This window comes from Thiopseudomonas alkaliphila (assembly GCF_001267175.1).
Taxonomy (GTDB): Bacteria; Pseudomonadota; Gammaproteobacteria; order Pseudomonadales; family Pseudomonadaceae; genus Oblitimonas; species Oblitimonas alkaliphila.
Map to the genome: position 1 here is coordinate 1,448,748 of NZ_CP012358.1, position 115,343 is coordinate 1,564,090.

Annotated in this window: 109 protein-coding genes, 1 tRNA gene and 2 pseudogenes (2 of these 112 cut by a window edge); 72 read left to right on the forward strand and 40 right to left on the reverse strand. The window is 42.9% G+C overall.

The features are described 5' to 3' along the window. A protein-coding gene (gene ppk1, locus AKN87_RS06975) for a polyphosphate kinase 1 (protein WP_053102918.1) crosses the window boundary here: on the forward strand, window positions 1-1,696 show its 3' portion. The gene continues 482 nt to the left of window position 1, outside the view; only the last 1,696 of its 2,178 coding nucleotides appear in the window; the start codon falls outside the window, past its left edge; its stop codon occupies window positions 1,694-1,696. A gap of 460 nt (window positions 1,697-2,156) precedes the next feature. On the opposite strand, the gene AKN87_RS06980 is transcribed toward ppk1, so the two are convergent. The 12 genes from AKN87_RS06980 to AKN87_RS07035 form a co-directional block, all read right to left on the reverse strand. Continuing rightward, window positions 2,157-2,552, reverse strand: a complete 396-nt coding sequence (locus AKN87_RS06980; protein WP_053102919.1) for an HAD family hydrolase — start codon at window positions 2,550-2,552, stop codon at window positions 2,157-2,159. Between the two features lie 15 nt (window positions 2,553-2,567). Continuing rightward, window positions 2,568-4,043: a hypothetical protein gene (locus AKN87_RS06985; RefSeq protein WP_053102920.1), complete on the reverse strand. Its 1,476-nt coding sequence runs from the start codon at window positions 4,041-4,043 to the stop codon at window positions 2,568-2,570. Between the two features lie 44 nt (window positions 4,044-4,087). Further along, window positions 4,088-4,825 (reverse strand): glycosyltransferase family protein, encoded by a 738-nt coding sequence (locus tag AKN87_RS06990; RefSeq protein WP_053102921.1) that lies wholly within the window; start codon window positions 4,823-4,825, stop codon window positions 4,088-4,090. Between the two features lie 4 nt (window positions 4,826-4,829). Continuing rightward, window positions 4,830-6,476, reverse strand: a complete 1,647-nt coding sequence (locus AKN87_RS06995) for a glycosyltransferase family protein (protein ID WP_053102922.1) — start codon at window positions 6,474-6,476, stop codon at window positions 4,830-4,832. Window positions 6,477-6,527: 51 nt separating this feature from the next. Then, a complete protein-coding gene (locus AKN87_RS07000) occupies window positions 6,528-11,240 on the reverse strand; it encodes a Mur ligase family protein (protein WP_053102923.1) in 4,713 nt (1,570 codons plus the stop codon). A 701-nt stretch (window positions 11,241-11,941) separates the two neighbouring features. Then, window positions 11,942-13,162, reverse strand: coding sequence for an HlyD family type I secretion periplasmic adaptor subunit (locus tag AKN87_RS07005; protein ID WP_053102924.1), 1,221 nt, complete (start codon window positions 13,160-13,162; stop codon window positions 11,942-11,944). Window positions 13,163-13,183: 21 nt separating this feature from the next. Beyond that, on the reverse strand, window positions 13,184-15,361 hold the full coding sequence (locus AKN87_RS07010; protein ID WP_231692597.1) for a type I secretion system permease/ATPase: 2,178 nt from the start codon (window positions 15,359-15,361) through the stop codon (window positions 13,184-13,186). Beyond that, window positions 15,358-16,707 (reverse strand): TolC family outer membrane protein, encoded by a 1,350-nt coding sequence (locus AKN87_RS07015; RefSeq protein ID WP_199533060.1) that lies wholly within the window; start codon window positions 16,705-16,707, stop codon window positions 15,358-15,360. The genes AKN87_RS07010 and AKN87_RS07015 overlap by 4 nt, the downstream gene beginning before the upstream one ends. A gap of 129 nt (window positions 16,708-16,836) precedes the next feature. Further along, a complete protein-coding gene (locus AKN87_RS12440; protein WP_231692622.1) occupies window positions 16,837-20,577 on the reverse strand; it encodes an Ig-like domain-containing protein in 3,741 nt (1,246 codons plus the stop codon). Further along, window positions 20,462-21,445 (reverse strand): BapA/Bap/LapF family prefix-like domain-containing protein, encoded by a 984-nt coding sequence (locus tag AKN87_RS12240; RefSeq protein WP_053102926.1) that lies wholly within the window; start codon window positions 21,443-21,445, stop codon window positions 20,462-20,464. Before AKN87_RS12240 ends, AKN87_RS12440 begins: the two co-directional genes overlap by 116 nt. Before the next feature lie 477 nt (window positions 21,446-21,922). Then, the gene (locus tag AKN87_RS07030; protein ID WP_053102927.1) at window positions 21,923-23,425 is read right to left on the reverse strand and encodes a succinate CoA transferase; all 1,503 of its coding nucleotides are present in this window, start codon (window positions 23,423-23,425) and stop codon (window positions 21,923-21,925) included. Window positions 23,426-23,677: 252 nt separating this feature from the next. Continuing rightward, complete coding sequence (locus AKN87_RS07035) at window positions 23,678-24,283, reverse strand: c-type cytochrome (RefSeq protein WP_053100550.1); 606 nt, start codon at window positions 24,281-24,283, stop codon at window positions 23,678-23,680. Window positions 24,284-24,501: 218 nt separating this feature from the next. On the opposite strand from AKN87_RS07035, the gene yihA reads away from it, so the two are divergent. Beyond that, on the forward strand, window positions 24,502-25,137 hold the full coding sequence (yihA, locus tag AKN87_RS07040) for a ribosome biogenesis GTP-binding protein YihA/YsxC (protein WP_053100551.1): 636 nt from the start codon (window positions 24,502-24,504) through the stop codon (window positions 25,135-25,137). A 3-nt stretch (window positions 25,138-25,140) separates the two neighbouring features. Here yihA and AKN87_RS07045 read toward each other — a convergent pair whose 3' ends face one another. After that, on the reverse strand, window positions 25,141-27,318 hold the full coding sequence (locus AKN87_RS07045; RefSeq protein ID WP_053102928.1) for a patatin-like phospholipase family protein: 2,178 nt from the start codon (window positions 27,316-27,318) through the stop codon (window positions 25,141-25,143). Window positions 27,319-27,604: 286 nt separating this feature from the next. On the opposite strand from AKN87_RS07045, the gene AKN87_RS07050 reads away from it, so the two are divergent. From AKN87_RS07050 to AKN87_RS07080, 7 genes are all read left to right on the forward strand, one after another. Then, entirely contained in the window at window positions 27,605-28,501 is an 897-nt protein-coding gene (locus AKN87_RS07050) for a ParA family protein (RefSeq protein WP_053102929.1), read from the forward strand. Further along, a complete protein-coding gene (gene dnaB, locus AKN87_RS07055; RefSeq protein WP_053103647.1) occupies window positions 28,494-29,849 on the forward strand; it encodes a replicative DNA helicase in 1,356 nt (451 codons plus the stop codon). The genes AKN87_RS07050 and dnaB overlap by 8 nt, the downstream gene beginning before the upstream one ends. A gap of 286 nt (window positions 29,850-30,135) precedes the next feature. Further along, window positions 30,136-31,893 (forward strand): ParB family protein, encoded by a 1,758-nt coding sequence (locus AKN87_RS07065; protein ID WP_053102931.1) that lies wholly within the window; start codon window positions 30,136-30,138, stop codon window positions 31,891-31,893. After that, complete coding sequence (locus AKN87_RS07070) at window positions 31,886-32,614, forward strand: DUF2857 domain-containing protein (RefSeq protein ID WP_053102932.1); 729 nt, start codon at window positions 31,886-31,888, stop codon at window positions 32,612-32,614. Before AKN87_RS07065 ends, AKN87_RS07070 begins: the two co-directional genes overlap by 8 nt. Then, a complete protein-coding gene (locus tag AKN87_RS07075) occupies window positions 32,604-33,950 on the forward strand; it encodes an STY4528 family pathogenicity island replication protein (RefSeq protein WP_053102933.1) in 1,347 nt (448 codons plus the stop codon). The genes AKN87_RS07070 and AKN87_RS07075 overlap by 11 nt, the downstream gene beginning before the upstream one ends. 253 nt (window positions 33,951-34,203) lie before the next feature. After that, window positions 34,204-34,335 (forward strand): hypothetical protein, encoded by a 132-nt coding sequence (locus tag AKN87_RS12505; protein ID WP_269413508.1) that lies wholly within the window; start codon window positions 34,204-34,206, stop codon window positions 34,333-34,335. A gap of 11 nt (window positions 34,336-34,346) precedes the next feature. Next, entirely contained in the window at window positions 34,347-34,700 is a 354-nt protein-coding gene (locus tag AKN87_RS07080; RefSeq protein ID WP_053102934.1) for a hypothetical protein, read from the forward strand. Here AKN87_RS07080 and AKN87_RS07085 read toward each other — a convergent pair. After that, on the reverse strand, window positions 34,695-35,408 hold the full coding sequence (locus tag AKN87_RS07085; protein ID WP_053102935.1) for a DUF6710 family protein: 714 nt from the start codon (window positions 35,406-35,408) through the stop codon (window positions 34,695-34,697). The two genes, AKN87_RS07080 and AKN87_RS07085, sit on opposite strands and share 6 nt — an antisense overlap. Before the next feature lie 510 nt (window positions 35,409-35,918). Here AKN87_RS07085 and AKN87_RS07090 point away from each other — a divergent pair. The 36 genes and pseudogenes from AKN87_RS07090 (at window position 35,919) to AKN87_RS07255 (ending at window position 68,055) form a co-directional block, all read left to right on the forward strand. Beyond that, a complete protein-coding gene (locus AKN87_RS07090) occupies window positions 35,919-36,686 on the forward strand; it encodes a PFL_4669 family integrating conjugative element protein (protein WP_053102936.1) in 768 nt (255 codons plus the stop codon). Between the two features lie 14 nt (window positions 36,687-36,700). Next, window positions 36,701-37,210: a DUF3158 family protein gene (locus tag AKN87_RS07095; protein WP_053102937.1), complete on the forward strand. Its 510-nt coding sequence runs from the start codon at window positions 36,701-36,703 to the stop codon at window positions 37,208-37,210. A gap of 307 nt (window positions 37,211-37,517) precedes the next feature. Beyond that, on the forward strand, window positions 37,518-37,760 hold the full coding sequence (locus tag AKN87_RS07100; protein WP_053102938.1) for a type II toxin-antitoxin system RelB/DinJ family antitoxin: 243 nt from the start codon (window positions 37,518-37,520) through the stop codon (window positions 37,758-37,760). A gap of 55 nt (window positions 37,761-37,815) precedes the next feature. Beyond that, a pseudogene (locus AKN87_RS12445) lies at window positions 37,816-37,959 on the forward strand (type II toxin-antitoxin system mRNA interferase toxin, RelE/StbE family); the annotation flags it as partial. A 114-nt stretch (window positions 37,960-38,073) separates the two neighbouring features. Then, window positions 38,074-38,262, forward strand: coding sequence for a NadS family protein (gene nadS / locus AKN87_RS12510; protein WP_269413509.1), 189 nt, complete (start codon window positions 38,074-38,076; stop codon window positions 38,260-38,262). Between the two features lie 357 nt (window positions 38,263-38,619). Further along, the gene (locus tag AKN87_RS07110) at window positions 38,620-38,946 is read left to right on the forward strand and encodes a hypothetical protein (protein WP_053102939.1); all 327 of its coding nucleotides are present in this window, start codon (window positions 38,620-38,622) and stop codon (window positions 38,944-38,946) included. 394 nt (window positions 38,947-39,340) lie between these two features. Then, on the forward strand, window positions 39,341-39,853 hold the full coding sequence (gene ssb / locus AKN87_RS07115; RefSeq protein WP_053102940.1) for a single-stranded DNA-binding protein: 513 nt from the start codon (window positions 39,341-39,343) through the stop codon (window positions 39,851-39,853). Between the two features lie 129 nt (window positions 39,854-39,982). Next, window positions 39,983-41,995 carry a DNA topoisomerase III gene (locus tag AKN87_RS07120; protein ID WP_053102941.1) on the forward strand — a complete coding sequence of 671 codons (2,013 nt, stop codon included), beginning with the start codon at window positions 39,983-39,985 and terminating at the stop codon, window positions 41,993-41,995. A gap of 702 nt (window positions 41,996-42,697) precedes the next feature. Then, the gene (locus AKN87_RS07125) at window positions 42,698-43,201 is read left to right on the forward strand and encodes an RNA polymerase sigma factor (RefSeq protein ID WP_053102942.1); all 504 of its coding nucleotides are present in this window, start codon (window positions 42,698-42,700) and stop codon (window positions 43,199-43,201) included. After that, the gene (locus AKN87_RS07130; RefSeq protein ID WP_053102943.1) at window positions 43,191-44,129 is read left to right on the forward strand and encodes a FecR family protein; all 939 of its coding nucleotides are present in this window, start codon (window positions 43,191-43,193) and stop codon (window positions 44,127-44,129) included. The genes AKN87_RS07125 and AKN87_RS07130 overlap by 11 nt, the downstream gene beginning before the upstream one ends. A 78-nt stretch (window positions 44,130-44,207) precedes the next feature. Next, window positions 44,208-47,066, forward strand: a complete 2,859-nt coding sequence (locus tag AKN87_RS07135) for a TonB-dependent receptor (protein ID WP_053102944.1) — start codon at window positions 44,208-44,210, stop codon at window positions 47,064-47,066. Window positions 47,067-47,086: 20 nt separating this feature from the next. Continuing rightward, window positions 47,087-47,770, forward strand: coding sequence for a hypothetical protein (locus AKN87_RS07140; protein ID WP_053102945.1), 684 nt, complete (start codon window positions 47,087-47,089; stop codon window positions 47,768-47,770). After that, a complete protein-coding gene (locus AKN87_RS07145) occupies window positions 47,767-48,666 on the forward strand; it encodes a sulfurtransferase (protein WP_053102946.1) in 900 nt (299 codons plus the stop codon). Before AKN87_RS07140 ends, AKN87_RS07145 begins: the two co-directional genes overlap by 4 nt. 321 nt (window positions 48,667-48,987) lie before the next feature. Further along, window positions 48,988-49,431: an STY4534 family ICE replication protein gene (locus tag AKN87_RS07150; RefSeq protein WP_053102947.1), complete on the forward strand. Its 444-nt coding sequence runs from the start codon at window positions 48,988-48,990 to the stop codon at window positions 49,429-49,431. A gap of 102 nt (window positions 49,432-49,533) precedes the next feature. Next, window positions 49,534-49,791 carry a hypothetical protein gene (locus AKN87_RS07155; protein ID WP_053102948.1) on the forward strand — a complete coding sequence of 86 codons (258 nt, stop codon included), beginning with the start codon at window positions 49,534-49,536 and terminating at the stop codon, window positions 49,789-49,791. A gap of 270 nt (window positions 49,792-50,061) precedes the next feature. After that, complete coding sequence (gene pilL2, locus AKN87_RS07160) at window positions 50,062-50,619, forward strand: PFGI-1 class ICE element type IV pilus protein PilL2 (protein ID WP_053102949.1); 558 nt, start codon at window positions 50,062-50,064, stop codon at window positions 50,617-50,619. After that, complete coding sequence (locus tag AKN87_RS07165; RefSeq protein WP_053102950.1) at window positions 50,616-51,383, forward strand: TIGR03759 family integrating conjugative element protein; 768 nt, start codon at window positions 50,616-50,618, stop codon at window positions 51,381-51,383. Before pilL2 ends, AKN87_RS07165 begins: the two co-directional genes overlap by 4 nt. Next, complete coding sequence (locus AKN87_RS07170; RefSeq protein WP_053102951.1) at window positions 51,362-51,925, forward strand: transglycosylase SLT domain-containing protein; 564 nt, start codon at window positions 51,362-51,364, stop codon at window positions 51,923-51,925. Before AKN87_RS07165 ends, AKN87_RS07170 begins: the two co-directional genes overlap by 22 nt. Continuing rightward, a complete protein-coding gene (locus AKN87_RS07175; protein WP_053102952.1) occupies window positions 51,922-52,446 on the forward strand; it encodes an integrating conjugative element protein in 525 nt (174 codons plus the stop codon). Before AKN87_RS07170 ends, AKN87_RS07175 begins: the two co-directional genes overlap by 4 nt. A gap of 8 nt (window positions 52,447-52,454) precedes the next feature. Then, window positions 52,455-54,524: pseudogene (traD, locus tag AKN87_RS07180) on the forward strand (type IV conjugative transfer system coupling protein TraD); the annotation flags it as partial. Between the two features lie 149 nt (window positions 54,525-54,673). Continuing rightward, window positions 54,674-55,402 (forward strand): TIGR03747 family integrating conjugative element membrane protein, encoded by a 729-nt coding sequence (locus AKN87_RS07185; RefSeq protein ID WP_053102953.1) that lies wholly within the window; start codon window positions 54,674-54,676, stop codon window positions 55,400-55,402. 139 nt (window positions 55,403-55,541) lie between these two features. After that, window positions 55,542-55,892 carry an integrative conjugative element protein, RAQPRD family gene (locus AKN87_RS07190; RefSeq protein ID WP_053102954.1) on the forward strand — a complete coding sequence of 117 codons (351 nt, stop codon included), beginning with the start codon at window positions 55,542-55,544 and terminating at the stop codon, window positions 55,890-55,892. Then, window positions 55,889-56,134 (forward strand): TIGR03758 family integrating conjugative element protein, encoded by a 246-nt coding sequence (locus tag AKN87_RS07195; protein WP_053102955.1) that lies wholly within the window; start codon window positions 55,889-55,891, stop codon window positions 56,132-56,134. Before AKN87_RS07190 ends, AKN87_RS07195 begins: the two co-directional genes overlap by 4 nt. A gap of 25 nt (window positions 56,135-56,159) precedes the next feature. After that, on the forward strand, window positions 56,160-56,531 hold the full coding sequence (locus AKN87_RS07200; protein WP_053102956.1) for a TIGR03745 family integrating conjugative element membrane protein: 372 nt from the start codon (window positions 56,160-56,162) through the stop codon (window positions 56,529-56,531). Window positions 56,532-56,572: 41 nt separating this feature from the next. Continuing rightward, window positions 56,573-57,004, forward strand: coding sequence for a TIGR03750 family conjugal transfer protein (locus AKN87_RS07205; RefSeq protein ID WP_053102957.1), 432 nt, complete (start codon window positions 56,573-56,575; stop codon window positions 57,002-57,004). Further along, window positions 57,001-57,645, forward strand: a complete 645-nt coding sequence (locus AKN87_RS07210; protein WP_053102958.1) for a PFL_4703 family integrating conjugative element protein — start codon at window positions 57,001-57,003, stop codon at window positions 57,643-57,645. Before AKN87_RS07205 ends, AKN87_RS07210 begins: the two co-directional genes overlap by 4 nt. Next, window positions 57,642-58,487 carry a TIGR03749 family integrating conjugative element protein gene (locus AKN87_RS07215; RefSeq protein ID WP_080995529.1) on the forward strand — a complete coding sequence of 282 codons (846 nt, stop codon included), beginning with the start codon at window positions 57,642-57,644 and terminating at the stop codon, window positions 58,485-58,487. Before AKN87_RS07210 ends, AKN87_RS07215 begins: the two co-directional genes overlap by 4 nt. Beyond that, window positions 58,477-59,904 carry a TIGR03752 family integrating conjugative element protein gene (locus tag AKN87_RS07220; RefSeq protein WP_053102959.1) on the forward strand — a complete coding sequence of 476 codons (1,428 nt, stop codon included), beginning with the start codon at window positions 58,477-58,479 and terminating at the stop codon, window positions 59,902-59,904. Before AKN87_RS07215 ends, AKN87_RS07220 begins: the two co-directional genes overlap by 11 nt. Next, a complete protein-coding gene (locus tag AKN87_RS07225; RefSeq protein ID WP_199533061.1) occupies window positions 59,870-60,283 on the forward strand; it encodes a TIGR03751 family conjugal transfer lipoprotein in 414 nt (137 codons plus the stop codon). The genes AKN87_RS07220 and AKN87_RS07225 overlap by 35 nt, the downstream gene beginning before the upstream one ends. Next, window positions 60,283-63,117: a conjugative transfer ATPase gene (locus AKN87_RS07230; protein ID WP_080995530.1), complete on the forward strand. Its 2,835-nt coding sequence runs from the start codon at window positions 60,283-60,285 to the stop codon at window positions 63,115-63,117. Before AKN87_RS07225 ends, AKN87_RS07230 begins: the two co-directional genes overlap by 1 nt. Continuing rightward, the gene (locus AKN87_RS12305) at window positions 63,101-63,268 is read left to right on the forward strand and encodes a hypothetical protein (protein ID WP_158487777.1); all 168 of its coding nucleotides are present in this window, start codon (window positions 63,101-63,103) and stop codon (window positions 63,266-63,268) included. Before AKN87_RS07230 ends, AKN87_RS12305 begins: the two co-directional genes overlap by 17 nt. A 10-nt stretch (window positions 63,269-63,278) precedes the next feature. Continuing rightward, window positions 63,279-63,704, forward strand: coding sequence for a DUF1525 domain-containing protein (locus AKN87_RS07235; protein WP_053102961.1), 426 nt, complete (start codon window positions 63,279-63,281; stop codon window positions 63,702-63,704). A gap of 41 nt (window positions 63,705-63,745) precedes the next feature. Then, on the forward strand, window positions 63,746-64,642 hold the full coding sequence (locus AKN87_RS07240; RefSeq protein ID WP_331454220.1) for a TIGR03756 family integrating conjugative element protein: 897 nt from the start codon (window positions 63,746-63,748) through the stop codon (window positions 64,640-64,642). Window positions 64,643-64,654: 12 nt separating this feature from the next. Next, a complete protein-coding gene (locus AKN87_RS07245; protein WP_053102963.1) occupies window positions 64,655-66,052 on the forward strand; it encodes an integrating conjugative element protein in 1,398 nt (465 codons plus the stop codon). After that, complete coding sequence (locus AKN87_RS07250; RefSeq protein ID WP_053102964.1) at window positions 66,049-66,378, forward strand: hypothetical protein; 330 nt, start codon at window positions 66,049-66,051, stop codon at window positions 66,376-66,378. Before AKN87_RS07245 ends, AKN87_RS07250 begins: the two co-directional genes overlap by 4 nt. Before the next feature lie 3 nt (window positions 66,379-66,381). Continuing rightward, entirely contained in the window at window positions 66,382-68,055 is a 1,674-nt protein-coding gene (locus AKN87_RS07255; RefSeq protein ID WP_053102965.1) for a conjugal transfer protein TraG N-terminal domain-containing protein, read from the forward strand. A 92-nt stretch (window positions 68,056-68,147) separates the two neighbouring features. On the opposite strand, the gene AKN87_RS07260 is transcribed toward AKN87_RS07255, so the two are convergent. After that, a complete protein-coding gene (locus AKN87_RS07260) occupies window positions 68,148-68,525 on the reverse strand; it encodes a hypothetical protein (RefSeq protein WP_053102966.1) in 378 nt (125 codons plus the stop codon). A 1,152-nt stretch (window positions 68,526-69,677) separates the two neighbouring features. Here AKN87_RS07260 and AKN87_RS07270 point away from each other — a divergent pair. After that, window positions 69,678-71,594 carry an ATP-binding protein gene (locus AKN87_RS07270; RefSeq protein ID WP_053102968.1) on the forward strand — a complete coding sequence of 639 codons (1,917 nt, stop codon included), beginning with the start codon at window positions 69,678-69,680 and terminating at the stop codon, window positions 71,592-71,594. Here AKN87_RS07270 and AKN87_RS07275 read toward each other — a convergent pair. The 3 genes from AKN87_RS07275 to AKN87_RS07285 form a co-directional block, all read right to left on the reverse strand. Next, the gene (locus AKN87_RS07275) at window positions 71,579-72,622 is read right to left on the reverse strand and encodes a DNA cytosine methyltransferase (RefSeq protein WP_053102969.1); all 1,044 of its coding nucleotides are present in this window, start codon (window positions 72,620-72,622) and stop codon (window positions 71,579-71,581) included. The two genes, AKN87_RS07270 and AKN87_RS07275, sit on opposite strands and share 16 nt — an antisense overlap. Window positions 72,623-73,023: 401 nt before the next feature. Further along, window positions 73,024-73,317 carry a hypothetical protein gene (locus AKN87_RS07280; protein WP_053102970.1) on the reverse strand — a complete coding sequence of 98 codons (294 nt, stop codon included), beginning with the start codon at window positions 73,315-73,317 and terminating at the stop codon, window positions 73,024-73,026. A 98-nt stretch (window positions 73,318-73,415) separates the two neighbouring features. Beyond that, entirely contained in the window at window positions 73,416-73,871 is a 456-nt protein-coding gene (locus AKN87_RS07285) for a hypothetical protein (protein WP_053102971.1), read from the reverse strand. Window positions 73,872-74,261: 390 nt separating this feature from the next. Between AKN87_RS07285 and AKN87_RS07290 the strand changes: the two genes are divergently transcribed. Both AKN87_RS07290 and AKN87_RS12310 read left to right on the forward strand, forming a co-directional pair. After that, the gene (locus tag AKN87_RS07290) at window positions 74,262-74,708 is read left to right on the forward strand and encodes a hypothetical protein (protein WP_053102972.1); all 447 of its coding nucleotides are present in this window, start codon (window positions 74,262-74,264) and stop codon (window positions 74,706-74,708) included. Between the two features lie 246 nt (window positions 74,709-74,954). Further along, window positions 74,955-75,131 (forward strand): hypothetical protein, encoded by a 177-nt coding sequence (locus tag AKN87_RS12310; RefSeq protein ID WP_158487778.1) that lies wholly within the window; start codon window positions 74,955-74,957, stop codon window positions 75,129-75,131. Between the two features lie 304 nt (window positions 75,132-75,435). Here the strand turns inward: AKN87_RS12310 and AKN87_RS07295 are convergent, their stop codons facing one another. Beyond that, on the reverse strand, window positions 75,436-76,203 hold the full coding sequence (locus AKN87_RS07295; RefSeq protein ID WP_053102973.1) for an AraC family transcriptional regulator: 768 nt from the start codon (window positions 76,201-76,203) through the stop codon (window positions 75,436-75,438). Window positions 76,204-76,301: 98 nt separating this feature from the next. Between AKN87_RS07295 and AKN87_RS07300 the strand changes: the two genes are divergently transcribed. The 5 genes from AKN87_RS07300 (at window position 76,302) to AKN87_RS07320 (ending at window position 82,626) form a co-directional block, all read left to right on the forward strand. After that, window positions 76,302-77,450, forward strand: coding sequence for a multidrug effflux MFS transporter (locus AKN87_RS07300; RefSeq protein ID WP_053102974.1), 1,149 nt, complete (start codon window positions 76,302-76,304; stop codon window positions 77,448-77,450). Window positions 77,451-77,549: 99 nt separating this feature from the next. Continuing rightward, on the forward strand, window positions 77,550-78,089 hold the full coding sequence (locus tag AKN87_RS07305; RefSeq protein ID WP_053102975.1) for an AAA family ATPase: 540 nt from the start codon (window positions 77,550-77,552) through the stop codon (window positions 78,087-78,089). 878 nt (window positions 78,090-78,967) lie between these two features. Continuing rightward, window positions 78,968-79,699 (forward strand): Fic family protein, encoded by a 732-nt coding sequence (locus tag AKN87_RS07310; RefSeq protein ID WP_053102976.1) that lies wholly within the window; start codon window positions 78,968-78,970, stop codon window positions 79,697-79,699. Between the two features lie 172 nt (window positions 79,700-79,871). Continuing rightward, a complete protein-coding gene (locus tag AKN87_RS07315) occupies window positions 79,872-80,210 on the forward strand; it encodes a tRNA-binding protein (RefSeq protein ID WP_053102977.1) in 339 nt (112 codons plus the stop codon). 844 nt (window positions 80,211-81,054) lie between these two features. Next, window positions 81,055-82,626: a multicopper oxidase family protein gene (locus AKN87_RS07320; RefSeq protein ID WP_080995532.1), complete on the forward strand. Its 1,572-nt coding sequence runs from the start codon at window positions 81,055-81,057 to the stop codon at window positions 82,624-82,626. A gap of 124 nt (window positions 82,627-82,750) precedes the next feature. Here AKN87_RS07320 and AKN87_RS07325 read toward each other — a convergent pair whose 3' ends face one another. Both AKN87_RS07325 and AKN87_RS07330 read right to left on the reverse strand, forming a co-directional pair. Further along, window positions 82,751-83,101, reverse strand: a complete 351-nt coding sequence (locus tag AKN87_RS07325; RefSeq protein WP_053102978.1) for a DUF4377 domain-containing protein — start codon at window positions 83,099-83,101, stop codon at window positions 82,751-82,753. A gap of 39 nt (window positions 83,102-83,140) precedes the next feature. Further along, complete coding sequence (locus tag AKN87_RS07330) at window positions 83,141-83,578, reverse strand: DUF411 domain-containing protein (RefSeq protein WP_053102979.1); 438 nt, start codon at window positions 83,576-83,578, stop codon at window positions 83,141-83,143. A 387-nt stretch (window positions 83,579-83,965) separates the two neighbouring features. On the opposite strand from AKN87_RS07330, the gene AKN87_RS07335 reads away from it, so the two are divergent. The 11 genes from AKN87_RS07335 to AKN87_RS07380 all read left to right on the forward strand — a co-directional run bounded on the left by AKN87_RS07335 (window position 83,966) and on the right by AKN87_RS07380 (window position 92,340). Then, window positions 83,966-84,745, forward strand: coding sequence for a hypothetical protein (locus tag AKN87_RS07335; RefSeq protein WP_053102980.1), 780 nt, complete (start codon window positions 83,966-83,968; stop codon window positions 84,743-84,745). A gap of 23 nt (window positions 84,746-84,768) precedes the next feature. Then, complete coding sequence (locus AKN87_RS07340; protein WP_053102981.1) at window positions 84,769-85,842, forward strand: linear amide C-N hydrolase; 1,074 nt, start codon at window positions 84,769-84,771, stop codon at window positions 85,840-85,842. 115 nt (window positions 85,843-85,957) lie between these two features. Continuing rightward, complete coding sequence (locus tag AKN87_RS07345) at window positions 85,958-86,719, forward strand: class I SAM-dependent methyltransferase (protein ID WP_053102982.1); 762 nt, start codon at window positions 85,958-85,960, stop codon at window positions 86,717-86,719. Window positions 86,720-86,908: 189 nt separating this feature from the next. Then, window positions 86,909-87,793 carry a hypothetical protein gene (locus tag AKN87_RS12385; RefSeq protein WP_053102983.1) on the forward strand — a complete coding sequence of 295 codons (885 nt, stop codon included), beginning with the start codon at window positions 86,909-86,911 and terminating at the stop codon, window positions 87,791-87,793. 366 nt (window positions 87,794-88,159) lie between these two features. Beyond that, window positions 88,160-88,720, forward strand: a complete 561-nt coding sequence (locus tag AKN87_RS07355) for a hypothetical protein (RefSeq protein WP_053102984.1) — start codon at window positions 88,160-88,162, stop codon at window positions 88,718-88,720. A gap of 80 nt (window positions 88,721-88,800) precedes the next feature. Beyond that, window positions 88,801-89,328, forward strand: coding sequence for a hypothetical protein (locus AKN87_RS07360; RefSeq protein ID WP_053102985.1), 528 nt, complete (start codon window positions 88,801-88,803; stop codon window positions 89,326-89,328). Between the two features lie 113 nt (window positions 89,329-89,441). Continuing rightward, a complete protein-coding gene (locus AKN87_RS07365; RefSeq protein ID WP_053102986.1) occupies window positions 89,442-89,666 on the forward strand; it encodes a hypothetical protein in 225 nt (74 codons plus the stop codon). Further along, on the forward strand, window positions 89,659-89,829 hold the full coding sequence (locus AKN87_RS12315) for a hypothetical protein (protein WP_158487779.1): 171 nt from the start codon (window positions 89,659-89,661) through the stop codon (window positions 89,827-89,829). The genes AKN87_RS07365 and AKN87_RS12315 overlap by 8 nt, the downstream gene beginning before the upstream one ends. Before the next feature lie 274 nt (window positions 89,830-90,103). Further along, a complete protein-coding gene (locus AKN87_RS07370) occupies window positions 90,104-90,328 on the forward strand; it encodes a hypothetical protein (protein ID WP_053102987.1) in 225 nt (74 codons plus the stop codon). A 662-nt stretch (window positions 90,329-90,990) separates the two neighbouring features. After that, window positions 90,991-91,497, forward strand: a complete 507-nt coding sequence (locus AKN87_RS07375; protein ID WP_148561493.1) for a hypothetical protein — start codon at window positions 90,991-90,993, stop codon at window positions 91,495-91,497. Between the two features lie 600 nt (window positions 91,498-92,097). Next, the gene (locus tag AKN87_RS07380) at window positions 92,098-92,340 is read left to right on the forward strand and encodes a hypothetical protein (protein WP_053102989.1); all 243 of its coding nucleotides are present in this window, start codon (window positions 92,098-92,100) and stop codon (window positions 92,338-92,340) included. Window positions 92,341-92,555: 215 nt separating this feature from the next. Here the strand turns inward: AKN87_RS07380 and csrA are convergent, their stop codons facing one another. Continuing rightward, the gene (gene csrA / locus AKN87_RS07385; protein ID WP_053102990.1) at window positions 92,556-92,753 is read right to left on the reverse strand and encodes a carbon storage regulator CsrA; all 198 of its coding nucleotides are present in this window, start codon (window positions 92,751-92,753) and stop codon (window positions 92,556-92,558) included. Between the two features lie 94 nt (window positions 92,754-92,847). Beyond that, on the reverse strand, window positions 92,848-94,020 hold the full coding sequence (gene hmpA / locus AKN87_RS07390) for an NO-inducible flavohemoprotein (protein ID WP_053102991.1): 1,173 nt from the start codon (window positions 94,018-94,020) through the stop codon (window positions 92,848-92,850). Window positions 94,021-94,117: 97 nt separating this feature from the next. Between hmpA and AKN87_RS07395 the strand changes: the two genes are divergently transcribed. The 3 genes from AKN87_RS07395 (at window position 94,118) to AKN87_RS07405 (ending at window position 95,507) form a co-directional block, all read left to right on the forward strand. Further along, window positions 94,118-94,579 carry an Rrf2 family transcriptional regulator gene (locus AKN87_RS07395; protein ID WP_053102992.1) on the forward strand — a complete coding sequence of 154 codons (462 nt, stop codon included), beginning with the start codon at window positions 94,118-94,120 and terminating at the stop codon, window positions 94,577-94,579. A gap of 36 nt (window positions 94,580-94,615) precedes the next feature. Beyond that, window positions 94,616-95,014 (forward strand): ACT domain-containing protein, encoded by a 399-nt coding sequence (locus AKN87_RS07400; RefSeq protein ID WP_053102993.1) that lies wholly within the window; start codon window positions 94,616-94,618, stop codon window positions 95,012-95,014. Window positions 95,015-95,180: 166 nt separating this feature from the next. Then, on the forward strand, window positions 95,181-95,507 hold the full coding sequence (locus tag AKN87_RS07405) for a hypothetical protein (protein ID WP_199533062.1): 327 nt from the start codon (window positions 95,181-95,183) through the stop codon (window positions 95,505-95,507). Here the strand turns inward: AKN87_RS07405 and AKN87_RS07410 are convergent, their stop codons facing one another. Continuing rightward, window positions 95,508-96,407, reverse strand: a complete 900-nt coding sequence (locus AKN87_RS07410) for a hypothetical protein (RefSeq protein WP_053102994.1) — start codon at window positions 96,405-96,407, stop codon at window positions 95,508-95,510. Between the two features lie 501 nt (window positions 96,408-96,908). On the opposite strand from AKN87_RS07410, the gene AKN87_RS07415 reads away from it, so the two are divergent. Continuing rightward, on the forward strand, window positions 96,909-97,355 hold the full coding sequence (locus AKN87_RS07415) for a hypothetical protein (protein ID WP_053102995.1): 447 nt from the start codon (window positions 96,909-96,911) through the stop codon (window positions 97,353-97,355). A 99-nt stretch (window positions 97,356-97,454) separates the two neighbouring features. On the opposite strand, the gene AKN87_RS07420 is transcribed toward AKN87_RS07415, so the two are convergent. The 6 genes from AKN87_RS07420 to AKN87_RS07445 form a co-directional block, all read right to left on the reverse strand. After that, window positions 97,455-98,324: a DUF2971 domain-containing protein gene (locus tag AKN87_RS07420; protein ID WP_053102996.1), complete on the reverse strand. Its 870-nt coding sequence runs from the start codon at window positions 98,322-98,324 to the stop codon at window positions 97,455-97,457. A 77-nt stretch (window positions 98,325-98,401) separates the two neighbouring features. After that, window positions 98,402-99,190, reverse strand: a complete 789-nt coding sequence (locus AKN87_RS07425) for an SIR2 family NAD-dependent protein deacylase (RefSeq protein ID WP_053102997.1) — start codon at window positions 99,188-99,190, stop codon at window positions 98,402-98,404. Continuing rightward, entirely contained in the window at window positions 99,190-99,744 is a 555-nt protein-coding gene (locus AKN87_RS07430) for a non-canonical purine NTP pyrophosphatase (RefSeq protein WP_053102998.1), read from the reverse strand. The genes AKN87_RS07425 and AKN87_RS07430 overlap by 1 nt, the downstream gene beginning before the upstream one ends. Beyond that, on the reverse strand, window positions 99,734-100,720 hold the full coding sequence (locus AKN87_RS07435) for an amidohydrolase family protein (protein WP_053102999.1): 987 nt from the start codon (window positions 100,718-100,720) through the stop codon (window positions 99,734-99,736). Before AKN87_RS07435 ends, AKN87_RS07430 begins: the two co-directional genes overlap by 11 nt. A 106-nt stretch (window positions 100,721-100,826) precedes the next feature. Next, entirely contained in the window at window positions 100,827-101,336 is a 510-nt protein-coding gene (locus AKN87_RS07440) for a hypothetical protein (protein WP_053103000.1), read from the reverse strand. Window positions 101,337-101,421: 85 nt separating this feature from the next. Next, window positions 101,422-102,360: a hypothetical protein gene (locus tag AKN87_RS07445; protein ID WP_053103001.1), complete on the reverse strand. Its 939-nt coding sequence runs from the start codon at window positions 102,358-102,360 to the stop codon at window positions 101,422-101,424. 836 nt (window positions 102,361-103,196) lie between these two features. Between AKN87_RS07445 and AKN87_RS07450 the strand changes: the two genes are divergently transcribed. After that, window positions 103,197-103,448, forward strand: coding sequence for a hypothetical protein (locus AKN87_RS07450; RefSeq protein WP_053103002.1), 252 nt, complete (start codon window positions 103,197-103,199; stop codon window positions 103,446-103,448). Here AKN87_RS07450 and AKN87_RS07455 read toward each other — a convergent pair. Next, window positions 103,445-104,341: a hypothetical protein gene (locus AKN87_RS07455; RefSeq protein ID WP_053103003.1), complete on the reverse strand. Its 897-nt coding sequence runs from the start codon at window positions 104,339-104,341 to the stop codon at window positions 103,445-103,447. The two genes, AKN87_RS07450 and AKN87_RS07455, sit on opposite strands and share 4 nt — an antisense overlap. 371 nt (window positions 104,342-104,712) lie before the next feature. On the opposite strand from AKN87_RS07455, the gene AKN87_RS07460 reads away from it, so the two are divergent. After that, window positions 104,713-105,420, forward strand: coding sequence for a TraX family protein (locus tag AKN87_RS07460; protein WP_148561494.1), 708 nt, complete (start codon window positions 104,713-104,715; stop codon window positions 105,418-105,420). A 508-nt stretch (window positions 105,421-105,928) separates the two neighbouring features. On the opposite strand, the gene AKN87_RS07470 is transcribed toward AKN87_RS07460, so the two are convergent. Beyond that, complete coding sequence (locus AKN87_RS07470) at window positions 105,929-106,117, reverse strand: antitoxin VbhA family protein (protein WP_053103006.1); 189 nt, start codon at window positions 106,115-106,117, stop codon at window positions 105,929-105,931. A gap of 249 nt (window positions 106,118-106,366) precedes the next feature. On the opposite strand from AKN87_RS07470, the gene mobH reads away from it, so the two are divergent. Further along, window positions 106,367-108,436: a MobH family relaxase gene (gene mobH / locus AKN87_RS07475; RefSeq protein WP_148561495.1), complete on the forward strand. Its 2,070-nt coding sequence runs from the start codon at window positions 106,367-106,369 to the stop codon at window positions 108,434-108,436. 17 nt (window positions 108,437-108,453) lie between these two features. After that, window positions 108,454-109,422: a tyrosine-type recombinase/integrase gene (locus AKN87_RS07480; RefSeq protein WP_158487780.1), complete on the forward strand. Its 969-nt coding sequence runs from the start codon at window positions 108,454-108,456 to the stop codon at window positions 109,420-109,422. A 242-nt stretch (window positions 109,423-109,664) separates the two neighbouring features. On the opposite strand, the gene AKN87_RS07485 is transcribed toward AKN87_RS07480, so the two are convergent. The 8 genes from AKN87_RS07485 to AKN87_RS07520 form a co-directional block, all read right to left on the reverse strand. Continuing rightward, window positions 109,665-109,740 (reverse strand) — tRNA-Thr (locus AKN87_RS07485). A gap of 51 nt (window positions 109,741-109,791) precedes the next feature. After that, window positions 109,792-111,015 carry a methyltransferase gene (locus AKN87_RS07490; RefSeq protein ID WP_053103009.1) on the reverse strand — a complete coding sequence of 408 codons (1,224 nt, stop codon included), beginning with the start codon at window positions 111,013-111,015 and terminating at the stop codon, window positions 109,792-109,794. A 10-nt stretch (window positions 111,016-111,025) separates the two neighbouring features. Continuing rightward, window positions 111,026-111,715 carry an ABC transporter permease gene (locus tag AKN87_RS07495; RefSeq protein WP_053103010.1) on the reverse strand — a complete coding sequence of 230 codons (690 nt, stop codon included), beginning with the start codon at window positions 111,713-111,715 and terminating at the stop codon, window positions 111,026-111,028. Next, window positions 111,712-112,404 carry an ABC transporter permease gene (locus tag AKN87_RS07500; protein WP_053100555.1) on the reverse strand — a complete coding sequence of 231 codons (693 nt, stop codon included), beginning with the start codon at window positions 112,402-112,404 and terminating at the stop codon, window positions 111,712-111,714. The genes AKN87_RS07495 and AKN87_RS07500 overlap by 4 nt, the downstream gene beginning before the upstream one ends. A gap of 80 nt (window positions 112,405-112,484) precedes the next feature. Further along, complete coding sequence (locus AKN87_RS07505) at window positions 112,485-113,240, reverse strand: ABC transporter substrate-binding protein (protein ID WP_053103011.1); 756 nt, start codon at window positions 113,238-113,240, stop codon at window positions 112,485-112,487. An 11-nt stretch (window positions 113,241-113,251) separates the two neighbouring features. Beyond that, the gene (locus tag AKN87_RS07510; RefSeq protein ID WP_053103649.1) at window positions 113,252-114,028 is read right to left on the reverse strand and encodes an ABC transporter ATP-binding protein; all 777 of its coding nucleotides are present in this window, start codon (window positions 114,026-114,028) and stop codon (window positions 113,252-113,254) included. Between the two features lie 183 nt (window positions 114,029-114,211). Then, a complete protein-coding gene (locus AKN87_RS07515; RefSeq protein ID WP_053103012.1) occupies window positions 114,212-114,880 on the reverse strand; it encodes a fumarylacetoacetate hydrolase family protein in 669 nt (222 codons plus the stop codon). Window positions 114,881-114,907: 27 nt separating this feature from the next. Then, on the reverse strand, window positions 114,908-115,343 hold the 3' portion of the coding sequence (locus tag AKN87_RS07520) for an FAD-binding oxidoreductase (protein WP_053100558.1). The gene runs 968 nt beyond the window's last position; the window shows 436 of its 1,404 coding nt (coding positions 969-1,404); the start codon falls outside the window, past its right edge; its stop codon occupies window positions 114,908-114,910.

Genomic DNA, 115,343 nt, shown 5'->3' on the forward strand with positions numbered 1-115,343 from the left:
GGTCAAGCAGTATTTTCACGAAGAAATTGAGCCAGTTATTACCCCCATAGGCCTTGATCCTACTCACCCTTTTCCGCTGTTAGTTAACAAAAGCCTAAACTTTATCGTTGAGTTAGAAGGTGTTGATGCCTTTGGCCGCGATTCTGGTTTAGCGATTATTCCAGCCCCTAGAATTTTACCTAGAATTATCCGCGTGCCTGAAGAGGTTGGTGGCCCAGGCGTTAATCATGTATTTTTATCATCGATGATCCACGCCCATGCTGATGATTTATTCCATGGCATGAGTGTTCGTGGTTGTTATCAATTTCGTTTAACCCGTAATGCTGACCTCTCCCTTGAAGAAGATGTGGATGATCTGGCTCGCGCCCTACGCGGTGAACTGTACTCACGTCGTTTTGGCGACGCGGTACGTTTAGAAGTGGCCGATAACTGTCCATCGCACCTAACTGAGTTTTTACTTAAGCAATTTAACTTAAATGAAAATGAGTTTTATCAAGTTAATGGCCCTGTTAACTTAACCCGTCTTTTTAGCGTCACTGGGCTAGACTCTCATCCAGAATTACAGTTTCCTTCATTTACTCCTAGCACGCCCAAGCCCTTACAAAATAGCGAAAACTTATTTGCAGCAATTAGTAAACAAGATATGTTGCTGTATCACCCCTTTGAATCCTTTACCCCGGTCGTGGATTTACTGCGCCGCGCAGCTAAAGATCCAAATGTGTTAGCCATTAAGCAAACCCTTTATCGCTCCGGTGCTAACTCAGAAATTGTCGATGCTTTAGTTGAAGCAGCACGTAACGGCAAAGAAGTAACAGTCGTCATTGAGCTGCGGGCCCGCTTTGATGAAGAGTCTAACTTAGCCTTAGCCAGCCGCTTACAGGCTGCAGGTGCGGTGGTGATTTATGGTGTGGTGGGCTTTAAAACACACGCCAAAATGCTGTTTATCTTACGCCGAGAAAATGATGAACTAGTGCGCTACGCGCATTTAGGCACAGGAAACTATCATGCCGGAAATGCTCGGCTCTACACTGACTATAGCTTGCTAACAGCTGATCCTATTTTATGTGAGGACGTAGCCAAACTCTTCAATCAACTGATTGGTATGGGCAAAACACTGCGTATGACTAAACTCATGCACGCGCCCTTTACCCTTAGAAAAACCTTGCTCGATAATATCCAAAACGAGATCAATCAAGCCGAACAAGGTAAGCCCGCACGCATCGTGATTAAGGTTAACGCGCTAACCGATGCCAAGATGATCAAAGCCCTTTACCGTGCCAGCCAAGCTGGCGTTAAAGTCGATTTAATTGTCCGCGGCATGTGTTGCCTGCGCCCAGGAGTTGCAGGGGTATCACACAATATTCAGGTACGCTCTATTATTGGACGCTTCTTAGAGCACAGTAGAGTTTGTTACTTTTTAAACAGTGGCGGTGAAGAAAAACTACTCCTCTCTAGCGCTGACTGGATGGAGCGTAATCTTGATCACCGTGTCGAAACCTGCTTTCCGCTGACTAACAAAAAACTTGTTAATCGTGTTAAAGCAGAACTAGAAACGTACTTAAACGACAATACCCATGCCTGGATTTTACAAAGCGATGGTACTTACCAACTCACTCAGCCCAAACAAGAGCCACCGGTTTGGGCACAGGGGGTGATGCTGGAAAACTTAGCGCTACCGTTATTGGAAAGCTTATAAAACATCTGCAGCTTATTAGCAACCATACTGCACAACTCGCAAATTAGAGCGAGCTTGTAACTACTCCGTAAAATAATACTGATTACTCGTAATAATTTCAGGCAGCTGAAAAGCAGGGCTTTTCAGCTGGGTTTATTACTCTTATTCACATCAATGCCATTTTGGGGTGAAAGCGTTAAAAGGTAAGTGTAACGTCAATAATGTGTCAAAGCTTACCGCCGAGTTGCAGGATGACCGACTCTGCACTTGAACAAAGGCAGGCTCAGACTGAGCCTGCAATAACTCACCACGACGTTTGCTAAAATAGGCAAGATTAAACTGAGCTTTGCCGAGCCTGCTCAAAGACTTCAATAAGCTACAACCACTGCGCTGTGTTGCGATATTTACGACTCATAGAAAACCCTACTTGAGAGCAATGATATCTTTCGGGAGGATTTCCGCAGGAGGCAGCAAATTCAATTTAGACTTTTTTATCTCTTTCGATAATTTGCAATATATTTTCAACTGAATTTTCAACAAACTCCTTTGGACGTATTGCTCTATCATCTACATAGAAACCATTTCTTCCACACCAGGGTTTACCAAAATGTATCTCATCATATGGAATTTCATTGTCCTCTAACCAATCAAATAATAAAGGAGCTACATTTTTAATTAGTACACCTGTATTACCTTCTGAAGATCTCATACCTCGACTAGTAAAGAGGATGATCCAGTAACCTTTACTCTTGAGCTCGATTAATTTATTTTTAACAGGTATCGCCACTGGTAGAGATCTGTAATCAGTAGTTTCAGAACTCTCACTAGTTATAGTGTTATCAATATCACACACTATTACTTTATCTTCTTTTATCATTTCAAAATAAACCTACTATTTAACTCTAATTGAAAATGAAAACATGCAATTGGGTGTAAATGGAATGCCAAAATAACGTGTTTTTTTAGACTCTTTTTTAGGTAAGCTATAAATACTAAAAGGCTTAAGAAGAGGCGACCCAAATGAATTCTCTGTTGCTTGAGCTCTTTTATATTTTCCATCTAGTTCAAACATTCCGAAATTTAAAAACATACTATTAGAGTTAAAATCACTCTTTTTACCATCTTCATTAATCCAGTCAGTAAGCCACAGCTCAGTTGTATTATTTGGGACTGGCAAATAGAGAACAGCATAAAAATTCAATTTAAAATAGTTAGATTCATTCAATGTATTCAGAAGTTCACTCGTTGTTGAAGATATCTGTACTCTATCACGCTCAATATTAATACTTAGCTTAGTTTGAAACCCCTCATCTAAAGCTTCAAAATATATATAAGGTGAAATACCCATAACATCATCATTTAGGCGCAAAATTTTTCTTTTAAAATCAGAGTGTATTTTTTGCTCCCAGGTATAGTTCCCAAGATATAACACTTTAGAAGGTATATCTATATCATCTAAAAATGAGCGTCCTAAACCGATTCGCTCAATAGTGCCAGCATTCTTAACTCGTGGCTCACTATAAAACTTATTAAAAACGCTATTCAAACTATTATCAGAGACAGATGCTGACACTAGATTTTCTTCGTCTCTTTCAAACCATTTATATATACATATATGTTTTTCGAATGAGTCGTCCATCCAAATATCGTATATACCTGCAAATTGCCGACCTTGCTTATATTTTGACCATCGAACAAAGCCAATGTTCGTTGATTCACATTTAGCCTCAGCTAAAGCTGGAAGTGGCAAAACCTCTTCTAGACAAATATGTCTTTTAAGACTATGACTTGAATAATCTAAAGCAATAAATTTTTTTTCAATTGCTTCCCACCCTCCTGACCATGAAGTAAACCCTTCTATCTGTAAATGCCTATATTCTTCTCCAAAAGCTTCTAAAAATGACTTATTAGCCTTAATTGTACTATACTGCCAGCCAGTACACTTCGATATATTCTGCAAGGGCTTTACAGTCATAGTATCTAAAATACTTTTTTTATCATAAGCTCTGAAAAATAGTGAATTGGAAGCAACCGTAATAAAAACAAATGCTTTTGCGTCAGGACCTAATATGTCTTTTGCAAGCCTCCAATTCTGAATGTGGCCTTTAAGTAAAGTCTCACCATGGGCTTTCCTAGCTTGCCCTTTAGTAATAGTAATATTGCTATTACTACTTTCAGTACTCAGCTTAAATTTCTCTATATCAGGGTTAGTGCTATTAACAATTAAAAAGTCTTCTTTATGTGAAAAAAGCCTAAAATTATTAATAAACATCTCCAAGGCTTCAAGAGATTCTGCATGCAATAACGAGAATACAAAAACAGGGGGGGGCATCTTGGGTTCTTCTACATCACTGGCCTTACTTAACATTACTTAATTCCTCAGTGTCGACAATCAAAAAAACAATATGTTAGCTATACTGCCCCAAGCGGTGGTACTGCATGAGAATCAAAAATTTTAACTTCTGAAGGAGTGCCTAATATATGGACATTTATCGAACTAAGTTTTGGCGCTAAGACTTTATTTTCTCTCTCAATCAACAGTTGATACATGGGAGCTATGTACCGCTCACCTTGAACTTCTAAACTTTTATCATCTAAAAAGGCTTGTTTATAAATCTCTCGAAAAAGTAATGCTGTTTCAAATCCGTACATTCCCACTGTAGCCCAACTTGAAATAACTTTTTTTTCTGCAATTTCTAATACTGCGCCGCTATCATCATAGCGTACAAAGCTCATACTAGGATTTTCTGATTTAAAAACATGTAAACAGCCTTGCCCATCTTCAATATCATAAGGAGAAAATCCTTCAGATACGTAAGTATCAATATTAAATATCCAAAGAGACTCTTCCTGATTAGCATATTTTAAACAATCATAAGCTGTCTCAGCTTGACCTTTACTCACCTCCTTTCGAGTGTGAATAATAAAGTCCTGGATTCCTAAAGCTTTAGCTTTTTCAGAAATAAAATTTCTATCATGCTGTTCCAGACAGGCAAAGATAAATCTTTGACAATTAAAAAATTTTTTGAGAGATAGTAAAGACCATTCAAATAGAGTTTTTTTATTTGCCATCACCCTATATTTTGGTACTGTATAACCCTGTTCGGTAAATCGGCTACCTGCTCCCGCCATAGTAATAATAACGCTCACCAGCCTATTCCTCCATCCAAAGTTTGGTAAATTTGCTTAGACCAATAAATAATATTACTTTCTGTCTGTTTGGCTTATCTGCATGCAAAGGCAGCATACTCAAGAATAACAGCGCTTCTATTGCTTCAATAGATTTTTTATCTTCACTGGTACTGCCGTCAAACAATATATTATCCATAACATATTTTACTTGCTTATGATAGTTAGTCAGTGCCAACTCAGCATAAATTCTTTGGTCATTATAAATAGTATATTTAAATCTATCCGATACAATAAAATCATAATGGCCTGAGTAGGAGTGCATCATCTTTGCTTTATCATACCGAGGGTCACCATATATACCGGGCACCCCAAACTCACCCCTAGGATCTATAAGTTTAATTTGCCGTGATCTTACATCGTAAAGAATATTCGTAAAGCATAAATCCCCATGTATTGGTGTAAGTTTTGTAGATTCTAACAATCTGAACTTACTGCAGAAGTCCTCCAAGACTTTTAAAACATCAAACAAACCAAATTTCACTCCTTTTTTTTCAACCCATAGTGATGCTGCCTCCTTATCAGCATTTATATATTGCTCTAGCCGTCTTTGAGTCTTATTAACATATATCTCTCTAGCCATGTATTTAGCTAAACTCGACTTAAACTCATACTTCTCAGCTAAAATCATAAAGTTTTTAACTTTTCTAGCAACATTATTCCAAGCACCTATTTCAAGTCGCTCACTAATAAACAACTCATTAAGTGTTGGTATGGACAAAAACTCCATACTAATATGCGGCACAGCTCCATCATTACTATCATAAATTTTTGGTATAAAATAAGACATTTCATCAGGTATTTGGCTAAACCAACGCACTTGATGCCTATATGCTTCAGTATTCTCAGATCTTTTAGTTACGATGCCACTCTCGCTATCGTACGACAGCTCATTGAAATGCCTTAAATTATTAAAATTAAGTCTTGCTTCATAATAAGAATCCACATGACCAAAATCTTTCCAGCCCCCAGCATTTAACAAAGATATCGGGGTTGTTAAAGAGTACGTTTCGATAGCCCTAAAAAAAGGATCCATTTCTTCATCTTTTAAATTTAAACTGTCCTTCAGACTTGATCTAAATCTATACCCTTGACTAAACAAGAATAAACCGACACAAACGTTCGCTGCTTTTTCTTTAACAAAAGCCTCTCTATCGCTTTTTATTTTTACCATTCCATCTTTATTACTGGATATACTTGTCCAGCGATATAAGTCAGAACGTTTTTGGATATAAATATTATCTGTTTCAAAAGCATAAATTTTATCTATAAGCGTGTCGGCCATGTGAACAATGGCATGCTTATATTCAGGTAAGCCAGATAATCCACTCAGCACTGAGTGACCAATACTATAGCTTTGGCTCAAACGAATAACTCTCACATTGAATCCAGGGACCAAGCTCAAGTCAATGTCGGGCGTATTTTCTCTCAATATGATAACAAAATCAGCTTCATCCCTAATTTCTTTGTATAGATTTAAAATATGTACCCATAGCGGCTGTCCTTTCAAAGAAATGAATACAGGGAACTTTGTTCCGGTCTCTGCCTGCATTTGTGGACTTTGTATCCCCCAACTAGGAATAACAACTCGGAACGCTCTCTCATTATTCATTTTATTCCCCATATGCTTTATTAGTACAGTTATTTTTAGATTACAGCATAACTACTTATTCATGGACTCGATAATTATCCGCTCGGATAGCTCAATACATTCCTTTCTATTGGCTGCACCTAGAACAATACTAATATAATTTTTATTATCTCTCACCCAGTTGCTTACCAAATTTACACCAATACCTTTTAAGCTACTAAAATTCACACCCTCAACATCATCAAATTTATAAACCAAGCTATTAGAATTATTTATCACACTTCCTTTGTAAGTATACTGCTTTTTTTTGCACATACTACTAACTTCAGAGTAGCGCTGTATAAACTCCTCCATTAATTTTAAACTATCATTAAGAGTGGTATATGAGTTTCTAGTTAATCCAGAGCAACTAGCCCAGTAAGTATCCATTAATTCTAACTGACTAGATTTACTGTTCATTTTCTCGATAAAAGATGATTCATCGCCTGAATGCCAGCAAGCGAGTATATAAGCTGCATCATTCGAGCCAGAAATAATCATAACTGAAATAAGGTCAATAAGAGCTATTTTTTCAAGATCGTGAAATATGTGGCTATCGAATTTTTCACTCAGATTATTAGGTGCAGAGATTTGCGTTGTATTAATATCCAGACCTTCATCTCTTATCTTATCCATAACAAGCATAGCAGTAACAACTTTCGCCAGACCAATAGATGGTTTTATTCTATTATCATTTATCGTTTTTAATATTTTTTTATTTATCAGAGAGCCGTTTTTAAATTCATACTCAGCTATTAGTACAGAAGCCTCTATTGAGATATCTTCAAATAGTTTATTTTCAGCTACATTTTGGATCCGATCTTGATTACAACTACTCATTGCATATTCAGACAAAGTAAAGCATGTCTTACGATTTTCACTACATAAGACAACACTTAAGTAATGAGACTTCTCATCAATCCAGTAATTAATCAAACTTGAACCAATACCCACAATATTTCCTGTTTTTAGACCTTTCACTCTTTTATCTTGGTGTATTAGACGATTTGTGTTTATTAGTATCTTTTTACCTTTTTTAAAGGATCTTAGCGAACAGTATTTGCTGACTTCACTATAATCACTAATAAAAGACTCCGCTACCTTAAGAAGATCATTTGCTGTCGAGTAAGCTTTACTACTAAGTCCTGAGCTACTAGCCCAATGGGTTTTTTCTAAGCCTAAATTAATCGACTTTTTATTCATTTCTATAACAAACTTTTTTTCAGTGCCTGAGTGCCAAAGTCCTAGTGCGTAAGCTGATTCATTAGAGCTGATAATCAAGGCTGCCTTGATAAGTTCAATTATTGGAACAGCCTCATTTTTCTCAAAAACCTTATACGCCTCATTACTTCCTGGCAGCAGGTCTATTGGCATTTTTATCACTGTTTTAAAAGGATCAATTTTATCTTTTTTTAACTTATCCCATACCATCATCACAGTTAGTAACTTAGCAAGTGATGCTGGGACTTTAGCCTCGTTCGCTTTAACTGAAACTAACGTTCTTCGCTCAGTAATCTTACTATTTTTTAATATAAATTTTTGTACAACAAATGCTGCTTGCCCTGTAAGCTCATTGATTACATTACTGGGCTTTATTTTATCTTTATTCTCAGAAAGTAATGTGTGTAGACCGACACTATTTGACGCTTTAATTAGTATTGAATCACCATCATTGATGATATTTGACAATTGCGCGGCCAGTAAGCTTTTATTTTCAAAATAATATACAACTTTATCTAATTTCTTGAGCTCTTTCGCTAGCTCTAAGACTAAGCCTCCAACCAATATAATCTTTCTAAAATCAATATTTTTAATGTCTTTAGCTAATTCCAAGTGATATTTTTGACTATTAACGCCAAGCTCTAACATATCCCCCAAAATTACTAGCTTATTTGCAGCAGGCACGTTTACTTCAGAAAATGCTTTAAGCGCTGCTTTCATAGATAGAGGATTAGCATTATATGCCTCGTTATATACTGTAACTTTCTTACCTTTAAAGCTCATTTTAGATACTTCCCCTCGCCCCTCTATGGCGGAGAAAGAGTTTAATTGATTAATCACTTTGGAGATATCTAAAGACTTATGATCGGCAACACCCAATACCGCCATCGCATTAAGCACCATATGCTTACCAATTGAACTCATTTCTAACATATGGATTTTGCCACGAAGACTGATTTTTGCGATGTTTGGTGCATAATCAATCAGGCGGATATCAGACTTCTCATGTTCACCATAACTAATAATGGTTAAACCATGCTCTTTTGCTTTTTCTGAGATTAGTTCGTACTGCTCAATATCACGACAAATAATAGCTAACTCATTAGGATTCATAGCTTCAAAAATGCGAGATTTCTTGATAGCCACCATATCTAGTGTATTATGGTATTCTAAGTGAGCTGCTGCAATATTAGTCACTATAGCTATATTAGGCTGTGCTAATTGTGTATTTAACGCCATATTACCAATAGATAATTCAAGCACCCATGTCTTGGCAGTTTGTGACATCGATGCCATATTCCAAGCTATCCCTATGGGTAAGTTTGCGCTTCCTTTAGTCTGATCTATCTCAACTTGCATCTGTAAGGCATGTGATAGCATTGCGACAGTTGTTGTCTTACCGGCACTACCTGTCACTCCTATCACATCACCACGAAAATACTTCCGACTCCACTTTCCAATATCAATTGTTGCTTTCCTAACATTAGGCACCAGTAACACAGGCACACCGAAATCTACATACTCTTCATAATCATCAGTTACTATCGCTCCTGCTCCTTTAAGAGTAAACGACTTCACTGCAACTTTGGGAAGATAACCCTTTTCCATATTTTTACCACGAGCGACAAGCAGACATCCTTTCTTAAAGCCGCCTGGATGAATACAAAGTCCTGTTGCCGTCCATCCTTTTTTAGGTCTAATCAACCAACGTCCACCAGTAGCCTCTTCTAAAGCTAATGGTGTTAAAACCTGATCACCTTCTATTAATTTACGATTGGTTTGGTTAACCGACTTAGGGTAACTCTGTCCTGATAGTAATGAATGATAAGCAACCCAACCTGATAAATAGTGCTGTACATCGTCTATTCGGACTCTAAATGCATGATGGCGAATAAAACAGCCATTCAGAATAGTGTCAGGTTTCTTATAAAACATAGCCATTTCCGGAAAGAAAAATCCGTTAACTAGGTAATTTGCACGCGCATGTAAAGCCTCATAAAAATCTTTAACATCAAATCCTTCTAATACACTCTTATGTTCAGGATACTCATCAAGCTTAAGTAGCATCTTATGAAAAGCCATGCTCAGCTCTAATAATGTTGGATAAGTGGTTATCCTATTTTTTATAAAGTCAGTGAATCCTTTAACATTATTAACAGCGAACTGAAAATATTTTCTCTCTGGCCTATAAATAACCATCTCGTTAGTACAGTAGGATAACCAGTGGTCATGAGCACCATTATGGCCAGCTTCTGATTCGATAAAGTAATCAAACGCGCGCTCAACACAATCAATCAAGCGTTCGTCCTTATCAATACCATACAATCGCATTAAACCAAATACTGCTTCACCGTCATAATAAATAACGTGATTCTCAGATATAACTTCTAACGTATCTGCGTTTAACACATGAACAAATTGTCCACTAGCTTTTTGCATAGCAAGGATACCATTTGCCAGGTTCCTACTTAGCTTCAAAAATCTTGAATTATGCTCAGATTCTTTAAAAACTTGCATATATTTTACTAGTGCCAATATGCAAACTGCATTAGCACCTAGCTTAATTGTATTATTTATCTCTAACACATAGGATTTATCATCAGAGTAATGTTTAATTACATTCTCTTCTAAATAAGTTAGCGCTAGTTCAATTTGCTGCGCAATAAAACGAAGATTTTGAGTCTCTAATTGATGCTCACGACAAAAACTATATCCTTCTATGAGTGAATATACACTACTGGCATGGCGTAGCGTATTGTAGGTGTTGATGTTTCTACCAAAGCAAGGAAAATGCCCGTATTCAAAACGTCCACTAGGTTTGACTTGATTAGCTAAATAAAGAGTAGTTTTATCAATTAAATCTGATGTGATTTTTGGTGTCAATGAAGAGATTTCACGGCTACCATGACGTCTAGGTAAAGTACATAGAATTTCAACATCATTCATTTGTGCGTCAAAAAACATGCCAGAAGTCTGAAAAACAATCAGCTCCATCTCACTATCAAAGCTTGGAATATTATTACTGCTGTGTCGTGACTTTATGTATTTATTTAAATTTTTGTAGTTAACTTTTGCATAGGGCACTTCACCACCCATATACAAACAAGCATTGGCATTAAGTTCCATTTCAGTTAACAAGCACCATGGTTTTGTATTACCTTTATAGGCAATTCCAGAGCGATAGTAGTTCCGCTTATAACCTCTAAGATCTTTATTAAATTCTTTCCAAGTAAACTTTCTTTCCTTATTAATCCACTCTAAGCGCAACCACTTCAGTGGATTATCAAACTTACTGGCTGCCCACTCCAACTTGTTGAGCAGCAGTTTTAAAACAGCTTTACCACCCTCTTCTAAAATATCATTATGACTGATGATCGGTGTAATAACTTTTGCTCGCTCATAGCCGTCCGAGACAGAAAGAATTAGTTTATTGTCTAACTCACCTTGATGGCTTGTGTTTTTCCAATGTTTAATGAAATATTGAAGATTTTGAGTAAGTAACTCTTCTAGTTTTTTGGATTTCATTGTTTTCCCTAGTACTCTACAGCAGCTAAGTTTAGTAAGATTTAGTATTTTTAAATATGTTACATTCAGTATTTTGAATATCACATATATCACACAATTCTGTCTATCTTTTATATATACTTGACCCTTAGTATTTAACGATTTAGCTGCCCACTGCCACCTCCAGTTTTAGCAAGCATCCCACAACGCAGTTACTCATACTCTTGAGCACCACATAAGAGCCACACTTGCCTTTAATCGCTTCCGCCTGTTCATTACAGACGGAAACACATGTAGGTAAGATCTCTGTTGCTATCCATGCGAACTTGCCTCGGTTAGCCGATCTAAGTAGCAGGTCATTTTTAATGAGAGAGTACTGATATCAATATCAACGCCTAGTGATTTGTAATTATAGTCACTAACTATACTAAAGATTAAATGACGAGTACTGTTAGTACAGTCTCCCCTCATGAAGCCCATTAACTAAATATCTCTAAGGCACTTGACACACTTAGTAGCTGGGAACCACGTACCAGCAATAGGATATTAATCTAGTAATCCTATATCTATAGCACACTCCATTAACAGATATATTAGTCTCTAATTCTTAGTACATCGATACTATTTGTACTTTGGTCATTCTTTCGCTTCTATCAAATTCTTTTATAGGTGTTCTATAAAAAACATATACTTGAGCTATGCTATTTTAGAGATTACTTATATTATCGCTCACGCAAAGCTTCTTTTGCTTTATTAATAGGCTTCATCAAATAATCAAAAACAGTTTTTTCGCCTGTTTTAATATCTACAGTGGCGATCATACCGGGCACGATAGGATATTGATTACCATTTTTCGTACTCAAACTATCTGTTTCTGTTCTTATAAAAACTCGATAATAATAGATTTCAGGCTTTACCTCATCCTGGATAGTATCTGGCGAGATCATCGTAACCACTCCCTCTAGACCACCATATATAGAGTAATCATATGCTGTAATTTTTACTTTGGCCTCTTGTCCTGGATAGATAAAAGCAACATCTCTTGGCGAAATTCTTGCTTCAATTAGTAATTGATCATCTAAAGGGACAATCTCCATCAACTGTCCATTTGGTGCAATTACTCCTCCTTTTGTAGTCACAGCTACATCTTTCACAATGCCTCTTACTGGCGATCGTAAAGTAAGCCTAGAAAGTGAGTCGGTACGCCCCTTAATGACTGATTCTAATGAATCCGCCTCAGCCTTTGCTTTAGCTAGTTCTTCACGCGCTCTGACCATATACTCGGATTTACGCTCGGTTTTTTTAAGCTGAATTTCAGACACTTGCCGTTGTAACTTTAGCACTTCAACATTACTTGCTGCCCCTGCTCGTGCTAAGTTTCGTGTTAAATTAAGCTCTTGCTGAACTAACCCCAGTGACTCGTTTAAGCCTTTGATTGATTCATCAAGCCCCTGCTTACGCGTATGATAAAGCCGTGTTTCGGTCTGTATTAAATGTGGGTATTCCTTAAGTTCCTCTGGAAAACTTAACTTAGTTTGATTCACTTCAGCTTCTAAACGAGCAATACTTGCTAAGGTCGCACGATACCTTGCTGCACTCTCCCCCACATTAGCCTCAGTTTTAGTCAAATCAAGTTGAGCTAGAATTTGCCCAGCTTCAACAATATCCCCTTCCCTTACATACAATTCTGATAATATGCCACCTTCTAGAGACTGGATCACTTGCTCTCGCGAGGTAGGTACAACTTTTCCTGTGCCCGTTGATACTTCAACTAACTCTGCAAAATAAGACCATGTAATCAGCGATGCTAATAACAATACAGTAGCCCAAATAATACGAGTCGATTTTACAATTTCAGCTTCATCAATATGATCATTATATCTTTCTTTATCTTCTTGATAGTCAAGTAATACAACTTGACTCTGCTGTTCTGAGTTACTCATAACGCTTCCTTAAGTTAACACTTATTTTGTCTTTTGCGTCCGACCAGATAATTTATCTAATGCAACAGCTTTTGGCTCATCAAGTACTACTTGCCCATTATCAATGACGATAATTCTATCCACTAAGTGAATCATACTCATTTTATGTGTAGCCACGACTAATGTTCGTCCTTCAAGCCAGGGTTTTAACTGCTGAATAAAGTGTTTTTCAGTTGTATCATCCAATGAAGCTGTAGGCTCATCTAACAATAAAACATGTGGATTACGTAACAATAAGCGTGAGAGCAATAAAGATTGCTGCTGTCCACCCGAAAGGCCAAGCCCTCCCTCAGTAATCACATAATCAAGCCCTGTAGGAATTTTTTGAATAAACTCAATAGCACCTGTCATATGCAGTGCATGCAGTAGATCCTCATCGCTTGCTAAAGGTGCACCGAGCAATAAGTTTTCGCGAATAGTGCCGTGAAACAATCGTGAGTTTTGACTCATTATGCCTACATCTCGCCTGACATCAGCAGGATCAATATGCGCCATGCTCACACCATCTAAAGTGACAACCCCATCACGAGCTTCTAATAAGCCAGACAGTGCTTGAAGTAATGTGGATTTACCCGCGCCGTTGCGCCCCAATACTGCAACTTTTTCACCATGACTAATGTTTAGCTTCTTGACTGACAGCGCAGGTGCTGGGCTATCTAACCCGTAGAAAAAATTAGCATTCTTTAAAGAGTAGTTACCATCAACACAAGCTTTATGAACTTTCTTCTCTTGCTCAGGATTATCAACCGGTAACTCCATTAATTGATTAATACTATTTAAAGCTACCTTAGCTTGCTGCCAGCGACTTAAGACCTGTGTTAATCCAGCCATTGGTCCTATCATTCTCGAGCCTAAAATCGAAGCTGCAATAAGAGAACCTGTAGTCAAATCACCTTCAATAACAAGCGGTGCTCCAAATAATACGATGATTGCAAAGGTTGCCCCCTGAATACTTTGAGTCCAAATACTTAGCGTGCTAACTAACGAGCGTAAACGTAAATTAACATCAGCCGATACAGCATTATAATTATTCCACTGGGACTGAAAGCGTTGCTCTGCCTGAAGAACTTTTATATCTTCATTACCCTGTACAGCCTCCACTAGCATAGCGTTACGTAAAGTACCCTCCCGCATCGCTTCGTTTGCATATTGACGCAACTTTTTTTGTGCTAGCAATCCGGGTAGTAACATTAAAATAACAGCACAAATCGGCACCCAGACTAACTCACCAGCCAAGTACCAAAACACAGCACAAAAAAGCAAGAAAAACGGCATATCAGCAAAAGCAGTAACCGTGGTAGAGGTCAGCAACTCACGTACGTTGTCTAACTCTCTTACTTGAGAAATGAAAGTGCCTGTCGAGCGAGGCCGATACGCATTTTTAATTCTTAATGCATGACCAAATACTCGATCTGAAATTCTTAAATCTGCCCGCTTACCAATAAGATCAGTCACTCTCGATCTCATTTTTCGCATAATGTAGCCAAAAACGATGGCCACCATTACACCACTAAATAAAACATATAAAGTAGGGTATGATTCTGCAGGGATGACTCGGTCATAAACTTGCCGAGTAAATAAAATACCTGACAAGCCAAGAACATTAGCTACCAAAGAAGCAATAAAAATATGGCTATAAGGTCGCCAATCTTTTAAAATTATTTTTTTAAACCAGTTTTGGTCATGCGGTTTAATATAATCGTCAATTCGTGAATCAGGCACCGTATGTGAGGGTCTTAAAACTACAGCTAACTCAATATTAGTTAGCAGCTCATGACTAGAGAGTGAACTTTTAACTCCCCCATCACCACAGTAAGTAATTCCTACATTCCCTTGTTGATCTATTGTATCAATAACTGCAATTTGTCCCTGTTTAAATTGCACGACTAAAGGTAAACGCCAGGAAGTTAATTCATTTTTATTTAATTTAATAACACTTAGTGTTAATCCCGCTTGGCGAGCCATGCTGCGTAACACATCGCTAACTGGTTTATCTTTTAGCCAATGACTGGTAAGTGTTAGGTTCTCCTTAGAAAACTCCAGTCTATAATGCTTAGCAATCATTAACACTGCTTCAATCCAACTAGAGTACTTCTCTTGTTCTAGTTGAGCTATTGAAACAGTGGCCTCCTCTTCTGGCTGCTGGATTAAATCGCTCACTTGTCATTTCCTAGCATACTGTAATTATTGATTGAAAACGCATTACGAAGATTAGCAGTATTATATAAGCAATCAATATTTAAACGCTGTAAATCCTGAATAGTATTCACTCTTTCCATACGTGCTTGGTGAATTTCTTGCTCGGTATTTAATAAATCTAGTAAGGTACGTGTTCCTAGTGAAATATACTGTTGCTTATAAATATTCTGCGTATCAATAATACTACTAATACGGCTTTGTAAAATTGTCAGTCGTTGATTGTAAGTTGCCGCCTGGGTTGTTGCTTCTTGTAAACCACGTGATATATCTAAGAGAGCCTCATCCTTTGCTGCATCTGCGGCACGTAAGGCATACTCTGCACCACGCTTACGTGCAGTAGTAGCTCCACCCTGATACAAATCAACATTAAAATTCAAACTAACCGTATAGTCATTACGGTCTCTTTTATTATTGTTATTTCCACGGTCTCGGTCTCGCAAATAATGCTCTGCACCTGCATCTACGGTAATAGTTGGGTAAAACTCTGCATTACTCGCTTTAATATTTGCCAAAGCTTCAGCACGCTGCGCTTCTGCCACCATTACTGCTGGTACATTACTTAGCGTTGAGATATTAACACTACAAGCCTGCGTCATTGCTGGCACAACACTGGGTATTATCTCTGGCGGAACTGTTGAGCCTACTAAGTTTTGCAAGGTACGTTTCCACATTTCTAGCTGAGAAACCAATTGTAGCTCTGTAGCCAAAGCAGCTTCACGGCGTGACTGGGCTTGCATTTCATCAGAACGCGTACTTGCCCCCATTTCTGAACGCTTTTTACTTAACTCCAGTAAATCGCTCACTCCGGCTACCTGTTCACCTGCAATTTTAACCAGTTCTTGATAACGCTGCACTTCAGTTGCAGCAAATGCTGTTTCTCGTGCTAATTGATCGATTATTCTTAGACTATCAGCTTGGTATTTCTCAACCCCATACTCTGCAGACTCAACTCGGCTAGACACTTTACCAAAGTCGTATAGCAGTTGGCTTCCTGTTACTGTGAGTGCTTCTTCACTGCGTCCTTCAGAGTCGCGATAACTACTTTTAACTCCTGTTTTAATCTGAGGGTAGTAGGCTGATTTAGCGAAACTGATTTCTTCACTTTGCTGATTTAATCGTTCTGTTGCACTCGTAATCATTGGATGCCATTCAATTGCTCTCTGCACAGCTTGAGTTAAATTTAAGCGAGCATAACTTTGCGGCTGTTTTAATGTAGTTGCTGCCGACATATCGGGTAGTAGATCACTAGCTAATACCACACTTGAAACCAAAAACAATGGCATCGTTAAAAAAACTTTTTTCCCCATTACACTTACCTTAAAAGATAGAAAAAACATTTATATATTTATATTATTTCGCAAAATAAATATATAAATACTCTACTCAATTAATATAAAAACACCGGATCTTACGATCCGGTGTTTTCTCATGCTACATTAAATCAATGTAGTATTTTGCTCCAGCAAGTCATCCAAAGGATCCACTACTGGCTGTACATCTAGTGCAGCAGACTCAACTGCAACATTATCTGTGCTTGCCACAGGGAGCACTTGCTCTGACTCTTCTGAATCAAGGAAGAAAGTAATTTCTTCATTTTCTTCAGTGGAGACGACATCTTCTAGCGTTAAGCTGAACACCTCAGGTGTATCAACATCATCCTGTTCAAAGCTTTCAACATTAGAAAGATCAAGGCTTCTGCTTCCTACAATAGCCTGTACCTCCCAGTTGATAGCATCTAATAAGGAGTCTAGATCTTCCGCTTCAACCTCTAACAGCTGCTCAAACTCACCTTTACCATTTCGATCTACAGAAAGTACACCATCCTCGTACTTCAAGTAATCGGTAATATTATCGGCTGTTTGCTTGCCATCGAGAAGCTGAGTTAGGTCAATCTTATCGCCTTCCTCCGCATTAAAGTCAGTCCACTTATTGAGACCATTGCCGCCATTACCACCACGATCATCCGCCAAGTTGGTGAAGATAACAGTGTCTGCACCTGCACCCATGGTAAATGTATCATTCGCAGTAGAGCTTGTAGCAATATCATCATATTGGGAAGCAACGACGTTTTTACCTACGTTGATTTCCAGTACTGCTGTTTCTTTAGTTCCCACTTTTGAAGTGGTCTCATAAATAAACTTATCAATACCGTAAACCCCACCTTTCGGTGTGTAAGTATAGGATCCGTCTTTCTTCACAACTAAAGTCCCGTACTGACCTTCAATTGTGATGGAAGCTGCTCCCTTATTAGGGGCATTAATAAAGACTGACTTATTACTAATTGTTAGCTCAGTAATATTTTTCGTGCCTTTATCATTATCAAGCCCAGACAGCAATGTTCCCGAAATTGGATTAATAGCTGTAGGTGTGTATTCATCAAGATGGAATGACTCTGTGACAAAGCTAGAGCCCCCCGTAACGAGGTGTCCAGCACCAGACACACGTTTAATCTCAATTGTGTAATTACCAGGCTCTAGATTATCAATAGTGACATCTAGTGACCTTGCCGGATTTCCAGCATTAGTAGCTACAACCTCCCCAGTATCTTTATTAGTAATTGAATACTCTAACCTTGTACCAAGTGTAGTCGTATTAACGCTTAAGGTTGCACTGGTTATAGTGTTTTCTGCAATGGTGAAATCTTTAACTACCTCTGTTGTAGCAGCTGAAACACCGTCAATTACTTTCTCTATCGTTTGTAAGTTATGCTCCGAAACAATTACATCATTGAAATCATCAATAGCTGTATGAACACCCACTTTGATGTTTAGCTTTTCAATAATGGTCTTACCGTTAGCATCTTGAGTGACTACTGTAAATGTATCCACCTTACCGTATGGCGGTTTCCAGTCAGCAGGCGCATTTACTGGTTTCTCTACAGTGTAAGTATAAGTACCGTCTGAGTTAATCACTAACTTACCGTACTCACCCTCAACCACTGTGCCTTTACCAGGCTCCACCTCTTGACCATCAACCTTGAGGACGATTGTTGAGTCTTCAGGTGTAATGTCGCCGCTCACTTCTCCAGCGAACTTCGACGGCTGATTGTAATCGTAGACTTTTTCATGATCTACATACAGCCCAGCACCAGTAAGCAACCCTAGCCCACCTTTACTTTGTAGTAAAGCCTTGTACTCACCCTCACCAAACTGTAAGGTCAACTGTTTTGACTTACCACCTAATACAGCCAAGAACCAACTCGGCTCCGCATGAACCTGAACATAGTTACCCGTTTCAGGGTCCAGCTTATAGATAAATAAGTCATAACCAACACCTAAAGCAACACCGCCTGCGCTACCGTGGAATGTCAACTCTTTAACTTGGTTCTCACCAACATTAAAGGACATTGCTCCAGCACCAGCTAAGGCATCTGCGCTTAGAATTGGACCTAAGAGTCCTACTTCTAATAAAGAGAAGCCAACAGCTGGTTTAATATCAGACTTGCCATCATGTGTAATAGTAGGCTCTGTATCCATGAGCACAATATTATCAATCTCGATACGAGACTCAGATGGAGTTAAATCTAATACAAAGGTTAGGTCAGACTCAGAGGTCTTGCCCGATGGTGATGTGACCTGGTAAGTAAAGACATCTTTCTCACCATATCCACGGAAATCCTCGTTCACAGTATAGGTATAGGATCCATCGGCTTTAACTACTAATGTGCCGTATTTACCCTCAACAACAATTTCACCATTTGCTGAAGTGTCTAACCAGTTACCATTGCCATCTTTGATAGCAGTAACTGTACTACCTTCTGGCACTTCATCAGCACCATATTTCGGGTCGTCATCGGTAATCATATTACCTTCTGCCGAACCACTCACATTTTCAGCGTTGGCGTAATCTAGTACCACGTCCTTAGTAAATTTGAGCCCAAACCCTGTTAAGGCTTGAACACCTTCACCAGAGGCCATGGTAAACATCCATTTACCTTGAGTAAGGGTAAAGTCTGTGTCTTTAGATCTGCCACCTAGTAACACTGCAACAAGCCAGTTTTTATTAACTGATTGCTGCTCCCACTCTCCGGTAGACTCATTCAGTTTGTAGGCATATAGATCCATTGTTCCTAAAAGCTGAACACCACCTGAGACGCCATGCAGTGTTACTTCACGTACAGTGCCTTCTTCTACCTCAAATATTACAGACTTTTTCAGAACATCAGCTAATACATCTACACCCAGTACCGGACCTAAGCCAACGCTTGCTACAACAAAGCCACCCTTGTTTAAGTCGCTTGGTTTTGGATTAGTTGTCTTAGTTGGCGTTGCATCTAGAACCACATCAACATAGTTATCTGAAGTCGCAAGAATTTCCTCTACGCCTGCAATAACTTTTGTAGGTTTAGATTCATTACCTGCCGCGTCTGTCGCAGTAACATTGAGGATCTTACCGCGGTCTAATGCCGGCTCAAATGTGTAACTTGCCTCACCATTCTCATCGGCCTGGAACTCGATGGCATTACCATTACTATCTAACAATGGCTTACCTTCTGAGTCATACACTTTTACAGTTGCATTAGGTTCGGTTTTGACGGTGAGTACAGCATTACTCTCATCAATCTCCGCATCAGGCGCATCGGGAGCAGTGGTATCTGGCGCATTGGTAAAGACAGAATCAGACTCATTTCCTGCCTCATCTTTCAAGCTGACCTCTAGCTTTTCACCGTTGGTGAATGGCTCATCAAGCTCGACTTCAAAGGTGCCGTCCTCATCGACTGTGCCTTCGCCCACAACGTTACCCTCGGCATCTTTAACAATCACCGTCGCACCTGGCTCACCTTCACCGGTCACGGTGGTTGTGGTGTTACCTTCACCGTCTTCAGTATTGGTGACCTCAACGTTTTCGGGTGCATCCGGAGCAGTCGTATCGCTGTCGGAGTCAGAGTCGCTGTCGCTATCAGAGTCGCTGTCGGAGTCAGAGTCGCTGTCGGAATCAGAGTCGCTGTCGCTATCCGAGTCGCTGTCGGAATCAGAGTCGCTGTCGCTATCAGAGTCGCTGTCGGTATCAGAGTCGCTGTCGCTATCCGAGTCACTGTCGGGTCCGGAGTCGCTGTCGCAGTCACCAGTCGCTGTCGGAGTCAGAGTCGCTGTCGCTATCCGAGTCGCTGTCGGAGTCAGAGTCGCTGTCGGAGTCCGAGTCGCTGTCGCTATCAGAATCGCTATCGCTATCAGAATCGCTATCGGAGTCAGAGTCACTGTCGCTATCAGAGCCGGTGTCGCTATCAGAATCGCTATCGGAGTCAGAGTCACTGTCGCTATCAGAGCCGGTGTCGTCCGGTGCCTCCACTTTCGCAGACTCAGACTCATTACCTGCTTCATCTTTCAAGCTAACTTCTAGCTCTTCACCGTTGGTGAATGGCTCATCAAGTTCAACTTCAAAGGTGCCATCTTCGTCAACGGTGCCTTCACCAACAATCTTACCGTCGGCATCTTTAACAATTACCGTTGCACCAGGCTCACCTTCACCGGTCACGGTGGTTGTGGTTTTGCCATCAGCATCTTCGGTATTTGTAACTTCAAGGTTTTCAGGGGCATCAGGAGCAGTGCTGTCCGGTGCCTTCACTTTCGCAGACTCAGACTCATTACCTGCTTCATGCTTAGACTTACCGTGACTCTCGTTGGCAATAATCCCACCCACTGCCAACACAGCTAATCCAAACTTAACCCAATCAGGGACTCCACCGGTCGCTGCTCCAGCAGCGCCACCAGCAGCGACATCTAAAGCTGATATTTCTGTAAATGTAAACTCTGAGAGGCCAGCATCAAACTGACCCCACCAAAGAACACCATTATCATCCTCTAATACCAGCTCGTTTTTTTCGTCTTCCTCAAACTCAGTAAAGAAGCCGAGAACAGTGATGCTTGAGCCAGATTTAAGATTAATAATTAAACTTTCGCCATTTATCCCATAAGATGAAACATCTTCTGGTCCAAAAGGCATCTTGATTACACTGGTAGAATTTAAAGTTACGGTATCACTCCAGTCCAACTTAGAAGACTGTCCCGTTTCTTTTTCTACCACTCCAATCGATTTACCGATCATAGTGCATTCGCTCCCTCGCGAAATTATGACAACCGCCACCCTCAAAAAAGAGATGTAGCTCCTTAGCCTCTGCCTTGCTTATACAAAGCAGAAAAAATCGTTATTAAAGTATTCCGGCCAAAGAATATGGCCGTTGAAGTAGAAAGGTTCCATTCTATTTTTATTCCCACAAAGCCTAGAAATTTAAAGGCTACCTGTTTCCTATTATCCCCGTATTTTTGCAGCCTAGCAAAAGGCTATTTTTTATACAAGAAAATCAGGTAGGTATAAAAAAAAGCTTTTACTGAAGTGCTCATGCTTTTTAGTTGGGCTAATAAAACTCATTGCTCAGCGAACTATACATCTCATCAACCAATTACAAATCTGAACAATTATCAATTAAATTTAAAGCTGTTAAAATACAAACGCCCAATGCAATGCATTGGGCGTTTTTGGTTTAAACAAAAATTAACTTATTAGCTATTACTTAGCATACTATTAACTTTCTTTCATACTACCCGTTTCAGCAAAACGAGTGTGCCAAGAGAAGGCTTTTTCTAGCACGTGTGGAGTTTGACCACCACGCTGTTTTGCCTCTTCAAGATAAGCACGGGCCTGGGCACGATAGTCTGGGTGCATGCAATTTTCGATAATCGCTTCAGCAATCTGCACCGGCGCTAGACCACGCAAATCAGCATAGCCTTGCTCAGTCACAATCACATCCACATCGTGGTTGGTGTGATCCACGTGAGACACAAAGGGAACGATCGCTGAGATTTTGCCATCTTTGGCCACCGACTGCGTCACAAAGATCGTGATACGGGCGTTACGGGCAAAGTCACCCGAGCCACCAATACCGTTCATCATGTGCGTACCACCCACGTGAGTCGAGTTCACGTTACCGTAAATATCGGCTTCAAGCGCAGTGTTAAACGAAATCACACCTAAACGACGGATCACTTCAGGGTGGTTAGAGATCTCTTGCGGGCGGAATACTAGCTTATCTTTATATTTAGCTAAGTCTTGACCCAATGTTTCTACGCGTTTCTTAGATAGAGACAGTGCAGTAGCAGCGGCAAACTTAACTACTCCAGCATCAATTAAATCAAAAATACCGTCTTGTAATACTTCAGAGGCAACAACGATATCTTTAAACTCAGAGTCCTTCATGCCATTGAGTACAGCGTTAGCTACCGAACCCACACCTGACTGCAAAGGTGCTAACTTTTCGGTTAAACGACCTGCTTTAACTTCTGCACGTAAGAAATCCAGCAAGTTGTCTGCAATTTGTTGAGTTTCCGCATTGGGCTCAAACAAAGGTGATGGAATATCAGGACGACTAGACAGCACAATACCGCGCACTTTTGCGGGATCAACTGGAATCCCAATGGTTCCAATGCGCTGGCTAATATCGTAAACCGGAATATCTTTACGCTCACCAGCTGCTTCAGGCACATAGATATCATGAATACCCTCATACTCTGCAGGCGCTGAAGTATTGAGCTCAATAATCACATGCTTAGCGGTTTGCACAAAGATAGGCGAGTTACCAACCGAACCGGTTGGGATAATCTGCCCCTCTTCAGTGATCGCTGCCGCCTCAATAATGGCGTAATCTACTGGATTTAACACACCCTGACGAATGGCTTCAGCGGTATGGGATAAGTGCTGATCAATATAAAAAGCTTCGCCCTTGTTAATTTTGCCGCGCAGCACTGGGTTACCCTGATAAGGCAGACGCAAATTAATCATGTCAGCTTCAGCCAATGCTTGGTCAGCCGCTGGCCCCATGGACGCACCAGTGTAAAGGTTAACTTTAATTTTTTCTTTTTTACCGCGCTCGGCTAACGCCGTAGGAAATTCTTTAGGCTCACCAAATAAGGTAAAGCCACTCATCCCTAAGGTCATACCGTCTTCAATCCAGGAAGCCGCTTCTTCAGCAGTGACCACTTTATCTAAAAACGCTTTATTACGAATATATTTACTTAAATCAACACTCATGACATTACCCCTAAATTAGGTGCTCATACTCGGCACTGACTAATCACTGTGCCCAGTTGTGATATTTGAACCACTGGAAGCCACTGCGCAGTTTTCCTACGCTTATTTACGCTTTTATTCTAAGGGAATTGTCGGACCAAAGTTGCTATACCATGGTCGCAGCGCCAGCCAAATGAAATCAAAACACCTATTTTGCTTACAAAAAAACCGCCTATAGTGAGCACTAGAGGCGGTTCCAATACAACGTAAAACTTACTTTAAGCCTTCAATATAGCTAGCTAAAGCTTCAATATCTTTGTTACTTAATTTTGCGGCGATATCACGCATAATTTCCGCATCGCCGTCATTGACGCGATCACCTTCACGGAAATCGGTTAACTGCTTCACCGTATAAGATGCATGCTGACCCGCAAGACGCGGATATTTAGCTTGGTCTAAACCCGAACCATCTGGCGAGTGACAACCAATACAAGCTGGCATGCCATCATCTAGTTTACCACCACGGAATAATGCTTCACCGCGCTCAACTAATTTAGGATCGGTCGCGCCACCCGCAATCGTTTGGCTGGCATACCAAGCGGCAATATCAGCTAAATCTTGATCCGACATAGCATCAAGCATACCAGTCATTTCAACTACAGGGCGTGTGCCTGCTTTGATGTCTTTCATTTGCTTGAGCAAGTACTGTTCACCCTGACCTGCAAGCTTAGGAAAGTTTGGTAACATGCTGTTACCATCCGGGTTGTGGCATGCAGAGCACATGGCAATTTTGCCTTGGCCCGCTGTCGCATCACCAGCTGCATGAGCAACACCAGTCACACCAACGGCCAACAGCAGACTCACGAGTAATTTGTTCATCAGCTAATCCAAATACGGCTAAAAATACTGTTCATTTGAACTCATTTGGTCCAGATAAAGGACTCAAAATGGTTTCACCCTATAATTTTTACCGCTCACTATACCAATTTACAGACAAAGTGAAAGGTTATACACGTTTCTATGGCGGGGCATTATATACTGCTTCCCATAAAACGTGAAAGATGTCATTCACAACACTCTTTAGGCAGAAGATTATCATGTCGTTTAAAAATCCCATTCTTGGCTTAAGTCAACAAGCGAAGTTTCTGATCAGTGCTGCAAAAGTCGATCAATGCCCTGAAGATAATGGCATTGAAGTGGCATTTGCTGGTCGCTCTAATGCCGGCAAATCCAGCGCGATTAACGCCCTAACCCACAACAGTTTAGCCCGCACCTCAAAAACCCCTGGCCGCACCCAACTACTTAACTTTTTTAGTCTAGATGAAGCTCGCCGTTTAGTAGATTTACCCGGCTACGGTTACGCCAAAGTACCGCTGCCGCTCAAACAGCATTGGCAACAACACCTTGAAGCCTACTTAAGCAGCCGTGAAAGTTTAGCTGGGATTGTGCTCACCATGGATGTACGTCATCCGCTTACACCCTTTGATACGTTAATGCTGGACTGGGCTACTAGCTGTCAGATGCCGGTGCATATTCTGCTTAGTAAAGCCGATAAGCTAACCTTTGGCGCGGCCAAAACCACGCTATTGACGATCCAGAAAACCATTCGTGAGCGCTGGAATAATGACCTGATCAGCGTGCAATTATTTTCTGCCACTAAACGCCAGGGTATCGAAGAAGCTCACTTGCTATTAGCCCATTGGTTTGAACTGATCGAGCCAACTGAACCTTAAGCATTAAAAGCTATGGCCTAAATTTAAGTAAAACGCATTCTGATGCTCAGTATTTAAGCCATAGCTAAAGTTAACTGGCCCCAAAGGACTGTCTACAGTTAAGAACAGGCTCAGCGCATTAATGTAACCCGAGTCATAGTGACTGTTTTTAGCACTATCCCACGCACGGCCACGCTCAATGGAAGCGCCCGCATATACGGGAAAACTAAACGGCAAAATATTCTCTCGGGTCAGTCGTCGATAATAAATCAGCCGCCCTAAACTTACATTTTGCCCAGCTAGCGCATTTCTTTGATAACCCGATAAGTTTTGTGCGCCCCCTATTTGATAGCTGGCGTTAATTAACTCATTAGAATCTAACGTACGAGCATAACGCCCACCAATCACCCAAGTATTAGCCCCTAGTGTCAAAGGCTTATTCAAGACAATATCCCATTGTCGGTAACTTTGATCGGAACCCAAACTGGCACTGTGCTGGCGAAAATTCAGCTGTAGCTCTTCTCCTACCCTAGGAAAATCAACGTTATCTAAGGTATCAAAGGCATAGCTGAGCTGATAATAACCTTCTTTAAAACTGTACTCAGGCAGATCAGGACTACCTACGCGCACATCGGCATCACCCCAACCAGAGCCTAGACCCAGGCGAATTTCACCGTTATTACTAATTTGTCGCCCCACATCTATTCCATAACGAAAGCGATCTAAACGATATTCAGCCAAGGTATGCTTACCCTGCATCTGCTTGATATTACGCAAATTCCATTGCAGCCAAGGTGAAACAAAGTAACGCGAACCGGTATCCAGCGGTTGATAAAACTCGCTATATAGCTCTTGCTCGGCTCCTAACTGTAAGCGGGTTAACCATTCTGCACCCAGTCGATTAACACCATTAATCCGAAAGCTTGCCCCCAGATTAAAGGTACTATCACCGCGTAAGTCATCACTTAAGTTAAGCCCCAACCGCAAGTAATCAGTCCCTGTGCGTTTATGTTCCGCATGAATAACCAGTTGTGCTTGTCCTTTTGCTTGATGCTCTAGGCGATACTGCACCTGCTCAAAGTACTCTAGGCCATAGAGTGTATTTAAATCTTTGCTTAACTGTTCAATATCCAGTGGCTCGTTTACTGCTTGGCGGATATAACTGCGAATCACGGCATCACTGACTTTAGAGCTGTTCTCAATAGTAATCCCTGTAATGCGTAGCGGCCGACTAGGCTTATCCGCCAACCAATGCTGCGAACGGTGTGATGCGACGACAGCTAATTGCGGCTGCATCTGCATAGTGGCTTGATAGCCTTGCTCAATCATTTGCGCCGCCTTAGCAAAGTCAGTGATACTAAAAGCGCTCATCTCTGGCTGAATCAAAAAATCATTGGCCTGCAAAGTGGCTAACTGCGCCTCTGAGTTGCGTCGAGTTAACAACGCCACCGACTGATTTAATACATTAACAACCGTTTCTAACTGTTCTTTAGTTTGCAGCGGCGAGCCAATATCAACCACTATCACCCGATCTACATTCATCTGACGGGCAATATCTACGGGAATATTATTAGCAATTCCTCCATCGACCAGTAAGCGTCCTTGCCACTCCACGGGCGACAAAATAGCTGGAATCGACATACTAGCGCGCACTGCTAGAGGTAAATGCCCTTCACTAAAAACCACCGCTTCGCCAGTCGCAATATCTGCAGCCACGGCACGAAATGGAATAGGTAACTGATCAAAATGCTCTACTGCACTGTATTTAGCCAATAGCTTTTCTAACAGTAAGTTCAGATTTTGCCCTTGCAAAACCCCAATAGGTAAACCTAAGCTGCCATCATCTTTAAAGCTAATTTTTTGCTTCACCAGAAAGTCACGATCATCTTGCTTACGTCGATAAGGCTTTAAACGCCGATCGGGAGTATCAGACAAGGCTTCACGCCAGTCCAACTCAGTGGCCAGTTGCTCCAACTGCTCAGTGCTATAACCAGACGCATAGAGACTACCCACTACTGCACCCATACTGGTTCCCGCAATAGCACTGATTTCTACGCCTTGCTCTTCTAAGGCACGAATCACCCCAATATGTGCCAAGCCACGGGCGGCGCCTCCCGACAGCACTAATCCAACACGTTCTTTAGCCACTACCTGCCCCGGACTTAAACTTAAAAGCAAAGTAAGTCCTAGTAGAAAAAACACACTAAAAAAAGAGCGAGATAGCCTATTCACCGTGTAACCCTGTAGTTGCAATGGTGGAAAAAGGATAACAGCTTTCTTCTCCCGACAAAGAAACTCTCGCCATTCACTCAACAAGAAGATTTATTTTTTACAAATAAAAAAATCCACCTAAAAAGGTGGGTTTTAAATATGGTGCCGGTACCAAGAGTCGAACTCGGGACCTACTGATTACAAGTCACCCCCAGCCACCCTGACCTTACTAAGGATTCAGCACCTCACAGACCACCATTTACTCTGTGAGGAACACATGAAAAAAATAGCCGTTATTTCCACCAAAGGTGGCGTAGGTAAAACCACAACAGCGGTCAACTTAGCAGGTATTGCTGCTGATGCAGGAAAACGTGTCCTGCTCATTGACCTAGATATTCAACCAACTTTGTCCAGTTATTTCCACCTAAAAACTGAAGTTGAAGGTGGAGTCTTTCAACTCGTTGGCTTTAATGAGACTCGTCGAAGCGAAATTATATCCGAAACTACCATACCAAACCTACATATCATCAAGTCAAATGATGACCAGGGACAGCTAAACAGCCTACTGCTTAATGCTGCTGATGGGCGTTTACGACTTCTCCGTTTACTGGAAACATTCAATGATGACTACGATTTGGTTGTCATGGATACGCAAGGCGCACGCTCAGTTACGCTCGAAATGGCATTACTGGCCGCTGATACAGCCCTCTCTCCAATTATCCCTGAACTGCTTGCTGCTCGTGAGTTTCGTCGAGGAACACTCACACTCTTTGATGAGTTAGGCAGCTATCAGTACATGGGCATCCAGCTTCCCGAGTTGCTGGTTTTTGTTAACCGAGCCGATGCAGTTACAACGGATGCTCGTTTAATCACGCAAAATCTTCACAGCACATTTGCTAATGACAATGGTATTCGAGTCCTCGATACCTCTATACCGAACCTTGCGTCTTATCGGCGAGCTGCAAGTCTTTCAATGCCTGCTCACCGAATTGAAACTCGTAAGCCTTCAGGAAGAAAAGCACCTTCTGCTTTGGAAAGTATGATTTTGCTTGCAAGTGAGGCTTTCCCTGAGTGGGCGGATGATTTTCGACAACTGACTCCTGAAAAAGTAAGCAGCCTGTTTGACTCTTCAGCATTTACGCTACTCAACATGGGGGAAAGTGATGATGCGTAAATTAGCACTCGCTCAACCCCCTCACTCAATTGAGGCTGAACAAGCTGTACTGGGTGGCCTTGTACTTAACAACTCCACCTGGGATCTCATTGCCGGAACACTGATCCCTTCAGATTTTTATCAGCACAATAATCAACAGTTCTTCAAACTGATCCAAGAGCTTTCTGAAAATAATGAGCCCTTTGATGCAGTTACAATTTCTGAGCTTGCGATTAAGCGCAAACTAGGCGGAAATGAGTTTCTGGCATATGTCGGTGAGCTTTGTAACAACACGCCTTCTACCGCAAATATTGAAGCTTACCGGGACATTGTCCGAGAGCGCTCCCAACTTCGGCACCTCATCAGAATTGGCCATGACTGCACTCGCTTGGCAAGTTCAAAGGAAGCAGTCAGCGAAGATGTACTGGAAACAGTTGAGCGAGAACTGTTTGCTCTTTCCTCAGAAGCTTCCCACGACTTTACTGACCTTCATGCAGTGATGATGGAAGTGCTTGGTGAAGTCGATTTAGCGGCTCAAAATGGCCTAAGCATACTGGGCCTAGACACAGGACTCACTGATCTTAACGATCTAATTGGTGGCTGGTTTACAGGCCTCAATCTACTCGCTGCACGACCCTCAATGGGCAAGACAGGGCTTTGCCTAAAATTCATCCAAGCAGCTCTAGACATTCTACCAAAAGAGCAAACCGTTCAGTTTTACAGCCTGGAAATGCCTTCAAAGCAAATTGCCTACAGACTTGCCGCGTTAGTGGGCAAGCTAGATATGCAAAAACTCCGAGCGGGTAAACTTGACGGTGAAGGCTGGGCTAAGCTCGCCGAAGCTATCTCTACAATTAACAACCTGCGCGGTCGCCTCATCATTGACGACGACAGCTATATGACCCCATCAAAACTGCGTTCCAAAGCACGTCGTGCCGCAAGACAATTCGGAAAGCCTGGATTTATTGTGATCGACTATCTTCAACTCATGCACTCATCTCAGAAGCGTGAGAATCGAAATCTTGAAGTCGCTGAAATTTCAGCCAGTCTGAAGGCTCTCTCCAAAGAAATGGACTGTCCCGTACTTGCGCTCTCACAACTAAATCGCAGTGTTGAAAGCCGCCCAAACAAACGACCCAATAATAGTGACCTTCGTGATTCTGGCTCTCTTGAGCAAGACGCTGATCTCATCATGTTTATTTATCGAGATGAATACTACAACGACGATTCAGAAGACAAAGGGATCGCTGAACTCATTATTGGTAAAAACAGAAACGGTCCAACAGGCACTGTAAGAACTGCATTCATACCAGAGCAAATACGCTTTGAAAACCTTGGACATGTAGCCATGGAGGGACTTCGAGCATGAGCCGTAAAGACATCATCACACTCACTATTGAATGCAGTATGGGTAGTTTTCTTAGCTTTATAGACCTACTAGAAAGCCAGCAAAACACTTTATTTATACGAAAACGTATCAGCACAACAAGTCACGGCGACCTAGCTCGGAGCCATTGTGTTGTTTGCCTATTCGGCGTCACAGACACCTTAGCTGTCATGTGTTCTATCGCCAAACAGCTGAAAACACTCAGTACAGTCCATGGCTCACCCATTTTTTTAAAAGCATTCTCAGTTAACAACCAGGAGTAGTATTCATGAACACCAAAGTCACCAAAGAATTAATTGAAAGACAGATGGCTGTAAAAGCGTTTTCATCGAATGCTGCGCCGATCAAACGTCTCACAGATCCGCTGCAAGACACTCCCATGGTAGTTACTCTGGATCAACTACGCTCTTACGAGCATAACCCGCGTAAAACCCGCAACCCACTGTACGATGAAATCAAAGCATCGATTAAAGCTCGCGGCCTGGATCAGCCACCACTGATTACACGTCGCCCAGATGAAGATCATTACATCATCAGAAATGGAGGTAACACTCGCCTGGAGATCCTAAATGAACTGTGGCGTGAAACTAAAAATGAACAGTTCTTCCGTATCCACTGCCTATTTAAGCCTTGGCAGTCAGAAGTTAACGCTCTGGCAGGACACCTTGCTGAAAATGAGTTACATGGGCAACTAAGCTTTATCGACAAAGCTCAAGGTATTGCTCAAATCAAAGCCATGTATGAAGAACGTCTGGATGGTGAGCAGCTATCTCTACGCAGACTATCTGAGCGACTGAAACAAGATGGGTACCCTGTTGCTATCAGCTTGCTTAGCAATATGCTTGAGTGCGTCAATAGCATTTTACCTGCTCTGCCCAACACATTGATGCAGGGGCTTGGTAGAGCTCAAGTAGCCAAGCTAATTGTGCTTAAAAATAACCTTACTAAAGTCTGGGACAAATACGACGACAGCGGTAGTGATTTCTTTGAGTTCTGGTTAATGGTCTTAGCGGCACACGATACGGGCGTGGAAACCTACAGCTATGAAGTGATTCAAGATGAGTTGATTGGGCAAATGTCAGCCATGCTAGGAGAAAGTTACAATATCTTAGAGCTAGACTTGGCAATTGCCGCTGAAGGCATCGTCAACAAAAACCCACTTTCTGCTGAACAACTGGAGGCGTTTGCAAATAATCCGCCACAACCTATCGAATCCCCTTTAAATACATCTGAAGCTGACACCCTTGTGGCCGACGATGAAAAAGATGTTACTCCTACCTCTGAAGACTCAAAACACTCGTCAATAACTGATGAGCCAAATTTAACATCCACTCCAACAATACAAGGATCCAATACATCTACCCCTCAAACAGAATCAAAAGCACTCTCTGACAAAGACATTGATCCTGAGGCATTTCTTGAAGCTCATATTGTTACACCTTCTCAAGAAAGCGATACGCTGTTAAGAACAAGACAACAGGTCGCCATACTCAATGGCGATCAATTACCTGACTTTAAAGAGTCTGTTTTAACTTCTATACCAGTTATAGCTGGAGGACCTTCATCTAGCGTGACCGACATCTGGTATATCGAGAGCCGCATAAATGACCTACTAAGCCTAAGACACAATATATGGCTTTTAGTTAAAGACATTTGCACCACCACAGGTGTTAAAGGTTTTGGCCCAACAAAAGAAGGCTTAGGGTTCGGTATTTTTGGAAAGTTAGAGACCGATGGTACAGCTCTATCTCAGGGCGTACAGCTAATGTTGCTATCAATTTTACGTACCACTGATAACTTTGCTGATAAAGCCCCCATCCCACTTTCATCTGCTCTCTTCTCACAGATTTTGATTGGCAGTTACGACATTACAGTTGGCCTCAATGGACCTGCAGATGTTGGGCTGGCTCGCTTGGAGGATGCTGAACTCGTAAAGCTTTTTCGAATTGTCCGTTTAGCTCGAGTACTCGTTGACCTAGAAAAAGAGATGATTCAACTCGCTGAGCAGGAGCAAAGTGATGAGTAAGGACTACAAACTCACGCCATTATTAAAGACACCTTCAGTACCCTCAGCGCATAAGCGCGTATGTACTGACGATAAAATCATGCCTATTCCTCCTGTGCCTAGTTATATTTTTAACCAAGCACTTGTTACGCTGGTGTTACAAGAAGCCAGTGAAGGCAAAATGCAGCGATGCCAGTCACTAGGATTTACATCAGACCTTATTTTAAGGCTACAAAGTCTTCCTCCGACCACGCTTCACAAAGTGATTAGTTCCCCTTATTTATGGATCAAACCCTCTGTAGACCCGCGCGCTCTTGAGTTAGTACTGGATAAGATTGATCGTGATGAAGAGCTCGAACGTCTAATTAACCGCTCAATTAAACTTGGGGCCACGACCCCAATGTTAAATAGTTTCTTTGGTTTGTCTCATACGGAAGCGGCTGAACGACGAAGGGCGTTACACATTCCACCTAGAACCGGCCGTCTCCCCACGTTAACTCACGAACAACGGCGTGCTGTCTGGGAACGCTGGGTCACTCTAGTTAAACAGGTTGAGCAAAGTCATGGCTATGAATCCAAAGCTTCTATTCAAAACATCATGACGGGTGCAGATTTAGACGAAATGGACCAGCTCGATCTCATGCTCGTCATTGCTGAGGAGCAAAAAATTCTGGTGGGACAAATTTGGATGGAAATAGCCGAATGCCAGTCCTCTATAGAGGAGGATAACGATGATCTCTAGCCTAAATCAGAACGATCATTGGGAATCTCTACCCCTGAACATCAATGGCACTGTTTCCAAAAAGTGGCCCGATATTCCTGCTATAAACAAACCCTCTCCAGGCGGACGAACTTGTTCACCCGAAGCAGCAGGGTTCGTTTATAGCGGCCTCAAGCAAGAAATAGTACCTCAACGTCTACTACTAGACAGTCGACTCACTCCTTTAGAGAGAAATGGCTGGCTAGTTTTTAAAATGCTGCTGGACAAACAAGGTTATGCAGTGCCTAGGTATCAGGATCTACAACCCTACTTAGCTCAAACACCCTATGGCGAACAAGCTTCGCGAGAGACCGTCTCAAGAATTATTGCAATTTTGCGTATGACACGTTGGATCAGTTTGTTAGCACAAGGGCGAGACAGCAGCACAGGCAGAATAGTCGGCAATATGTACATACTGCATGAAGATCCTGTCACCGCCCAAGAAGCAGCGGTGCTCGATCCTAGCTATGCAGAACTCGTAACAAAGAATCTGCATCACAACATAAAGTCCGTACGCATCGTAGCGGAAAAGATTGCTGAAGAGATGGACGCTGAAATAGGTGCCACTATGCCTACTCGACTCGACGTCCTACAACAACGCATTCAAAGTACAACCACTCATGTCTCTCGTGGTTCGGAATCCGAACGCGGCAAAATCACCCTAGTTCGGAATCCGAACCCGGTAAAAAAGCCTAGTTCGGACCCTAGTTCGGAATCCGAACTCAGTAAAAAAAGCCTAGTTCGGAATAATTCACCCCTCAGTTCGGATTCCGAACTAGGTCGCAAAGCCACTAAAATCAACGCAGTTCGGAATCCGAACTACAGTACTAGTACAGTACTTAGTACATATACTAGTACTGTACTGTACATAGACCCCGAAGGTAAAAAACATCACTCCAGTATCAAATGGCCTGAACACCTCGATGATCACATTCGAGAACATGAACGAAGAAAAGCTCTCAGCATGCTCGAATATCAAGAGCCAGATTTACAACAAGAAATCATTAACGAGCTTGCTGCGCGCTGTCAGCAAGGTGGTATAAAAAAACCATTGGGTTATCTACGAGGGCTTGTGCGCAAAGCAGAACGAGGCGAATTCAAGTTGTGGTCAGGCCAAAACCAAGTAACTACCACACCTACCTCAAAACCTAATCATGCTGCTAAGAGCTTACAAAAAAAATCACCATATGTTGACGATTTTGAACGTATTCCGATTGATGAGCTATCACCTGAAGGCAAAGCAGGTTACTTAGCTGTTCGCGCATATATCGATAGTTTCAAGTCATCTCGTAAGAGCGATGAGGCAAGTGATCGTTAGAAGGATGACTTAAGACCATGTGGAATCTATGACTGTAAGCAGGCCATAATCCAGCGGAAAAACTCAGCGTTTTTGAAACGAAAGACGGCGGCGAGACTTATTATTCCGTCGGAATATTGGATTATATAAGCTTGGAGAATCGCATTCTCCCCAGTAAGAAAGTTTATAAAAGCTACACGCAAGCATTTACAGCGGTCGGACGAGCACTTGATAAACAGTTTGATAAAAGCGACCTAGCGAGAGGAGAACAACAATGAATAGTGCAGGTAGGTTAAAAATGGGTATTTTGTGGCTTTCTGAGGACGAAAACCCATATACAGGAATGGAAGTCGAGTACTGGTCAGATGGCTGGGAAGATGCTCAAGAAGATGCCTTACAGGCTTAAAGGGGTACGATATGGAAGGCTTTAAACTTGAAATATTTTTCACACTAATTTCTATTTTTTTACTAACAGCAAGTGTGCTATGGACTGTTTTTACAATCTGCATATACGCAAAAATCAAGAAACCAGAATTAATTCTCGAAAAAATAACTGAACATTTTAAGCCTGATCGAGACGGAATATACAAAAAAATTCATGAGGTACGCGAAATAAAGGAAGCACTTGAAAAGTTAAATGCTGATTGCTGGACTACAGTGTGGTGTGACGAACAGGAGCGCTGGATGAGTTCACTCGCAACTGAAATGGAAAAACTGGACTCGCAAATAGCTGACTACGGTGTGATGGGGCGACAAAAATACGGCCTATAGTTTATTTTCAAGCTCTGCAATCATCCGGCCAATCTCCCAAGCCCAGCCAAACTCAGGGTACACGGGCGTCCCTGAGTAGCTTGACTGCCCTCTAACCTTCCAGCCAATACCGTCATAGTGAACCAGATCCATTAAATCAACTATTTCCACATAACCATATTCGTAAAATAGTCCCTCACCTCTAATTATTCCCTGAGCAATTGAGTGGTTACCATTATTCACCCAGCCTATCCCCAGGGGGTATACATATATAACTCGGTGATTCATATCTTGAGTAAATATGCCCGCTGGCAAACCTGAGCCAATCATGCCTAAAGTCGAGACAATACTGGTGGGATGCCAGCAAGTAGGAAGAACTATATCAGTTGAAAGGTCCAAAGGTTTTAAATGCTTTTCAGGCGAAGGCGAGCAATACTTCATAGCATGGTACGAAAACCACTCATTTGAAGATGGCACCCTGCACTCAATACCCAGCGCTTCTGGCCACGCCAGCTCTGTCATGGCTGAGTGTGCAGGTTTGATATATGCATCCAGAATGTGAGCAGCCTGAATGGGTTTTAATATGATTTTCTGTAAGTCTTGGAGTCCAACCAGGTTCGCTTGCTTTTTCAAAACGGCTGCGCGACGCATCAGGTTTTCAAACGCCGAATCCTTATTTTGTTTCTTGCCTGAGAAAAAGCTAAAAAATATAGTCAAAATTTTTCGCACTCACACACCTTCAATCCATACCTGACGTGCTGAGCATCATAAGGCTCTTTGGCACTTTGCCACTTCCATCACCCAAGTACTTTCACACTGTGAACACCTAAACACCAGCAAGCACTGTTCACCCCGTGAACACCTAAAATACCAGCAAGCACTGTTCACCCCATGAACACCTAAAATACCAGCAAGCACTGTTCACCCCATGAACACCTAAAATACCAGCAAGCACTGTTCACCCCATGAACACCTAAAATACCAGCGACCACTGTTTACACTGTAAACACCCAAAACATCAGCAGCCACTGTGAACATCTGCAGGACCAGAAACTACTGTAATGGCCCATTACACCTGCAAATTACTGTTTAGGCCCTAAACACCAGCGACCACTGTCTAGGCCCTAGACACTCACTTAATCCGTTTACTCCAATTTCGGGTTATTCCCTAAAAGTACAAAACAGCTCCGTATCATCAGTCACCGATGATGCAAAACACACTACATATAGGAGCTATATATGAGCCAGCAGCAAGCAACCGTGGAACGCTACAAAGTGAACCTCGGTTCACTACGAAGCCAAATAGAACTCAAACTACATACTTATCATGCACTCCGAGTTTGGCAAGGCGGGCAGCCTACCGGCAAACCTGGCTACTCCGTTCCAAGCATGCAGCAGTATTTCGCAATCACAAATATGATTCGATTGACATCTGCTCGGGATAACCCCTACGCAGACTGGTGGATGATCAAGATCGAAGAAAAACTAGATCAAGCACAGCAAGAGATGAAAGAGCTGTCCACAATGCTAGAAAAACTCATTACAGCCGTGCCTGAGCAAGTCAGTATCACTGAAAACCTAAACCAAGAACCATTTATAACGCCTGTGTTCTGTAACAGTCACATGGGATTCAGAGCTGTATTTTTGCTCGAGGCATACGACAGCTTGGCTCGTAAGATCCTATTAGCTAATCATGTTGGTCTGATGTCTCGTCGAGATATGGAAGGTTTTCTAGACCAAGGCGCTCACCAATTACGCAGCCTGTTTGGACTCGCATTAACTTACAAAAACATGGGGGTAAGCCGAGATGATATGGCCGCTAATAATGCAAGAGCAAGAGAAGCTATTGAGCGATTAGGTACTCCGCCAAGCGATATTCTTCAAGGTATAAAGCGAAGTGAATTTGCTCCAAATATTCAACGTGACAATGCAACCTCTAATAGTGAAGCAGATACTGAAGTCGATCTCGAACAACAGTCACAAAATAAAGAACAGCAAACCACGTAACACAAGGAATTAATATGTCAGTCAAACAATCCCCCTACGACTACGTTCAACAAGCCCCCTACCACAGCGTCAAACAAGCCCCCTACCTAAAAGGCCTTTTAAAGCCTTTTAAGGGTAAAGGGGACTATGAGGTTTTAGAGCAGCAAATGATTGAGGCGCGTGAGGGGATTGCCGCAATGATGGAACAGATTTCAGATATCTGGGCTAAGCCACCCTTCTCTCTCTTAGCACTACAAGCTGGTACACAGCCTTCAACTTCTGGAGCTACACATTTACGATGGCGCAGTCGTGGGCGAGGACAAAAAATGGGCGTCGGTGTATGGGTTCAATCTATGAAAGACCGCAGAACGCCGGAAGAACTACTGGATGAACTCTACTGGTTCGAAGTTCTACGCATTCAGACAAACATGCAAATGAGTTGCTTACAGTTCATTATGAAGCAGGCTCGTGAGTGCCAGGAAAAAATGGATGAAGCTGCAGAGATCTTAGCTAAAGCTAAAGAAGCCAAAGCTGAAACTCCGTGATTGCGGAAAATTCGCCGGGCGGAACAAATTCCGTCTGGCCGAAAATCTACTCCGTTCCGCCCAATAGATTAGACTCAGATGATGGCCTCCCCTAAAAACACCAAAGATAGCATTACTGATGCAAAAAAAACGAACTGAAGAAGCTGATTCAGCGGCTGAAAGAGGAATACCAGTAAGCACTTTTATGAGGGGTAACACCTTATTTAACGAACACACCACCGTTCGGCAGTCGCTCTTAGGTGTTCCAGTGTGCAGTGAAAGCACCAAGCGATAACAGTTGTTTGCACAAATAAGAGGAGATATTGTTATGTTAACCGCTATGAATACCGATGTACGTAGTCGTGTGAGCGCTGATCTCAAGCAGGAAGCTGCAGAAGTCTTGCAAGGTTGTGGTTTGAATGTCAGCAGTGCGATCCGCTTATTCTTGGAGCAAGTCGTTCAAGAGCAGAAGCTGCCTTTTGAGGTCAAACGTCATCCATCTGCAAAAATGAAAATAGCGCTGCAAGAAGCAAAGGCAATAGAAGCCATGTTTAGTAACATGGAGACATGATGTCGGAGCTGGATAGTGACCAAAAAATCAAGTTGTAAGTGCTCCAGAGTGGCTCGACCATGCCCTTTTAGGGCCTGACTGGGCGGGAGCCAGAGAGCTACATATTGGCAGTGATTTTTTATTGGTGTACCGATTATCTGATAAAGGCGACAGCGTAATACTTGTAAATATTGGCACCCACAGTGAGCTATTTGGATAACTTCATAATAAGGTAAAAATAAAGGTACAAACTTACTTCATTAAGGCAGTATTACTGACGCAAAAAAAGCCGAACTGAAGAAGCTGATTCAGCGGCTGAAAGAGGGATTATAATATGAGCTTTTTTGACGAGTTAAAGGTCTCTCTAGAAGAGGCCGTAGAAATCAAAAACGGTACCAAGTTCCCAGCTCGTGTAACTCGCTACGAGCTAACAGATGCTCGGCCTATTAGAAAAGGCAACAAGAGCAGTCAGAAACGGGATATTGCTCTAGGCAAGACCATTGCAACGGAATGGAAGGAGTGACCACTGTTCACTCCATGAACACCTAAAACATCAGCAAGCACTGTCTAGGCCCTAGACACCTAAAACACCAACAATCGCTGTTAACACTGTTAGCACCCAAAACATCAGCAAGCACTGTTCACACTGTGAACACCCAAAATACCGGCACAATTGCGCGTAAAAGCACAACGAGTTACCATCAAAGCTCATGTCGCTGGTCGTTGACTGGCAACTGCCCAAAGCTTCTGTGCATCATGAAAATGAGGCGTTACTATGGTAACTTGATGCTATTAACACCATCCGTTGCGGAGATCACTCCGCTACGGCAGTGTTTCTCCATGCGTGATGGATTTTCCAAAACTAGGGAGAAACATAACTATGCAAACTAGCTTTGAGCTGTACCGAGCACTCGTGTCTATCAATGTGACCGAGGATCGTGCTAAAGCTGTTGTCGTGGCCCTGGAGGCTGATATGACAAACCACTTAGCAACTAAAACTGATATCACCGAGTTAAAAGCTAAGTTCAATGAACTTAGAATCGCTACTAAAGCCGATATCAACGAGCTAAAAGCTGAGCTCAATGAGCTTAAAGCCGCTACAAAAGCTGAACTCAATGAGCTAGAGCTCAGACTTACCATTAGAATGGCATTGATGCTCTCAACTGCCGTAGGAATAGGCTTGGCATTAGCCAAACTTTTATTCTAATACGCTATACAAGAAACCTGTCAACGCAGGTTTCTTGTTTTACATTAAAGATTTAAATGGCTCTTAGTGTAAACATCAGCCACTAACACCACGAATAAATCACTGTCTACACTGTAGACACCCAGAACAACAGCAACTACTGTTAAGGCCCTTAACACTCCTGAGAACAAAACTGCTGTTAGTACCTGATCAATTACAATTACCGCCTAAAATCTGCGACGGAAAAACGCACTTATAGCCGAATACACACTCCGTTCCGTCGCTGCAACTCTGCAATGACTACCTTGATATCCGCTCCAATTAATCCGGCTAGCTCAATATCAGGTTACCCCTCATTTAACATCACCTCTTAATGCAAGCTCTAATATCCATACATCACACAGAGGGCTGTAAAATGGCACGGAGTATTAATAAAGTTCAATTGATTGGTCATATCGGTGGCGACCCAACAACCACCGCGGCAGCAAACGGCACATCAATTACAAACTTCTCAGTAGCAACTGGCGAGTCATGGATAGATAAAAATACAGGGCAAAGACAAGAAAGAACTGAGTGGCACCGAGTCACTTGCTTTGGAAAAATCGCTGAAATTATTGCTCAGTACGCAAAAAAAGGGACACGCATCTATATCGAAGGCAAGAACAGAACGCGAGAATGGACAGATGAGCAAGGTATTAAACGTTATACCACAGAGGTGATCGTTGACTTGAGTGGCCAGGCCATTTTACTTGACTCAAAAGCAGACAGTAATGACGCTACTGAAGCGCGTGCACAAAGCCAGTATAAATCGTATATGCAAAACACTCCGAATCAAAACAGCTCAATGAATCCCACCCCAACTGCTCATCCTCATCAACCCAGTCAAGCGCCGAATGAGCCTGCTTTCGATGACGATATTCCGTTCTAGCGCTACGCTTTAATATGTCTGTTGCCACCTACCAAGGTCGGCAGCAGATAGCCCACAAGATCACAGAGGTAAGTTACCAATCCCCAGTGGGATAATCTGTTTTGACACAATATTATTGAAGAGTTAATCATGCGATTGTTTCTATGTGAAAAGCCCAGTCAAGGGCGAGATATTGCGAAAAGCCTGGGTGCAAACAAGCGCGGAAACGGTTATTACGAAGGGGCTGGAAATGTAGTCACTTGGTGTATTGGACACTTAGTGGAGACAGCACCACCTGAAGCCTACGATGAAATGTTTAAAAAATGGTCTCTTGAAACCCTACCTATAGTGCCGCAACAATGGCAAATGGTCGTCAAAAAATCCACAGCTGCCCAGTTTAAAGTAGTCAAAAATCTATTATCTAAAACCACAGAGCTAATCATTGCCACGGATGCCGATCGCGAAGGCGAAATGATTGCAAGAGAACTAGTGGACCTATGCAACTACCGTGGCCCGATTAAACGTCTGTGGCTATCAGCCCTCAACGATGCGTCCATTCAGAAAGCACTAGGGCAGCTCAAGCTAGGCCATGAAACTGAATCCTTATACTATTCAGCGCTTGGCCGGTCACGAGCAGACTGGTTAATCGGAATGAATCTATCACGATTATTTACATTGCTAGGCCAGCGCGCAGGATATCAAGGTGTGTTATCCGTTGGCCGAGTACAAACACCTACATTAAAACTGGTGGCTGACAGGGAAAATCAAGTCAATAATTTTGTGCCTGTGCCCTTCTGGAGCTTAGACGTCGTACTATCGAACACAGAAGGCATACCATTTGTAGCTCGCTGGCAATGCCCTGAAGAGCTGGCCGATGAGGCCGGTCGATGCATTAATCAATCAGTAGCACATACCGCTGAACAACAGATAAGGGCAGCCGCTCTAGCGACTGTGACCCAACTCAACGTAGCCCGTAAAAAAGAGTTCCCCCCCTTACCTTATGAACTCGGTGAATTACAAAAAGTATGCTCCAGTAAATTCGGTTTAGGCGCTCAAGCCACTCTAGATACCGTTCAAGCACTGTATGAAACACATAAACTGGTTACTTACCCACGCGTAGATACCGGCTATTTGCCGGAAAACATGCACAATGAAGCCCCTGCTATTTTACAAGCAATGCTTAAGTCCGATGCACTGCTTGAACAGCTAGTGCAACAGTCAAATACCGGATTGAAATCACCTGCATGGAACGATGCCAAAGTGACTGCACACCATGGGATTATCCCAACCGCCGAAGTTGCAAATTTAAGCCAACTGTCCCAAATAGAGCGTGGGGTATATGACCTCATTAAAATGCGTTACTTAGCCCAGTTTTTTCCTCCTCACGAGTTCGACAAAACCGAAGTTACCTTAACTGCAGCTCAATACACCTTAAAAGCTGTAGGAAAAAAAATTATAACGCCAGGCTGGCGAATAACCCTGCTCAAAAGCAACGATCAAGAGCAGTCCACAGATAAAGACGATGAATCAGGTCAAGAATTACCTCAGCTCATTGAAGGTCAAGCTTGCAACATCATGGACTGTAAAATTGAAGCTAAAAAAACTAAGGCCCCTTCCTTATTCACTGAAGGAACACTCATTGAAGCGATGAAACAAGTCGGGCGCTATGTATCTGACCCTAGATTAAAAGCTAAGTTAAAAGAAACCACAGGCATTGGAACCAATGCAACAAGAGCTGGAATTATTAAAAACTTACTTGATCGAAAACTCATCGTAAAAAAAGGAAAACGCCATCTGATCGCATCCAGTGAAGCACACGACCTGTTAACAGCTGTGCCCGCTGCCATCTCTAACCCTGGTACCACAGCAATTTGGGAGCAAGCCCTGGATATGGTTGAATCAGGAGAGCTTTCGTTAGAGACCTTCGTCGCTAAACAATCAACGTGGATTGCCAATATTGTTGATAAGTATCAGAACCAACCTTTCAACATAAAAGTAACAGTTGAGAAAACACCCGCTTGTACTCTATGTGGTAGTCCAACACGGCGTAGAAAGGGAAAAAATGGCGACTTTTATGGATGCAGTAAATACCCTCAGTGCAAGGGCATTATCAATATCGAACAAAAGAAAAAACCAAGGCGTCAATCAGTTTCACGCAAGTAGCTCCACCACATCTTAAAAATCTACGACAGCTAGCTTTTGCGCTTTCGATAATGGGTTGGAACTTGCCTTTTTACATCGCGCCCTAGCATAATAATAATGTAAATCTGTTTGGCCGCATTGTCAGCTACAAAGCGGTAACACTTGTTAGCTAGTAGCTTGAGTGTTTCTCCAAAAAAGCTGAGTGCCTGGGAAGATCAGCGCGTTGCTAGGGGTAGTAATGCCGGGCTTCTTTTACCATGTTAACACCGTTAATTTTTCACTTTTTAGCATGTCTCCAGCAAATGTTCAGACGTTTTTAAGCTACAGACAGAAACGTGTGAACATTTGCTTGAACATCACAGTCAATGCCTGGCCCAGGTGAAAGGGCAACCGTTTGTGCAGGGATCTGCGCCGACTTGCTGGAAACAGACAAGAACTTGAGACAGGTCACTATAAGTCTCATGCTGGAAAATAGCTTTTGAAGGGGAGCTTAAATCCAACGCGTGGCCAAGAAACATACTCTATCGCCTGATTCAAGCCAGGCTATCTATCGGTCCCAAAAAATAGAATCCTGCTGGATGACTTAGTTGAAGAACTAAGCCGTACAGCAGGATTTTTCACATATACATCCATAGTGCTCAAAAATAAGAAAAGCCCGCCTATTTGATAATGATTATCGTTTAATATAAGGTGTCGCCCAATTATTTTGATGGATCCATAGCGTTGACTAGTGAAATACACCTAAAGCTATTTCTAGAGCATCGTAATAAACTCATTGCTTATGCGACTTCGTTGCTGAATAGCCAAGACTCCGCAGAAGATCTGATACAAGAAGCGTGGATAAGATTTCACAAGCTTCCCACAACAGAAATACAGCACCCTTCCAGCTATTTATTTAAAATTGTGCGTAACCTTGCTTTGGATCAGCTAAGAAAAAAGCGTGTCGAAAGGCTCTGGATTGATCCATTAACAGACCAAACAATAGAAATAGCTTCAAATAAGCACAACCCAACGACCACATTAAGCTTTAACAGTACAGCTAAAAAAATGGAGCAAGCACTTAGCTCTCTTGAGCCGCACATGCGTACTGCTTTTGAAATGCATCGTTTGGGTGGCTACACTATGCAACAAATCAGTGAACATTTAGGCATCTCGGTGAGTTCAGTACACAGAGCAATTCACTCAGCGTTACAAAAATGTTTGGAGTCCTTAAAAGATGAACTCTGACTCCAAAGACTTACAAATCGAATCAGCTGAAAGTCAAGCCTTAGACTGGAAGATTAAGCTGAATGAGAAACCTAATAATTTTTTCATTAAAAGAGCTCATGCAATCTGGCTTCAAAGCAATCCTCTGCATCTAGAAAGCTGGAATAAAATAGAAAAACTATGGCTACTAACAGGTCAAATACAGCCAGAAACTAGCAAGCATTGGCCTAAAACAGATACCAACATCCACAAAAAAACAAATAACAGATTTAAACGGTTTAGCACCGCTGCCATTTTAGTTCTATCAATTTCTATTGGGTGGCACGTCAATACCGGGGAAGAACACCCACAACAACAGCGCCTCACTGACGGCTCAACTATTTGGTCCGCTCCAGGAACAAAAATAGAAGTCAACTTTAATAACACCCAGCGAAAAGTAACCCTATATTTAGGTAAAGCCTATTTTAAAGTTAGTCCAGAAAATGACCGCCCATTTATAGTTCAGAAAGGCAATACAAAGATTAAAGTAACTGGTACCGCCTTTGCCGTAGAAAACACCGGACAGCACCTGACCATCGCGGTAGAAAGTGGCTCAGTACTCGTCAACCATGAACAACACCAGTTCACGTTAACGGCCGGCCAACAAGCCAATATTCAGACAAAATCAAGCTCTCCGCCCTCTATACATCCTGTCCAAGGAAAAATTGCCCATTGGCGAAAACTTGAATTAGAAGTAAAAAATCAATCCATTAAGACATTAGTTAAAGATGTCGAACGCTACACCTCATGGCCAATCATTATTCTCGACCCGACATTGTCCACAAAAACAGTGAGTGGCCTATACGATATGAGCGACCCAGAGCAAGCGTTAAGCGAAATGCTCTACCCTCATGGGGCTTATTTTAAAAAAATATGGCCTGGAATCTTATTGATTGACAAAAAAGACTGATTTTGTGAAAAAAAAGCGGCACTGATACGTCTTACTCCTGCACATACAAATGCATCTCATTCGCATGGAGTCTAAGAAGTGCCATTAAAATCTGCCTTTTGTATAGAAAAATCAATAATTCACTGTATAAGTTACGCCAGCCTTGCTGGTCTAATCACACTCAATGCAACCGCTGTACATGCAGCTGCCCCCCTTCAAACAAGTCGGTTGATTTACTTTAATGTACCGGCTCAATCGCTTGAAAGTGCACTGCACTTAATGGCACAGCAAGCGGATGTACGTCTAACTTACGATAGCAAGGTCCTTCCAAATGTTACTAGTCGCTCATTAAATGGGGAATTGAGCCTAGAACGAGGAATCACCTATCTTCTTGAAGGGCATCCACTGGCTTGGAAGAAACTACCCAACGACACAATCTTTATCAGTGCGAAAAAACCACCTATTGATCATATTGATAAAACTGTAAAACTCGACACCAGCCTAGTATTAGGAAGGCATGAAGAGCCCAATAGCCTTCATTATGATCGTACTCACTTAACGTCTGCCCCCGTCAAACAAGGACAAATAACAGAGGTGTTACGTCAACACCCTGCAGTACAGTTTGATCGAAATTCATTGAGCAGTAAGAGCCCTGCTGATCTTGCACCCTCTAATATCTCAATCAACGGCGCAAAATATTGGGATAACAATTTCTCTGTGGATGGAGTCAGTATAAATAACGATATCAATCCAGGGGGCCGTGAAGTAAAAGCAAACTCTTCATTTACGGATATACCGTCTAATACAAGCCAAGGATTGAATCTCGATGTCAATCTATTAGAAGGCATTACAGTTTATGACAGCAACGTACCTGCAGAGTACGGTGGATTTACAGGAGGTATGATCGATGCGAAAACCAGATCTCCCTCTAAAAAATTATCTGGCCAAGCATCCGTTAGCTTAACTAAAAACAGTTGGACTAAATATCACATTGATAAGCGTTATGACGATGACTTTTTTAACCCCAGTAAGGCTAACGGCTTAGCAGAAACTCAACCTGAATTCCGAACACTTATTTATCGAACGACACTCGAAGGGCCTGTCAGTGACAACTTTGGCCTTATTGGAAGCTTTGTAAGAAAAAAGTCTGATATTTATAACCAAAATGTTTACTCAAAAGACATGGTTAACAATGGAGTAACCGCTCGCTCCAGTACCGATCTTGCCCAAGTAGTTGACAATGTATTTATCAAAGGCACATGGAAAGCGAGTGATCAACTAACAATCGATTCATCACTTAACTACGCCCCACAAACAGCAGAGTATTTCAATATTAATACCCTAAATGGAGGGTTCGAAATGAAGTCAGGCGGCCTTCAAGCATTAGTGAATGCCGCTTGGGTTGGAGATATAGGGCATTTCGAACATAAATTAGGGTGGTCAGATCTACAACAGTCAAGAACAAAAGGCGAAGACTACTTTAAAGCATGGTACTACTCAGAAGATAAAAACTGGAGTGACCCAACCGTAAGATGGAATGCCTCTATGGAAGGAAGCTATGGAAATATTGAACAAAGCCAGAAAAGGTTAAATTACGACTTCAAGCTTGCATTACTACCTATACACATAGGACAAGCAACACACGAAGTAAAGCTCGGCTTAGCTTATGACCATACAAAGGCAAGTTACACGCGTAATAAACTATTTACTCAAGCCAATGGTACAGACTTAGTTCCCACAACAAACTGTACAACAGCCACTGGCAGAATAGACAGTGACTATTGCTCTAGCTCCCCAGTACTAACCAGCCCTTTTACTCCTTGGCAGCAAGACGCAGGGCAGATGTTTAAGCGGCTGTATTACTACATGCCAGGTGATATCGAGTTAAAACAACAACAGTTAGCCATGTTTGTTGATAACAATATTACCTGGAAAAACATTAACCTACGCCCTGGGTTAAGGCTAGAGCGCGACAGCTTCATGCGCCAGTTAAACCTAGCCCCGCGCTTTAGCTTAAACTGGGATGTTTTTGGTGACAAAAGCACTCAGCTTATTGCCGGTGCCAACCGGTATTATGGCCGTAGCATTTTTGATTACCGCTTACGCGAAGGTCGTGAAAAACTACGCTATGTGAGCTTTAGAGATAACGACACCCTAGAGTTCGGAGAGCGTACACAAGCATCTAAAAACACTACCAACCTAAAGAAGCTAAAAACACCCTATGACAATGAAATCACTTTTGGCATAGAGCAAATAGCCTTCAATACCGTGTTTGGTTTACGGTATGTCAACCGTTCAGGTCATGATCAAATACACCGCCGCCCGATAACCAATGACGGCAGTCGCCCTGATCTCTCGACAACTTATTACACATACTCGAACGATGGGCATAGCAAGAGCAGTCACTACTACCTAAGCATTTCCCCACTCCACTCATTAGATTTTTTAGGCAGTCAAACGCAAGGAGAACTCTTGCTGAGTTGGAGCGACGTTAAATCTTCTAACAAAAGTTACGATGATGATTTTGATGACTCGTTAGTGATTTATAAAGGCCGGCCAATAAAAGCATATGACATTCCAGTCGATAACTTTAATCGCCCGTGGTCTGCTCGCTTCATAACGAACACCCACATTCCTCAAGCCAACCTCAATATAAGCAACTTCATTAACTGGCGTGCTAACTACACGCAGGTGATTAGGGATGGCCGCGTTATGCACAATAACAATAGCGTGTACAACTACACTCAAAAAAGAATCGGTTCCGCACTTACATGGGATACCCGCATCGCTTGGGAACTTCCCATCACCAGAAATGAAACGGCCTTCGTCAACCTTGATATTGGCAACTTACTCAATCGCAGAAATATGATCGGCAGTAGTAGCAGTACCAATACGAATGCTGAAACAAACTATGAGTTAGGCCGTAACTACACCCTAGAAGTGGGTTTCCGTTTTTAATTAAATCTTTAAGAGTAAACATGATGAAACACGCATATAAAATCCTTATATCTTTTACATTATTCTGGGTCTTACAGGTTCAAGCCAATACCTTTGAAAGAATTATAATCAGTGACATAAATGAATCAGACAAATTGCTAGATATAAAACAGTCTCTTCCCCAGCTCTCATTAGAGCAGCTAGTTGCTAACAGCAAAAACCCACAACAAACCCCCATCAAAAATGATTCTTCGCTAGTCACTATGCAGGATTTTGAGCGACTTCTTTTGCCTAAGACGCAGCTTTCCTCTGATGATGAAGATAACGCGATGCGATCACTTTCATATTACGTTAGCCAATCTCTACTGAACCAATGCGCTCAATTATGTGGACTACAGATCAAACCTGAAATGGCACAAGGCATGGGTGGACAACTCATGAACTTTTCGTGTGATAACCAGATGGTTAGCTTAAGAGAATACCTATCAAGTAATGGAAGCCATGGATTCTCGTTATCAAAAGAGCAGATAAATTTACTCGTTAATCAACAACCTGCTTGGCTGCAACGAATTAAACATGAGGATGGCTCTAGTGCCAGCTTCTTAGCATGGGAAGGCGTAGACAGGGGCTACTCACTCTACACAGCATCAGCAAGTGATGAGGCAGTCAAATACCTAGTGGATCTTGCTAACTCACTATCTGAAACTTCTGGAGAGTCACTATGAGACAACTCGCATTAATGCTCTTATTAACTCTGAGCTTGCCTGTCTTTAGCTCACCCCTCGTGACGACTGACTGGCTCGAACAACACCTCGCTGATGAAAACGTTAAATTGTTTGAAATCAGCGTGATTTCAAACCAATACGAACTAGGCCATATCCCCAATGCTTCAAATCTAAACTGGCATACCGACTTAGTTGATCCTGTGCAGCGTGATATTGTGAGCCGTGAAACCCTACAGGCCCACTTGCAAAAAGCCGGGGTGAACGAGGGTGATACCATCATACTGTATGGAGATAATCACAACTGGTTCGCTGCTTGGGGAGTTTGGATCCTAGAAACCTATGGTATTGCGAATGTGCATTTATTGGATGGCGGTCGAGTTAAGTGGGAGATGGAGAATCGAAAGCTAACACGTGCATTACCCTCTCCTGCGCTTGGTAACATCACCGTAGGCCCTGCAAATGAGCAGTATCGAGCTCGCCTGGCCGATGTAGTGGCAGCGGCAAAAGGACAAAATAATCACCAGCTAGTCGATATCAGGTCTCCTGATGAGTTTTCAGGAAAAGTTTTAGCACCTCCGGGTTCCACTGAACTTGCGATGCGTGCTGGACATGTGCCAGGAGCTGTCAACATGCCATGGCACAAATTAGTGAATGAAGACGGTACCTTTCGCTCACAAGATGAACTTAAAAAACTCTACGCAGATATAGGTATTACTGGTGAAAATCCCATTATTACGTATTGTCGTATTGGTGAACGTTCAAGTCATAGCTGGTTCGCGCTGCATAAACTACTCGGCTACTCAGTTCGCAACTATGATGGCTCTTGGACTGAGTATGGTAATGCGGTAGGAGTTCCAATCAATAATCCATCAGCTACGGTATGGCGTGGTCGATAAAAATATTGACCTTTTTAAGCAGCCAGTACTTTGTTATACCCACGTGCTGGCTGCTTTTTGTAAAGCCTACCCACAATTATGGCTATCACTGATAGCCTTTATCTACTAAAAATGCAGCTCGTTGCGAACCTTAAAAGCATGTGCTAGATTTAAAGAATGTATCGCTAGTCGTTGATTAGCAACATGCCCTAAGCCGTGTACATGATGAAAAACGGCGCTCACGTAGTGAGTTCATGTTCAACCTACCTAATGATCCTAGGCGGAAAATACTTTTCCGTCAGGAATAGTGTTTCTCCGCCTTTTGCTTTTTGGAGAAACACAATGACTAATCAAGCAAATCAGACTCAATACTTCGATCTTCACACCCGTGGAGTAGGTTATTTAAACCGTATTCGTGAAGTGACTGTGCGTAAAGGACAGCCTTTTATGGCTGTAACGGTTGCCGCACTTCGTGGCTCTTGCGATGAGATTGAGTATTCATACATAGACTGCGTAGTACGCGGTGCAGAAGCTGAAAAACTGGTGCGACGTTGCCAACAAGCCTGTGATGCCGGGAAAAAAATTCTCGTAAGCTTCACCATTGGTGACATCTACCCTGAAACTTTTATGTACCAATCCGGTGCTAAAAAAGGTGAGATGGGCGTCAGCTTAAAAGGCCGTTTATTACGAATTGGCTTCATCAAGATTGATGGAGAAACTGTCTACCAACAGAAAACAACTGAATCAGAGACCGCTTCAACCCCAGTCGATGAATCAGTAGCCTAACCTCTAAAACCCGCTTTGACATTTGTCTAGCGGGTTTTTTTCACCCACCAGGGACAAAATCCTGGGGGATTTCGCTTCCTGGTACTTCACAAAGGAAGTGAAATGAAGAAGAAAATTAAAGACGTTATGCGTCTTGTCTATGGTCTGGTTCTCGATAAAGCCTTTACCATACCCAAGCCAGTTTACATTAGGCTCAGCAGCGCCTTGCAGTCGATAGGCGGCACGCTTATCTCGGCAGGCACTATCGGGTTTGCTGTAATTGGTGATGCCGTTCAGCCCATCGAAGCCATGCAGCTCTCTTTGATCGGCATTGGTATCTTTGCATGTGGTACAATTATTGACATTAAAGCAAGCAAATAAAAGCGAGGCTCTTATGAGTGCTTTAACCTTTTTTGGAGGATTGCTGCTACTGGTCGTTGTAGCGTTCACAGCAGTAGCAGTCGCCGACCTGAACCGCAGGGAAAGGCTTAAAAAAATAGATAGCCTATAAATCACCCTCCCCAAAACCCGCTTCAGCGGGTTTTTTAATGCCTCAAAACTATTAATCCGCTCAGTTGCATATCAGGTTGTTTCTCATTTATTCAAACCTACACGACATCATGCAAACTCCCATTACTCGGAGTATTGAGCATGAAACTGAAAGCCACTCTATTAGCTGGAATCACCCTACTGGTTACCGGCTGTGCTAATAATCAAGTCCAAACAACCGCCTACACCCCCAGTGGGCCCAAAAACCCTGAACAGCTTTCTCCCGATATTTACCCTAAAGGCGCGCTGAGTGAACCTGAACCGGTCATCCGTGAAGGACGATACCGCATCGTCAGTACACGCCCATCAGCAGAGCAACGAGACCTTTTAGCACAAATCATCCAGTTTCACGCCCCGCATTCCCAAAGTACTGTAAAAACAGCACTGAATTATGTCACTGCAGACTCAGGTTATCGCCTATGTACAGCTGCTCCAGGCAGTGCCATTGAAACGCTATATAACCTCCCCTTACCAAAAGCCCATCAGACAATTGGCCCTATCACACTAAGAAATGCGCTACAGGTCTTAGCTGGACCCGCCTATCAGGTAGAAATTAACGAAGCGCAACGCGGCATATGCTTCAAAGTTCGCCCTGACTACATTGAAGCCCAAGTCATTAAAGGGACTGCTGCCAACGTCCACTCTGAGGTGAACAAATGAAACGCTTGGCACTGATCTTGGGGGTGGCCTGCTCCACAAGCCTCTTTGCAGCGCAATCCATCACCGAAGAGGTCAAAAGTAATATTGAAGACACTTCTAGCAGTGGCAGCGTTTCTAATGTGGATCTAAATTTCACTAATGCACAGAAAGCTCGTTTGTGGGGGTTAGAAGAAGCGGAGTGGGAACGTTACGAAGCCATTATGAAGGGGCCCCGTGGCTACTGGAGTCCTGGTCTCGACCCCTTAACAGCACTAGGCGTTGAAGCTAAAACAGAAACAGAACGTATGCGTTACGCAACGCTGCAAGTCGTTGCAGAATTCAATCGTGTAGAAAGTGAACTGGCATACCAACGTGCCTATAACCAAGCATTTAAGCAGCAGTTTCCCAACAGCATTTTAATTAATGATACCGATGAACAACCAAGTTTTTTAAAGCATGTACTCCCTCCAGGGCAGCTGAAAGAAGTACCTATTACCTTATTTGTCACCTTGAACTGTTCCGCCTGCGATTCGGCTGTAAAAAAAATGGTCACCAGTAAAAAACGCCTGGATATTTACGTCATCAATGCTGCAACAGACAACGAAATACGCACATGGGCTAACAAGGTGGGTATTCCGCCTGAACACGTGCAGCGCCGTCAAATAACCCTTAACTACAATAAAGATGAGTTGAAGCTGATAACTGGCCAAGCCACAACTAAGCCAGAACAGCTTCCACTTGCATTTAAACGAGTTGGGCAGGCATGGCAAAAGATCGATCTCTAACGATAGGCTTAGCCTGCATTTTAGTCTGTTCTATAGCAGCTTCAGCCTCAGCTGAACCAATTCCCAGTGCATATCAACTGATCGCAACAGCTCATCAAGTACCTCCCGCTGTGCTATATGCAGTGGCAACACAAGAGTCCAACCGCCGACAAAAGTCAGGACGTTATCGCCCTTGGCCTTGGACGCTAAACATCGCTGGAAAAGGCTATTACTACACTACTCGGCAAGCTGCCTGTACTGCATTACACATAGCCATGAGTGCACATAACTCTAAGCGTATTGACGTAGGTATTGCACAAATAAATGTAGGTTGGAATCCTCAGCTTTTTAAATCGCCCTGCGATGCCTTAGATCCCTACGCAAATCTTAATGCAGCTGCAAAGTTGTTGCGAACCCATTATCTAAACTCTGGCAACTGGGCCAATGCCATTGGCTTATACCACTACCCATCCGGCGGCCCCATTGCTGCACGTTATCAACACTCTGTGCAGCGTCACCTCTCAACCATACTCCCGCATCACTCATATGAGGCTTTAAAATGAAGCGTTTTCTTTTATTGCTGAGTAGCTGTATCGCTACTGTTACAGCATCAGCCAGCACAAACTCAGAGCAATCCAACCCCTTGGTAATACATCAAGGCGGAGTTTCTGCCCTGCGTTACTACGACTCTTTAAGTGTTGAGTCCGGTGAGAAAGCCATACGGCCACTTCCTGATATACATCTACAAAAACCAGGACAGTTTTCAGCATTTCCAGTTGTTAGCAAACTAACTCCAGGAGCAGTTAAAGCTAAAACGCTCAGTGCGAGCGGCTTAGTTCAACCCATTTTCATGATCGGTTATGACAAGCACTCCGCACAATGGCTCTCAGAGCGTTATCACATTCTGAAAGAGCTGAATGCCTTAGGTCTCGTTGTGAATGTGCCTACCGCTGAAGCAATGGCTGAACTGCAGAAAATTGCTCCAGACCTAATGCTTCAGCCAATACCTGGCGATGACTTAGCAAAACATATCGGCGTTAAACACTATCCCGTGCTCATCACTAAAACCAGTATCGAGCAATAGGGCTGACAATGGCAAAACACATCCTTGAATCAAAACTACGCCCTGCCGTTGAGTTTTACACAGCCTGGACCTGCTTCGGTGCAGCTGCTTTATGCCTCCACTCACCATGGGCTGTCGCACTTGCCCCCAGTATGGGATGGGCGGCAGGTGGGTGCTACGGCTTAATCGGAGCCATACGTTTTAAGCAAGGCATGGATGTACTTCGCTATCGCCGCAATTTAAAACGACTACCCGTTTACGAGATGACCAGTAGCCAGATTCCTGTCAGCAATAAGTTTCTTTTCATGGGAAAGGGATTCGAGTGGACACGCATTCATACCCAGCGACTTATGGATGCCCAAGATCCACAGGCTGCACGCTTTGTGGAGCCTTCGAAATTATTCCGTATAGCACGCTCGCTGGAAATGAAGCTGGAAGGCACTTCATCCTTTCTGTCTTTTATCCCAAAATTAACCCAGCGTGATTCCCCATGGAATCCAGTGCGGCCACTCCCACCAGTCGGAGGTTCAGCCTTTATTCATGGCGTAGAGCCAAATGAAAAGGATGCATACACCCCACTCTCAGAGCGCGTTGGACATACATTGGTAGTAGGCACTACACGTGTAGGTAAGACACGCCTGGCTGAATTATATGTGACACAAGATATTCACCGCGGGGATGTGACCATCATGTTTGACCCCAAGGGGGATGCAGATCTTTTAAAACGCATGTACATGGAATCTAAACGCGCAGGCCGAGAAAAAGAGTTTTATGTGTTTCATCTGGGGTATCCAGAAATCTCTGCCCGTTATAACGCTATCGGTCGGTTTGGGCGCATTTCAGAAGTAGCAGGACGTGTATCAGGCCAGCTGTCCGGAGAAGGAAACTCGGCCGCTTTCCGTGAGTTCGCATGGCGGTTTGTCAATATCATTGCCAAAGCGCTAAACGAGCTTGGCCACCGACCTGACTACATTCAAATCGCTCGCCATGTGGTCAATATTGATGAACTATTTATTGAATACGCTCATATCGCATTTGAGCGGGCCGGTCATACGAATGCCTGGGACATCATCGTTGAAATCGAGAATAAATTAAACGACAAAAATATTCCTAGAAACATGCAAGGCCGTGATAAGCGCGTCGTTGCTGTTGAACAGTACATTGCTCAGACCAGCTTTTATGATCCCGTGATGGATGGGCTACGCTCTGCAGTGCGCTATGACCGCACTTATTTTGACAAGATTGTGGCATCCCTATTGCCATTGTTGGAAAAGTTAACCACCGGTAAAACGGCTGAGTTACTGGCACCAAATTATCTAGATATGACCGACCCTCGACCTATCTTTGATTGGATGCAAATTATCCGTAAGCGCGGAGTTGTGTATGTCGGGCTGGATGCTATGTCCGACTCCACCGTGGCCTCTGCCGTCGGAAACTCAATGTTTGCAGACCTTGTTTCAGTCGCTGGCCATATTTACAAACATGGCATTGATGAGGGTGTCCCTGGTGGCTCCGGTCAGGACAAGATTCCCATCAACTTGCACGCAGACGAATTCAACGAATTGATGGGCGATGAGTTTATTCCACTCATTAACAAAGGCGGCGGTGCTGGCATGCAAGTCACTGCATACACTCAAACCATCAGCGATATTGAGGCGCGAATTGGAAATGCAGCAAAGGCTGGCCAGGTGGTTGGTAACTTCAACACTTTGCAAATGCTACGTGTGCGTGAAACCAGAACAGCAGAGCTACTGACCAAACAACTGCAGAAAGTGAACGTATTAACCAACACGTTAGTATCCGGTGCGACTGATACCTCCGATCCAGACAGCGCAACAGACTTTACCTCAAGCTCTCAGGACCGAGTGTCCGCAACCAGCATGCCTCTATTAGAACCAGCCCATATCGTCAAACTACCTAAAGGCCAAATGTTTTCCCTACAAGAAGGGGGCCAGCTTTGGAAAGTTCGGATGCCTCTGCCTAAACCAGATCCAGATGAAAACTTACCCGACAACCTGCAAGAATTAGCCATACAAATGCGTAAAGATTACAACGAAAATGCCGGTGCATGGTGGAGCTCAACCAGCAGTGCAACAACAGCTACCTCCTTAGCCAATCTCAATGAATTTGCTGGCATTGAGTCATTCAATGAGTTCCATGCTTTATCTAGGGATGGTACAGACTTTGAAAGCACTGATGAGCATTACGACGATGCAGACCCTATCGACATGGATGACGGTGACTTCTAATGGCTGAACAAAGACCCCAGCAACAGAAACCCCAAGAGCCCAAAACCTTTATTGGTAAAACATGGGCAATGATGTGGAAAGTTATAGGACTATTATTGATTTCACTGTTGGTTTCATTACTCATTGAATACGTTGGCATTACTTTTTGGTGGCCCGATGAAGGATGGCAACACAGCAGAAACATGCTAGATAAAGAGTTAGGGTGGTTAGATGATGGCTTTAGGCGATCGCTCATCCTGAGTGCCCCTGGCAGCTCCATTAATCAACTCTTGAACATATCCTACGACTGGATATTCGTTAAGACCGGTTTAGCAGGACTGTCTCAAAATGCATCCGCTATGGTGGCCGCCAAAGGAACAACGGGGTGGTTGGCTACTGCCTATTTAATGGCCGAAAACTACATTTTAGCCACTCTCTTTGTGACAATGACATTCATCGTTCGGCTCTCCATCCTTGTACTCTCTATTCCGTTATTTATGCTCAGTATCATGACCGCTGTTGTAGACGGTTTGATGAGACGCGATATTCGAAAGTTTGGTGCAGGCCGGGAGAGCAGCTTTATTTATCACCGCGCAAAAATGATGATCGTGCCACTGATCTTTGCTCCTTGGGTACTTTACCTAGCCGCGCCTATTTCTATACATCCACAGTTAATTCTAATCCCCTGTGCCATCTCATTGGGTGTGGCCATCGTTATTACAATTGCCACTTTCAAGAAATACCTCTAATAGCAACACAAAAATAATCTACTGGTAAAGACTGCAAATTAACCCGCTACAACGAGTATCAGGTTAATTGCAGTCTTTTTTTTCCAACCGCATAAAGTAGGTATCCATAACAGCACCCGCACTTTGGAGCGACTGATATATGGATCCACTCAAAAAAATTGTTTTCACTCTAACCTTAAGTGGTCTGCTTACAACGCCAGTAATCGCTAGTGAGGTTTTTGAGCACGAACAACTTGCACTGGTTTTGCAACAACTAGAAAACGCACAGCGCCTCACGCTCAACGCCCATAAGAATATAACGCCAAAAAATACTGACCGATTCTGGTTCGACTACGAGCGACTCACACGTGATCTCAAAAGAATCCAGATAGGCATTGAGCACTACATGGTTCCCCACCGTGCTCAACCACGAGAGTTGCATGAGGAATTAACAAGTTCCTATACACGCACACGTAGTTTACGTGAGCGCATTCATGAGGCTCAGAAATGACACCTGAGCAGCAAGCCGCATTTAAAACAGCTGCTGGAGGATCAGGGGCCGCTCCGTTCTATGAGCTGTTCTCTTTTTCTTTAATGGCACTCGCACTGCTATGGGTTGCCTGGCTATTACTCAACACATATCACGCCTGGGTAAAGGGGAGGATTACCTTTGGTGGAGCAGGTGGCGTTTACCTAAGAGCCACCCTTTTAATCATTATCTTGATTGCATTTTTTGCAAAATTTGCCAAATAAAACACATCAATTGGAGACTCATTAAATGTTCAAAACAGTAAAGAAAATCAAAGCGCGGGCAAGCAATGCACTACTGGTGATGCTCTGCAGCATGATGACTGCACCTGCTTTTGCTAAAGGTGGGAGCTTTGGGGGAGTTGACTCAACTGGCTTCCTAACAGATGCGAAAGGAACCGCCGGACAGGGCCTTAACTTTGCAGGGCTAGTGGTAGCGGCCTTAGGGTTCCTCGGTGTTGCGTACTACGCCATCGCCGTTTTTTCTGACGTTCAAAAAGGCAAAAAGACCTGGACAGATTTTGGTGCAGTCGCACTGGTCGGGGCAATCATGTTGGTGGTCGTGTTCTGGATGCTCGGAAAAATGGGCGGCATCAGCGCGTTAACCGGTATCGGCGGTTAATCCCTTTCCCCACACACTCAAGCATAAGCGAGGAGCAAGGTATGTCTTCTGAACAAGCACCTGATGACACCGTAAGGTTCTTACCCGATCGGCTGGATCGAGACCCCACGGTCTTTAGAGGTATGACCTCTGATGAATTATTTCTTGTAGGAGGAATAGGCGCTGCGTTAGGCATTCCTTTAGGTCTTTTTCTACTCGTTCTGACGGGAGAGACGACCGCGCTACTCGCTTCAATTTTACTGATTGGCCCTTGCCTCGCAATCGTATTTGGCGGTGGAGCAATTCGCCGACTTAAACGAGGAAAGCCCAATACATGGTTATACCGAGTGGCTCAGTACTGGCTAGCTAAAAAAGGATTCCCTATGGGACAGGGAGCAGAACTCATTGTGCGTTCAGGCGCTTGGTCAACACGTAAAGATGACAAAAATTGCAAAAAGAAATCATCCCACGCTCGTTCGGAGAAATCACTGTGAGCCGATTTAAAAATACCATCGATCAACAAAAAGCTCACATCAATACATTACGAGGTGCCTTAGTGGGCATTGCGATTATTGCCGGTGCTTTCTTCTACGGCTGGAAAACTGCCCCCGACAATTTAGTCGTCCATGTTCCACCAGACCTACGCTCAGGCTCGACCCGTCTATGGTGGGATATTCCACCGGAAAATGCCTATAGCTTTGGCCTGTATGTGTACCAACAACTTAACCGTTGGCCCAACGACGGCAACATTGATTATGAAAACAACATTGAACGAATGAGGCATCTATTAACAGACGCTTGTCGTGTTGAGCTGCAAGAAGACGTGAAAAGACGCCGCGCAGCCGGTGAGCTCAAAAGCCGTGTACGTGGCATTTACGAAATTATGGGACGTGGATTTATTGATGACCCCGAGTTTAGGGTCATTCAAGACTCGAAAAACTCATGGATCGTGAACCTAGACTTGAATGCTGATGAGTACTTCATGAACGAGCCCGTCAAGCGCAGTGCATCACGTTATCCGCTACGAGTACTGCGTCAAGATATTGATCCTCATAAAAACCCCTACGGCCTCGTTCTCAACTGTTTTGCAGGTCCAATTCAACGACTGGAAATTCAAGGAGACAGTGCTCTATGAAGACCAATTTAAAGCGCATTATGGCGGTAGGATTATTATGCTGTTGTAGTGCATCTGCCTTTGCTGTTGAACTGATTAAATGGGAGCGCCTCCCGATTCCCGTGCCATTAGTTAAAGACCAGGAACGGGTTATTTTTCTTGATAAAAATGTCCGTGTCGGAGTCTCTAGCAAACTAGCTGGCCAGTTACGCATACAGTCAGCATCAGGCACCTTATATCTACTTGCCACTGATGAGATTGAACCGTCACGGCTGCAGGTGCAGGATGTTGAGACCGGTGAAGTGATTCTGCTCGATGTCGCCACCGTACCCGCTAAAGATCAGCCGCTTGAAGCCATACAAGTTGTCTATGATGAAAGCGTTGACTATCAGCGCGACACCCACTCAAAAGAAAAAATTACAAAAGCTCAAGATAAAGCATTAAGCATTCCTGCACCTGTCGCTCTTACTCGATATGCAGCACAGATGCTCTATGCTCCTTTACGTACAGTCGAACCTATACCTGGCATCAGGCAAGTACCCGTCAAAGTATCAGGACCTTTACCCGTATTCCCTATGCTGCCTGTTAAAGCTGAAGCAGTCGCGGCATTTAAACTAGGGAGCTATACCCTAACAGCCGTCCGTATACAGCACCAACGCGCAGGTAAAGTCGAACTCGACCCACGGGATGTTCAGGCCAACTTATATTCAGTTGCTTTCCAACATTCATGGCTAGGCTCAAAAGACACGCCAGAAGACACCACCATTGCTTACATGATCACCCGTCATGGGGGGCTAGAAAAATTCTTACCTCTAGCCCTGATGGCCCCTGAAACAACCCAGGAGCTGCCCAATGAAAAGTAATGTCATATTCAAATACATCGTGCCAGCGATGTTGTTAGTCGTTTTAATTATCATCGTTGCTCAGCCTCGTAAGCCTACCGAGCAACAACGCACAGAAAAAGGCCTCATGCTTTCTCAAGAAGAAGCACGTGAGCTAGGAATCGAGGGTGATACGCCAGCGGATACACTGCGCACTCTTGTCGGCGAATTACGTCACATGCGCACCCAAATTAAATCAGCTAACGATAAAAATGATCAGTTATCAGATGCCAACCGTGAACTAGAAGTACGTAGTACTGAATGGGAAAAACGGCTTGAACAAGCTCTAGCTCGTGCGAACAGTGAAACTGATGCCGCAAAAGCAGAAGCGCAACAAGTGACTAGCCAAATGATGCAGATGCTATCTGAACTTGAGCATAAAGTTTCAAATAGCACTATGCCTGATTTTCCAATAGGCCTTGGCTTAGAGGATGAACACATCCAAAGCGAGGAAAAAACTGTCTGGATTAACCCTAGCGATGGAATCGAAACGGATACCCACGGCGCAGTCAAAGATAATGCATTCGCATTCCCCTCCTCTTTTAAAAATCCACTGGATGGCTCTCTCTTAGACCAACAGCAGGATTCAGCAAAAAATGCTCTTGGCTCACCTGATGCAAATCAAGATGCAAAAATGCGAAACGAGAATGTTGATTCCGTATTTACCATTGCTGAAAACTCAACGCTCCTTGGCTCCGTCAGCATGACAGCCCTGATTGGTCGTGTTCCAGTTGATGGCACAGTCAATGACCCTTACCCATTCAAAGTCTTGCTTGGTAAAGACAACTTAGCGGCCAACGGCATTGAACTGCCAGAAATTAGTGGCGCGGTCATGTCAGGCACAGCCCAAGGGGACTGGACGCTGTCCTGTGTTCGTGGCCAAGTCGAAACCATCACCTTTATTTTTGAGGACGGCACCATTCGAACAGTGCCTGAGCCTGAAAAAGTTCAACGTAATCGTAGTACCACAGGTAACCAGAACCGTAACAGCATTACCGGCGGCATTGGCTATATCAGTGACCCCTTCGGTATTCCGTGCATTGCAGGGGACCGCAAGTCCAATGCCAAGGAATACATTACAAATAACAGCCTAATCACAGCTGCAGGTGCTGCCATTGCACGCATTTTCTCTAGTGATGGAAACAATGTTCAGGTCTCTTCCGGCGGTACCACCATCACAGACAATGACCAGGCATTCAACGCCATTTTACAACGAGGTGTCGGTGACATTCAGGACTGGGTTGGAAAGATGTATGGGCAAGCATTTGCTGCCGTTTACGTTCCTCCACACCAAGAAATCGCAGTGCATATTGACCGCGAAATCACACTCGACTACGAAAACTTCGGACGCAAGGTTAAACACAATGAAGAACACGATGAAATCATTTGGCTTGATTAGTTTTGTTGCCACTGCAGTCCTGATGTCTGGATGCAGCACAAATAAAGATAAGACCTTCCCGCACGGTGACACAACAATGCACGATATCTGGCGTAATGCAGGTGGAGGTGGCATGCAACAAGAGTTAATGGATGCACGTAGCGTTTTACGCCGCTCCATTGAGGGTGCACAGATCACCAACCAACACGCTTATACACGAACTGCTGCCAATGAAATTTACAGTCAGTTCAAACGCCTGCCAAACCCAGATCTCATTATGTACGTCTATCCACACTTAGCTGGCTCTGAAGGTGCGCCTATTCCAGGCTACTCAACCGTTTTCCCCTTCTACAACAAAGTGCAATACGCCATGCCTGGCGAACGGTTGGAGGACTATTAATGCTAAGCCTTTTTAAGCGCAGAAAAACTGATGCAGCCCATGAACAGACTAGAGCTACAGTTGCTGATGAGGAGCTGCTCTATAACGATAAGAAACCAGGATTTCCTCAATTCTTGCCGTGGGTTGAGTATTTACCAGAGTCGAAGGCCTTTCTACTTGAGGATGGACGTAGTGTAGGCGCTGTTTTTGAGCTGCGTCCTATTGGAACAGAAGGACGCATGCCCGATTGGCTTCAATCCGTTCGCGACATGATTGAGGACGCACTGCAAGACTCATTTAAAGAGGTTGAGGAAAGCCCCTGGGTGATTCAAATGTTTTGCCAGGATGTTGATTCAACAGCCGAATATATGGGCAACTTGGAGCAGTACATCCAAGCACGGGATAGCCGTAAAAAAGATCATGACAAATCATACGGCACACCGTTTACAGAGCGCTACCTCGAGCTTATGGAGCATCACCTAGTCGCGATTTCAAAACCAGGCGGACTCTTTCTTGATAAGCGCGTAACAAAGCTTCCATGGCGCGGTAAAAGCCGACAAGTTCATCTCTGTCTGTATCGCTGGATTCCTGAACGTGAAAGCAGTTCGTCTCTCATGTTTGAACCCATTGATCAGCTGGAACAGGTATGTGAGCGTTTATCGGGTGCGTTGGCCGGTGCAGGTGTACCCGTTAAACGCTTAGATGGCAAAGACTTTTACAACTGGCTCATGCCATTTTTTAATCCAAAACCGAAAGGGTTTAAGCGACCTTCTGACTTTTATAAAGCCATCCCCTACCAACAAGCAGCGGATGAATCTGCTGATGCCGCGTTGCTTGATCTACCATTTGATCATGACTTCGCAGAGCAACTCTTCAATAGCGAGCCGGTGAATGATCATGAGAAAGGTTACTGGTACTTCGATGGCCTTCCACACCGAGTCATGGTCGTTGACCGCATCCGCAAACCACCCATCATCGGACAGATCGCTGGAGAAATAGCCAACGGCGATGGTTACAACGCTCTGTTTGATCAGCTCCCAGAACACACCATGATGTCCTTAACGCTGCTCATCACGCCACAAGACATACTGGAAGATCGCCTCAATCGCCTTGCAAAAAAAGCCATTGGTGAAAACTTAGAATCTGAACAGGTTCAAGACGATATTAATTCCGCTAAAGACATGATGGGCAGTAAACATCGGCTTTATCAGGGAGCAATGGCTTTTTATATGCGTGCTGACTCTGAAAAAGAGTTAGAAGACCATTCGGTAGTGTTGCTCAACAAGTTATTAGGTGCAGGGTTACAACCCGTAGAACCTGCTGATGAAATTGCCTCCTGTAATTCATATATCCGCTGGCTACCAATGGTTTTCAAACCTCAACTGGATAAAAAACTATGGTACAGCAAACTCATATTTGCCCAACATTTCACCAATTTAGCCCCATTCTGGGGACGCACAACAGGTACGGGCAACCCTGGCATCACTTTCTTTAATCGAGGGGGTGCGCCCGTTACCTTTGATCCGTTAAGTCGAATGGATCGATCGATGAATGCGCACGCACTGATTTTTGGCCCAACAGGCTCTGGAAAGTCTGCATCCCTCGTTTCATTGATGGCTCAATTAATGGCGGTATACCGTCCCCGACTTTTTGTTATTGAAGCAGGTAACTCATTTGGACTGCTTGCTGACTATTTCAAGCTCATGGGGCTCACAGTAAACAAAGTAGCTTTAAAACCTGGTTCATCTATAACACTCGCACCTTTTGCTGATGCTCGACTGCTCTGGGAGCCTGAGCATCAGAAAGCCATTGATGTGAACGATGAATCAGAAGAGACAGATGAAGAGCGCGATATTTTAGGTGAACTAGCAATCACAGCGAAGCTAATGATTACTGGCGGTGAACCACGTGAAATTGAGCGCTTGAACCGGGCCGATGAAAGCACGATTCGAGCCTGTATTTTGGAAGCTGCCCAGCGGTGCACATTCGAGAATAGGCCAGTATTAACTGAGGATGTCATCGAAGCCTTTGAGCGTAAAGCTGACAGTGAGGAGGGTGAGTTACGCACTCGATACAAAGATCATGCCTCTGCAATGCGTCTTTTTACTCAAGGGTTTGATGGGGAAATGTTTAACCGGCCAGGTTCAAGCTGGCCTGAAGCAGATGTAACCATTGTTGACCTCGCCACATTCTCACGTGAAGGCTATGAGGCTCAGATGGCCATCAGCTATATCACGCTAATGAACACCGTCAACAACATTGCCGAACGAGATCAGTACACCGGTCGAGACATTGTGATGATCACGGATGAAGGGCACATGATCACTAAGAACCCGTTAGTGGCACCGTATGCGGTAAAAATCACAAAAATGTGGCGTAAGTTACGGGCATGGTTTTGGTTGGCCACACAAAACTTAGCAGACTTCCCAGGTTCTGCAGAAACCATGCTCAATATGATTGAGTGGTGGATTTGCTTGGTTATGCCCAAGCAAGAAATTAATGACATTGCACGGTTTAAAGAGCTGACGCCTGCCCAAGAAGCTCTGCTTTTATCTGCCAATAAAGAGCCTCAAAAGTATACCGAAGGTGTAGTTCTCTCTCGTAACCAAGACTTCCTTTTTCGTGCTGTTCCACCTTCTCTTTTTCTTGCATTAGCCATGACTGAAGGCGAAGAAAAGCGTGAGCGCATGCTTGTGATGGAAGAGCATAACTGCTCAGAGCTTGAAGCTGCCTTTTACATCGCCGAACAGATTGACCGAGCGCGCGGGATTCAGCCATTGCCGTGGAAGCATTTATTTGCTGAGCACAACGAAGAAGCTAGTGGAGAAGGATTGAAAGATGCCTGCAAAGCTTGAGTTCAACGTGCCACTGACACCCGTTCTAATTGCTTCACAGCAAGAAATACAGCGGTTACAGCAATCTCCTGACCCGCAAGACCGTGAAGCGTTACGGGCACTTTTGGAAGTTATCAGTCCCCTTTTGAAAAAAACTGCTCAGAACAAATAAAGGGCTTGTTATGAATATGAATTTAATACGCAACCTGTGCATGGCCCTGCTTATTGGAGTCAATACAGCGCACGCCACCAATGAACCCGAAGTGCTGCTGTTTACCGATAGGGCTAATGAATTTATAGACAATGGTGGCTATCCAGTTATTTATCTGGATGAAGTACTTCATCTTGAAGAACAACTGACACAAGCAATCAGTCACTTCGATCTATCAGAACACATGGACGCCGCAACAGTCGACGCTGTTCGAAACCAGCTCAGCCAAGTGATGGATAAACAAGCACTCATGGATGCTTATGCAGGCTTATCACTCGCTTGGAGCCTCAACATTACCCATGTTCCCGCCATTGTGACGCGATTTCCAGGCGAACGACCGCTTGTGAGCTACGGTGAATATTCTGTTCCAGAATCGCTTGGGAGAGTCAGAAATTGATCACTTTCAAGAACAGTCTATACACACTCTTATTTTCAAGCATCACACTGACCGCCCTGACCACAGGGCCTGCCTATGCAGTCAATACAGCTCAAATTGTCGCTAATACAGCGAATGCCCAATGCATGGAGTGGAGCGTAGTAGGCACATGCTTTTGGCTCAAGTGCAGCCCTAAATGCAAAGTGCGCACCAGTGTGAAAGTGAAGCACTATATTCCTGAGGTCGTAGTTTCAAGCTATACCAATACCGGCGCTAATCCGTGGACTGAAATGGCCCTGTTGGGCTCGTCAAAACCAGGCGCTGAAGACGGAGGAAACCTAATTACGCCCAATCAAAAACGGGGCAACCTGCCACGTTTTAAAAATACAGATGTTATTGGCCATCCCGCAAGCTACGTTCTGAATCAACTCAGCAGTTACACCTGCAGCAGTGCAACCACTGGTTTCATGCCGTACTACCTATCAACTTTAGATGTGCCTAGTTGGCGGTGGGGAGTAACGGAGATGCTCTATCCACAATCGATCATTCCAGGACAGCGTGAAATTCAGAAAGGCATGAATGGCTGGGGGTCAGTGTACCCACGACAAGGTTTTTTGGTTCAAGGAGATGATGGAAAAGCCGGTGCCGTCCTCGCTCAGCGCGCAGCTGACTTCGTGGTTCGTACGGGTCAGCCCCATGTTTATAAAAGTATTTTTGCCCGTAAACAAGAAAGCCGAGGTTGGTGGCCACCTGGAGCTTATGAGGATCCTCTTATCGAAGGTAATAAAAAAACTCATAAGTGGCAGCAATTACACCCTTCTGTTTCCAGTAGCTGCGAAGTATGGCCTACCAGTGATCAGGTAGAACAAGATGCCCAAGGGGGCTATGCCTATGCGCTTTGGCGGCCTTACCGCTGCTGTGAGCCTAAAGGGACTTTTTTATATTCAATTGGCCAGTAAGGACACCATCAGATGGATAAATTAAACACACCCCTAAAGTTGCTAACAGCCACCGTATTTCTAGCAACCAGCTCCCTAAGTGCAGCAATACAGGCTTTTGATATCAGTGAGCGACCTTATGAAAAAGTGACTGGGACAGCAGTCAATGACAAATTGAGTTATGAGCTGGGAGGAGGTGCCGCTTACGGGGCTGCAAGCACACGTATAGTTCCACCAAGCATCGGATTCGGCATTAAATGGGACGCTGACATGATGTGCGGCAGCATGGACTTGCAGACCACAATTAAAAACCAGCTCAATGGTTCAACTGACGGCTTCAAAAGCATTATGGGCGGTATTGTTGAATCAGCTACAGGTGCTGTTATGAGCCTGCCAGCTATGATGATTCAGCGCTCAAATCCTGGTCTCTATGAAATGCTGAGTAACGGTGTTTTACAGGCCAGAGTCGACTTCGATCGCTCGAAGATTTCTTGTCAAGGAATCTTAGACCAAGCCAGTGCCTACCTTGATGGTGGTCCAAGCCTTACTTCTCTGGCAAAAGCAGAAACCATGAAATTAGCCGTCCAAGCAACAGGCGGCGACAGTGTGGCCGCCGAACAAAAAGCTGAGTCTGAAGGAACCGAAAATGGTGTTGTATGGATGGGCGAAAGACGTGGTGGCTTAGGTCAAAAACCGTTAGCACTAACAGAAGACATTGTACGCCGTGCTTACAACACAAGTGTCGGACGCATAACGAATACCAATGCATTAGTAACCGCTGCTCAATGCAATGGAGCAGCGATTTGTTCGCTATGGGATACACCACAAAAAGCAGCAGAATTTGCAAAGAAAGTAGTAGGAGAAACCGAACTCACCACCTGTCAGGATGGTTGTGATCCAGCAGTGATCAAACCAGGAACTGGCCTTCTCCATCTAGCTGACGAGGTTTACGAAGAAAAAGCCGAGCTAATGATCAAGCTGCTGGATAAAACTCAAACTATGAAGGATGAAGATCTACACAAGCTATCGACACCTATGTTGCCTGTGTCACGCAGTGTGGTCGAAGCACTCCGTAATGATCCTGATGGCCAAGTGCTCTCAGAACGACTGCTATCTGAGATTGCTCTGGCTGACATCATTTGGAAAGGCATGCAGCTCATGCGACTTCTGATGACAGGTGCCCAAAACCCTGATGTTCAGAAAGTGGCTGAAGCGAAGCAACACGTCTCGGATAAGGTTGCCAACCTGCAGGCCGAAATTGACTCCATGAAAATGGAAATGGAGATGCGTCGTGAGCTCGCCAATAACACGGCCACAGCTGTACTAAATCGAGCGGCTGTAGCGCGAGCTCAAACGGGCTCAGTCGTTGAAGCGGATGCTGCACCTGATCGTTTACAGCAATCAGAAAAAGGACAGGAAGCCACGCCATGATTCAGTTCATTAAAAGAAACGTATTAGTTCTCTCGATCTTTCTAACATTTATTGTTGCAGCTCTGCTGTACACCATCCAACTGTTGCTTAACGGTGGCGATCCCATTGCTGTGCTTCAACAAAACGCTGAACTGGCCAATTATTGGTTGGCTTGGCGAATAGCTTTGTATTTAGGCGTCACCGCTCTCTACCTCTACCTTGTTCGCAAGCACACAGCCCAAGAGAATTTTAAGCACGTTGCCTATCTAGGCAGAATTCGTAACTACGGCCTCTTAATTATGCTCGCCAACGAAATCTCAAACTATATTCGTTACTTCGAGGGATAAGTCATGGGAATGACAACATTTAGCTATTTTGAGTATTACCTAACCATGTTGGGCTGGGCCATCAGTAACAGCCTCTGGTCAGCATTGACTGCCAGTGGTGTTGCGCTTATTCCTATCATTATTCTTTTTGCACAATCAATGCTGGATGCTCGGCAGAAAGGTGAAATAAATGTTGAAGCCGTCACAAAAAGTGTTGAAAGCAGAGTATGGCAAGCTTACGTGGTTATCTTATTTGCCTGTATTCCATGGCCTGTTGTGAATTTAGGGGAAATTAAGGTAGATACAACTGCTTCCTGCGGTGTCACGCAGATCGAGCACAATAAAACACAGTGGGGAGGTGAGTTTTCAACCATTGGTAACGTAAAACCTCATGTGCCTGTTTGGTTTAATCTGATACATCTCCTTTCAAAGTCAATTACCGGTGCCGCTATTGCATCTATTCCTTGCGATGGTGATATCCGCTCAACTATGTTTGAAATTGATAACCAACGCATTGCAGATCCTAACCTAATCGAAGAAGTCGCCCAGTTTACCAACGAGTGCTACGCTGAAGCTCGGGTCAAACTCTTTCGTGATAAACATGTGACTGAAAGTTGGACTGACGTTAGTGGACTCGCCACAAAATGGGAAGCTGGATGGATCGGTTCTAAAATATTCCTGGAAACCGGTGGTTACTACGACAGCATGCGTGCACTGAGTCCACAATACCTTTTTCCTTGGAAGGAGAGTCGCGATGAAGGACTCGCTCCCGGGCGAGATGGAGGTGGGTACCCTATCTGTAAAGACTGGTGGCTCAACAAAGATAAAGGACTACGCAAGCGTCTAGCCGAACAAATCAAGCCAGGCTTATTGGAGAGAGTATCGAGTACATTTCGTTGGGGAGAAAGTAGTACCGATAGTATGATTCGCAACCTAGTAAGCCCTAGCTCCATGGAGCGCTCAAAAGAAATGGGATCACCTTTTTATAATATGGGCCCCAGTACTGCTACAGGCGTAGCCGGCGCTCTAGATTGGGGGCGTGAACTGGTTAATAACTTCCAAACAACTAAAAAAACTGGCCCACTCGGGAGTGAACGAGATAAGGCTGAATCAAAAGTGCAAGCTATGCGTGCAGCATTGCCAATGTTTCAGGCTATCGCTTATATGGTGCTTGTGATTTGTATACCTATTGTCCTCGTGCTTAGTGGTTACTCATTTAAAGCTTTGTTTCAATTATCTCTCGGGATGTTTACCATTCATTTTCTGACATTTTTCTGGGAGCTGTCACGCTGGTTGGACTCTAAAATGCTAGCTGGGCTGTATATGAATCAAGGCGTAGGGGCTGTAGCTACTCGTATGATGCCTTGGACAGACCATGGGGCAGCCTACTGGATGTCAGACTTTGTACTTTGGGGATCCCTAGTCGTAATGCCTGCATTGTTCTTGATATTTATGGGCTGGGCTGGAATGGTAGCTACCACATCATTCTTAGCTGCAGCAGCTCTTGGAGGGGAAAGTGCTGGAGGATCATTAGGAAATATCGGAGCACAATCTGGTATTGGTTTAAGCAGCAAAATGAGTAGTACTGCAAATAAGGCTGGGGGGGCTGCAATAAGGGCCGGTGCTCGTGTCGCTAGCAAGCATCCGCAAGTGAAAGCAGCTAAAGCGGCAGCTAATACGGTACGCAATCTCCGCTAAACTATTTAGTCGTAAACAGGTGGCTGTATTAGACCAGTCACCTGTTTTTTATAAGATGCGTTTCAAGTAGCTGCGCACACGAATATTTTTTATTACCACTTATGCAGACTTTCAGCATATTCACGCAGGCTTTGTTCGGACTCAATCTGCTGAGCCATTAAGGCTGCTTCATCATATGCCTCTTGTCGTCCCTGCGCTCGCCCCTCCTCTCGCAACTCATCCGCCAGCTGCTCAGCTTTGCTTTTCTGGTTTGAGTTCGTAAGCATGAAATACACAAATGTGACAAAAGCTATTAACCCGGCCAGCATTAATCCAAGTCCAATCAATACTCCCCAAGTCAACACATTGACCAAAGGTTTAGGCAGTTTCAATGCAGTGAACAAGCTGCTCACCTTAGTTTTGACGGATCGAGCGACACCCAGCGCTATTTGCCCATATCCCGCGTTTTGAGTTCCAAATATACGTTCCATTGTAGTGTCTCCAACCGTCAAACATATGCAGAAAAAAACTTAATATGCCACAAACTTAATATACACCCTTGTCAGGGTCAACCTGTCATATAAACAAATTGATGCAACTTTAAAGAGTTAGTTGCGATATAGTTGCACCTCAAAAGTTATTTCTAATGAAAAACACTTTACTTTAGAAAAACCAAGAGGGATTTTGGATGCCGATAAATTTTGACTACCCTTTCCATGAAATCAACACAAAAGCTGAAATAATCCAACTCAACTGTAGAGGTAACACTCTTTTAGCGTGGTGGTATTGCAGCATCTATAAAAACGCAAGGGATCAGTCTCAACCTCTCGTTCTTGTGGCCTTCCGAATACAAATCAATGACAAGACTTTTTCAGATGAAATTGTATACCGCTACATTTCCATAGCCCTACTCAGCCAGATACGAATAGGCAGTCTTTGCAGGGATAACAGAATGGTTGCTCATGCAACGTATGAAACACGAGAGTTTGACTTGATATATGAGAAAGGAAACTGGTGGTTCACTTCTTTTGACAAAACCACAGAGCTAAATCGTCAACCTCCATTCCCGTTAAGTATTTATCCTCTTATACACAAACGCGATAAAAACTGGCTAGTTGAATTTAAACTCCAATCTGACAACAATCTGGTAGTGCAATGCCTTGAGTACTCTAATCGTTGCTACGGGCAGTCGGCAGAGCTACGTCGCATTCTTATGACTTACCTATGGAACGGTAAAGACGGAAGAGCCTTTCAAAGGACTTGTTTTCACTCTAAATCATCCAGGTGATTTTTATAACTGGCTAAAAACCTTATTATCACAGGTTAGACACATGAAAGGTGTAGTGCACACACAGACCAAATACTGCCCAGGTAAAGCAGATTCATTTAAACACGTGCCCTCATCTAACGATGAAGTACCATGCTGGGCAGCACTCAACAATGCTCTTGGTGAAATGAGCATACAGGTGAATTAAAACGAAAAATTTATTAGGATATACTGCGAAGCTTTATCATAATATCTTTATAGCGGATATTTTTATATATTACTTACCGGTTAAATTATAGATATTATAAATTTATTAAAAACAGACAAGCTGACACTTTAAATAAATCAACATAGAAAATAAGTTTGGTGACTTACAATGACTAAAAGCACAGAAAAAGAATATAAGCTTAATATAGACCCAAGAATACTTGAACTACTGGGGCCAAATCTATATACAAATATATATTATGTACTGGCTGAACTTATTGCCAATGCATACGATGCTAATGCAAGTAACGTATACATTATTACCGACAACAATTCTATAACTGTGGAAGACGATGGAGTCGGAATGTCATACTCTTCAGGTGACGTTGATAGGTTTTTAGATGTAGCAAAAGAAACACGAACTAGTATTGATAACTCGTTTGTTCCGGGAAGTAACAGAAAAAGAGTGAAAATGGGCAGAAAAGGAGTCGGTAAATTAGCAGCTCTTTCTGTATCAGAAAATGTAATAGTTAAGACGGTAAAAAATGGAGAAAAGTCAGGATTTATACTTTCTAGAAAAGTGAGAGACGATAAAACTCTTGATCCTATAGATGATTCAGATATCACCTTTTCGCACATTTCGGACAACGGTACAGCTATAGTAATGACGGAGCCACAATACGATCTCAATAAAACATTGAAATCAGCCAAGAACAACATTCTAAGAATTTTTCCTTTAGTTGATAAAAACTTCAGAATTCATCTTAAAATGAAAAATAAACCTATAGTTACTATCGATAGTTTTGAAAAAGACATCATTTCAGGGCTAGCCTGTATGATTACTTTAGGCGATGATTTTCACTCTTTGCATGACAACTTTAAGTTTGATCTTAAGAACCTATCTAATGCTCAAAAAGAAAATTTATCTAAACGATCTAAATCATATATATGTAGGCTCAATAGTTTAAAGAAAAAAGATGGCACCGTAAGCGATTATACTTTAGAAATATCGGGTTGGATTGGAGCTTATCGAAGTACAAAAGGACGTAAGAAAAACCAAGTGGATTTTCCTGATAACTTTATCTCACTCGTTTCAAATAAAAAAGTTGGTGAATTCAATATTCTTCCGGTGGTAGGAAAAAACGCATTGAATGAAGTATATGTTGTGGGCCAACTACATATAGACTTATTTGAACACTCAGATCTTCCTGATATGGCACTAAGTAACCGCCAGGGATATAAGTCTGATGATAAAAGATATGAAGCAGTCACGAAATATATTCGCAATGAACTATTGCCTGAAATAATTTCCATGAGATCAAAATACACCTCGTATAAGAAAGCTACAGATGAATCCATTAAAAATGAAAAAAAACTTGTTCTCGAGGAGAGCTTAAGAAAAGGTATAGATGACTTCAAACAAAATGCAGTTAGGAAAAGTGTCGATGAAATTTCCAGGCTAGACGGTAATGCGACATCTCAAGATATTGCCACTGCGATTGAAAAATCAATTAATACATCACTTCCAGACATGGGAATAAAATCTAAAGTAGATGGTAATAAAAAAAGACTTTTAATTAGTCACTCAAGTCGAAATAAAGCTATTGGAGACTTCTCTTATAACTTACTAACTTTTGCTGGAATTCCAGGTAATGATATCATTTATACATCTAATGATGATGCTATTAGCAGAGTACCAGAGTCGGAAGGGGTTTTTGATTACTTAAAGAATTTTTTTGTTAACAGCTACTCAACAGAAAAAATATATGTTCTTTACATTACTAGTGATGAAATGGCATCTAGTTGGGCCTGTGTTTCTGAAGTTGGTGCAGGCTGGGTTTTAAAAAGTGAGCATAATCTATTTAACTTAAATTCTCATACTCCACGAGAACCTCTAAATACATCTAGAGAATGGGCAAATATAGAATATGATGATGAAAATGGGTCAATAGAAATAACTCGCCGTACAGCTGACGTTCTTGCTGATAAAATAATCCATATATGTAACTTTTTAGGATACTCTCCCAAAAATAAATCTGAAATCTTATCAGAAATATCTAAAAAGGTTAATTATACAGATGACTGAATAAAACTTTTTCCAATAATCTCTCCTAAGTCTACAGGGACTGCATTACCGATCATTTTCCCTACTTGAGAAATATTAACTCTTTTTCCTGTAGGGAAGAATTTGTAATCTGCAGGGAAAGTTTGAAGAATAGCTGCTTCTCGTAAAGAAATGGCGCGATTCTGTTGCATATCGTAATGACCAAAACGCCCGTTACCAAAGCCATAACATTGCGTTGTCATGGTGGGCGATGGTTGACATCCTCGCATGCGAGCATAAACACCGCTATATGTTTTACCGCTTTCTTTTTGATGGCATTTCGCAATTAAGTGTTTTGGCCAATCATTCCAAGTACCTCCAGGCCTAGAGTGGCGAATACGCTCAAGATTAAGTGCAGATAACCCAGCTGCTCTGTGCAGAGGATCTAAGCGATCTGTTTCTCCAGCCTTAATAGGTGGAAGAAAACCGATAGCTTCCTGAACAGTCTTGTAATTATCACGGGTATGGGTTGGCTTTATTAACTTAACTTCACCTATAAGCGATGCTAATAAAACATGTCTTTTTCGGGCTTGTGGTAACCCGTAATCAGGGCAAAACACTTCATCTGCCCACACTAAATACCCAAGTGATTTTAATTCTTTAACAAAATCATTATATACCTTATGCTTTGTCACATCAGGCACATTCTCCATAGTAACAAGCTCAGGCTTAACTCCTCTAATTAAACGAGAAAACGAGTATAGAAGAGGCCATCTTTTATCGTCACTAACGTTTCTGCCTTGGGAGTAAGTAGAGAATGGCTGGCAAGGAGCGCACCCTGCTAACAGCTTGAGGTCCCCTTTAGGAAATAATGCAGAAAGCGTTTCCGAGCTTAGAGTAGCAATATCTTGGACAAAAAACTTGGCCCCTTTATTGTTTTCCTCATACGGATATTTACATGCTTCTTCTATATCGAAGCCGGCAACAACATTAATTTTTGCCTTGATTAGTCCGTGTGTTAACCCACCAACCCCACAGAACAGATCAATAGCAGAGATTTTTTGAACCATAGCATTTTTTCTATAATTATATTAGGAGTGTAGTATAAGCGTTGTGCGTGTTTTTATCGAGCAAAAAATCAACACAAATGCGCTCTGTCACTGTGCTAGAACTCCACACAAAATTTTCAAAATGCTCGGTGATTCCACAGAAAAGGAACAGTGTTAAAAAGTAGATCTCTCACGTTGCCGCAATGCGGTTTGATAAGGCCTGACTAACCCCGACACTTTTTTATGGTAAAAATCAAGGTGTTCTTTTATTCACGAAAACTGTGCATAACTCTATGGAAAAGCATCTGTTCCACAGATTGTTCAAAGCAAAATCTGAAGTGTTCAAATAATGATCAGCACTGTAAGCATTATAGTGAAAAAAGCCTGCACAACTCGCAGGCTTTTTATGCTCATAACTATTATTAATCTGAGTCAGTACCGTCAAACTCAACCGAAGCTGAGCTTTCAGATCTGATACAGCTTTGACGAATTTCCTGAACTGCTTCAGCAGCTTTAAAAGCAGCCAGTACTAGTTCGCAAACTATCCGAGCACCAATCACGCCCAAAGCTATCCAACCCCAACGAATCAAACCCTCTAAATAGAAAGGTCTATTAATAAAATATAGGGCAAGAATACCCAGCATCAACCAAAATGCAGCGCCTATTAATTTGGTTGGTGTTTTCCCATCCAGCTTGATGAAACTCTTGATGCCCATGCAATTTCCCTCATCTTTAAAGATATGTGCTTAACCCTCAACGCCAACAACAATAGATGCTGACCTCTGATTCCGTTTTTTAGGACTCTGTGATCGCCTCACTGAGCCCTAAGCTTCCCAGTAGCAACGTCTTTTGCTCCCGTAAACAGATCATCACGCCAACTCGCGGCTTGCGTTCGCTCGAATGCCGACTCATGCGCCATCTTGATTGACGTTCGATTTTCCCCTTCTTTATTCAGACTGATCCATAACACATCACGTGGCGTGTTCTTCCCAATATCTCCTACCATCCGGTAAAAAGCGCCGGGAGTCGCTTGAATACGCGCATTAGGAAACCCGTAATAGGACTTCATTCGTGCTGCGACAGTATCTACGTCAACGTCTACAAAAAACGTTTTGGATGCGCTGTTAGGTGTTACTCGCCCACCGTAAACAACCCGATTTACATCATAGGCGACGTCACTGATCTTCTGGTTCAATGCTGCAAAGTCTTCTGTTGCACAGCCTGATAACAATGCAAGGGAGCAAACAGCTGTTAAGTAAGTTGTCTTCACTTGTTAAGTTCCTTGATATCCAATAATCCACTTGGTATTTAACCTTCGGACTAATCGTGCTCTAGCGCTGACTGGTGTCATATTGGGTGCATCAATAGAGCTTCTTACTCATCTGCACCTAACTATTACTCTAGCAACCGTGCAGTGGTGCATGTGTCTGAAACCCGAAAACCAACGCTACCTATTAAATTGGACACAGCGACTGGCCTGTTTTATGATCTGGCTATGTTTCGTTGGTCGTTGACTGACAACATGCCCAAAGCCCTGTACAGCAAGAATATGGGCGTTCGTTCTGTGTAGAATGAATTGCTGTTGACTCACTATCCTAAGCGGAGAGATCACTCTCCGTTAGGGGCTGTGTTTCTCCGCTTTTTTATTTGGAGAAACACCATGTCTCAGAAAAAAACCAACACTCAGGCGACACCGAGCACTTTGACCGATTTCTTAACAAGTCCTGAAATGATTCAGCTAGTTAGGGATGTGGCCATTGTGTGCAAAAGTCAAAGCAGAGCATTACGTGCTCGTACTGCTATTTACCTGACCTCTGGAGTGGCTCAAAGCAAAGCATTCAGCGCTAAACTGCATGCTCGCACTGCCAACAATCTAACCTCTGGAATAATTCACTGTAAAAAGTTATTGGCTTCCGCTAAAACCACAATGAATCACTCAATTAATCTAAAGCCTACTGAACCAACAGTAGCTGTCGATTACGATGTACCAACCATTTTGCGTAAGCTTGGTAGAGCAGAATTTGAGGCGTGGCAGCATCTTCGTGGCGTTGTTGAAACACCGGACACGAATATTCATCGTCATGCATTCAACATGAGTCTGTACTAAAACACCTTTTAACCTGGCGGAAAGCTCTTTTCCGCCAGGATCAGTGTTTCTCCGCCTTTTATGGAGAAATATATGAAAAAAATTAGGATTTTGTCTCAAATAAAGGTACGTCTCGTTAGAAACGCTACTGGGGCCGGCGAAGATCTGCGCAAGCTTGGACTAGGAATGATAGCTGCAGGATTTTTTGGCTTTTTTAGAACCATCACAGTCTAAATCAGTTACATTGGTCTTATTAGGGTTGCTAACTTGGCTCATTGGCTTAGTTTTATCGGCACCCAAACAAAACATACAGGAGTAACTCAAATGATTTTTGGAGCAACTGTTGTTGTTTTTATTACAGTCATTTCTTTTGTTGCTTACGTCGGCCTGAAAGATCAATTTCTTAAAGACCTAGCTGCACGTCAGTCACAAGAAGACAAATAACCTCCCCAAAAAACCGCTTCGGCGGTTTTTTTCATGTCTGCGCACAATAGCAAATTATCATTATCCAAGCGCTTTTATAGCCTGCCCCAAAACCCGTCTATTCGGAAATCGGGTTAACGCCCTATCCAGCTACCGTCATATTTAAGATTGACCCAGCCTCTCAAGTCATGAAACCATTTTAGTGAGAACGGTTTATTTTAGATGATATTTTAATACCTAGAGTATGAGTATCCTAACTTCTATAGACCATAGCTCAATAACGTGATGTCGCAGAGTATTTATTCACTCTCGGGAGCTACTTGAACTAAGCATTTTTTAATTGATAGCGTGCAGGTGTTGTACCTGTATGCTGTCGAAAAAATGTAATGAAAGCACTGTCGCTTACAAACTCTAATTGTTGTGCAACATAAGTTATCCTCGCTCCATCAGATAGCATTTCCATTGCTCTCAGCAATCTCCACTGTTGCCGCCATGCCTGATAACTCATTCCAGTATCTCTAATAAATATCCGGCTTATCGTGCGCTCAGATGCGCCGACCTGATGCGCTAAATGACCAAGACGCGATGGCATCTCACCTCCACGTATTTTGTCTAGCCATACCTTCAAACGCGTATCTGAAGGAAGCCGCAATGTCCAGTTCTCTACACGTGCAGCTTTTAACTCCTCACAAAAAACGGTAATAAGACTGACCTGCTGATCTGCCGGCATATCCCATGGCCAGAATGCCATACGCTCTATCACTTGGAAAAATAGAGGATTAACCTCTACTACCTGCAGTGCTAAATCAGATAAAGGCAACGCAGTTGAAAAATACAAAGAACGATAGGCTAATTCTCCACGCATAATGGCACGATGAATTGTTCCTGCTGGAATCCAAGCTGCCCGTCCTGGTGGAAGTTGGCACAGCGTTTCTTCCAGCTCAATCGTAATGCTCCCTGAAGCTGAAAATAGCAACTGATGTCGAAGATGGCTGTGCCTACCTGAGTCATGTACGCCCATATCAGACGCAATGCCTATTACCGGTTCGTTAAAGCTATCTGGATCAAAAACATCACTAGGACTGATTTTCATAACTTGTCCGATATTTTATATATAAAGTCTTTATTATTGTAATAAGACAATATTTTCTCAGCAATTATAGCTTTCTGTTTTTTCTATTGAATGTTGTCATGAATCCTATTATTAAACCGCCACTGTGGCTGCTGGCACTGCTCATTATGTTTCCACAACTAGTTGAAACGATATATAGCCCTGCACTGCCAAACATTGCCAGATCTTTTCAAGTCAGCAATGAGCACGCAGCTCAAACGCTTTCAGTTTATTTTTTCGCCTTCGCTGCCGGAGTGGCACTGTGGGGTTGGCTTAGTGATTGGATTGGACGGCGTCCAGCAATGATGGCCGGACTCGGTTGTTACGGAGTGGGAGCGGCCATGGCAATTGTAGCCACTGATTTCAATATATTACTGCTGGCCCGCATGGTGGCTGCCTTAGGTGCCGCTGCTGGTTCTGTTGTAGTACAAACGATGCTAAGGGATAGTTATCAATCAACCACCCTAGCACGCGTCTTTTCTGTTATGGGTGCTTTACTTGCAGTAAGCCCTGTTTTCGGCTTGATCACTGGAAGCTGGTTGGTGAGTTTGTATGGCCATACTGGAGTATTTATCGCATTAGTATCCTTGGCGATAGTTTTGCTAATACTGACGGCTATTTCCCTTCCGGAAACACGACCAAAGAATACGCTAACTATTCGAAGGAGTAATTTAGCCTATCGCATGGCTCGGGACAGGGCGCTGTGGAAAAGTGCGCTACTTATCGCACTGCTAAACACAATGCTATTCAGTTATTACAGTCTGGCTCCGTTTCTTTTCAAGCGTTTAGGCTGGGACTCCACGGAATTTGGCTGGACAGGCGCTTTACTAGCCCTCGCCTCCCTCTCTGGTAGTCTCCTTAATCGCAAGTTACTAACGACCAACATAACACCGGAACAACTGGTCCATTACGCATGTGCTCTGGCACTCCTTTCAGGTATGGTCGCTTGGAAGCTGCAGCACTCTGTTTGGATACTTGTACCGATAGCAGGGGTTGTTATTGCCTATGGCATAGCGATACCCAACGTGTTGAGCCAAGCTTTAAAAAATTATCGCGAACAGACCGGAGCCGCTGGAGCATTGTTCGGGTTAAGCTACTATCTACTGCTGGGCATGATGTTAGGGATAGCAGGTATGGTGCAGCAACTAGGACTAGTGCTAACAGTGTGCGCAGCCATAGCTCTACTATGCAGCATATCGCGCAGAATATTTGATAGGTCGTACTATTGATAATCCACGACTTTGGCATTACCGAGGCCCCATCAGACCTAATAATAGGTTCTCTCTACAAGGAGCGGATAAGTATCATGCCAAATAAGAATCACTACTATGTGTTATGAAAATAAAAGAATCATTATTACCGGTGGACCTGGCTCCGGGAAAAGTACGCTACTGGCGTGTCTTCGCACAAAAAACTTTCCTACCGCAACTGAAGCTGGACGCGCAATAATAAGGGATCAGGTGGCCATCGGCGGAAATGCACTTCCCTGGAAAAATAGAGAACATTTTGCCGAGCTTATGCTGAACTGGGAATTACGTTCCTGGCATGCAGCATCGGAGAGTAAAATGCCGTTTTTCTTTGATAGAGGGCTGCCGGATATTGCTGGGTATCTGATGCTCTGTAAATTGCCTTTACCGCCACATTTGGAACGAGCGATCGCGTTGTTTCGTTACTCGAAAACCGTGTTCATCGCACCCCCATGGAAAAAAATATACGTGCAAGATACAGAGCGCAAACAGTCATTCCAAGAAGCAGTTCAAACATTTCATACAATGACTGAGTCTTATACCAGATATGGATATAACCTCATTAAATTACCGCTTAGCCAACCAGAAGAGCGAGCAGAATTTATTTTATCCTATTTGTAGCTCTACACTTCCCATCTCTTTTTATGCGCCCGAAGCAAAATCATACCGGCGATAATTTATTAGCTTGCTAAAAATTTACTAAGCTGATGCTCAGCTACCCTTCCCCCTAGCAGCGTTAAAGGGGTAAAGGGTAAATGGCTTGAAGGGATTAATGGAAGGGGGATTAAGGGCAAAGGGGCTACCCTGAAAGGGCTTGTTTGCAGGGAAAAGCAAAAGGCCAAAAGGTAGTCCGTGCCAGACCTGCATTAATTGATAGGGCCTGACTTTATCAGACACTTTTTGGCGGTCTCTTGTTCTTATACTAAAAATGCTGTTACGCTCGCTATGCTGCCCTAGAACGTCCTCTCCTAACCCCCATACTGGTGATAGACACTAGGTACGTTTCGGCTCTCTTAGCAGAGCCGTCTAACTCTACAACAAGCCCACCTCACGGTGGGCTTGTTGTTTCTACCCGAATATCCTGCTTACCCCTAAGCTACGCTCACCTAGCTCCGTACTCTGATTTGTCCTGCATCAAATTTGAAGCACACTTTTCACTACCCTGACATAAAGCAAGCAATTTTAGGTAAGCAGTTGCGGGGAACAACATTAGAACAACTACTAAACCATTACTGAACTGATGCATCCCTCAAACCTGAATGAAAGAACACATTTGTAAATACCACCCCAAGTTTATTAACTCGTGTTTTAGGTATTGAGAGGGGCAGACGGCTAAACCCTTCTTCCCCAAGTGCATTTACGCATGCTCTCGCTTTCCAGCACTGCGTAGTAATCATCAGTATCGTGAGGCAATAATTTTGTAGATAGCACTCACGCTATGAGTGGCAGTATGATTAAAAAGTAGACTCGCACTTAAAAGAAGAGGAAATGGTGAAAAGATGTATCAACAAGTAGATGCGTTAAAGCATGCTTTAGATAAGCTGCGTCCATTACCTGCCGAAACCGTAAAAAGCCTGCAAGAGGATTTAGTTTTACGTTGGACTTATCACTCTAATGCGATTGAGGGCAACACACTTTCCTTACTTGAGACAAAAGTGGTGCTTGAGGGTATTACTGTAGGGGGAAAAGCGCTTAGAGAGCACTTTGAAGCAATCAATCACCGTAATGCTATTTACTACGTTGAGGACATCATCAATCAACAAGAGTCTTTCTCTGAGTGGCAAATACGCAATATCCATCAACTAATTCTAAAGAATATTGATGATGAAAATGCCGGCCGCTATCGACAGGTTAACGTGCTTATTTCAGGGGCAACGCATACGCCACCAGACTGCGCATTAGTTGCGGACAAAATGCAACAGTTTATAGCATGGTATCAACGAGATGCGCACAAGCTGCACCCTATTGAGCGTGCAGCTAAGGTACACGCTGATTTTGTAGGCATTCACCCATTTATTGATGGAAACGGACGAACTTCACGCCTGTTAATGAATTTAGAGTTGATGAAGGCAGGCTATCCACCGTGTGTGATCACAGTAGAAGATCGACTGACTTACTATGATGCACTCGATCAATGGATGACAAAGAATAATGAGCGACCCTTCATAGAGTTAATTGAGCGCTCAGTACTGGCAGCCTTCGATTCTTATAAGCGCGTATTAAAACTTTAGCGTGTCATTTTCAACATGATGAAAAAGTCATGTTGCATGGCCATGGACAAGCTCATGATGCTTGGTTAACACGCGTAAAAAACACCACGACGGTGCAGGCAGTCCAGTAAAGTGGTATATGATTAAAAATCATAGTCACATTAATATACAGAGAGCTGATTAGGAGAAGATCATGGAATCTATTAATTGGGATGACTTTCAAAAAGTTGATATTCGCGTTGGAACAATTATTAGCGTAGAAGATTTCCCCGAAGCTCGCAGGCCTGCTTACAAGCTACAAGTGGATTTTGGAGACGAACTTGGCATTAAAAAATCCAGTGCTCAGATTACTGACTTGTACTCCAAAGAAGATCTGTTAGGCAAGCAAGTGTTGGCAGTTGTTAACTTTCCTCCCAAGCAAATCGGCCCTATTATGTCCGAGTGTCTAGTAACTGGGTTACACCGGCCAGATGGCTCTGTCGTGCTTTCAACCGTTGATATGGCATTGCCGAATGGATCTCGACTAGCGTAATACTCAGGCATAGGCTTACCTTCCTACTTAGGAACTATCTGCACTAATAGAGCCGACAGCTGTAACCATGGCCCACTACTGGAAATCGCACTTCATTTAAATCAGCGGCACGAAGTGCGCTGGGGTAAATGGAAGTGTTTTGGCACAGTAGAACCACTACAGCTTGGCAAAATTAAGACCATACCAGATATGTAGATGCAGACTCTTCTGAAACGCCGACCACATAAGCGCTCATCCAGATGATCACTTATTGTTAATCGGCTAAGACGGCTATACACAGCATTTTGCAGGCACCTAAAGTTTTTATTGCTGACTTAATATTTTGTTAATCATAGGTGTTAAAGCTATATTAACTCGACCCTTGGATTAACTCAGCAACCACTAGGACTAATCCAGCTAGCATTATTTGGTGAAAAATACACTTTATGCTTCCAACGAATATCTCAAGCTCTAGAAAAAAACGACGCTTAAACACGGTCGTTTGGGGGCTGTTATTCGTACTCGCATTGTTCCTCAACCTACCTAACCAACAAACGCAACCACACATCTCTACTGCTCAACCTGATGTGCATTGTGCGCACTGCCTACACCATTCAAACTCAACAGATACTGAGATTTGCTGTCTGGCTACCAGCAGTTGTATCAGCTGCTTTGCAGTAATTAAAACTAATGAGCCACCTAATTATTTTCAGCCGCATAGCTTGTTAATACGAGGCAGTAATTTACTCTCTCCTCAAAACTATCTAGTCCCCCTACTTCCCCCTCCTAAACAGGATTACAGCTAATTACCCGCTCGATTTTTTGAGCAATCACATCAATAGCTTTAACCAAATTAGGAAATACTATGAAACGTAGAACTCTAGTACAAATGCTGGGTGGTGCCTCGCTATTAGCGACTGGTGTTGGACAAGCTGTAGCTCGTGGCATGATGGGCTCAGGTCATCACGCAGAAATGATGCACGATATGCAAGGCATGCATCATATGGGCGATATGCAGGGCATGATGCACGGTACGGCAAACTTAATGCCGTTGAATAAAATGCCCAGTCAGCAAAAGCTACAGCGCTTGCCGCTGCTAAAAAACCAAAGCAATCAACCACGCTTATTTAAAGCAACTCTTGAGGCTAAGCCTGTCAAGCTCACCCTTGCTGACCGTAAGCAAACTGAAGTATGGGCATACAATGGACAAATCCCAGGCCCTCAAATTGTCGCTTTTGAAGGCGACACCGTAGAAATTAATTTTATTAACTCCTTGTCCCAACCCAGCACTATTCACTGGCATGGCCTACCTGTACCGCCTGATCAAGATGGTAATCCACATGACGCAGTTGCGCCTGGTGAAAGTCGCCTCTATCGCTTTACCTTACCCAAAGGATCTGCAGGTACTTATTGGTATCACCCTCACCCCCACGGCTATGTATCAGAGCAAGTGTTCAGAGGGTTAGCTGGCAGCTTTATTGTTAAAGCTAAAGATGATCCTTTAGCCCACCTTACTGAACAACATTGGTTAATTTCGGACCTTCGTTTAGACGCCCAAGCGAGCATTCCACAAAATACTATGATGGACTGGATGAATGGCCGTGAAGGACAATTCGTGCTCATTAATGGACAGCTTAATCCGAAAATTTCGATTAAATCGGGAGAACGTATTCGCATTTGGAATGCTTGTTCAGCGCGGTATCTAAAGCTTGAAATCTCTAACTGCAGCTGGATTTTAGTAGGGACTGATGGCGGCCTTTTAGAACAACCACGTCCTGCAGCAAAAACCTTATTTATTGCACCGGCTGAACGAGTTGAAGTGATCGTACATACCGATACTGATCAATCGTCACAGTTAATGAATCGGTACTACGATCGCCAAAAGATGATGGTAAAAGAGTCCGCAATTGATTTAGAGCTAGCCTCCATCAACGTAAAGGCGACGAACTATAAACTACCAGACCAGTTACGCTCTATTGCTGACCTTGGTACAGCCACTGCAACTAAAAAAGTCGAGTTTTCTGAAGCTGCTATGGACCATGACACTATGTCTATGCACGGCAGCATGGATAGCGGCCATGACATGTCAATGCACATGCTCCAGAGCATGTTCATGGTTAATGGAAAAACTTACGATATGCAGCGCATGGATCTCACCAGCAAACAAGGTGAAGTAGAAGAGTGGGAAGTGTTTAATAACTCCCATATGGACCATCCATTCCATTTGCATGGAACACAGTTCGTGATCACTAAGCGCGTATTAAATGGTCAAGAAATCCCAGAAACCTTCAAGGCCTTACGGGATACCTTTAACCTAAAGCCTTACGAACGTGTGACCTTTAAAGTTAAACAAAACGATAAAGGATTACGACTGTTCCACTGTCATATTTTAGAGCATGAAACTCTAGGCATGATGGCTAACCTCAATGTAGTCTAAAGCAACCTTTAAAAACTACGTCCTGTACTCACGGGGCGTAGTTTTAGATGACCCTATAGAAAGTTTCATCTAGAAAAATTGATTTGTACTTCCCTGTACTTGCTCCCTTGCCTCATTTGAGTAGCTACTCTTTAGTGGCGGAAGGCTGCTTTACTTTTTCAACAATTGAAATCAACGTATAACGCTTAGAAGAAGCGTCAGCAGGTGGGTTTTCCACATCTTCTACTTGGACTTTCAGTTTATATCGATAGCCTGGTTCGTACTGAAAACCTGCTATTTGACTGTAAAAATAGCTCCACTCCTCTGTCATCTCACGCTTAATCTGCATGCACTTCATTGGCGCTACACCGGTACAGTCAGCCAAATTCTCTTTTATGTAAAATATTTCTTGGTCAGGTTTCTGGCTCTTGTTACCCGTCTCGCAAGCCGTCAATCCTCCTAATAGAGCTATTCCTAAAAATAAGGCTCGTTTCATAGTTCATCTCCTGGTGTTAAATCCCACTCACTACAGGCTTTACAGATGCATGTACAAACCAGATGGATTACTCGAATGATCTAGTTCGAGTACACGTAAACTCCCCTTCTTTTCTGGCCCCATACCCGGAGAATTTATTGGCATGCCCGGCAAAGCGATACCTTTAATGTCTGGCTGCTCTTTGAGCATACGCTCAATAGCTGCTACCGGAACATGACCTTCCACTACATAGTTTTCGATCTCTAACGTATGGCAGCTTGCTGCCTTATGAGTTCCTAACTTTTGCTTAACCGGTAACATATTAGAATGATCAATTAAGGTGACTTTATAGCCATTTTCTTCCAAGTAATGTGCGTACTCAGTGCAACACCCACAAAATGGATCTTTATGCATTGTCACTTCGACAGGCTGATTAGCTTGCGCTACAACGCTAAACAAGGCTCCAAAACCAGCGACCATACTCACAACTTTTGACATAAACACACCTTAAATAGAATGCCCATAAACTGGATGCAGTTAAACACAGCTATTCCAGCTATTGAACACCTGATAACTTCAGAAACAAAAATTAATCAGGTCATTAAGAGTCGTGCTTACAGAGCCTGCTTTAGTAAGTGAACGCCTTGTAATTTTATGGAATTATTTTCCTCTAAGAATTTCAAAGTAAATAGCGATGCTGAAGGACAAACCCCACACTCTGACTGATGCACCTAAGGGTGATATTTATGAGGCGGGCCTCTACCATTTTTCAAGTAAACGTAGCAAATTTTATCGCTTGATAAGTAATACAACACTACAATGAGCCAGTGAAACTGTTAAAGCTTTAACCTATAGTTAAAGTCATGAATTGTTAAGGAAAGCGCCATGTTCAAACGCCTCATGATTCTCTGCAGCCTATTGAGCTTCTCTGCCTTTTCAGCTGCTGAAACTCCAGGTAACTGGAAAGTGCTGGTGAGTCCTTTTATTTGGGGAGCTTCACTAAAAGGCGATCTCGCCTTAGCAGGCAAAAAACCTTCTGTTGACATCCCTTTCTCAGAGCTAGTCAATGATGTCGACTCTATTTTCATGGGCAACCTTGAACTCACTAACTCTCATTACGGCTTTTATATAGACGCCATTAACGTTGACACCGATAGCAATGACCGTGTCATGGGGCAGAAAATCAGCTATAAAATTGATCAAACCACAGTGGCATTGGGTGCTTTTTATCGAGCATTTAATTACGAATTGGGCGGAAACCATTTATTTGATGAGCCAAGACGTATTTCTATCGATCCAACAATTGGTGCTCGCTGGACAAAGTTAACAGCTGAAGTCCAATCCAAACCGTTTGGCCTAAAACTATCTAAAAAAGCAGAATGGACTGATCCATTTGTGGGACTGCGACTCACTGCTGACCTTACTAACAAATGGAATCTTTCGTTACTTAGCCAAGTCGGCGGCCTCGATACTGACAACAAAAAAACGCATAACCATGAAGCTTATTTGGGTTATCGGGTCTACCTACTCGATCATCCAACCATTATTCGAGTGGGCTATCGCTCACTAAGCCAACGCTATACCTCCACCGACTTTACAGGACATCGTTTCAAATACGACATACGCCAATCTGGCCCAGTAGTTGGAATGACAATGCGCTTCTAATCTATAGATAAGGAAAATAAACTATGCGTAGTTTGCTTAATAGAAAACTCAAAAAAGCCGTTATGGTGCCGGCATTAATAGGCACTTTAGCTTTTTCAGCTATTGCCGATGCCTGTACGCGTGTGGTTTACCTAGGTGAAGGTGATCGCATTATTACAGCCCGCTCAATGGACTGGAAAAAAGATATAGAAACTAATTTATGGATATTTCCACGTGGTATAGAGCGTAATGGAGAGGTTGGGCCCAATTCCATCAAATGGACCTCAAAATATGGTAGCGTCATTTCTTCAGGCTATGATATTGCGACCACCGATGGATTGAATGAAAAAGGGCTAATGGCCAATGTGTTATGGCTGGTTGAATCAAAATACCCAACTTTTACTGAAAAAAGTAAGCCTGGACTCACATTAGCTGCGTGGGCGCAATATGTACTCGATAACTTTGCCACTGTAGAAGAAGCGGTGACTGCATTAAAACAAGAACCCTACACTATCGTTACTGCCGAGGTACCAGGGGAGACACGTTTAGCCACTTTACACCTATCACTCTCTGACGCTTCGGGTGATAGCGCGATCATTGAATACATTGATGGTAAACAAGTCATTCACCATAACCGCACCTACCAAGTAATGACTAACTCCCCGACATTCGAGCATCAACTTGCACTCAACGAATACTGGCAACAAATAGGTGGGGAAACCATGCTACCTGGCACCAACCGTGCTGCTGATCGTTTCGTACGTGCTTCTTATTATGTGAATCGTATCCCCCAAGCGGCATCCCCTGAAGAGTCCATAGCCAGTATGTTCGGGGTGATCAGAAACGCTTCTGTACCCTACGGCATAAGCACCCCAGATCAACCTAACATTTCTTCTACGCGCTGGAGAACGCTTGCTGATCATAAAAACCAGCTGTATTTCTTTGAGTCAGCACTGAGTCCGAGTATCTTTTGGGTGGACTTGAAAAAAGTTGATTTCTCATCAGAAACAGGCAAAACCAAGCAGCTAAAGTTAGAAGCTAATCAAGCACGAGTACTCGGTGGCGAGGTTTCTAACCAATTCGAAGTAACTAAACCTTTTAAATTTATAGGATTGTGAAGTAAATCCTCCTAAAATCAGCGGCGGCTTAATAAGCGCATAGTTATTAAGCCGCCGTTTCAAGCAGTCACCAGTAGAATCAAACCCAGGCGTAATAACTCTTAAGGTCTCTTTCATGCAAAACAAATACGGTAATTTAGCATCGCAAGTCTATGAGGCTGACAAGCCTTATGGTGTTTCATTTGGTGATGTTGAATATTACTTGGAGCGCTTAAAAGATGTTGAAGGCCTTATTTTTGAACCTGGAGTTGGTAATGGGCGCTTTTTAATACCGTTGCTGAAGGCAGGAAAACTAGTTACTGGCTGTGATAGCTCTAAAGAAATGCTAAACCTTGCAGAGGCGGCCTTACGTAAAAATGGCTTAACTGCTTCTTTAATTTGTAGCAGCTTTGAAGGATATGAAACTCAGGAAAAATTTGAAGCCATTGTTATCCCTGCTGGTACTTTCCAGCTAATCAGTTCTTTTGATGCGGCTCACACCGTGCTGAGCAAGTTTTATCATCAACTCCAGCATAACGGTCGACTGATGTTCGACCTGGATTCATCCCAGCTGATTTTCAATGTAAAACCCAGTGTAAGACAGTGGCCAATCACTGCCGAAGAAGTCATCACTTTAAGCAGCACCCCTGTCGAAATCGATTATGTTGCACAAACAACCAAAGAATTGCATCGATACGAGTTGTGGCAGAGTGGCCAACTCATAAAAACTGAGCTTGAAGAGTTTGTGCTTCGCTGGTGGAGCATTAGTGAAATCAAGTTACTACTTCAAGCCATTGGCTTTACGAATGTAACTATCTCTGGCAACTATCAATACCAAAAAGAGCCAGAAAACAGCGACCAGCTAATTAGTATTGAGGCTACCAAGACGATTAATTAAAAAAGATGTATGGGGCTTAAAAGTTCCTATGCTAACGCGTCAAGTACCCCATATCTTGCAGATATCTGGCTGTACAGTCTATTCTAGCTGGTGTTTATAAAACCGTAAAATACAAACTATACCAAGTAATGATAAGCAGTTACTGGTGACAAAATGAGTTTTCCTAACAATAAGCCTCCAGGAGGTCTCATGACTGAGAGTAATAAAACAAAAATTTGTGGAATTGTAATGCCTATCTCAAGTATCGACGGATGTGCTGAAAACCATTGGTCTGAAGTACTTGGGATTATTAACGAGGCAGTTAATGACGCTGGTTTCGAAGGAAACCTGGTAAGCAATTCTGATGAAGTAGGAATAATTCATAAAAGAATAATACAAAATCTTTATGATAATCCAATAGTTGTCTGTGATGTGAGCTGTAAGAACCCTAATGTAATGTTTGAACTAGGCTTACGACTTGCATTTGATAAGCCTACTATCATTATTAAAGATGACAAAACATCTTATTCTTTTGACACCTCGGCAATAGAGCATTTAGAGTATCCACGAGATCTAAGATTTAACCGAATTGTTGAATTCAAGAAACATCTTTCTGCAAAAATTCAAGCAACCTTTAAAAGGTCAACCGAAGACGAAAACTATACAACCTTTCTCAAGCATTTTGGTGAGTTTAAAGTTGCTAAAATCGATCAAACAGAGGTTTCTGGTCAAGAGTATATTTTAGAGGAACTAAAGAGTCTGCGTCGGTTTGTACAAAAAATGGATAGAGGATGGGGAGCTAGAAACAATTCCAATATTAAGTTTAAGGAGTACTCTGACCATGATATTAATATCTGTTTAAATCACGATAAGATAGAACATATAGATAAGAAGTTAAGTTTTATAATGTCCCATTCAGCACTGAAGAACATTGGCGTAACAGAGTTAGAAACTGATCACTTACACCTCACCGCTGATGTAAAGCCAAACTATTCTGCTGATTTAGTTCGTACAGAAATAGAAAACTTAATTGGGCTAGAATTTAGCAATACTGACCGTAAGTGTATAATTCGAGCAGAGCATGAAATTGGTTAACAACGCACACAGTAGACGAGCCGTTTAATGCAACGTTAAATCACTTAGAGGTCATTGTGATACCCAAGTATTTTTCACTACGAACAGATACAAGGTTCAATCTAAATGAGTTAGTACTTAAAGATATTTGGCAGCTATTTGACGAAGTTCTCGATAAACTATGTAATAAAAGGTGCTTTTATACTAAAACCGGACAAGTTTCTGGAAAGTTCGAAGGCATGACTTGGAGATTCCTCTGCTCGACTACAAAAAGGTCTATATGATAAGACTTGGCTTTATCACATGTTTTTTTGATTCATAAAATGCTACTTTTCATAGCGCTTTATACCATACAACCCTGTTATACACATAAAAATTAAGCATTACATGGATACTCTACAATTACTAGAAGCAGCAAAAATAGTCGCAATAATTCAGTCGCTATTTGATAGTAAGCCAAATGAATGGCTACCTGTGCTCGCGGCCATTGGCGGTGCATTCACCGGAAGTATAGCTACTTTTTTTCCATCATATTTTCTCAGTAGACAGAAATATCAACGAGAGCAGAAAGCTATAGCTACAGCCTTAACGTCGGAAATATCTGCTCTCTTAAAGATAATTGAACACAGAAAGTATCTAGATGGCCTTATAGAAGCAGTTAAACACCTAAAAGAAGATCCAAATATTAAATATACCTTAACAGTCCAAGTCCCTGAGCATTACTCAAGAGTTTACCAATCACATGTTGATCGCATCGGGCTTATAGAGCCAGCTTTAGCAGCAAACATCATTGAATTTCACCAGTTAATCGATGCAGTTGTACAAGATATAATGCCCGAAAGCCCCACACAAAAAAAAGGTGGAGATATAGAGACATTTGAGGAGCTTGTGACAGTTATGACTTCTGCCATAAGTATTGGTCAAAAAATATTAAATAAAAAAATCTAAATCTGATTAAAACCACCTGCTTAGCTCACCAGAGAGGGCTAGAAACTGTTGTTTTAAGCAAACATTAGGAACCTATCAACATGCTGGAAGCAATTAAAGAAGTTTTAATGAGCTTGGGGGGAGTCATCGGTAGCATTTTTATTATCCGAAAAGGATGGAGACTATTATTCCCAATAAACATACTGCCGGGAGTTCATATGCACTTCGATAAGTTAGAAAAGGATGAAATTCTGGCAACAGTTACAAATATATGTTCCGAAACCATCTATATAGCCAAGTGCCGCGGACGCAGTGCAAACTCCATTAGCCACATTATTAAGACTCATATTCGTCATCCTTTTATTAAACCAAAGCTCTACGGTAACGTACGATTCGGTGCACCAATTTATGAAATGATCGGCCCCGAACCTGTTTGTCTAGCTCCGAAACAATCCGTAAATTTATCGTATAAACTTTCATGTGAGCTACCTTTCCTAGCATTTACAAACCCTATGCTCCAAATTGAAGTTGTGTTATCCAATGGCAGGGTTTTTCGAAGTAAAAGACTAAAAGTTCCAAGTAGCTGGCACGTTATTAAACACATCCATAAAGCACGTGAAAACGGTTAATACTCCTAATCAAGCTTTTAACATTTGAACTGATAATCACATTTACCCATTCTTTGCGGAGAAATCACTCTCCGCAAAGGGTATGCGTTTCTCCGAGCTTTTTTGGAGAACGTATGAATAAAAAACAAGAGCTTCAACAAAGCTCAAAAATATGGCTAGATCAAGTTCTACAGCAAATTTCTATAGAGCTTCTGCTCGCTGCACTGACTTTAATTGGTCAAAGCGAAAACATCGCACGATTCGTAACCTTACTTGTCTGTGCTACGATCGGACTCGCCATATCGTACATTTCACGAATTGTGTCTATCCTTATCAAACCGGAGGCAAAAGATGAGTGAAGTCAGCCTGACTCTGATCGGGATCGGAGTGTTTGTCGGAACCGCATTGCTCCTCGTAGCCATCACATGGTGGTATGCAAGCACCCTGTCGGATGATGATTCTGAAGACAAAAAACCTGACGAAAAACAGCTTAACCCTACTGCAAACAAATCAGCCACCTAGCTCTATACAGGTGACTGTCCGCAAGCTGACCGTGTTCAGTTAAACCATATCAGAGCCCGCTGCTGCGGGCTTTTTTGTGCTCAAAGAATGAGCCTCTCTCTCTTTGCTATAATGCCCTGGTGTATCGCTAGTCGTTGACTGGCACACGCCCAAAGCCTCTGTACACCATGAAACATGAGGTGCTCATTTGAGTTGGTGTCCACATTTACCCATCCTTGCGGAGAAATCATTCTCCGCAAGGGATATGCGTTTCTCCGCGCTTTTTGGAGAACGTATGAATAAACGAAAAAAGATAACCACAGCAACTGTAGCTTGGTTTAACCAGGCTTTACTTGGACTGTCGTTATCCTTGTTGGCATCTGGGGTGGTTTCATCTCTGATGAGCAGCGACAAAATCATCCAGAACGTGTTACTTTACGTAATATCTTTTCTGGGCATGAAACTGTCTCTTTTGTGCAGAATATTACCGATTCTTTTAGAAAAAGAGGGGGATAAATAATGTCTGTAACAGCTCTACTTCTGACACTTACCGCCTACATAGGCGGAATTTGCCTAATGGTCGGAGCGGTTCTGCTTTACGCAAGAACCCTGCCGGATGATGACTCAGAAAGCAAAAAATCCGACGAAAAAACAGCTTAACCCTACTGCAAACAAATCAGTCACCTAACTCTATATGGGTGACTGTCCGCAAGCTGACCGTGTTCAGCTAAACCATATAAGCCCGCTGCTGCGGGCTTTTTTGTGCGTACGAGTCAAGCTTTACGAAAGAAACTGACCTCTACATTTTGCAAAACTTCCCTCCTCATTACCCACCCGGGCTTTAACATATAAAAACCGTTTTTTAGTAAATAGGCTTCACAACCAATGTCTTAACCTGCCAGCTCATACTGTTCTGTAAAAATCAGCAGCAGAGAAGGCTACATTATGAAGAATCCCAACTTGTTATTTCCGTTTGTTCAAAAGCAAATCAACAACCCACCACACTGGGGTGACGAGCGACTATTGTCATGGGATGATGCTTTTCCACAAGAGTGCCAACAATTCGTGACTCAACACTACTGGACTGCCGAAGCATCTGTGAATGTTTTCAATGTCGTTGGGACAGAGCACTGGGACTATCAGGGCAAAACCTGGCTTGAGTTCCTACAAGGTGGCAGGTGTATGCCACTAAACTTACAATGCTTAGAAACAAACCCAAATTACTATCTCAGTCTGACCCAACGGAATCCGCAAATTTACTATAAGACAGTGGATGGAGTTCGTTTCTATGTCGGTAGTGATGGTAATCATCGCACCTGTCTAGCTCGCTTCTTACTCGCAGAGCAGGCCAAAGCACATATTCATTGCGTCACGGTCGACCACTATAAGGTTGACTGGGCATTTTATAACGTATACCAACAACTCAAAGCTATAATTGTAGAAAATCGACTTCCTTACACCCTTGATGTCAGTAACACGCTAAATGGCCGTGAAGATTCTGCGGGTTGGAAAATTGATAATTTCCATGTCGCCATCACCTTAACCGACTTAGAAACATACGAAAGCTGCTCACTTGATTTATCTCGGGCATTAGAGAAGAAAGATGCCTTACAACGTATCTCAACCGTTCAGCAATTTCAGAGACAACAGGCCAGCAAAACACTGTGGCGAAGAATCTTAAACCGTTGACCTTGATAAGGCCTGCTAGCAAGACTGTTTGCCTGCACTACGATCGAGCTCGCCATATCGTGTATCCCCCAAACTGGATCTATCCTAATTAAACCGAAGGCAAAAAATGAGAAGGAATTATTGGTAACAACCTACTGTCTCTTTTCAACTACCACACTCATTAAAACGTTTACTCAAGGTTCTTTATGGCAAGCCCACTCATTCCAAACTGGTCAGATGCTCCTATTAGAGCATCGCATTTTGATCCTTGCACAGGACTATGGATCCTATTTGGTGACCCTGCTAAATTTTGGTGCACTACTGCAGAGCAGTGGCGATTTTTACCCTACTTACCTAACAGCTCACTATTAATACAGCGCCCATAATCAAACCCTCAGATGCAAAAATGCACACGAAGATCAAAGCTCTGGGCGATTAATGTGCGGATTAACTTAGTAAGACTAAAGGCATAAAACTCCTAACAAAAAGTTGTAATACAGGTGTTTTAATCTCTAGTGAGAGTAAGTAAAGTAATACTTGCTTGCTTCGAAATGATGGTAAGCAGCTAAGCGCTTACTATCTAGTAGATAAAATTCGCTTTGCGTCATGGAGGAATACACAATGATCAATAAAATCATGATCGCCTTGCCAGCACTCGTGGTACTGGTATGCGCTAGTGAAAGCTTTGTAAATGCAAGGAATCGCTTTACTCTAAACTCATCTGAAAGAACAGATGTTGGACACCAACCTAGAGTAGATGAAGCTCAAAAACGAGCAGTAAATTACGATTTTAATGAGTTATTGCGTTTAGAGCATGTTCAGCCAATTGAATTGCCAGATAATCAGTACACTTATACCTTCTGAGCTATGAGCCAGTCGCTTTAACGATTCGAGGACGGCCTCGCACTCTTTATTTAGAGTCGATTTGTAGCAAGAGTGCATAAAGGCTGAGCGTTAACCCGCTGGATAAAGCCCAGTCTGGCCTCTTACTGTCTAGCCATAACAGCTAGCCTTCGATTTGCTTAAGGATGCCGACAATTTAGCTATCGATCAATTTTAGTTGACGCCCCAAAAAACCGTTATTGATTTGGCTTATCGATCTGTTGCAACTTTTTTTCACTCTGAATCCGATGATAAATTTCTTCACGGTGCACCTCGACCTCACGCGGTGCATTAATAGCTAAACGGATTTGACCTCTTTGGTTGCTTAGTACAGTAACTCGTACATCGTCACCGATAATAATGCTCTCACCTAAATTACGTGTCAAAATAAGCATGTTTAGTCCTCATTTTTATTAAGTTCAGCGGTTGCAGGCTCGAATGCAACCGCCCTCATTGAAATAACGTTACGATCTGCCCAGAACAAACAGTTTATTCAAGAGCTTCTGCTGGGCCAAAAAACTCATAGTGACACTGATCTTTATAAAAGCCCAATTCTGCTAATGCCTTGTTAAGCATGGCCATAAAAGGCGTTGGTCCTAAATAATAGACATCTATCTCTGTATCAGGCAATAACGTTTTTAAGAGTTCCTTGTTTAAGAAACCCTCGTGATCCGCTTTTCCCGATTGATTATCTTCATAACATTTAAAAACATTCAATGTAGGATAACGATCAGCTTGGTTATAAAGCCAGTCATAGAAAGGGTCCACTTCATGATTTTGGGCAGCGTGAATGAACCATACGGGTTGATTGTGGCTCAAGGCTTGCTCGAGCATCGAAACCATAGGAGTAATTCCTACACCAGCAGAGATAAAAGCAATAGGTCGTACGTTCTCTTTCAGAATAAAATTACCAGAAGGTGGGAAGACTCGAATACGATCCCCGATACTTGCTTGATCATGTAAATAGTTCGATACCACCCCCTCTTTTTCACGCTTTACACTAATACGATAATACTCATTATTTGGTGAACTAGAGATTGAGTAGTTTCGACGCTGCTCTCCTTCAAGAAAAATGAATCTAAATCCTAGGAACTGGCCAGCTTGGTGTGGAAGAACGGGTTTACCATCTACTGGTTTCAAATAAAAAGATGTAATAATCTCGCTTTCTTTGACCTTATCCGCGATATAGAACAGACGTTCTCCTCGCCAGCCACCTTCAGCCTCTTCATTGCTTTTGTATAACCCCTCTTCTTTTTTTATTAGAATGTCGGCTAAGGCGAAATACGCAATTTTCCACGCCTCAATCACTTCTTCAGTTGCAATTTCTTCCCCTAGTACCTCTTTAATTGCGCGCAACAAACAGGTCCCAACAATGGCGTAATGCTCTGGTTGAATATCTAAAGAGACGTGCTTATGGATTATAGTGCTGACTAAATCATTTAACTGTCCCAAGTTATCAATGTGTTTCGCGTACATCAGCAAGCTCTTAGCTAAAGCTCGCGGCTGCCGCCCTGAGTCCTGCCCCGCCTGGTTAAACAACGGACGAACGTCAGTGTATTCAGCAAGCATGATGTTATAAAAATGCTGCGTTAAGGCCTCACCCTGCGACTCTAACAAGGGCACAGTTGCTTTAATAATTGATTGCTGATGACTGGTTAACATTTCGACCTCTAAAGATGCATTTAAAACTCACCTTATAACATGAACCCAAAATGAATGTTATAGTTTGTCTGTGTTTTTATTGATTTCTTGGGGTTTTATGCAGCTCACTCAGCACACCGACTATGCCATTCGCGTGCTACTTTACACAGCAGCGCACACAGAGCGTTTGGTAAATATCACTGAGATTTCCAACTTTTATCAAATTTCTCGAAGCCACTTAGCAAAAGTGGTCGCTAGCCTGACTCAAAAAGGCTACTTGACTGGTGTGCGAGGAAAAAATGGAGGCTTGAAGCTAGGTATGCCTGCATCAAGTCTAAACTTAGGCAAGCTAGTCAGTGAATTTGAACCACTCAATATTGTGGAGTGTTTTACTCAGAATAACACTTGTGTGATTACTGCAGACTGTCAATTGAAACAGGTTCTCTACAAAGCTAAAGAAGCCTTTATAGAGGTGTTAAGCCACTATTCGTTAGCGGATATTCAGTTACCTACTCAGCTTGATAGCAGTAAAAATTCGCCCTCATTATTTGAAACTATAAATCTCGAAAGTAGCACGTAAGTGCGTTATTAATTGATAGGCATTTGGAAAAATAAAATGGCAATTATTGATTTAGATACGTTATTAGAGAAGCTACAACCTGTTTTAGACTCAGAGGAATATGTATTCTGTACGGTTAATAATGACTTAACCAATTACCTTAGCCTTAATCCTTTGGCTACTTTTATGGAGGCAGAAGGACTGACTTTAGTGTTAACCAAAGTACAGGCACAGAGCCTGGGTTTCTGTATAGATTCAACCTTCAAGCGCATTACGCTATCAGTTTATTCTAGTTTAGAGGCGGTTGGGTTAACAGCTGTGGTCGCTAGTGCTCTAGCTAAAGAGGGTATTAGTGCTAACGTTATTGCTGCATATCACCACGATCATGTATTTGTGCCTTTAGATAAAGCAAATCAGGCGATACAGATACTGGCCAGATTAAGTGACTTTCAATAGCTTATTTTACCTAACTAAGGCTTGGAAGCTTTACAGAGTGCGGCAGAAAACATTTTCCCTTTTTCATCACTAGCTGAGCAATTCACGTTTCTCTGTATGGCGTTAATCCGAATGAGCGGGCATCGGGTTAATAGCCACTCGTCCTATTTTTTAGTGGATAGTGAATATGAAAATTGTTCACTTATCGATCGAGGACGCAAAAATGACCACAGTTAATACCAGTCACCCACAAGAAATCATTGAGAATCGTGCCACACTGCCGGCCCAGGAAGCCACGAAAAACAGCCATGACTGCTGCACCAATCACTTGTTATTTGCTCTTCAAGACAATCATCACAGCTTTTCTTTGGGCATAACCACGATTCTAGAATGCCTGTATGTAGCACAAAGCGAAGGAGCAATACCCGAACTATCTGACGACTGGTGGCATCGGGTAATGAACTACTACAAACTCAACATACCCACCTTTGATGCTCCAAAAAAAATTGAGTGACTACAGAAGGTCTCCAAGAATATTCTGCGCCAGTTCACACCAAAATGGTGTGCGATGAAAGTTTTCTTGGTGCAAGATGTTATTAAAATGGGCGTGATCGAACTCAATTGTTTCCTGATAAATTCTGTCTGTAGGTGTTCGACCTGTAACGGATAGGACGATGCTTTCCTGCAACTTATAGGTCTCCTTGCACACGTAGCTTAGGGACTTCTGGAAGCAAAAGTGAACTTCTAAAAACTCACCATTACGGTCACTGGGCACTAAACATTCATTTGCATCAAGAGACGCATTTGAAACCTTATGTAAAAGAGCTTTTCTTAGTTGCAAGTTTTTTACAGGCTGATGGTACAGATTTAGGCTTGACGCCTGGGACAGGAATATCAGAGGTATATTGGTAAGCGTTGCGTCAAAGTACAAATAACCCTTATTGTTACGATACTCTCTCAGCATCGACTCCAATAGATTTCGCTTAAACCCAATGCCTGTTATTCGTCGCACGAAATAAACGATACGATCAAACTCATTGATCATAATCTGAATAATTTCACGTGATGTATCATCCATTCGTTCTTTGCGGTCATTAGCACTCTTTGCCAGCCGTCTTTTGGAGTAATATGGACAATAGTCTCTCGTCTCGACCTTTAAAGGTGCGAGCTGAGCAACAGATTTATTATAATGTTTCCCATAAGGCCTAGGACTATTAACACCATTCCTTCCCAGTTGGATTAGCCCAACAATCTGAATAGGATTATTACAATGTGGACATACTGCAAAATGCACTGTGCGTCCCTGATCATTTTCCTGCCACCACGGATACCGCTTCTGAGTATCTCGTTCAAAATTTTCTCTATTAATTTTATTAAACGCATGAAACTTAGTGCTTAACTTGTAATGCAGCATAAGACTACCCTTAACTTAGATGGGGCGACTGTACGCGAACGTAGACTCACAGTCAGTAGTCTACAGGCTATGAGTATTATTAAGGCCTGACTTTATCACTAGTTGTATCTAGATTATTTTTCTTTCTTTAAATCCATTAACTATTTCTACAAAGCTTTTAATAATCGCTCAAATCTGTCTACTCTACAAAAAACCAAGGTGTTGCCTTTACGCAAAATGCATAAACAAGCACCTTCATCTTCTCTGTTACTTGAAGAGTACTACTCTTCTTTTTCCATAAAAACCTGCTTACAAGCCTGCTTGTTTTGACGCATCAAGCTGGATGATCTGTATTTTGGTCTTTGGGGGGGATTACATTTGATGCTGATGTAGTATATTGCACTCAACTTAAATTATTTCATTGCTCTGTTAATATTTACCAGAGATTATTTTTTAGTGATTAAAATTAAGGATTTATCTTGAGTAAAAAACAAACATATTATTAGCAAGCACCATTTTTTTGTGGCTGGTTGTGATTATCTACCAACGGCCAAGAATAAAGCCTTAAGCGCTGTTAAAGAATCCTTACTAGATCCAAGTAGCGCTATATTTTCAGATGTTTTTGAGGGGCAAAACCAAGGTGATTATTGCGGCTATGTGAATAGTAAAAATATGCTGGGCGCATACACTGGTAAAAATGCATTTATATACAACAAGATCTGGGCTGATGCAGGTAAAATTTTTTTAGCTTCTGGGCCACTGACAGATTATGATTTTAAAAATCTTATGACTGGTTCCATAGATTACTATGACAAGATTATTCAAGGATGTTTTTTTATTACTATGTGGAAAGATACATGCTCTGAAAGTTTGCCTTTTCCAGAACATAGACATTGTGAGCTTACAAAAAATAAAGATGATGGGGCAAACCTGTACGAGAGGCTTAAGAAGGTATATCCATATTTATAGGCATTGCTAATCTGATTAGTTTAGCAAAACACGGTCAGCTTATGTTATAAGTTCTGACTAACTGATAAGGTCTGACTTTATCAGATGGCCTTGTTAACTTTACCAACTGCTGAATGGGATTTGGGATTCATTTATTTCTACCTTTCCAAGGTTAAATGATTTAATAAGTTTTTCAATTGAACTGATACATCGTTGAGGATTTGGGTTGGGGCCAACAATAATCTCTCTAATGGGAGATTTCTCACTATCAACAACTGGAAGCTGAATATACGGAATTAAATGAGAACCCCCTATACGGAATTCTATTTTATTTTCAGGGTTCGGAGCTACAATGCGCCACTCAGCCTCCTCATGAAAGCCAAAATTCTTTACCCTTGGAGCAAGATCATTAATTTCGCTTATAAATTTATTTACTACCGTATCAGCTAGTTCCTTAGCGTCACCTAAAGAAACAAGAGCTCTATAACCTAACACATGATCAACTCGCCCTTTTGAATCTCGTGCTTCATATTCACTTCTGGATATTAGTGGCTTAGGAAAATTAGAAAAGCACTCATCAAGTAACTGAGATATAATTTTTACTTGCTCACTATGAGAGTAAATACATTTTGAAAGATGGTAACCTTTACTATCGCAAAAACCCTGTATGGCAGCTTTGTCAAACCCAATACAAATGCCACCACCTTGAGGACAATATCCTCGCCATTGGCTCAACAGATCTTTTTTCTCACTAAAACTAGAAACATAAACATTATGTACTTGCATCTTTTCTAGGGCATCTCTAACTGTCCAGCCAAAAGCAGCCAAATAATCATCTTCCATATAAATATTTCCGGAAAATGCCTTAGCAAATCGGATAGCTTGGCGATATTCACTCGAATCATTTAAATATTCGCAGTGGCTAGCCCATATACTTTTGCTACTTAAAATGCCTAATAAACCCTGTAAATTTGTATAGTGATATAGCATATGCACCTTTTGAAGTTAACGCCTGCATAATAGGTGAGAGCTTGCGAGCGCCCTAATTGACGCGTTTGTTAGTTGCATTACTGAAACTTTCTCAAAAATTCCAATAGTGCTTTTTTCGGCTCGCTTTCCTTTGATGTAAGCATTTTAATGCCCCATTGATCTAATATTGTTTCTTGAATGGGATTTGGTCTATGCGTGAATACATATGATCGCGGCTGAACGCCACCACCATTATTAGACTTCCATAATTTAGCCAACTTATAGAAAAGAAATCTAAGATTCACATCAGTTAGACTATATCCAATAAATAAAACAGATTTTCCTAGAATATCCGACCTAAGTTTTATATCCAAAGGAGTCTCAAACTCTAAGCGCTCATAGTAACTAGACTCATCAAGTACAATAGTTTCATCGTTGTCAAAATCACCATGAAATTTAATCACTTGGGTCACGCCATCTTTGATCTTTGCAATATCAGATACGCCAGAAATTTTTGTATATTTCTGGTTGTACAGTTCATATGATTTTTCTAGCCACCTATCATAGTTGGTGGTGTAAACCATTGGAAATTTTGAGCATGCTATGAGTTTGTGTATCTCAGATCCTTGCAAGTCTACATTGGCAGAATGCCAATTAGTATCCATCCAGCTTCTGAGTGGTCCAATACTACCTGTTTTTACCCTATAGTATTCAGCTAAAGCCAAGTCATTTCCGAAAGTCTTATATATTTCGGGATCATAACCTAACTCAACGGCAATATGATCTATTAGTTCTGACCATAAGGGAAGACCAAGATTTTTCGATACTCCTGCACCGACAAAAAGGATGACATTTTTTTCTCTATATGAAGCTATAAGATCATCCATTACAGAACCTCCGATACAAGAAATTTCCGAAAATTATCGAAGGCTTTCTTACGCATTGAAATATCGTTCTTTTTTTCTCCCATCTCAGCAAATGTCTCTTCAAAGCCCTTTGGGATAAAAACACAATCCCACTGGAAATCTTTATTCCCTCTTGGCTCAGATGCAATATTTCCTTCTACAATTCCTTCAAACGTATATATTTTTTTGGCGTCACAGAATGCAATGACAGTTTTTGCTTTTAACGAGGTATTTTTTAACCCTCCAAATAGCTCCGTAAACTTTTCTGCTTCTAATTTATCCCAGAACACTTGGGTTAAGCCGCCAGGAAAACCTTGTAAGCTATCGATATATAATCCTGTATGTTCGATAAATACAGGACGTCCGACTTGAGTGAACGCCTTTAAAACCTTATCTCGTACTATATGGTTAATATCTTCTGTCTGTATTTCATGAATTATCAAATCCGCGTGAACTATAGAAATACCAATATTCCCAAGAATAGCTTCCACCTCTCGAGCTTTATGGGGATTCTTTGTAACAAAGTTAATTTCCATACAAACCCTTAATAAAACAATATTTTTTTTGATTACTATACATATCGCGCAAATGCTGCGAAGAATTTGTCATACGATAAAATTCCAAATAGTCTTCTGTAAGGCTCGATGAATGTATTGAGGGGTTGTCAGAACATATAACAAACGGGACGTTATTATCAATAAAGTCAATAACAGGATGTGACTCATTTTCATTTACTGCATTCGTTAGCCTGTTACTAATAGGGCAAACCTCAATACATATATCCCTATCTTTCAATAATTCCATCACCTCAACTGATTTTGATGCAGCAGTTCCGTGACCAATTCTGTCAGCGCCGAATTCATTAACTGCACTAATTATATTTTCAACTCTTCCGGTTTCTCCAGCATGAATTGTCACTTTAAGCCCATACTCATCTTTTGCATTTAAAAAAAGTGAACCAGTTTCAGCTGGGGACGAAACATCTTCATTGCCCGCAAAGTCAAGCCCAACAATAGTACTCGGCCTACCTAGTTTTTCATATGCTCCTAAAAGAGCTCGCAAATGCTCAGGAGCGTAATCGCCTCTAGAAACTGTCAAAATTAAACCTGCGTTTATTTTATGTCTTTCGGACGCATCTTCGATTTCAGATACAATCCAGTACAATGCTTCATCTACTGAAATATTATTTAGCAATGCCAAGTAAATAACACTATTACGAATCTCAACAAATTTAATATTCTGAGACTTCAAATTTAGAAAAGCACTTTCCACTATCAAACCAAGGCAGCTTTTACTCTTAGGTATAAGTCGTAACACCTGCCAAGGTTTTAAGTATGACGCCAGAGAGTCAGCGGGTAGCGAGATATTCAGGTCTCTTTCCAAATCAAATCCAGAAGGCAAATCAGACTTATCTCTTACTAATAAACTTCGAATAACATCCGTACTCACCAACCTATTTAGATGAACGTGAAGCTCACCTTTTTTCATTAATTGAATTTCATTTCTATTCATCAACAATCACTTGGCATTTGAATTACTCAGAACAGCTAACGCTAAGCTAAGCTTAGCGGCGCAGCTTGCTGCGTCCAAAGCTTGAGCGCCTTGTTATGCTTTACTTTTAATCTTTATTTTCTTTGAAAAGAGACTCAAGATACTCCAGCGGGTTTTTGATGACCTTAATCACAACATCTGACTTTCCGGTTTGTTGTTCAGTTACTGCACCAGCGCAGAAAGCGGATAGCAAAATTAAAAAAACCACCCCCCAAAAAGAAAGTGACCCGTTTTTAAAAAGCCAATGAATGCTGACTGTCTCAGGCTTTGGAAGTAGTTTAGGCTTTAACGCGCCATACTTTATCTCTCTTAATATCTGCTTTGCTATATTCAGAAGACCTTGCTTTGCAAGATTAAATTTTTCTCTTTTTACAGAATGACCGGTATTGTACATTTGACATTCAAATGTAAATTTTTGATTGTTAATTCTTTCAAGATACTCATCAAAAGCTTCAGTCGTTTTTATGAGGGTAAAAAAATCTGCATGAATTTCTTTAGCAGTAGCATCATCTTCCGTTTTCAGTTTCTCTAGGCGTGATTTTATCTTATTAATTTCTTTGACTAATGCCTTGGTCAATGGAAAATCCTCTTTTCAGTATAAACACCGCACTCAACGGTAAATTAGGAGCCCAGCGAGTAATTTATCCGAGTGCAGCGCTTTGTTATGCTTTCACCGCATCTTTTATTTTCTCTGGTATCTTTCCCGCTTTTTCCAACAATGAAATTGCTTTTTCAAGCGCACTATTATCTAGCGCTACGTCTTCTCGATTGCTAAAAGCATTGCTGCCGGTGATATTCCAATGCTCAAATGCTTCTTTTACTTCTGACCAGTCAGCAGCAGCTCCATATGATTCCAAATAAAACTTCCCGAAGTTAATCGCATGCCTGCGGTCTGCATTTTTAAGTGATTCTTGCATATATGAACTGCTGAACAAAAAGGAGTATTTCGCAACGCCAACTAGCAGGCCAACAGTTGTGATTCCTTTGAATAAAGCAAATACCAGAAACTGCCATGAGATATCTTTTAATAAATCCAAATTGATAGAAAAAGTTACAGCAACAAAAATTATTACACCTACAATCAAAGACGCTGCTCCAATTCCACTCCAAATTTTTGAGATCGTATGAAACTGCTTCTCTTTACTATTTAGTGCATCAAGTGCGTCTGCAACATAATCTTGTGATGTCTGCTCTAATTTTCTTCTACTTTCTTCTGTTAAACGAGCCTTCTCTTGTTCAAGTTTAATAAAAGCCTTTTTGAGTTTGGATTCTTTTATGGAAAGTTCATTTTGCAGTCTATTACGAAGTTCTTGAGCTTCTATTTCTCTGAGCTGGAGATGCTTTTCAAAATCTCGTTGACGTTCAACTAATTTCTTTTCTCTTTCTACGAAATGTCTCTCTCTTTCCTCGAGCTCTTTACGGAGCTGCATTTCTCTCTTAATCTGTTCGTCTTTTAGTCTTGATCGATACGCATCGAACTCCCTTTCCTGATTTTCAATGACCTTCCTATATCTTAATAGCTCTCTTTCACGATCATTAAGATGTCTTTTTTTCTCTTCAGATAATTCACTATTCCGTGACTCTTCCATTCTATCTTGCATGATACTCACTCTTCATAGCATAACGCTTAGATAACCATCCTTGCCGCGCCAAAAAAAACAGCCCACTCGGAGCCTTAGAACATATTATAAAAACCACCCGCAAGGAGCGGTTCATCGACTTGTTGTACAGAGCCGCTGACACAAATGCTCAGCGATTATTTATTCTGGCACCCAGCGCACGTGTACGGCAACAAATTAGTGCATCAATCGCCTTGAGATTTTTAAGCGATTGTTTAGCCTGCTTAAGCTGCCCAGAGCAACAAGCAAACAGATTTTGTATCGTTCGACTGGATATATCCTTTGTTTCAGTTGTTATATACACCACTCTAATACTCATACTCTGCCGCGTAGCGGCTATGTGCAACAGTTTATTAGTATGCATGCTCGTTTTGTCAACCGCAGCCACTTACTGTTAATTAATATAAGTATCTTTACTTAAAAGACTTTCTGTGAAAAAAGAAGACACACCCTTATTACAGAGCATGTCACCCATCCCGCTTTGTGCTATGCACACTATTTCACCTATATAATTTATAGCTGCTTGATTTATATAGTATTAAATTAAAAGTTTACAGGCAGACAGTCCGCACCTAACAGATTATGAACAGTGGTACACCAACCGAATTGCTATCGAGGCCTTCCGACGGGGTTGCTACTGAAAAGCGGCGGCTCGGTCGATACTGTACAGGGGAGTAGACCAATCCGCACTTTTTGAGCAACTCACGCTTCTCTGTATGGCGTTAATCCGAATGAATGGGCATAGGGTTAACCACCGCGCATCGTGCTTTTTGATAGATAGTGGAAGCATTTCTTAATGACCCACTGAGGATCTAAAAATGACCACACCATTCGATAACCGAGCAACACTAGATGCCAACCCACCCGCTACCCAACAGGCCGACTTATCGCAAGACGACTACATGGTCTTTGCAATGCAGGATAAGCACCATCAATTCTCTTTGGGACTTTCCACATTGCTTGAGTGTCTATACATTGCTGAGCAGGAAGGTGCTGTGCCTAAACTACCCAATCAATGGTGGCTAGCATTAAGCACGCGCTACAACTTAGACTACCAGCAACATAGTTAATTCGTGTACTCACGAACTCCTAAAATTTGCTCCGCAAGTGCAACCAATGTCGCTTTGCGGGGCCTCACTGCACGCTCTGGCGAGGTCCGAATTAATCGCATAAACCAGTCACGATCAAACTCTATTGTCTTTTGATAGATCACATTGGCAGGTTTGTTATACGAAACTTGCATCACCATCGTTTCTTTAAGCCCCCCATCTTCATTTTTTGCAGAACGATGGTGAATAAAACAAAAATCCAATTTGACATAAACGCCCTGTTTAGGGGTTATCTGTTTGCCATTTAAAACAACATCCGAAACTGTATTCTCTACGGCCTGCAACAATTCGTCGTCACCAGTGACGATTCGCCCTGTTAGTGACTTCGAGTTCGTCATATAGGCAAAAATCCATGGAATATTTTGCAGCGTCGCTCCGATGTAACGATGACCTTCTAAATCCCGGTAGTCCTCTAATAAAACCCGAGCAAGCGAATCGGTTATTTTAAGACCCGTAACTTTTTCAAGGATGTAAATCACACGGTCAAAGTTGGGCACCAGAATACCCAGAATTTTATCAGCAAGCGGGTCTGATAGAGCGCGCCTAGCAGCTTTATCATATCGTTTTGAACCAGCATAAGGGCAGTAGTCGTAACTATCTTGCTGATATACCGCGAGTCTGGGAACGGTTCTTGGGTAATGTCGAGCATAGGGTGTGTCGGTATTTTTAGCCTGATGATAGAACCCAATGATCTGAATCGGGTTGTCACATCCCGGACAAACAGCAAAGCAACTAAAGCCCCCCTTCTCATTATTTACATACCACGGTGCCTGACGCCCTGTATCTACTTCAAATACTTCTCTATCAAGCGGCTTTTCAGTCCAGTCATCCACACTCAATTTATAAACGTTCACTTAACTATCCTTCGTACTTAACACCTAATTTCATACCACCCGTCTCACCTAAGCTGCGCATCAAAATAAGCATCCTTACTCTCCTTTTTATTAGATCGCATAGGCACCAATCAACTGCTTAGGGAAGCCCATCAAAATTTGCCGAGCGAAACAAACCGATAAAGTCAGTATCGGCTTAACTGCCTACCCTGAGTCCGTTAAGCCGATAATACCTAGAGTATCCAATAAGCCTAGTAAAGTGCGACCTTCAATCAGATGCTTAAACACTACAAAAATGCAGATCCAAATACAGCAGTCTTAATCTCTGCCTCATATCTTGGCTTCATGAAACTCAGCGAGTTCGCCCCTAACTGGCTAGGGGAGCTTTTGGAGTGACACTTAACGGATTGCGTATTTCAAACAACAGCCTGACCGTAATGAAATTACTCGGCACTGCGGCCATGCTGATTGATCACTTCAATGCCTTCGTAAACCCTGACAACAACCAAATATTGTTTGAAGTTGGGCGAATCGCATTCCCGCTATTTGCGCTGGTTCTCGGCTACAACTTGGCTCGGATACCATCGGAAAAAATACTCAAGATTATGCTTCGGCTTTTAATGTTCGGTATCTTGGTAACACCGATATACATCATCCTCAGTGGCGGGCTGCAGCACTTGTGGCCGCTGAACATTCTGTTCACACTGAGCTTGGCGACCACAATCGTCTACCTACTCTCACTGCCTAAATACAATCGCTGGGCAGTTACCGCCCGAATGACAGCAATACTTCTGTTTGCAGTAGCCGGTGGCTTGGTGGATTATCTCTGGCTTGGACCAGCGCTGGTGATCGTAGTCTGGCGATTATTCTCAGGCATTTCTGCCGTTGAAAGCACTGTCCTGCATATACTGCTAGCGGGGCTGCTTGGACTACTGTGCGTAATGAATGACAGCCTAGCAACACTGCTTGCATTACCCATCATTTACCTGACGACTATCGCCTGCCAAAACATTCGCTTACCACGCATGAAGTGGTTTTTTTACTGGTTTTATCCAGGGCATTTGATAATGCTACTCCTGATAAAAACTGCCTTTTACTAAGCAGAGCCAACTAATCATTTAAGCTTTTATATTTAAATGATTATAGAACAGACAGGAAGCTACGAAGTTCGAGTATAAGCACAGACGCAATGACCAGTCCCATGCCCCACATGAGAATTTTCATATCAGATCGTAATACTTTAATTTCAGAACGTACATCCTCCATTTCTGCCATTAACTCGGTCTTGGTAAGGCTAAGGTCATGTTTGGTAGCAAGGTGGCTCATCATTCGCCCTCCAGCGCCTCAACAACGTTTTTCGCACGATCTTCGTAGACACCAGCTGATACCAATGCTTGATACATTGCGAAATAAATTTTCACAATACTTCTCCTTAGGTTAAGCCATCTTTCAATAGCGGAAAAGCATTCTGGGCGATTGGGTTGCGGGACAGCTCATGCGAACGAAGGACCGAAGCTGCTGCTTCGGCCCGCTCTAAATCCTTCTTGGTCGTCAGGCCGGGTATTTTTCAGGACGCCGGTTTGAGGATCAGTGTAGGCGTCTGTGCTGTCACTGTATTTCCTCACGTGTCACCCTGTCGAAAGCATTTTTTATGGCTTGCTCTGTGGTCAGCTCGCCCCGGTCGATACGTTCCATGTCAGCAATGACTTGCGGCTCCACCTCCAAACCTTCAAGTCGAAGCGATCCGACGATGGTGGCAATAGTTGCACTTGGGGTTTTTACTGTAATTTTAGGCATTTCCCGGCCTCTTTCATGACACTTTTTTAGGACTGTTACGAGACAAACAAAGAATTAATGTAGGACAGTTATAAGGCAAATTATAGAACAAATCATATAAAATATGGCTGCCTTTTTGAGGCTGGCTGCGATGTAAAATATCCAGCATTTATAGGCTTCACATCCCACTCAGCGGTAGGTCTCGCGACGCGCTCAGTATAGGACACTTGCGGCGTCCGCGCTATCCTTCCCCACCCTGAACGTCGGAGCTTGCCGCACACCGAGTCAAAACCTGAAACTCACTCTAACGGGTTAGCCCACACAAACGAGAAAGTCCTATTTATAGTGAGCAGATCACTCACTTTTCTCGGAGCGGCTCTGTTGAAAGCAAGACTCTTGAGGCTCTTTAAAAAAGAGCCTACAACAACTCTCCCCCTTTCTAGCGCTAAAAATGAAGCAGCACACCTATCAAGCAGTGCAGATGAAAACGGTTTTATCATGCCTAAAAGCGCTAAAGCCTTGCTTTCAGTTGAGCGTAGAGAAGTTATTCTTGACCGTATTTGGGAACAAACCTCTGTATCACGCGAATCGTTTAATCGACTTTATCAAGCCCCAATCACCCGCTATGCAGAGATTGTTCAAGACCTGCCAGCCAGTGAGTCTCATCACCACAGCTACCTTGGCGGCATGCTGGATCATGGGTTAGAGCTGGTTCTGTATGCGTTACGACTGCGACAAAGTTATTTATTACCAGTTGGTGCAGCACCGGAAGAGCAAGCAGCTTATGCCGATGTTTGGACGGCTGGTGTTGCCTACGGCGGCTTAATGCACGATACCGGCAAACTTTTATGTGATATCCAAGTGGAGACTAAAAGTGGAAAGACTTGGCACCCTTGGCATGGACCGCTAACTGAGGCCTATCGCTTCAAGTATCTTCCAGGTCGTGACTATAAACTCCACAACGCTGCAGCAGCTGTCATGCTTAATCAAATTTTAGGCACTGAGGTGCTGGACTGGATCAGCAAGAACAAATCACTTTGGGCAAGCTTGTTATATCTCTTGTCCGGTAATTACACCAACGCTGGTGTTCTAGGCGAGATTGTCTCCAAAGCCGATCGGACCTCTACAGCTATGAATATAGGTGCTAATCCTGAAAAAGCACTACAGGCGCCTCCTACATCACTTCAATCCCATTTAATTCGCGGGCTGCGACAGCTACTCAAAGAGGATGAGCACAAACTAAAAATGAACATGCCAGGCGCTGCCTGCTGGCTAACTGCTGATGGTTTGTGGCTCGTTAGCAAGGTGGTAGCCGATAAACTTCGAGCATTCTTGCTGTCTCAGAGTGTGGACAAAGTCCCTTCCAAAAACTCAGCACTGTTCGATGAGCTGCAATCTCACCGGCTGATTGAGCCTAATGCAGACGGCAATGCGATCTGGAAAGCGAAGGTTATTGACGGCACCTGGGAGCAAGAGTTTACGTTTCTCCGAGTTAAGCCATCGCTGATATACGGCAATGAGGAATACCCACCCATATTTACCGGCACAATCACCTGGGATGACAAGCCTGCTGCCTCTGCAGCGCCTAAAGCCGCAAACGAGAGCACGAAAGAACCTGAAGTACTACCTACCCAAGCAGCCAAGCCACAGACTCCTCAAATAAGCACTCCGCCTGCGGCTGAGAATCCAGCTACAGATGACGGTATTGATGACATTCTTTCACTCCTTGGTATGGACACGGATGAAGATTCACCCGTATCAACTCCTGAGGCTGAACCAGTAGTAAGCTCAGAACAAGAGGAAGCTGAGCCAGTTATTAAACCCTCTACTGAACCAGTTAAAGCTGTTACCCAACTCGCCAAGCCAGCAGCCCCAAAAAAACCGTCTAAACCGGCAGCAATAGTGCAAACGCCTACCAAAATTCCTGGCAGCCAGCTCACGCCTGAAAACCTTGGCCAATCGTTCATTGATTGGATCAAAGCAGAAGTAAGCGCGCGCTCGATCTATATCAATGACTCTCGGGCACAGATTCATACCGTGGATGGCAAAGCCTTCTTAGTCACACCAGGGATTTTCCAGCGATTCACCGATCAACACCCAGAGCTTCAGCAGCTGAACCCTGATCCATCAGTTAAAACTTGGATTTGGGTGCAGCGTTCATTTGAACGTCTACAGCTGCATATTAAACGAGAAGACGACTTAAATATCTGGAAGTGCACCGTACGCGGCCCACGTAAAAAAGGAAATACACTCAACGGGTATATGATTCCCAGTGATGTAATATTCACGTTCCAGCCACAGGACAACCCTTTCGTCGTGATTGAACAGCTAACTGAATGAATAGACGAGAGGACCTCATGGTTGAACAACAGCTTTTCACAATTTTAGAACATTATTTCCTGACCAATTTTCTTCGGCCACGTACTCAAGATTCGTATAGACAAGTACTCGAAAAGTTTATTGGCCGTTTGCACGAAATAGAACTCGACAGTATCCATAACCTAACGGTTGAAGCACTACTCGAATGGCGAGTCTATGAATTAAGGGAGAAAGGATTATCTTCAACAAGCTGGAACACCTATTGCCGAACGCTCAGGGCGCTCTTCAATCACGCAGTTGCACACCGACTGGTCAACTGGCCAGAAAACCACTTCAATCAATTGCTTGTACGTACGTCCAAAAAGCGCAAAAAAACATTGTCTCCACAGCAAATTTCACTCACTTACGACCTCCTTAATAAACTTGTGTATGCGGAGTCCGTGGAAACCTATTCAGGGCGTATTCACCCAGCATGGTTCTGGAAAACTGTATTTGAAACGCTTTATTACACCGGTATACGCCGTAATCAGTTGTTGAACATCAGGCTACAAGATGTGTGTTTACACAGCGGGACTATTTTCTTGAGTTTAAATGGTTCAAAAACGCATCAAGAACACGTTATACCGATTCCGGAAGAGCTTCGGGCGTCACTCACAGATCTGATTCTACGTGCAAAACGCAAGCAATTTAATGGAGAAGACCAGTTGTTTAATGTAACGCGCTTTGGAAAAACCGATCATCAACGGCGCTATCGCTACACGGTTATGCACGATAGCAATATTTCTAATTGCTTTAGAGAACTGTCGGGAAAGTTGGGATTCCCTATTTCACCGCACCGATTACGCCATACGTTGGGGACGAATTTAATGCGTCAACCGGAGAAAAATTTACACTTGGTGAAGACATTGTTAGGCCACAGTGATATCCGCACTACGCTTGAATATGTGGAACCTGACATGGAAGATGTGCGACACTTGCTTAACACGATGCCAAAGCTAATTAAATAATGTATAGTTTTGGAAATTAGGAACAGATATACGGAAAAGAAAAACGCCCTACCACGTATTTGCTTGACGCTTACTGATAGGGCGCTTATTCTACCTGTACATCTGTCGAGGTGCATACAACCTCTTAAGGATCAGGCCTGTATTTTGACATTTGGATTGCAGTCCAATACGTCGAGACCTGCAGGTACTTGGCTGAAAGTAAAACACAAAGTGTTTTTTGTGTCTACACTCAGACTGTAATATGGTGCCGGCACCAAGAGTCGAACTCGGGACCTACTGATTACAAGTCAGTTGCTCTACCGACTGAGCTATACCGGCTAAGTGGCGCACAGTATATAGCGTATTTTTTTTCTGTAAAGCCTTTTGCAATTATTTTTTTAAAACAGCTTGCAATAAGATATTGCGTGGCGTGAGCGATTCTGAGCAAAAAGTGCTTAAGGCAACTTGATAGCCCGACTCACTCAAATACAGCGCTAAATCGAGCAGCAGCCACAGCTCAAGTGGCCGCTTAAATAAGCCTTGAACTAACTCTAAATTTCTCACTTGCGCTAAACGCTGCCAGCCTTGCTGCTCCAATGTAAGCCAGTCTGTAGCAGGCTTTACTGCTATCTTTTTTAAGGCAGCTAAGTTCTGACACCACTCGGCAAAGCTTTGCTTCCACCACTCACGCCCTAAGGTTGGAGTCGATAAATACTGATCAACATCACGTACTTGACGCTGATAAATATCAAAAGCTAAGCGCCAAGCCATCGATTGATCACGCTGCGCTGTTTCACGATGGTTCGCGGTTACCGTAGACTGCAAAGGCAATGCTAAATCGGTTTTACTCAGGGCCAGTAGCGAGGCTTTAGCGAGCTTAGATAACGGGCGATACTGCTCAGTAGCCGTGCGATTATAACAACAAGGCACCACCGCTAGCTGAGTTACAGCCTGCCCAATAACTCCTTGAATAAGCTGTCTATGCAAATCACCACAAGCATGCAAGGCAACCGGTAAGGTACCTGATAAAAATTCAACTGCCTCGGGCTGCATAACATCTTGGCACTGATGCTGCCCAGGCAAACCCAGCTTATCAGTCAACTGTTGACCCGCAGCTACCAACTTGGGGTCATACTCTAAACAACTATACGTCTGATCAGGCCAAGCCAAGTAACGTGCCAAATGCCCTTTGCCTGCACACCAATCTAACCAATGTGGCTGCGCTGTAGAATCTATAGGAGTAATAGCTTCGGCTAAGGAGGCAATTTGTTGCCACTTACGCCCAGGTACATCACGACTGAGATAGGCCGGACGGGCAGACAGTGTGCGTGAACAACTAGCTGGCAGCTGTGTTAATTGCTGACTGAGCAGAGCCAGCTCCGTATAAGGCGCAGGCGCCCCAATCAGCTTAGTAGGATGCGCCTGATAATGCTCAGCATGGGCCAAGCTTTGGCTACGCAACCATGCACTTAGCTCGGGCGCTTGGCTTTCCCAGGCTAAGCTACGCGCAGTAAAAGGACGCTCGCGCCAGAAAGATTGCTGCGTCAATAAAAAGTTATCTAAAGCAATAAACCAACTCTGCAGCTGTGCCGTGGATAAGTATCGACTGCCCATTTACCGAAGCTTAAGCCGCACGCAGGCTATCAACCCGCAGTTTTTTCTCAATTACGCGAAAAATCTGTACCAAGAAAAAGGACAACAGCAAATAACAAACACCAGCTGCAAAGTACATTTCCAGCGGCATATAGTTTTTCGAGCTCAGAGTACGTGCCATTCCCGTAATTTCGACCAAGGTCACAGTACTGGCTAACGAGCTGGCCTTAAGCATCAGAATCACTTCGTTACTATAAGCTGGCAAACCAATGCGTGCGGCTCTTGGCAAAATGATATGCCACAATGCTTGGGTTTTACTCATTCCTAGGGCATAGGCAGCTTCTATTTCGCCTTTAGGCACCCCTTTAATAGCGCCGCGGATGATTTCTGAAATGTAGGCTGCTGTATGCAGCGTCATAGCAAAAATTGCGCACCAATAAGGATCACGCAGATAGGGCCATAACGGACCTTTACGCACCGCCTCAAATTGAGACAAACCGTAGTAAACTAGAAACAACTGCAATAGCAGCGGTGTGCCTCGAAAGAAAAACACATAGGTAGAGGGCAGTAAGCGCACATACCAATGCTTTGAAGCCCGCGCTACTCCCACCGGAATCGCTAAAATTAAGCCCACCGTCACCGTAATTGCCACTAGTTCTAGAGTTAACTGTGCACCCTCTAATAATTTAGGTAGCGACTGGTAAATAATTTCCCAATTCATACTGCGCTCCTGGTGTAGCCACGATTAACCCATTTTTCTAAGAGCGCTAGCACGATCATACTCACTACCGTCATCGCTAAATACAGCGCAGCCGCCACCATAAACAAAGTAAAGTGTTGCTTAGTGGCTTGGGCGACTAATTGGGTGGAGCGCATAATTTCATTCAAGCCCACCACCGAAACCAGTGCAGTATCCTTCATCAAAATCATAAACAGATTACCCAAACCTGGCAGGGCAATACGCCAAACTTGCGGTAAGGTAATCTGCCAAAAAATACGCACTCGCGACAAACCTAAAGCCAATCCTGCTTCGCGCTGGCCTTTGGGAATTGATAATAAAGCCCCTCGAAACACCTCAGTAGCATAAGCACCAAAGCATAGCGATAAAGCAAACACTCCGGCGGCAAAAGCATTTAGCTCAAGATTTTCAATACCAAATAGCTCACCGGTCTCACGCACCAGATTCACTGTGCCAAAGTAGATTAAAAACACCCACAACAGCTCGGGTACACCACGCACAATGGTCGAATACGCCTCGCCTAACCAGCGCAGAAGCGCCACTGAGGACGTTTTAGCCAATGCCCCTAGTAGCCCAAGTATTAAGCCAAAAACTAAAGACACCATGGCCAACTGCACAGTGAGCCATGCGCCGGCCTCTAGCGCATCTCCAAAGCCTTGTAAATCAATCATGTAATCCGCTTAACCGGGTAAATGCTGAAAAAAGAAAACCCCGCTAGCCTGGGCTAGTAGGGTTTTCATTGACCACAAAATTATTCGTAAATACTAAACGGGAAGTACTTAGCGTTAATTTTCTCGTAGGTGCCGTCGGCTAAAATCTCATCTAAGGCTTTATTTAGACGCTCTTGTAACTGAGTATCGTTCTTGCGTACGGCAATTCCAATTTTATCCGACTGAAATACCGGCTCGCCTTTAAACTCGTAGTCTTTACCCATGTCGCTATTGAGCCAGTCCCAGTTTAATAACTTATCGGCCAAAATAGCGTCAATTCGACCAGCACTTAAATCCAAATAAGCATTTTCGTTGGTATCGTAGAGGCGCACTTCAACGGTTTTACCAAGATTTTCTTCTAACCAATCACCCGATACGGTCGCACGCTGAGCACCAATCACTTTACCTTTAAGGGCTGCCATATCGGTTTTAAAATCTTCACTCTTCGGTGCGATAAACTGCAGACTGTTGGTATAGATAGGGTTGGTAAAACCTACTGCTTGTTTGCGCTCTTCAGTGATCGACATTGAGCTGGCTAAAAAATCAAACTTCTTCGCATTTAGCGCTGGAATACTGCCATCCCAGTCCACCAACACTACATCACACTCAGCCTGCATTTTTTCACACAGTGCATAGGAAATATCCACATCAAAGCCTGTAGCTTTGCCCGACTGATCCAGCATATTAAATGGTGGCATACCGCCTTCAGTCCCAATACGAAGCTTTTCTGCCATAGCAGCGCCACTGGTAAAGACTAAGCTGGCCATAGCGGCGACGAATAAACTGGTTTTTTTCATGTTAGTTTTCCTTATCGATTACTCGACATAAATTCTTGGCAACGTACAGACTGGGGATTATCAAATACCTGATCAGGGGTGCCCTGCTCCTCAACCTGTCCTTGATGTAAAAATACAATTTTATTAGAAACCAGTCGCGCAAAGTTTAGCTCGTGGGTCACCATCAACATGGTCCGGCCCTCTTCTGCTAGCCCTCGAATAACGCTTAACACTTCTTGCACCATTTCTGGATCCAGCGCTGAGGTTGGCTCATCTAACAAAATTACTTTCGGTTGCATAGCTAGGGTACGGGCAATGGCTGCCCGCTGCTGCTGTCCACCGGACAACTGATTAGGATAGATATGCCGCTTATCAGCAATCCCTACTTTAGCTAGCAAAGCCTCTGCCACTTCAATGGCCTCAGCTTTAGACTGCCCAAGCACCCGCCGCGGTGCTTCGATAATATTATCCAGCACCGTCATATGCGGCCATAGGTTAAAATTTTGGAACACAAAGCCAATTTGGCTACGCATCCGATTAATTTGCTGAGTATCCGCGGCCACTAACTGTCCCTGCTTATTCGGCTTAAGCTTTAATGCCTCTCCGGAAAAGAAAATCTCGCCTTGGTTAGGATTTTCCAGCAGATTTAAACAGCGCAAAAATGTCGATTTACCTGAGCCTGAGGAGCCCAAAATAGAAATTACATCACCATCTTCGGCGGTCAACGAAACGCCACGCAACACTTCTAAATCGCCATAGCTTTTATGCAAGTTGCGAACATCTAAAGCGAGCTTTTTATTCGGCTGCAGACTCAAAACACAATTCTCTGTAAGGGGCGACTACGCGCCTATTCGATGAAGTTAAGGCCCTAGGATAAACAGAGCCTTAGGCGACCTACCCGCTCTTAGCAGGCAGTGCGCAGCAATAATAGATAATTAATAGCCGCGCATTTTATCATGAGTTCAGCCAGCTTATGAACCTTTCAGCTGTTTTCAGCCTAAAACGTAGGTTTCAGCGCTGCTGTAATTTACCAGTTCCATCAGCAACTGATCTTGTGCGGCGAGCTTGCCGACCCCGGCGGGTGTTCCAGTCAAAATCACATCGCCAGGCAAGAGTCTAAAATGCCCTGCCATGTGCTGAACCAGTGGCACAATCGGATTGAGCATATCGGCACTGCTGCCTTCTTGCTTGACCTCACCGTTAATGGTTAAGCGCACGCCTAGCTGATTAATATCTTTAACTACGCCGCGATGTATAAAAGGCGCTAGCACACAGGCACCATCAAAGGATTTAGCTAGCTCCCACGGTAAGCCTTTGGCTTTTAACCCATCTTGTACTTCACGCAGGGTTAAATCTAAAGCCGGCGCAAAGCCAGAAATTGCATCAATGACTTCTTCTTCACTGGGCTTAGTGGACAGCGGCTTGCCAATAATCACGGCGATTTCAATTTCATAATGCACCGCACCGCGATTTTGCGGAATTGCAAAGCCACCCTCACTAGACACCACACAGCTGCCTGGTTTGATAAACAATAACGGCTCAGTCGGCACTGGGTTATTCAGCTCTTTGGCATGCTCGGCATAGTTGCGGCCTACACATACGACTTTACCCACTGGAAAATGAATACGAGTGCCATCGGTATATTTATGCTGATAATTCATTTGCTTCACCTAGCTTCGATTGATTCATCAGTTCGCATCTGGCGCAAAAATTTTGCCAGGGTTCATAATGCCATTAGGATCAAAGACCGCTTTAACCGCTTGCATAAGCTGAATTTCAGCCGCGCTTCGACTGTAGTGCAAGTAATCTCGCTTAGTCATACCCACCCCATGCTCGGCTGAAATCGAGCCATTGTATTTTTCAACGGTCTCAAACACCCACTGATTAACCGTGGCACACTTGGCAAAGAACTCATCTTTTTCCATGGCATCAGGCTTTAAGATATTTAAGTGCAAATTGCCATCGCCAATGTGTCCAAACCACACCACTTCAAAATCTGGGTAGTTTTGCTCCACAATTTGATCAATGTCTTTTAGGAAAGCAGGCACTTGGCTCACTGTCACAGAGATATCATTTTTGTAAGGTGTCCAGTGGGCGATGGTTTCGGAAATGTATTCCCGCAGT

Excerpts from the sequence above, each read along its gene's own strand:
- AKN87_RS06980 (WP_053102919.1), bottom strand. The coding sequence starts at position 2,552 with ATGATAAAAGAAGATAAAGTAATAGTGTGTGATATTGATAACACTATA.
- AKN87_RS06985 (WP_053102920.1), bottom strand. The coding sequence starts at position 4,043 with ATGTTAAGTAAGGCCAGTGATGTAGAAGAACCCAAGATGCCCCCCCCT.
- AKN87_RS06995 (WP_053102922.1), bottom strand. The coding sequence starts at position 6,476 with ATGAATAATGAGAGAGCGTTCCGAGTTGTTATTCCTAGTTGGGGGATA.
- AKN87_RS07000 (WP_053102923.1), bottom strand. The coding sequence starts at position 11,240 with ATGAAATCCAAAAAACTAGAAGAGTTACTTACTCAAAATCTTCAATAT.
- AKN87_RS07005 (WP_053102924.1), bottom strand. The coding sequence starts at position 13,162 with ATGAGTAACTCAGAACAGCAGAGTCAAGTTGTATTACTTGACTATCAA.
- AKN87_RS07015 (WP_199533060.1), bottom strand. The coding sequence starts at position 16,707 with ATGGGGAAAAAAGTTTTTTTAACGATGCCATTGTTTTTGGTTTCAAGT.
- AKN87_RS12240 (WP_053102926.1), bottom strand. The coding sequence starts at position 21,445 with ATGATCGGTAAATCGATTGGAGTGGTAGAAAAAGAAACGGGACAGTCT.
- AKN87_RS07030 (WP_053102927.1), bottom strand. The coding sequence starts at position 23,425 with ATGAGTGTTGATTTAAGTAAATATATTCGTAATAAAGCGTTTTTAGAT.
- AKN87_RS07035 (WP_053100550.1), bottom strand. The coding sequence starts at position 24,283 with ATGAACAAATTACTCGTGAGTCTGCTGTTGGCCGTTGGTGTGACTGGT.
- yihA (WP_053100551.1), top strand. The coding sequence starts at position 24,502 with ATGTCGTTTAAAAATCCCATTCTTGGCTTAAGTCAACAAGCGAAGTTT.
- AKN87_RS07050 (WP_053102929.1), top strand. The coding sequence starts at position 27,605 with ATGAAAAAAATAGCCGTTATTTCCACCAAAGGTGGCGTAGGTAAAACC.
- dnaB (WP_053103647.1), top strand. The coding sequence starts at position 28,494 with ATGCGTAAATTAGCACTCGCTCAACCCCCTCACTCAATTGAGGCTGAA.
- AKN87_RS07065 (WP_053102931.1), top strand. The coding sequence starts at position 30,136 with ATGAACACCAAAGTCACCAAAGAATTAATTGAAAGACAGATGGCTGTA.
- AKN87_RS07070 (WP_053102932.1), top strand. The coding sequence starts at position 31,886 with ATGAGTAAGGACTACAAACTCACGCCATTATTAAAGACACCTTCAGTA.
- AKN87_RS07075 (WP_053102933.1), top strand. The coding sequence starts at position 32,604 with ATGATCTCTAGCCTAAATCAGAACGATCATTGGGAATCTCTACCCCTG.
- AKN87_RS12505 (WP_269413508.1), top strand. The coding sequence starts at position 34,204 with ATGAATAGTGCAGGTAGGTTAAAAATGGGTATTTTGTGGCTTTCTGAG.
- AKN87_RS07080 (WP_053102934.1), top strand. The coding sequence starts at position 34,347 with ATGGAAGGCTTTAAACTTGAAATATTTTTCACACTAATTTCTATTTTT.
- AKN87_RS07090 (WP_053102936.1), top strand. The coding sequence starts at position 35,919 with ATGAGCCAGCAGCAAGCAACCGTGGAACGCTACAAAGTGAACCTCGGT.
- AKN87_RS07095 (WP_053102937.1), top strand. The coding sequence starts at position 36,701 with ATGTCAGTCAAACAATCCCCCTACGACTACGTTCAACAAGCCCCCTAC.
- AKN87_RS07100 (WP_053102938.1), top strand. The coding sequence starts at position 37,518 with ATGTTAACCGCTATGAATACCGATGTACGTAGTCGTGTGAGCGCTGAT.
- nadS (WP_269413509.1), top strand. The coding sequence starts at position 38,074 with ATGAGCTTTTTTGACGAGTTAAAGGTCTCTCTAGAAGAGGCCGTAGAA.
- AKN87_RS07110 (WP_053102939.1), top strand. The coding sequence starts at position 38,620 with ATGCAAACTAGCTTTGAGCTGTACCGAGCACTCGTGTCTATCAATGTG.
- ssb (WP_053102940.1), top strand. The coding sequence starts at position 39,341 with ATGGCACGGAGTATTAATAAAGTTCAATTGATTGGTCATATCGGTGGC.
- AKN87_RS07120 (WP_053102941.1), top strand. The coding sequence starts at position 39,983 with ATGCGATTGTTTCTATGTGAAAAGCCCAGTCAAGGGCGAGATATTGCG.
- AKN87_RS07130 (WP_053102943.1), top strand. The coding sequence starts at position 43,191 with ATGAACTCTGACTCCAAAGACTTACAAATCGAATCAGCTGAAAGTCAA.
- AKN87_RS07140 (WP_053102945.1), top strand. The coding sequence starts at position 47,087 with ATGATGAAACACGCATATAAAATCCTTATATCTTTTACATTATTCTGG.
- AKN87_RS07145 (WP_053102946.1), top strand. The coding sequence starts at position 47,767 with ATGAGACAACTCGCATTAATGCTCTTATTAACTCTGAGCTTGCCTGTC.
- AKN87_RS07150 (WP_053102947.1), top strand. The coding sequence starts at position 48,988 with ATGACTAATCAAGCAAATCAGACTCAATACTTCGATCTTCACACCCGT.
- AKN87_RS07155 (WP_053102948.1), top strand. The coding sequence starts at position 49,534 with ATGAAGAAGAAAATTAAAGACGTTATGCGTCTTGTCTATGGTCTGGTT.
- pilL2 (WP_053102949.1), top strand. The coding sequence starts at position 50,062 with ATGAAACTGAAAGCCACTCTATTAGCTGGAATCACCCTACTGGTTACC.
- AKN87_RS07165 (WP_053102950.1), top strand. The coding sequence starts at position 50,616 with ATGAAACGCTTGGCACTGATCTTGGGGGTGGCCTGCTCCACAAGCCTC.
- AKN87_RS07170 (WP_053102951.1), top strand. The coding sequence starts at position 51,362 with ATGGCAAAAGATCGATCTCTAACGATAGGCTTAGCCTGCATTTTAGTC.
- AKN87_RS07175 (WP_053102952.1), top strand. The coding sequence starts at position 51,922 with ATGAAGCGTTTTCTTTTATTGCTGAGTAGCTGTATCGCTACTGTTACA.
- AKN87_RS07185 (WP_053102953.1), top strand. The coding sequence starts at position 54,674 with ATGGCTGAACAAAGACCCCAGCAACAGAAACCCCAAGAGCCCAAAACC.
- AKN87_RS07190 (WP_053102954.1), top strand. The coding sequence starts at position 55,542 with ATGGATCCACTCAAAAAAATTGTTTTCACTCTAACCTTAAGTGGTCTG.
- AKN87_RS07195 (WP_053102955.1), top strand. The coding sequence starts at position 55,889 with ATGACACCTGAGCAGCAAGCCGCATTTAAAACAGCTGCTGGAGGATCA.
- AKN87_RS07200 (WP_053102956.1), top strand. The coding sequence starts at position 56,160 with ATGTTCAAAACAGTAAAGAAAATCAAAGCGCGGGCAAGCAATGCACTA.
- AKN87_RS07205 (WP_053102957.1), top strand. The coding sequence starts at position 56,573 with ATGTCTTCTGAACAAGCACCTGATGACACCGTAAGGTTCTTACCCGAT.
- AKN87_RS07215 (WP_080995529.1), top strand. The coding sequence starts at position 57,642 with ATGAAGACCAATTTAAAGCGCATTATGGCGGTAGGATTATTATGCTGT.
- AKN87_RS07220 (WP_053102959.1), top strand. The coding sequence starts at position 58,477 with ATGAAAAGTAATGTCATATTCAAATACATCGTGCCAGCGATGTTGTTA.
- AKN87_RS07225 (WP_199533061.1), top strand. The coding sequence starts at position 59,870 with ATGAAGAACACGATGAAATCATTTGGCTTGATTAGTTTTGTTGCCACT.
- AKN87_RS07230 (WP_080995530.1), top strand. The coding sequence starts at position 60,283 with ATGCTAAGCCTTTTTAAGCGCAGAAAAACTGATGCAGCCCATGAACAG.
- AKN87_RS12305 (WP_158487777.1), top strand. The coding sequence starts at position 63,101 with ATGCCTGCAAAGCTTGAGTTCAACGTGCCACTGACACCCGTTCTAATT.
- AKN87_RS07235 (WP_053102961.1), top strand. The coding sequence starts at position 63,279 with ATGAATATGAATTTAATACGCAACCTGTGCATGGCCCTGCTTATTGGA.
- AKN87_RS07245 (WP_053102963.1), top strand. The coding sequence starts at position 64,655 with ATGGATAAATTAAACACACCCCTAAAGTTGCTAACAGCCACCGTATTT.
- AKN87_RS07250 (WP_053102964.1), top strand. The coding sequence starts at position 66,049 with ATGATTCAGTTCATTAAAAGAAACGTATTAGTTCTCTCGATCTTTCTA.
- AKN87_RS07255 (WP_053102965.1), top strand. The coding sequence starts at position 66,382 with ATGGGAATGACAACATTTAGCTATTTTGAGTATTACCTAACCATGTTG.
- AKN87_RS07260 (WP_053102966.1), bottom strand. The coding sequence starts at position 68,525 with ATGGAACGTATATTTGGAACTCAAAACGCGGGATATGGGCAAATAGCG.
- AKN87_RS07270 (WP_053102968.1), top strand. The coding sequence starts at position 69,678 with ATGACTAAAAGCACAGAAAAAGAATATAAGCTTAATATAGACCCAAGA.
- AKN87_RS07275 (WP_053102969.1), bottom strand. The coding sequence starts at position 72,622 with ATGGTTCAAAAAATCTCTGCTATTGATCTGTTCTGTGGGGTTGGTGGG.
- AKN87_RS07280 (WP_053102970.1), bottom strand. The coding sequence starts at position 73,317 with ATGGGCATCAAGAGTTTCATCAAGCTGGATGGGAAAACACCAACCAAA.
- AKN87_RS07290 (WP_053102972.1), top strand. The coding sequence starts at position 74,262 with ATGTCTCAGAAAAAAACCAACACTCAGGCGACACCGAGCACTTTGACC.
- AKN87_RS07295 (WP_053102973.1), bottom strand. The coding sequence starts at position 76,203 with ATGAAAATCAGTCCTAGTGATGTTTTTGATCCAGATAGCTTTAACGAA.
- AKN87_RS07300 (WP_053102974.1), top strand. The coding sequence starts at position 76,302 with ATGAATCCTATTATTAAACCGCCACTGTGGCTGCTGGCACTGCTCATT.
- AKN87_RS07305 (WP_053102975.1), top strand. The coding sequence starts at position 77,550 with ATGTGTTATGAAAATAAAAGAATCATTATTACCGGTGGACCTGGCTCC.
- AKN87_RS07310 (WP_053102976.1), top strand. The coding sequence starts at position 78,968 with ATGTATCAACAAGTAGATGCGTTAAAGCATGCTTTAGATAAGCTGCGT.
- AKN87_RS07315 (WP_053102977.1), top strand. The coding sequence starts at position 79,872 with ATGGAATCTATTAATTGGGATGACTTTCAAAAAGTTGATATTCGCGTT.
- AKN87_RS07320 (WP_080995532.1), top strand. The coding sequence starts at position 81,055 with ATGAAACGTAGAACTCTAGTACAAATGCTGGGTGGTGCCTCGCTATTA.
- AKN87_RS07325 (WP_053102978.1), bottom strand. The coding sequence starts at position 83,101 with ATGAAACGAGCCTTATTTTTAGGAATAGCTCTATTAGGAGGATTGACG.
- AKN87_RS07330 (WP_053102979.1), bottom strand. The coding sequence starts at position 83,578 with ATGTCAAAAGTTGTGAGTATGGTCGCTGGTTTTGGAGCCTTGTTTAGC.
- AKN87_RS07335 (WP_053102980.1), top strand. The coding sequence starts at position 83,966 with ATGTTCAAACGCCTCATGATTCTCTGCAGCCTATTGAGCTTCTCTGCC.
- AKN87_RS07340 (WP_053102981.1), top strand. The coding sequence starts at position 84,769 with ATGCGTAGTTTGCTTAATAGAAAACTCAAAAAAGCCGTTATGGTGCCG.
- AKN87_RS07345 (WP_053102982.1), top strand. The coding sequence starts at position 85,958 with ATGCAAAACAAATACGGTAATTTAGCATCGCAAGTCTATGAGGCTGAC.
- AKN87_RS12385 (WP_053102983.1), top strand. The coding sequence starts at position 86,909 with ATGACTGAGAGTAATAAAACAAAAATTTGTGGAATTGTAATGCCTATC.
- AKN87_RS07355 (WP_053102984.1), top strand. The coding sequence starts at position 88,160 with ATGGATACTCTACAATTACTAGAAGCAGCAAAAATAGTCGCAATAATT.
- AKN87_RS07360 (WP_053102985.1), top strand. The coding sequence starts at position 88,801 with ATGCTGGAAGCAATTAAAGAAGTTTTAATGAGCTTGGGGGGAGTCATC.
- AKN87_RS07365 (WP_053102986.1), top strand. The coding sequence starts at position 89,442 with ATGAATAAAAAACAAGAGCTTCAACAAAGCTCAAAAATATGGCTAGAT.
- AKN87_RS12315 (WP_158487779.1), top strand. The coding sequence starts at position 89,659 with ATGAGTGAAGTCAGCCTGACTCTGATCGGGATCGGAGTGTTTGTCGGA.
- AKN87_RS07370 (WP_053102987.1), top strand. The coding sequence starts at position 90,104 with ATGAATAAACGAAAAAAGATAACCACAGCAACTGTAGCTTGGTTTAAC.
- AKN87_RS07375 (WP_148561493.1), top strand. The coding sequence starts at position 90,991 with ATGCCACTAAACTTACAATGCTTAGAAACAAACCCAAATTACTATCTC.
- AKN87_RS07380 (WP_053102989.1), top strand. The coding sequence starts at position 92,098 with ATGATCAATAAAATCATGATCGCCTTGCCAGCACTCGTGGTACTGGTA.
- csrA (WP_053102990.1), bottom strand. The coding sequence starts at position 92,753 with ATGCTTATTTTGACACGTAATTTAGGTGAGAGCATTATTATCGGTGAC.
- hmpA (WP_053102991.1), bottom strand. The coding sequence starts at position 94,020 with ATGTTAACCAGTCATCAGCAATCAATTATTAAAGCAACTGTGCCCTTG.
- AKN87_RS07395 (WP_053102992.1), top strand. The coding sequence starts at position 94,118 with ATGCAGCTCACTCAGCACACCGACTATGCCATTCGCGTGCTACTTTAC.
- AKN87_RS07400 (WP_053102993.1), top strand. The coding sequence starts at position 94,616 with ATGGCAATTATTGATTTAGATACGTTATTAGAGAAGCTACAACCTGTT.
- AKN87_RS07405 (WP_199533062.1), top strand. The coding sequence starts at position 95,181 with ATGAAAATTGTTCACTTATCGATCGAGGACGCAAAAATGACCACAGTT.
- AKN87_RS07410 (WP_053102994.1), bottom strand. The coding sequence starts at position 96,407 with ATGCTGCATTACAAGTTAAGCACTAAGTTTCATGCGTTTAATAAAATT.
- AKN87_RS07420 (WP_053102996.1), bottom strand. The coding sequence starts at position 98,324 with ATGCTATATCACTATACAAATTTACAGGGTTTATTAGGCATTTTAAGT.
- AKN87_RS07425 (WP_053102997.1), bottom strand. The coding sequence starts at position 99,190 with ATGGATGATCTTATAGCTTCATATAGAGAAAAAAATGTCATCCTTTTT.
- AKN87_RS07430 (WP_053102998.1), bottom strand. The coding sequence starts at position 99,744 with ATGGAAATTAACTTTGTTACAAAGAATCCCCATAAAGCTCGAGAGGTG.
- AKN87_RS07435 (WP_053102999.1), bottom strand. The coding sequence starts at position 100,720 with ATGAATAGAAATGAAATTCAATTAATGAAAAAAGGTGAGCTTCACGTT.
- AKN87_RS07445 (WP_053103001.1), bottom strand. The coding sequence starts at position 102,360 with ATGCAAGATAGAATGGAAGAGTCACGGAATAGTGAATTATCTGAAGAG.
- AKN87_RS07450 (WP_053103002.1), top strand. The coding sequence starts at position 103,197 with ATGACCACACCATTCGATAACCGAGCAACACTAGATGCCAACCCACCC.
- AKN87_RS07470 (WP_053103006.1), bottom strand. The coding sequence starts at position 106,117 with ATGCCTAAAATTACAGTAAAAACCCCAAGTGCAACTATTGCCACCATC.
- AKN87_RS07480 (WP_158487780.1), top strand. The coding sequence starts at position 108,454 with ATGGTTGAACAACAGCTTTTCACAATTTTAGAACATTATTTCCTGACC.
- AKN87_RS07490 (WP_053103009.1), bottom strand. The coding sequence starts at position 111,015 with ATGGGCAGTCGATACTTATCCACGGCACAGCTGCAGAGTTGGTTTATT.
- AKN87_RS07495 (WP_053103010.1), bottom strand. The coding sequence starts at position 111,715 with ATGAATTGGGAAATTATTTACCAGTCGCTACCTAAATTATTAGAGGGT.
- AKN87_RS07500 (WP_053100555.1), bottom strand. The coding sequence starts at position 112,404 with ATGATTGATTTACAAGGCTTTGGAGATGCGCTAGAGGCCGGCGCATGG.
- AKN87_RS07505 (WP_053103011.1), bottom strand. The coding sequence starts at position 113,240 with ATGAAAAAAACCAGTTTATTCGTCGCCGCTATGGCCAGCTTAGTCTTT.
- AKN87_RS07515 (WP_053103012.1), bottom strand. The coding sequence starts at position 114,880 with ATGAATTATCAGCATAAATATACCGATGGCACTCGTATTCATTTTCCA.